The following is a 115,343-nucleotide window of genomic DNA, read 5'->3' on the forward strand; positions in this document are numbered from 1 at the left end:
ACTACGACGGGGTGGCCAAGCACCATACGACGATCGGTAGTCACGCGCGTACCGGTGCCGACAACATGTTTGTGGCGCCGGTGACGGTCGGTGACGGCGCCTATACGGCGGCCGGTTCGGTGATCATCAACGACGTGCCGCCGGGTGCGCTGGGCGTGGCGCGTGGTGAGCAGCGCAACATCCCCGGCTGGGTCGAGCGGCGCCGGCCGGGTACGGCGGCGGCGGAGGCCGCGGCGCGGGCTGCCGGGACGGGGCCGGGGGCCGGTGTCGAGGGTGAGGGATTGCACGTCATGGCCGACGCAAGTGAACGGGATTCGACCTCGGGTGATACTGCACTCGAATAGTCCCGGAGCCACCGGCACCACCGAACGTACGGGAGCAGACGAGCCGATGGGCAGCATCGTCGCCGAAAACCGCAAGAGCCTGATGCTCTTCTCCGGTCGGGGGTTTCCCGACCTTGCCGAGGAGATCGGCCAGGTGCTGGGCGTGGCACCGACGCCGAGCGATTCCTACGAGTTCGCCAACGGTGAGATCTTTGTTCGATACCGGGAGTCGGTGCGTGGCTCGGACGCCTTCGTCGTCCAGTCCGTGACGCACGGTGTCAACAAGTGGGTCATGGAGACGCTGATCATGGTCGACGCGCTGAAGCGCGGCTCGGCCAAGCGGATCACCGTGGTCCTGCCGTTCTATCCGTATGCGCGGCAGGACAAGAAGCACCGCGGCCGGGAGCCGATCTCGGCCCGGCTGGTCGCCGACCTGCTGAAGACGGCGGGAGCCAACCGGATCCTGACGGTGGACCTGCACACCGCGCAGATCCAGGGTTTCTTCGACGGCCCGGTCGACCACCTGTTCGCGATGGACACGCTGGCCGCCTACGTCGAGTCGAAGTTCGCCGGCCGGCCGATGACGGTCGTCGCGCCGGACTCCGGCCGGGTGCGGGTGGCGGAGCGCTGGACCGACCGGTTGGGTGGTTGCCCGCTGGCGTTCATCCACAAGACGCGTGACCCGTCGAAGCCCAACCAGGTGGTCGCCAACCGGGTGGTGGGTGAGGTCGAGGGGCGGGTCTGCCTGATCGTCGACGACATGATCGACACCGGCGGCACGATCACCAAGGCTTCGGAGATCCTCTACGACGCCGGTGCGGCCGACATCGTGGTGGCGTCGACGCACGCGCTGCTGTCCGATCCGGCGACGGAGCGGTTGAAGAACAGCCGGATCAGCGAGGTGGTGGTGACCAACACGCTGCCGCTGCCGCCCGAGAAGCGGCTCGACAAGATCACCGTGTTGTCGATCGCGCCGCTGCTGGCGCGGGCGATCCGGGAGGTCTTCGACGACGGTTCGGTGACCACCCTTTTCGGTGGGCTGAGCTGACTTGAGGCTGCCCCCGCGCCGGTTACCGGCGCGGGGCAGCCCTCGTCCGGGGGATCAGAGCCGATTGGCAGGGTACGGCGTCAGGGCCGGTCGGTGGCTCGGGTAGACTTATGCGGTTGCCATGGCGAGGGTGCCCTGCGGGCCGCTGCTGACCGAACCAGCGCTTGACGGCACGATGTGACACAGTGCCGGAAGGTGCGGTGTCGACACCGTGCGAAGAGCGCGGTGCCGGGAAGGCACAGCCGCATGGGGGCACCGTCATCGACACGGTGCTCCGGGCAGTGCGCCTCTTTCGAGGAGCCCCAGCGAGCCCCCCGCCCGGCACCGCCAGCCGACGTCCCGCCGCAGCCATAGCATCAGGAGTTTCCCCGTGTCCGAGGTAAAGATCAGCGCCGAGCCCCGTACCGAGTTCGGCAAGGGTGGTGCCCGTCGTACCCGCCGGGCCGGCAAGGTTCCGGCCGTGCTTTACGGCCACGGCGAGAAGCCCCGCCACATCGCGCTGCCGGCGCGGGAGTTCGCCGCCGCGATCCGGCACAACGGTGCCAACGCGCTCTTCGCGATCGACGTCACCGACGGCACCCAGGTGCTCGCGGTGTCGAAGGCGATTCAGCGTGACCCGATCCGTGACACGTTCGAGCACGTCGACCTGCTGCTCGTACGCCGCGGCGAGAAGATCACCGTCGACGTACCGGTGCAGCTGATCGGCGAGGCGGCCCGCGACACGCTGATCGTGCACGAGCACTCGACGCTGTCGGTCAACGCCGACGCGACCAAGCTGCCCGACCACCTGGAGGCCTCGATCGAGGGCCTGGCGGCCGGTTCGCAGGTCACCGCCGCCGACGTGAAGCTGCCGGCCGGTGTCGAGCTGACCGTCGACCCGGAGCTGGTGGTGGCCGCGGTGACGGTGGCGCCGACCGCCGAGCAGCTCGAGGCCGAGGGTGGCGAGCCGGTCGCCGAGGAGACCGCCGAGGTCACCGAGGACGCGGCGGAGGAGACGGGCGAGGCCGCCGAGGCCGAGGCCACGGCCGAAGCCTGATCGAAAGCACTTCAACCAGGCGTCCCCGATCCGTTCGGGGACGCCTGGTCCGTTTCCGGGTTGTCGGCGAGGATTCCGGGGAAGTCGGCGAGGAGAAGGACGAGCATGTCGGACGTTGCTCACCCGTGGTTGGTGGTCGGGCTCGGCAATCCGGGCCGGGAGTACGCCGGCAACCGGCACAATGTCGGCTTCATGGTCGCCGATCTGCTGGCGGGCCGGGTCGGGGCGAAGTTCGGCCGGCACCGGCGGGCGGTGGCGGACGTGGCCGAAGGGCGGCTGGGGTTCGGCGGGCCCAAGCTGGTGATCGCGAAGCCGTTGACGTACATGAACCTGTCCGGCGGGCCGGTGGCGGCTCTGGCGCAGTTCTACAAGGTGCCGCCGGGGCAGGTCGTCGCGGTTCACGACGAGTTGGACATCGCCTACGGGCAGTTGCGGGCGAAGTCCGGTGGCGGCGAGGGCGGGCACAACGGGCTGCGCTCGATGTCGAAGTCGCTCGGGACGAAGGACTACCTGCGGGTGCGGTTCGGTGTCGGCCGCCCGCCGGGCCGGCAGGATCCGGCCGACTATGTGTTGTCCGACTTTTCGACCGTGGAGCGTAAGGAGTTGGAGTTCCTGGTCGACCGGGCCGCCGACGTGGTGGAGGCGGTGGTGACCCGCGGGCTGGAGTGGGCCCAGAACACCTACCACGCTTCGTAGCGGCGGTCCGGCGACGCCGTGTCGCCCGTCCCATTTACGCGTTGGTCACGGCAGACGTACCCGTTGTGGTGGTCTGTTCGTGGTTGCGGGTTTTCGGGAGGCAGGGTGCAGCGGTGGTGGTTGAGTGACTTCGATCCGACCGCGGGGGCCCCACCAGGGCGGCAGGACGACACGATCGTGCTGCCGTTCTTCGATTTCTCGGTGGTGCCGACCAGTCCGGCGCCGGCCGGTGACGCCGGTCGCCCGCTGACGGTCGCCCGGGCCGATCCGGAGCTGGTTCGCGACATCGAGCAGGCGTTCGATCCGGTGGACCGGTCGGGCCTCGATCTCGACGACCGGTTCGATCTTCTCGACGACCCGCATCTTCTCGACGATCCGGGCGCGGGACGGCGGGCGCGCCGGGCCCGCGAGTCGGCCGGCGGTGCCCGTCCGGCGCGGCACGCGACGCGGCCGCCGTTCTGGTCGCGCCGGGTGCCGGGGCGTCATGCCGCGGTGCCGCGCCGGGCCGGCTGGGAGTCCCGGTACCGGTCGACGCTGCTGCTCGCCGATCTCGGCGTGGGGCTGGCGGCCGGGGCGCTGGCGTTCGTGCTGCGCTTCGGGCGGGTGACCAGTGTCGAGGACCGCGTCTATCTGTTGTTCTCGGTGCTGTTGCCGGTGGCGCTGGTGGCGGTGCTGGCGCTGGCGCGGGCGTACGAGAGCAGGTTCCTCTTCGTCGGGACCGACGAGTACCAGCGGGTGATCCGGGCGGGGCTGGGGCTGACGGCCGGGGCGGCGATCGTGTCGTACGCGTTCGACATCCCGACGGCCCGGTCGTACGTGCTGGTGGCGCTGCCGGCGGCGGCGTTCGCGGCGGTGGTCGTACGGTTCGCGCTGCGCAAGCGCCTGCACCGGGCCCGCGAGCGGGGCGAGTGCCTGCGCCGGGTGGTCGTGGTCGGGCACGAGTTGGCGATCCTGCACGTCACCCGGCAGTTGCGCCGGGAGCGGTATCACGGCATGGAGGTGGTGGGGGCCTGCCTGCCGCCGAGCCGGGCCGGCGACGTGGACCTGCCGGTCCTGGGCACGTTCGACGACGTGGCCGAGGCGGTGCGGGCGTCGGCGGCGGACACCGTGGTCGTGCTGTCCTGCCCGGAACTGGACGGGCAGGCGCTGCGCCGGTTGGCGTGGCGGCTGGAGCGCGACGAGGTGGACCTGATCGTGGCGAGCGCCTTGATCGACGTCGCGGGTGCGCGTACGACGATCCGGCCGGTGGACGGGCTGCCGATGCTGCACGTCGAGCATCCCCGGCTGGAGGGGGGCGCCCGGGTGGTCAAGGAGGTCGTGGACCGGGTCGGTGCGGCGTTTCTGCTGGTGCTGCTGGCCCCGGTGCTGCTCGCGGTGGCGGTCGCCATCCGGCGTGACTCACCCGGCCCGGTATTGTTCCGTCAGGTGCGAACTGGCCGCGACGGCAGTCCGTTCCTGATGTACAAGTTCCGCAGCATGTATCTCGACGCCGAGGCGCGGCTGGCGGAGCTGGCGCATCTCAACGAGCACGACGGGGTGCTCTTCAAGATCCGTGACGATCCGCGGGTCACGCCGGTCGGCCGGTGGTTGCGCCGGCTGTCCCTGGACGAGCTGCCGCAGTTGCTGAACGTGCTTCGGGGGCAGATGTCGCTGGTCGGCCCGCGTCCGCCGTTGCCGCAGGAGGTGGCGGCGTATCCGGACGACGTCCGGCGGCGGTTGGCGGTCAAGCCCGGAATGACCGGTCTGTGGCAGGTTTCCGGCCGATCGGACCTGTCCTGGGAGGAGGCGATCCGGTTGGATCTGCGGTACGTCGAGAACTGGTCGTTGTCCCTCGACATCGTGATTCTGATGCGTACGGTCACCGCCGTCGCCCGAACTTCCGGAGCGTACTGATGTCGGATCCACGGGTCTGCGTGGTTCGGCCGCTGCGGATGGAGGTCTGATAATGGCTACTCCTCCCGTGATCGACGGGGCGTTCGCGAGGTGGCTCGCCGAGCGGGCCGGGCAGGCCCTGCTCGACGTCCGGGCCGAGGTCGGGCACGACGATCCGGCGGCGCTGAAGGCGGCGGGCGACAAGGTCGCTCACGACCTGCTGCGTACGGAGCTGGCCCGCTGGCGGCCGGCCGACGCGGTGCTGTCGGAGGAGGACGACGGGTCGCGGCGGGCCTGGGTGGCCGGTGCCGGCGCGGGTGGCGACCCGGCGCCGGACGGCGGCGCACCGCCCGCGCGGCTGTCCGCGGAGCGGGTGTGGATCATCGACCCGCTCGACGGAACCCGGGAGTTCTCCGAGGAGGGCCGGTCGGACTGGGCGGTGCACGTGGCGCTGTGGTCTCGGCAGGGTTCCGCCTCCCACCAGTTGGTCGCCGGCGCCGTGGCCCTGCCGGCGCAGCACCGGGTGCTGGGTACGGACCAGCCGCCGGCCTACCCGCCGATGACCGTGGGGACGGCTGGTGCCGGGGGTGTCATGCCGGTCCGGCTGGCGGCGAGCCGTAGCCGGCCGCCGGCGTTCCTCACCGGCCTGGTCGAGGATGTCGGCGCGGTGCTGGTGCCGATGGGATCGGCCGGCGCGAAGATCGCCGCGGTGATCAGCGGCGAGGCCGACGCGTACGTGCACGCGGGCGGCCAGTACGAGTGGGATTCGGCCGCCCCGGTGGCTGTGGCGACGGCCACCGGCCTGCACGCTTCCCGAGTCGACGGATCTGCGCTGAAATACAACGAGCCTGATCCCAAGCTGCCCGACCTCGTGGTATGCCGCAAGGATCTTGCACCAAGGCTGCTTGCGGCGCTGCAACGGCATATCGGAGTATGATGGCTGTCTATGCCCTAGTGGCCTTGGCCGATCGGGAAGGTTGGGAATCCATGGTCGACGAACCGTCGTCGAGGACGGCCCTGTCGCTGAGGACGGCCCCGTCGGGAGGGACGGCCCCGTCGGGAGGGACGGCCCCGTCGTGGGCGGGCGGCCCGGCGGGCGCCGGGACGGTGCCGGCATGAGCGCCACCGCCGCCTACCGGGTGTCGCACCTGGACGCGCTCGAGGCCGAGAGCATCTTCGTGATGCGCGAGGTGGTCGCCGAGCTGGAGCGGCCGGTGCTGCTCTTCTCCGGGGGCAAGGACTCGATCGTCATGCTCAAGCTGGCCGAGAAGGCGTTCGCCCCGGCCCGGATCCCGTTCCCGGTGATGCACGTCGACACCGGGCACAACTTCCCCGAGGTGCTCGACTACCGCGACGGGCGGGTCGCCGAACTCAGCCTGCAGTTGGTGGTGGCCAGCGTCCAGGAGGCGATCGACGCCGGCCTGGTCCGCGAGTCCGCCGACGGGATGCGCAACCGGATCCAGACCCCGGTCCTGCTCGCCGCGATCGAGAAATACCGGTTCGACGCGCTCTTCGGCGGCGCCCGCCGCGACGAGGAGAAGGCCCGGGCCAAGGAGCGGGTGTTCAGTTTCCGCGACGACTTCGGCCAGTGGGACCCCAAGAACCAGCGTCCCGAACTGTGGAGCCTCTACAACGGGCGGCACCACCCGGGCGAGTCGATCCGGATCTTCCCGCTGTCCAACTGGACCGAGCTGGACATCTGGCACTACATCGCGCGGGAGCGGATCCCGCTGCCGTCGATCTACTACGCGCACGACCGTGAGGTGATCGAGCGCGACGGCATGCTCTACGCCGTCAACGAGTTCATCCGGCCGCGTGGCGGCGAGACGCCATTCACCGCCCGGGTCCGCTACCGCACCGTCGGCGACGCGTCCTGCACCGCCGCCGTCCGCTCCGACGCCGACACCGTCGAACTCGTCATCGACGAGGTCGCCGCCACCCGGATCACCGAACGCGGGGCGACCCGCGGTGACGACCGGGTCAGCGAGGCCGCCATGGAAGACCGCAAGCGGGAGGGCTACTTCTGATGACGGCTCCGACGACGGAGGTGCTGACGGGCACCGCCGAGGGACGTCCCATGGACCTGCTGCGGTTCGCCACCGCGGGCAGCGTCGACGACGGCAAGTCGACCCTGATCGGCCGGCTGCTCTACGACACCAAGTCGCTCTTCACCGACCAGCTGGAGGCGGTCGAGGCGGTCAGTGCCGCCCGGGGCGACGAGTACACCAACCTGGCGCTGCTCACCGACGGCCTGCGCGCCGAACGCGAGCAGGGCATCACGATCGACGTCGCCTACCGCTACTTCGCCACCCCGCGGCGCAAGTTCATCATCGCCGACACCCCGGGGCACATCCAGTACACCCGCAACATGGTCACCGGGGCGTCGACCGCCGACCTGGCGCTGATCCTGGTCGACGCCCGCAAGGGGCTGGTCGAGCAGTCCCGCCGGCACGCGTTCCTCTGCTCGCTGCTGCGGGTGCCGCACCTGGTCCTGTGCGTCAACAAGATGGACCTGGTCGACTGGTCGCAGGAGGTCTTCGAGAAGATCGCCGACGAGTTCACCGCGTTCGCGGCGAAGCTCGACGTACCCGACCTGACGGTCATCCCGATCTCGGCGCTCAAGGGCGACAACATCGTCAGCCGGTCGGAGAACACCCCCTGGTACGAGGGCTCTTCGCTGCTGCACCACCTGGAGCACGTGCACATCGCCTCCGACCGCAACCTGGTCGACGTCCGGTTCCCGGTGCAGTACGTCATCCGGCCGCAGTCCAACACGGTGACCGACTACCGGGGCTACGCCGGCCAGGTCGCGTCCGGCGTACTGAAGCCCGGTGACGAGGTGATGGTGCTGCCGTCCGGCTTCACCAGCCGGATCGCCGCGATCGAGACCGCCGACGGCCCGGTCGAGGAGGCGTTCCCGCCGATGTCGGTGACCGTACGGCTGACCGACGAGATCGACATCTCGCGTGGCGACATGATCTGCCGGCCCAACAACGCCCCGGCGGTCGCCCAGGACGTCGAGGCGATGATCTGCTGGATGGACGAGACCCGTCCGCTGCAGGTCGGCGGCAAGTACGCCATCAAGCACACCACCCGGGCGGCCCGGGCGGTCGTCCGTGGTCTCCAGTACCGGCTCGACGTCAACTCGCTGCACCGCGACGAGTCGCCGGCCGGGCTGTCGCTCAACGAGATCGGGCGGGTCCGGCTGCGTACGACGGTGCCGCTGCTGGCCGACCCCTACCGGCGTAACCGGACGACGGGCGGCTTCATCGTCATCGACGAGACGACGAACCGTACGGTCGGCGCCGGGATGATCGTCGAGGCCAACTGACGGACCGGCGGCGGGGTCGGTCCGGTGTCCGGGCCGGCCCCGCCGCCGTATGTTCAGGGAAGTGCGGCCGCGCCGGCACCGGGTGCGGCGGAGAACCAGACCGGCGGCGTGAACCCGCGATCCGCGTACGCGGCGGTGACGGCGTCCGCGACGGCGTCGATCCGGTCCGCGTCGACCAGGGCCAGGACGCAGCCGCCGAACCCGCCTCCGGTCATCCGGGCGCCGTACGCGCCGGCGGACAGGGCCGCCTCCACGGCGGTGTCGACCTCCGGCACGGTGATCTCGAAGTCGTCGCGCATCGAGGCGTGCGAGGCGGTCATCAGCGGCCCGATCGCCGGCACGTCGCCGGCCCGCAGCAGCGCCACCGTCTCCAGCACCCGCTGGTTCTCGGTCACCACGTGCCGTACCCGGCGGCGCACCACGTCGTCGTCGAGCCGGGCGAGGGCCACGGGCAGCCCGTCGGTGGTGACGTCGCGCAGCGCCGGCACCCCGAGTGCCCGCGCCGCCGACTCGCAGGCGGCCCGGCGGGCCGCGTATTCGCCCGTCACGTGGCGGTGCGGAGCCCGGCTGTCGATCACCAGTACGGCGAGCCCGGCGCCGGCCGCGTCGAACGGGATGTGTTCGAGGGCCAGGGAGCGGCAGTCGAGGAACAGGGCGTGCCCGGCCCGGCAGCGGATCGACGCGGCCTGGTCCATGATTCCGCACGGCATGCCGGCGTAGACGTTCTCGGCCCGCTGGGCGAGCGCCGGGCGGTCGTCGACCGGCAGGTCGATCCGGCCCAGGTCGGCGAGCGCGGTGAGGACGGCCGCCTCCAGCGCGGCCGACGACGACAGGCCCGCCCCCGGCGGCACGTCGGAGACGACGGTGAGCCGGGCACCGGGCACCTGGTGCCCGGCGTCGAGCAGCGCCCAGACCACGCCGGCGACGTAGCCGCCCCAGCCGGTGACCTGGCCCGGCTTGCCGGCGTCGGTGCCGTCGAACGTGATCTGTTCGCCGGCCTGCTCCGACCACACCGTCCACAGTGGTGCGTCGGCGGGAGTGGCGGCGACGACGGTGCGCTGCGGCAGCGCGAACGGCAGGACGAACCCGTCGTTGTAGTCGGTGTGCTCGCCGATCAGGTTGACCCGGCCGGGCGCCGCCCACCGGCCGGCCGGAGCCTCGCCGTACAGTCGCTCGAAGGCCGCCGCGGCACGCGCGGCGAGGAGGTTCCGCCCGGTCACGGCAACAGGTGGTCGCGGTAGAAGGTCCACGCGTCGCCGACCATCTCGGCCAGCGTCGGCTTGGCCGGCACCCAGCCCAGCTCGGCGTGGGCCCGCGCCGACGACGCGACCAGCGCGGCCGGGTCACCCTCGCGGCGGGGAGCCATCTCGACCGGCACCGGATGGCCGGTGACCTCGCGTACGACCTCGACGACCTCCCGGTTGGAGAAGCCGTTGCCGTTGCCGAGGTTGAAGATCCGGTGCTCGCCGGGTACGGCGGTGTCCAGGGCGAGCAGGTGGGCGCGGGCCAGGTCCTCGACGTGGATGTAGTCGCGCACGCAGGTGCCGTCGGCGGTCGGGTAGTCGTCGCCGAAGAGCTGCAGCTTCTCCCGGCGTCCGGCGGCGACCTGCAACGCGATCGGGATCAGGTGCGACTCCGGATCGTGCCGTTCGCCGAGGGCGTGGCCGGGGCGCAGGTAGGCACCGGCCACGTTGAAGTAGCGCAGTGACACCGCGGCCAGGTCGTAGGCGTGCGCCTCCGAGGTCAGGGCCATGTCGACGGCGAGCTTCGTCGCGCCGTACGTGTTGGTCGGGGCCCTGACCGCCGACTCGGTGATCGGCAGCTCGGTCGGGTTGCCGTAGACGGCGGCGGTGGAGGAGAAGACGAACCTGCGTACGCCGGCCGCGCGGGCGGCGTCGATCAGGGCCAGCGACCCGATCGTGTTGTTCTCCCAGTAGATCTCCGGTCGGGCCATCGACTCGCCGGCGGCGATCAGGGCGGCGAAGTGCAGGACCCCGTCGAAGCCGGCGCCGGGGGTGAGTACCCGGGCGGCGTCGTGGATGCGGGCCTCGACGAAGGTGGCCTCCGGCGCGAGCGCCTCCCGGTGCCCGGTGCGCAGGTCGTCGAGGACGACGACCTCGTGGCCGGCGTCGAGCAGGAGCCGGGTGACGACTCCGCCGATGTAGCCGGCGCCGCCGGTGACGAGCAGTTTCACGGGTGGGGCTCCTTCTGGTCGCGGCCACGGTCGGCGCGCGGGTCTTCGGGGGCGGCCGGTGACCGGCGCGGACCCGGTCAGGCTACGCGCCGGAGCAGGCTGCCGCCGTCCGCCGGCCAGCCGGCCTACTGTCCACCATTGTCTCCCAATAGTCAACATATTCGAACATCAGGCGAAGGTTCCACCCCACCACCGGCCCGGCTGTCTACCATGTGCGACATGCGGGAATCCGCCAGTACCGGGCCCCGACGGTCGAGACCGGCGGGGCGCCCTCCACGAGAACCCGGTCCGATGGCCCGTGGCTTCGCCCGGGTCGTCGTACGTGCCGCGGACGCGGCCACCAAGCTGGTGACGGTCCTGCTCGGCACCGGGCCGGCCGCCGGCCGGGAACGGATCAGCGAGGCCGAGCTGCGCGACCTGGTCGCCGCCAACACCGTGCTCGACCCGGTCGAACGGCGCATCATCGACGAGGTGCTGGTCGCGGGTGCCAGCCTGGTCCGCGAGGTGATGATGCCCCGCACCGAGGTGGTCTTCCTCGACGCCGGGCTCTCCCTCGCCGAGGCCGCCCGGCTGGTGCGCGCCGAGACCCACACCCGCTATCCGGTCGTCGACGGCACCCCAGACGACGTGGTCGGCTTCGTGCACCTGCGCGACGTACTGATCCGGCCCGACGGTGACCGGCGCGCCACCATCGGCGAACTGACCCGCGAGGTCAAGCGCCTGCCCGGCAGCAAGCGGGTGCTCGCCGCGCTGACCGAGATGCGCCGGGAACGGCACCACCTCGCCGTCGTCATCGACGAGTACGGCGGCACCGCCGGCATCGTCACCCTCGAAGACCTGATCGAGGAGCTGGTCGGCGAGATCCACGACGAGTACGACGGCGCGCCCGAGCCGGTGGCGGTCGGTGTCCCGCCGTCGGTCGACGGCCGGCTCAACCTCGCCGACTTCGCCGAGCGCACCGGCTTCGCCCTGCCGGTGGGGCCGTACGAGACCGTCGGCGGCTATCTGATGGCATCGCTGGGCCGGCTGCCGACCACCGGCGACGAGGTGACCGTACCCACCGGTTCGCACACCCCGGACGGTGAGCGGGGCTGGCGGTTGCGCGTACTCGAACTCGACGGGCGGCGGGTGGCCCGGGTCGGGATCTCCGCCGTGCCGCCCGCTCCCGGGCCGGGACCGGACGGGGCGCCGGTCGGTGCCGCGGCCACAGCCGTCGTGCCGGCCAGCCGGGGGGTGCCGGCGGCCGAACGGTCGGCACCGAGGGGATGACCGGGACCACGGTCCCGCCCGGACCGGGGCCGTGGGCGGGCCGGCGCCCCGCGTCTTCCGTGATCGGCGGGGGCGTCACCACACGTGCCGGGTGCGGCTGACAGAATCGACGGCATGTCCGACGTTGCCGCCCGGCCCCGGGTACTGTCCGGGATCCAGCCGACCGCCGACTCCTTCCACCTCGGAAATTACCTGGGGGCGGTCCGCAACTGGGTGGCCATGCAGGAGACCCACGACACCTTCTACTGCGTGGTCGACCTGCACGCGATCACGGCCGGCCACGACCCGGAGGTGCTGCGCCAGCGCACCCGGGTCTCCGCCGCACAACTGCTCGCCGCCGGCCTCGACCCCGACCGGTGCACGCTCTTCGTGCAGTCGCAGGTCCCCGAGCACTCGCAGCTGGCCTGGGTGCTGAGCTGCATCACCGGCTTCGGCGAGGCGAGCCGGATGACCCAGTTCAAGGACAAGTCGGCCAAGCAGGGCGCCGACCGTTCCAGCGTCGGCCTGTTCACCTATCCGATCCTCCAGGCGGCGGACATCCTGCTCTACCAGGCCGACGCGGTCCCGGTCGGTGAGGACCAGCGCCAGCACCTGGAGCTGACCCGCGACCTGGCCCACCGGTTCAACACCCGGTTCGGCAAGGCCTTCACGGTGCCGGCGCCCTACATCGTCAAGGAAACCGCGAAGATCACCGACCTGCAGGACCCGACAGCCAAGATGTCCAAGTCTGCGTCGTCGCCGGCCGGGATCATCGAACTGCTCGACGACCCGGCCCGGTCGGCCAAGAAGATCCGGTCGGCGGTCACCGACACCGGGCGTGAGATCGTCTTCGACGCCGAGCACAAGGCGGGCATCTCCAACCTGCTCACCATCTACGCCGCACTCAGCGGCCGCACCATCGACGACCTGGTCGTCGCCTACGACGGCAAGGGCTACGGCGACCTGAAGAAGGACCTCGCCGAGGTCGTCGTGGAGTTCGTCCGGCCGATCCAGGAACGCACCCGGGCCTATCTCGACGACCCGGCGCAGCTCGACAAGATGCTGGCCATCGGGGCGGACAAGGCCGGCGCGGTCGCCTCGGCGACCCTGCGCACCACCTACGAGCGAGTGGGTTTCCTCGCCCCGGCCCGCCCCGAGTGACGGCGCACCCGGTCGAGTCGACCCAGATCGGGGTCGCCATCGACATTCCGGAGCCGTGGGGCAGCACGCTGACCACCCGGCGGGCCGAGGCCGGCGACCCGCGGGCGGAATACGTTCCGGCACACGTGACGCTGCTCGGGCCGACCGAGATCGCCCGGTCGAGCCTGCCGGCCGTCGAGGAGCACCTCGCCGCGGTCGCCGCCACCCACCCGCCGTTCAGCCTGCACCTGCGGGGCACCGGCACCTTCCGGCCGATCACCGAGGTGGTCTTCGTCGCCGTCGCGGCCGGGATCAGCGAATGCGAGTTGATCGCCGAGGCGATCAACTCTGCCGAGGAACTGCGGCGGGAAACCCGGTTTCCCTACCACCCGCACGTGACCGTCGCGCAGGATGTCGACCCGCAGGCACTCGACGAGGTCTTCGAGGACCTTGCCTCGTTTTCCGCGCTCTTCGAGGTCGAGCACTTCACCCTCTTCTCGCACTGCGGCGAGGCCCGCTGGAAGCCGCGTCGCGACTTCCGGCTCGGCACCTGACCCGCGTCGCGACCTTCCGGCGGCGGTCGACCGGCCCCGCCGGGCGAGACGCCCCGGCTGACCGGCCCGGCCCGGAAGTCCGGCCGGGGCTCCCAGGCCATGGGGCGTCCGCCCGGGACCCTGGGGCGCGGTTCCCGATCCGGGCCGGCGTTTTCCGACCCGCTGCCGGGCAACTCGGGACCGCATGGGCAAGGATGGCGGCGTGAAAGCCGTAAGCCGGGCCTGGACGGGCGCGAACCGGCTGCTCATCGCCGGCCGCAATCGCTCCGAGGGCTTCGACCATGTCTGCCGGGCGATCGAGTTGTACGTCAACATGCTCGCCGGGCGGCTCGCGGCGGCCATCGCCTACTACGGGTTCTTCGCCGTCTTCGCCCTCGGCCTCGTCGGCTACTCGGTCTTCGGATTCGTCCTGCAACGCAGCGTCGACGTCCGGGTCGTGGTCAACGACTTCCTCCGGCAGAACCTGCCGTTCCTCGAACTCGACCAGATCGACCAGAGCAGCGGTACGGTCGGCGTCGTCGGCATCACCGTCCTGATCATCACCGGCATCGGCTGGGTCGAGGCGATCCGCTCCTCCCAACGGCTGCTCTACGGCCTCAACCAGCAGCCCGGTTACATCGGACTGCGGCAGATCGTCGATCTCGCCGTACTGGTCGGGGTGTTCCTGCTGCTCGGCCTGTCGGTGGCGGCGGTCGGCGCGGTCGAGGCACTGCTGCGCTGGCTGGTGGGCCGTTCGGTGCCGCCCGCGCTGGCCGTGTCGAGCGTGCTGCTGACCGTCGTGGTGAACATGGTCCTGGCGACCGCCCTGCTGGTGGCGGTGCCCCGGCTGCGGATGTCGCTGCGCCGGCTCGCCGCCCCGGTCCTGGTCGTCGCGGTCGGGATCACCCTGCTCAACACCGCCGGCAACGCCTGGGTCGTACGCACCGAGCGCAATCCGGCGTACACCGTGGTCGCCGGCGCCGTTGGCCTGCTGGTCTACCTGTATCTGCTCAACCAGTTGCTGCTCTTCGGCGCGTCGCTGGCGGCGACCAGTCACCACGGCCGGGTGATCGACCTGACCGAGCGGCCGCGCCGCCGGTCCCCGACCGCCGACGAACAACTCCCGCTCTTCTGATCCGACGGCGCCCGGGTCCGACGGCGCCCGGGTCCGACGGCGCTCAGGTCCGGCAAGGCCGGGGCCCGGCGGGGCCCGGGGCCGGCGGGGCCACGGCACGCGGGCGGGCCGGGGCCTTGCCGTCCCGCCGGGTGACCCCGCGCTCTAGCGGTCCGGTGGGTGAGGGCCGGCGGCCCGGGCAAGGCGGGCCAGCCGGGCGGCGCCGTGCCGGCCGGTGAACCGGTGGAGATAGCCGGCCAACCGGTCCGGGGTGAGCCAGCCGGCCCCGAACGCCTCGTCGAGCAGGGCCCGTGCCGCGCCGTCCGGCAGCAGCCGGAGGCAGTCGAAGACGGTGCGGGCGCGGCCGGTCAGCGGCACGCCGCCGATCCGGGTGACCTCGGCCGGCGGCAGGTCCTCGCGCAGCAGCCGGACCCCGCGCAGCGTGCGCCGGTCGGCGCGGGGCACGAGCAGGCAGGTGGACCGGTCGGGCACGGTGATCCCGTGCCGGCGGGCGGCGGACGGCCCGGCGAGCACCGCCCCGCCGAGGGCCAGCAGGCCGGCGGCGTCGCGCAGCCGCGGACCGGGCCGGACGCCGGCGGGCGCCAGCACCGGGCCGAGCAGCCGGCGCCACTGCCCGGTCCGCAGCCGGCGGCGGACCTGGAACGGGGAGAAGCCGGCCCGGTGGGCCTGGTCGCAGGTGAACAGGCCGTGCTGGGCGGCGGCCACGGCGGCGAGGCGGGCGGGCGCGGTCGTCGGGGTCATGGGAAGACTCTGTGGGAGGCCGCCGACAGTCCGGCGAGGTTGTCCACAGTGCCGGGGATGGCGCGGCCGGGCCTGTGGATAGCGGGGAGATTGTGGCGAACCCCTACGCGGACCGGCCGGAACGGTCATTATGACTCGGGTGGGGGCACTAGTGACTTTGGAGCTGCCGGACGACTCGCCGGTGCTCGACCTGCCGTGGATCATCACCATCGGGCCGCTCAGTGACGAGGACGAGTGGGAGCCGGTGGTCTGCGGGCCGTACGAGCGGCCGCACGCGATCGCCCTGGCCGAGGCGGTGGTTGCCGACGAGGAGTTGATGGCGGTGGTCGAGCCGCTGCTCGCGTTGGCCTCCGTCGACGAGATCCAGGGGGAGATCGGGGCGGCCCGGGCGGCGGCGGAGGACGAGGAGGCCGAGGCCGAGGACGCCGAGGTCTACGGCGACTACGACGAACTCGTCGACGTCGGGCTGAACCAGGAGGAGATCGAGGAGCGCCGGCTCGAGCCGGCGGAGCCGCCGACCCCGACCGAGGTACGTGCCGGCTTCGTCCGGATCGCCGAGCAGCTCATCAGCCGGGCACCCTGACCGCGTACGACGGACGGCGGTGCCCCCGGAAACCTCCGGGGGCACCGCCGCCACCATCACCCCCCACCACAAGGGGTCCGGACCAGGTCTTACCCGGCCGACGGCGGTTGGAACCATGCCGCCGCGTCGACCGGCAGATCGAACGCGCCGTCGGCGTCGGTCAGCGGCTCACTGGAGACGACCGGCGAGCCGTACCCGGTGATCTTCACCGGGGTGCCGCTGAGGTTGATCACGCAGACCAGCCCCGCCGGGCCGGCGCCGGCCCGGGCGAAGGCCAACACACCCGGCTCGGTGTCCAGCCAGGTCAACTCGCCGCCACCGAGGGCGGGATGGGTCCGCCGGATGCCGAGCGCGGTGCGGTAGAGCTCCAGCGTCGAGGCGGGGTCGCCGGTCTGCGCGGCGACGGTGAGGCCGGCCCAGTCGGTCGGCGACGGGAGCCAGCCGTCGGCACCGCCATCCGGGCCGAAGCCGTACGGCGGGACGGTGCCGCTCCAGGGCAGCGGGATCCGGCAGCCGTCACGGCTCTCCCCGGTGCGCAGGAACGACGGATCCTGGCGTAGCTCGTCGGGCAGGTCGAGGAACTCCGGCAGGCCGAGTTCCTCACCCTGGTAGAGGTAGGCGGAGCCGGGCAGGGCCAGCATCAGCAGCGCCGCCGCCCGGGCCCGGCGCAGGCCGACCGCGCCGTCGCCGTAGCGGGTCACGTGCCGCTTCTTGTCGTGGTTGGACAGCACCCAGGTGGTCGGGGCGCCGACGATGGCCGACTCGGCCAGCGCGGTGTCGATCACCTTGCGGAACGAGTCGGCGGACCAGGTCGCTTCCAGGAAGTCGAAGTTGAACGCCTGGTGCAGTTCGTCGGGGCCGATGTAGCGGGCCAGCCGCTGTGGGCTCTCCGCCCACGCCTCGGCGACCGCCATCCGGCCACCGGCATAGCTGTCCAGGATCGGCCGCCAGGCCCGGTAGATGTCGTGCACCTCGTCCTGGTCGAAGTAGGGCAGCCGGCCCCGGCCGAGCAGTTCGACCTGGCGCTGGCCGGTGGCGGAGCTGTGCCCGACGTCGGGCAGCCCCTCCTCCTTGATCATTCCGTGCGCGACGTCGATGCGGAACCCGTCGACGCCCCGGTCGAGCCAGAACCGCAGCACGCCCTCGAACTCGGCGCGTACCTCGGGGTTACGCCAGTCCAGGTCGGGCTGGGCCGGGTCGAAGAGGTGCAGGTACCACTGGCCGTCGGGCACCCGGGTCCAGGCCGGACCGCCGAAGATTGACTCCCAGTCGTTGGGCGGTTCGGAGCCGTCCGGGCCGCGCCCGTCGCGGAAGAGGTAGCGGCCCCGCTCCGGCGATCCGGGCGCGGCGGCGAGGGCGGCCACGAACCACGGGTGGGCGTTGGAGGTGTGGTTGGGCACGATGTCGACGATGATCCGTACGCCGAGCGCGTGCGCGTCGGCGATCATGGCGTCGAAGTCGGCGAGGGTGCCGAACATCGGGTCGACGTCGCGGTAGTCGGCCACGTCGTACCCGCCGTCGATCATGGGAGACCGGTAGAACGGCGTGAGCCACAACGCGTCGACGCCGAGGTCGTGCAGGTAAGGCAGCCGGCTGCGGATGCCCTGGAGGTCGCCCGTACCGTCACCGTCCGCGTCGGCGAAGCTGCGGACGTAGACCTGGTAGACGACAGCGGACCGCCACCAGTCGTCGGTGGTGTCGGACGGCACGCCGGTGGTGGACGTCATGGCTACCTGCTTCTGGGGATCGTGGTGCGCCCGTGCGGCCGGGTTTCGGCCGTGCGGACCCCGATTGTCAATGAGTGCGCCCAGGATGCCCGGGTACGGCTGCAAGAGTCAAGCATTTCTTGCGCAAACAGTGCTGGATCTTGCGCTGTCCGGGATCGTGCCGTTGGTCGTGGTGTGACGCGGCTCTCGTCCGGACGCGCCCGTCCGACGCCCGGCCGCCGGACGGCGGCGCGGGTCGCGGACGACGGTCGGGGTGGCGCCGGTCAGGCCGGTACGGCGGACGGCGCGGCCGACGGCGGCGGTGGCGTGGCCGGCCCCGGCGCGATCGCCGTCGAGCCGCGGACGACCAGTTCCGGCCGGAAGACGTACTCCGAGTGTGGCGCGGCGTGGCCGTTGATCTCGTCGACCAGGGCCCGTACCGCGGCCACCGCCATCGAGGCCACCGGCTGCCGCAGGGTGGTCAGCGGCGGGTCGGTGAACGCGATCAGCGGCGAGTCGTCGTAGCCGACGACCGACACCTCGCCGGGCACCGAGAGGCCGCGCTGCCGGGCGGCCCGGATGGCGCCCAGGGCCATCAGGTCCGAGCCGCACACCAGGCCGGTCGCGCCCCGGTCGAGCAGGCGTGCGGCGGCGGCCTCGCCGCCCTCGACGCCGAAGAGGGTGAGCGCGGTCAGTTCGTCGAGTTCGGTGTCGGTGAGGCCGGCCAGGCGGCGCATCGCCGATCGGTATCCGCCGACCTTGCGCTGTACGGGCGAGAAGCGGTCGGGCCCGGTGATCAGGCCGATCCGGCGGTGGCCGAGAGCGACCAGGTGGGCCACGGCCAGCTCGCCGGCCATCCGGTCGTCGCACGAGACGAACGGTGCCTCGATGCCCTCCACGTATCCGTTGACCAGCACGATCGGCAGCGGACGCGCGATCAGCTTGCGGTAGCGGTCGTGGTCGGCGGAGGTGTCGGCGTGCAGGCCGGAGACGAAGACGATGCCGGAGACCTGGCGGTCGAGCAGCATCTCCACGTATTCGTCCTCGGTGACCCCGCCCGGCGTCTGGGTGCACAGCACGGGGGTGTAGCCGGACTGGGCGAGTGCCGACTCGATCGTCTGGGCGAACGCCGGGAAGATCGGGTTGTCCAGCTCGGGCACGACCAGGCCCACCAGCCCGGCGCTGCGCTTGCGCAGCCGGGCCGGACGCTCGTAGCCGAGTACGTCGAGTGCGGTCAGGACCGCCTGGCGAGTTTCGGCCGAGACGCCGGGGCGGCCATTGAGGACGCGCGACACGGTGGCCTCGCTGACCTCGGCCTGCTGTGCGATATCCGCTAGACGTGCGCGCATGGCGGCACTGTAGCCCAAGCGGCAAGATCTTGCGTACAGCCCTGCAAGCTCTTCCATTGTCTGCAACGTCTTGCTAACGTCCCCGCAACACATGACTGATGCGGCGTTCGATCTTGGCGCCGGTTGAAAGACCTTACACAGAATTCGGGCTGACCACACGGCGAGCGGGCCGGTCCGCCCATGATCGACAGGAGTTCCGATGCGCATCCGAACCGCGGGTGTGGTCGCCACCGTCGCTCTCGCGATCGCGGCCGCCGGTTGTGGTGGTGGCGGAGACGAGCCCGACGCTTCCGGCTCCACGCCCCCCAGTGCCGACGGCGGCAAGCTGGTGATCTGGGCCGACGACAAGCGCTCGGCCGCGCTCAAGCCCTTCGCCGACAAGTTCGGCCAGGAGAACGGCGTCACCGTCGAGGTGCAGGCGATCTCCAAGGACCAGCAGACCACGTTCGTCACCGCGTCGCAGCAGGGCAGCGGCCCGGACGTGATGGTCGGCGCACACGACTGGATCGGCAACCTCGTCCAGAACGGCGCCATCGACCCCGTGCAGCTCACCGAGGCCCAGAAGGCCGGCTTCAACCAGGGCGCGCTGAAGGCGGTCACCTTCAACGGTCAGGTCTACGCCGTCCCGTACGCGACCGAGAACCTCGCCCTGATCCGCAACACCGAGCTGGCACCCGAGGCCCCGAAGACCGTCGAGGACCTGGTCACCACCGGCAAGCGGCTCCAGGCCGAGAAGAAGGCGTCCGAGATCCTGTGCCTCCAGGTGGGCCAGAACGGCGACGCCTACCACCTCTACCCGTTCTACACCTCGGCCGGCGGAACGCTCTTCGGCACCAACGCCGCCGGCGACTACGACCCGAAGCAACTCGGCGTGGGCACGCCCGAGTCGATCGCCGCCTTCGAGAAGATCGCGAAGCTCGGCGAGAAGGGCGACGGCGCGCTGAAGCGGTCCATCACCGCGGAGAACTCGATCGCCACCTTCACCGGCAAGAAGTGCGCCTTCCTGGTCGCCGGACCGTGGGCGATCACCGACGCCAAGACCGCCAACATCAAGTACGACATCAGCCCGGTCCCCGGCTTCGCCGGCGCCAAGGAGCCGACGCCGTTCCTCGGTGTCCAGGCGTTCTACGTCGCCGCCAAGGGCAAGAACAAGGCGCTGGCCCAGGAGTTCGTGACCAACTACCTGACCACGCCCGAACTCGCCGTGGCGCTCTACCAGGCCGAGCCGCGTCCGCCGGCGCTGACCGCCGCCTTCGACCAGGTCAAGGCCAGCGACCCGGACCTGGCGAAGTTCCTGGAAGCCGGTGCCAACGCCGTACCGCTGCCGGCGATCCCGGAGATGGCGGCCATCTGGGACCCGTTCGGCAAGGCCGAATCCGCGATCGTCGGCGGTGCCGACGTCACCCAGACGATCACCGCCGCCGGCAAGACGATCTCCGAGCAGATCAAGTAGGTACCGTGACCGAGCGGAGCGAGGGAGCCGTCAGGCTCAGCCTCATACATGGTGTCGCCGAGCGCGGCGAGGCGGCACCGTGACCGAGAACATGACGGGTGCGGGGCCTGCGACGCAGGCCCCGCCCCGGGGGCCGGGCGGGGCCCCGGGCCGGGGCCGTGACCCCGACAAGGCACGCCGGACCGTACGCGACGACCGGCCGATCACGCTCACCGGGCTCGCCGTCAAGGTCGTGCTCCTCGGCCTCGTCGCCGGGATCGCGCTCTGGGCGGCCTTCCCGCTCATCGAGGCCGAGGCGTGGGTCGGTCTGGGCATCCTCGTGGCCACCACCGCCGGGCTGTTCTACCTCTACCTGTCCCGGCGGCACATCCCGGCCAAGTATCTGGTGCCCGGCACGCTGTTCCTGATCGCGTTCCAGGTCTTCCCGGTCCTCTACACGGCCAGCACCGCCTTCACCAACTTCGGTGACGGCCACCGGGGCAGCAAGGACGAGGCGATCGTCGCCATCCAGTCCTCGTCGGTGGTCCAGGTCCCCGGATCGATCGAGTACGCCCTCTCGGTGGCGACCACCGGCGACGCCGCCACCGGCCCGCTGGTCTTCCTGGTCACCGATCCGACCACCGGGACCGTCTCGGCCGGCAACGCCGACGGCCTGGAGCCGCTCGACGCGGGCAACGTCACCGTCAACAGCGCCGGCAAGGTGACCGCCGCCGACGGCTACACCGTGCTCAACGCCGGCCAGGCCAGCGCCCGCAGCCAGGAGATCACCGAGTTCGCGGTGCCGACCGAGGGCGGCGCCATCCGCTCGGCCGGGCTTTCCCGGGCGTACGAGGGCAAGGCGACGCGGGCGTACGACGCCGGCTGCGACTGCGTACGCGACGCCGACAGCGGCAAGGTCTGGACCGCCGACCCCGAACGTGGCGCCTTCGTCGCCGCCGACGGCGAGCGGCTGCTCCAGGGCTGGCGGGTCAACGTCGGGCTGAGCAACTTCACCCGGGTGCTGACCGAGCCGTCGATCTCCGGACCGTTCCTGGAGACGCTGGTCTGGAACTTCGCCTTCGCCGTCGGGTCGGTGTTCGTCACCTTCGCGCTCGGCCTGCTCTGCGCGCTGGCGCTGCACTCGCCCCGGGTACGCGGCCGGACCCTCTACCGGGTGCTGCTGATCCTGCCGTACGCGATGCCGTCGTTCGCGATGCTGCTGGTCTGGCGGGACATGTTCAACACCGACTTCGGCCTGGTCAACAACCTGTTCGGACTCGACGTGGACTGGATGGGCCAGCCCTGGTCGGCGCGGGCCGCGGTGGTACTGGTGCAGTTGTGGCTCGGCTACCCGTACATGTTCCTGGTCGCGACCGGTGCCCTTCAGGCGATCCCGCGCGAGCTGACCGAGGCGACCTCGGTCGACGGGGCCACGCCGTGGCAGTCGTTCCGGCGGATCACCCTGCCGCTGCTGCTGGTCGCGCTGAGCCCGCTGCTGATCTCGTCGTTCGCGTACAACTTCAACAACTTCAACGCGATCTACCTGGTCACCGAGGGGGGGCCGTTCCCGGCCGACAACCCGAGCGTGGGTGCGACCGACCTGCTCATCACCTACACGTACCGGCTGGCGTTCGGCGCGGCCGGTGCCCAGTTCGGCTTCGCCGCGGCCATCTCGATCTTCATCTTCACCCTCGTCGCGGTCATCTCGGCGATCAGTTTCCGCCGGTCGCGCCAACAGGAAGAGGTGTACGCGTGAGCACTGTTTCTGCCACACCTCGCCGGCGGTCGCGGTGGTTCGCGGACGTGGGGTGGCGGCACATGGTGCTGCTGGTCTCGCTGGCGTTCGCGCTGTTCCCGATCGTCTTCGTGGTCTCGGCGGCGGTCAACCCGCTGGGTACGCTCTCGTCGACCGACCTGCTGCCCACGGGTGCCTCGTTCGGCAACTTCGCCAACCTGTTCCGAGACACGGCCTTCGAGTGGTGGTTCCTCAACTCGCTGCTGATCGCGAGCGTGTCGGCGGCCGTGTCGGTGTTCCTGTCCGCGCTGGCCGCGTACGCGTTCAGCCGGATGCGGTTCAAGGGCCGGCGGGTCGGCCTGCTCTCGCTGCTGCTGATCCAGATGTTCCCGCAGTTCCTGGCGATCGTGGCGATCTTCCTGATCTTCACGACGGTCACCGACCTGTGGCCGGCGATCGGCTTCAACACCCCGTGGGGCCTGCTGCTGCTCTACCTCGGTGGCGCGCTCGGCGTGAACACCTGGCTGATGAAGGGCTTCTACGACACGCTGCCCCGCGAGCTGGACGAGTCGGCGACGATGGACGGCGCCTCGCACACCCAGGTGTTCTTCCGGATCATGTTGCCGCTGGTGGCGCCGATCCTCGCCGTCACGGCGCTGCTGGCGTTCATCGGCACGATCAACGAGTTCCTGATCGCCAACGTGTTCCTCACCAGCCCGGAGTCGAAGACGCTGTCGGTCGGCATGTGGGGCCTGGTCGCGGGGGAGCGGAACAACAACTTCGGCATCTTCTGTGCCGGCACGTTGCTGACCGCCATCCCGACGGTGCTGGTCTTCCAGTTCCTGCAGCGCTACATCGTGTCCGGCCTGACGGCCGGCGCGGTCAAGGGCTGACCCACTCCGGTCGGGGCGGCCGGCCCGCGCGTGTTGGCGTCGCGCGGGCCGGCCACCGGCCGGTCAGCCGGGGTGGGCGGCGAGGGCCCGGTAGACCCAGGCCCAGACCGGGCTCACCTCCGGGTACGGCGGCCATCCGTTGACGACCGCCATCAGTTGCCAGTAGTGCGCCGGCCGCGGGTCGGCGCCGAGTTCCCAGGCGTCGAGCAGTTCCCGCCGGTACGCCGGGTCGTCGGTCCGGCCGACGGCTTCGGCGTACGCGGCGACGACCCGGTCGATGATCCGGCCGGCCTCGGCCGACATCGGGTCGATGCCGTCGGCCTGGGCCGGCCCGGCCAGTTCGTCGACGAGCGCGGCCACGGCCCGCGCCGGTTCCGCCTCGACCGGGACCGGGCTCTCCCCGCCGAACGACTTCTCGCTCATCCGGCGCAGCAGGCCGCGGAAGTCGCGGTCACGGACCAGTTCGGAGAGTTCGAGCCAGGCGTCGAGCTGAGCGTCGGTCGGATCGTCGGGCAGTTCGGGTCTGGCCCGGCGCAGCATCCCCTCGAACTCCGGGTCAACCGGTATGCCGGTGAAGATGCTGTCCAGGAACTCGTCGATGATCCGTCGCCGGTCGTCGGCGGTGGCTTGGGCGATCTGGTTCATCCGGTCTACCTCCTGTGGGGTCGGTTGGCGGCGAGCCAGCGCGCGCAGTACGGCCCGCCGTACCCGCAGCAGCCGGATCTGCGCGTCGACCGCCTCGGCGTGCCGGGCGACGACCTGGGTCAGGTCGGCCTGGCGGTCGAGGACCTGCCGGATGGTGGCCAGGTCGAGGCCGAGTTCGCGCAGGGTCCGGACGAGGTCCAGGCGCGCCGCGGCCTGCGCGTCGTAGCGGCGGTGTCCGCTGTGGGTGCGGGCCACCTCCGGTACGAGGCCGAGGTCGGAGTAGTAGCGGACGGTCTTGACCGACAATCCGCTGCGCCGGGCCAGCTCGCCGATGTGCATGCGTTCGATGCTCGGACCTCCCCCCACTGGAGTTGCAACCCCGCGCCGCGCCCCCGTCCCCGCCGTCCTCGCCGCCGGCCGATGCGTTGATCAAGGAGTTGTTGCCCGGATCGTGGCCCGTTTCGCCCGTTACATCACCTAGATCGGCGCGTCAGGGGTGCGCGTGTCCGCCGTCAACGAGGCCGGACCTGGGGGGTGGGACATGAGGGCGTGGATGCCGGCCATGAAGGTCTGGTGGTCGGGGGCGCCGGTCAGCAGCCGCTGCAGGGCGTAGCCGGGGATCATGCCGAGCAGGACGTGGCCGACCGCCGTGACGTCGGTGTCGGCCGCCAGTTCACCCCGGTCGATGGCCTGCTGGGCGAGCGTGGTGAAGAACTCGCGGAGCCGGGGATAGCGTTCGGCGACCAGGGCGGCCACGGTCTGGTCGCGCATCGCCTCCGCCCAGACCTGGACCGCCAGCCGGAACATGCCGTCCGGGCCGAGTTGCGTGTCGACCACCGCCAGCACCCGGTCCATCGCCTCGATCAACGGGTACTGCGGCTCGTGTGCGGCGATGGCGTTGAATTCCCGGCCGACGCCGTCGACGGTCTGTCCGGCGATGGCGGCGACGATCTCGTGCTTGCTGGTGAAGTAGCGGTAGACGGCACCGACCGACAGCCCCGCCTCCGAGATCACGTCCTGCATCGAGGTCTGGTGGAAGCCGTTGCGCAGGAAGCACCGGCGGGCCGCGTCGAGGATCTGCTGCCGGCGGGCGGCCAGGTGCTGCTCGGATACGCGTGGCATGGCACACAGCGTAAAACGAGGGTTCGTTCCTTGACGGCGGGCCGGACCATGGTGACCCTGGAGACATAAAAGAACGAGCGTTCGTTTTAAGGAGATGGTCATGACGCGCCGCCAACCACCACCGGTCCTGCTCGCCGTACTGATCGGGGTTGCGGTAGTCGCCCTTCAGGCGCTGCTCGTACCGCTGTTCGCCGGACCCGCCGCGAACCTTCAACCGCGCGACCTGCCGATCGTTGTCGCCGGACCACCGGAGGCGACCGCCGCGATCACCGCCCGGATGGAGCAGGCCCTGCCCGGCGGGTTCGAGATCATCGCCCGCCCCGACGCGGCGGCGGCCGACCGCGCCCTGCGCGACCGGGAGGCGTACGGTGCCGTGGTGGTCGGCCCGGACGGGCCGGTCCTGCACACCGCGTCGGCGGCCAGCCCGGCGGTGGCCACCCTGCTCGCCCAGGCCGCCGGGCAACTCGGCGACGGTCGGCCGGTGCCGGTGGTCGACGTCGTACCCGGCGACCCCGACGATCCCCGGGGCGGCGGATTCGCCGGCGGGTTCCTGCCGCTGGTGATGACCAGCCTGATCGCCGCCGCCGCGCTGACCCTGGCGGTCCGCTCCCGGCCGGTACGGCTGGCCGGCCTGCTGACGTACGGCGTGCTGGCCGGCCTCGCCGGGGCGGCCGTACTGCAGTTCTGGCTCGGCGTGCTGCCCGGCGGCTACCCGCTGAACGCCGCCGTCATCGGCCTCACCGCGCTGGCCGTCGCGGCCACCGTCGCCGGGCTCGGTTCACTGCTCGGCCTGCCGGGCATCGGTCTCGGTGCGTTGATCGTGTTCCTGGTGGGCAACGCCCTGTCGGCGGTCGGTGCGGCCCCGGAGTTGCTTCCGCAGCCGTGGGGCACGGTCGGGCAGTGGCTGCCGGTGGGAGCCGGCGGCACCCTGCTGCGCTCGGCGGCGTTCTTCGACGGGGCGGGCGGCGCGCAACCGGCGTGGATCCTGGCCGGCTACGTGCTGGTCGGGCTGGTGCTCCTGCTGGTCGGGCGGGCGGTGCCCGCCGTACCCGGGCGGTCGGTGGACCGGCCGGCCGACCCCGGTGACCCGGTCGCGTCCGGTGTGCCGGTGGTGGCATCCGGCGGGCCGGCGGTGACGCGGGGCTGAGCCCCGAGTGGGATCCGACGATCCGCTCCCGGATCGGCCGTTAGGTGGAAGCCGGCTAGCAAGATTTTGCAGACTTTACGCAAGACTCTTGCATCGATGAGGGGCGTCAGCCTAGATTCGCCTTCTCGTATCTCACGGTCGATGTCCCATCGCCGGCTCGCGTCACGAGGAGTTGGACGTGTCCATCAGCGCGCCTACGACCGGCGTACGGGCCGACGCCACCGGATTCTCGCTCCACGCCGTGGACGGCACCGCCTACCGGGTCGAACTCACGATGGACCTGTTCGCCCCGGGAAATCCGCTGCTGCGCGACCGCCTGGCCGGCCGGCGGGTCGTCGCCTTCGTCGGCCCGACCGTGAACCGGCTGTACGGCGAGCGGATCCGGGCCTACCTGCGGGACCGGTTGTCGCCGGGAAGCTGGACCGTCCACATGGTACGAACCGGCGAGCGCTTCAAGACGCTCGCCTCGGTCGAGCGGATCGGCGCCCTGGCCAAGGCCGACGGGCTCGATCGGCACGGGGTGATGCTCGCCGTCGGCGGCGGCGTCCTGTGCGACCTGGTCGGGTTCGCCGCCGCCACCTACGCCCGCGGGGTTCGGTACGTCAAGGTCAACACGACCCTGGTCGGACAGGTGGACGTCGGCGTCGGGATCAAGACCGGGGTGAACGCCTTCGGCAGCAAGAACATGCTCGGCGCCTACCACCCGGCGTACGCCTCGATCAACGACCCGGCGTTCCTGCGTACCCTCCCGGACCGGGAGATCCGCTGTGGACTCGGCGAGATCGTGAAGATGGCCGTGATCAGGGATCGGGCGCTCTTCGAGACCCTGGTGGAGCACCCCGACGCCTTCCGACCGGCGCCGGACCGGGTCGGCCCGCCGGGCCCCGAAGGCATGCCGGACCGGGTGGGCCCGCCGCGTCCCGACGGCGCGGTGGGCGGCCCGGCCGGGGTGGAGGACTACGTGCTGCGCGCGGCGATGGAGTCGATGCTGCGCGAACTCTGCCCCAACCTGCGCGAGGAGAACCTGGCCCGGCTGGTCGACTTCGGCCACACCTTCGGGCCCGTGATCGAGACCGCCAGCGACTACCGCGTCGCGCACGGCGAGTCGGTGGCGATCGACATGGCCCTGTCCAGCCAGATCGCCCGGCTGCTCGGCCTGCTGTCCGAGGCGGACTGCGACCGGATCACCGAACTGCTGCTGCGGCTCGGCCTGCCGGTGTACGACGCGGCGACCTGCACCCCCGAACTGATGTGGCAGGCGCTGCGCGGCGCCTGGGAACGACGTGGCCGGCGGCTGCACCTGGTCGTACCCACCGGCATCGGTTCGGCCACCTTCGTCGACGACCTCGACGACCTGCCGGCCGGGGTGCTGGACAAGGCCCTGGTCGCACTCGCCGCCGCCGGCCGGGCCGGGCGGCCGCGCCGGCTGGTGGTCGCCGGATGACCGGTCCCACGCCCGGTGCCGGAGAGCACGACCCGGTGGTACGCCGTACCCGGGTCCCGAACCTGCACCGCGACCTGATGCGCGAGGTGACCGGCGACCACGGCGGGACCGGCACCATCCGGGTGCACCGCGCCTTCGACCGGGCGCACGCCCCGGCCGGCGTCGCCTTCGTCGACCTGGTGGTGCTGCCGCCCGGGACCTCGATCGGGCTGCACCGGCACGGCGACGACCAGGAGACGTACGTGATCCTGCGCGGCACCGGCCGGATGACGCTGGACGGCGACACCTTCGACGTGGCGGCCGGCGACGTCGTGGTCAACCGGCCGTACGGCGAACACGGCCTGGCCAACAGCGGCGCCGACGACCTGCACCTGCTCGTCTTCGAGATCGCGCCGATGGGCGCGCCCGCACCCGGACCGGAGCCGGCGTGACGGGGCCCGGTCCCCGGCAGGTGGAGTTGCTGGCCCGGGAGGCGGCGCACCTGGCGCCCGGCGCCTCCGAGGAGGCCGCCCTCGGCGGCCGGGTCTTCGTCTCCGGGCGTGGCGCGGTGCTGGTCGACGCCGACGGCAACGAATACCTGGACTTCGCCGCCGGCACCCTGACCCAGTCGCTCGGGCACTGCCACCCCGAGGTGGTCGCCGCCCTGACCGAGCAGGCGGGTCGACTGTGGAACGTGCACGACTTCGCGACCGCCGACCGGGCGGCGCTCTGTGAACTGCTCGCCGAACTGTTGCCGGAACACCTGACCACGCTGGCGTTCTTCTCCACCGGTGCCGAGGTGGTCGAGGCGGCGCTGCGTACGGTGCAGGCGGTCGCCGAACCGGGCCGCAACCGGGTCGGCGCGCTGCGGTACGGCTTCCACGGCAAGACGCAGGGCGGGCGAATGCTCGTGCACTGGGACGTCGGCCACCAGTCGTTCGCCGGCAACAGTGTGCTCGGCTACTCGCCGTACTGCTACCGCTGCCCGCTGGAGCTGACCTACCCGTCGTGCGACGTACGGTGCGCGGCCCTGGTCCGCCGGCACATCGCGGAGAAGCCGAACGTCAGCGCGCTGTTCTTCGAGCCGGTCCTCGGGGCGGCCGGGGTGATCGTGCCGCCGCCCGGCTACTGGGAGCAGATCGCCGCCGCCTGCCGCGACAACGGAGTGCTGCTGGTCGCCGACGAGGTGCTGACCGGTGGCGGGCGCACCGGGTCGTTCCTGGCCAGCGAGGCGCTCGGGGTACGGGCCGACCTGGTCGCGCTGTCGAAGGGGATGGCGTCGGGGTTCCCGTTCGCGGTGCTCGCCGGCACCGACGCCGTGCTCCGTTCGCCGGCCGCCGCGCGGGCCGGCTCGACCGCGTCGACGTACGCGAGCAACCCGCTGGGCATCGCCGCCGCCAAGGCGACCCTGTCGGTGCTGCGCCGCGACACCCTCGTCGACCGGGTACGGGTGCTCGGCGACCTGATGGCGCCCCGGCTGGCGGAACTGCGCGAGCGGTATCCGAACCTCGGTGACGTACGCGGCATCGGCCTGCTGCACGGCCTGGAGTTCGTGCACGACCGGCAGAGCCGGCGACCGGCTCCCGAACTCGCCCGCCGGGTCTATCAGGTGGCGCTCGACCTCGGGCTGCGCACCGCCATCGGCGGCCACGTCATCCGGCTCGCCCCACCGTTCACGTTGGACGAAGGACAGTTGCGGCACGGGCTGGACCTGCTCGACCAGGCGATCGGCGCCGCGATCGGTGAGCTGCGGTGATCGTCGCCGAGGGGCTGGTCAAGGAGTTCCGCCGCTACGAGCGCGGGCCGGGCCTGCGCGGCAGCCTGGCCGGCCTCTTCACCCGCCGCCACCAGATCGTGCGGGCGGTCGCGGGCGTGTCGTTCCGGATTCCGGCCGGCACCAAGGTCGCGTACGTCGGCGCGAACGGCGCCGGCAAGTCCACCACCATCAAGCTGCTCACCGGCATCATGCGCCCGACCGCCGGCCGGTGCCTGGTCGACGGGCGGGAACCGTACCGGGAGCGGCGGGCCACCGCGACGGTGATCGGTGCCGTCTTCGGCCACCGCAGCCAGCTCTGGTGGGACCTGCCGGTCGGTGACTCGTTCCGGATCCTGCGCCGCGTCTACGACATCCCGGACCCGGTCTACCGGCACAACATGGCCCGGTTCCGCGAACTGCTCGACCTCGACGCCCTCGGTACGACCCCGGTCCGGCAGCTCAGCCTCGGCCAGCGGATGCGGGCCGAGGTGGCGGCGAGCCTGCTGCACGACCCGGCCGTGGTCTTCCTCGACGAGCCGACCATCGGGCTGGACCTCACCCTCAAGGAGGCCGTCCGGGCGTTGATCAACCAGGTCAACGCGGAGCTGGGTACGACGGTCATGCTGACCAGCCACGACATCGGCGACATCGGCTCGATCTGCGACCAGGTGCTGGTCGTCAACGAGGGTGCCGTGGTGCACCAGGGCAGCATGGCCGACCTGCTGCGTACAGCGGACACCCGCACGGTCGTCTTCGACCACGGGGCGGACCGGCCGGTGGCCGGCGCGCTGGCCCTGCTGGAGACCGGGCTGCCCGGAGTGCGTGCGGTGCCCGACGGTCCGGGCCGGATCAGGGTCGACTTCCCGGTGCCGCGCTGGTCGGTCCGGCAGGTGATGGCGTTCGTGCTCGAACACTTCGATGTCACCGAGTGCTTCGCCCCCGAACCGGACCTGGAGACGGTGTTGCGCCGGGTCTACGCCACCCGGGCCACCGTCGCCACCGGCGGCTCCGGATGACCGCGCCGGCCGTTGCGGCCCGGCGGACCGGTGCCGGCCTACGGCGCTACCTGCCCTACGTCACCAGCGGCCTCCAGGGCCTGTTGCAGTACCGGATCACGTTCCTGGTCAGCGGCATCACGGCAGCGGTGACCGCCGGGCTGCTGGCGTACCTGTGGCGGGAGGTGTTCGCCGCCCGCGACACGGTGGCCGGCTTCGACCTCGCCGGGATCACCACGTACGTCGTACTGGCCCAGGTGCTCGCCCTGCTCCAGAACAACCGGGTCGACGAGGGCGTCTCCGCCGAGATCAGCCGGGGTGACATCGCGGCGGTGCTGATCCGGCCGGTCAGCTATCCGGTGTCCAAGTTCTTCGCCAGCCTGCCGGTGTCGGTCGCCAACGCCGTCGTGGTCGGCGTGCCGGTACTCGGTCTCTACACGCTGCTGCTGCCGCTGGCGGCGCCGACCTGGTCCGGGCTGGCCCTCTTCGGCCCGGCCCTGGTCGGTTCGGTGCTGATCGCGTACGCGGTGAACATGCTGGTCGGGCTGGCGGGCTTCGTCAGCACCAATGTGTGGGGGCTGCGGACGATCAAGGACAGCGCGGTGGCACTGCTGGCCGGGCAGCTCGTGCCGCTGGCCGTGATGCCCGAACCGATGGCGGCGGTGGCCCGGCTGCTGCCGTTCCACGGCATGGTCGACAGCCCGCTGCGGCTGCTGCTCGGCCGCTACTCCGGCGCCGGCGAGGCGGTCGGCATCCTGGCCGTGCAGCTCGGCTGGGCGGTCGCCCTGCTCCTGGCGGTGGCCGTCGTCTGGCGGCTCGCGGTCCGCCGGCTAGAGGTGCAGGGCGGATGACCGGGCGCGGCGCGTTGGGGATGGCGCTCTGGTACGTCCGGCTCACCTGGTTCCTCAGCGGGGTCAGCCTGCACCGGCTGGTCGTCTACCGGGCCGACTTCCTGATCGGGGCCGGCAGCCTGGTGGTCCGGGTCGCCTGCCAGCTCGCCCTGCTCGGGATCATCTTCCAGCAGGTGCCGGCGCTGGCCGGCTGGAGCTACCACCAGGTCCTCTTCCTGACCGGCTTCGCGCTGCTGCCCCGGGCCCTGGACCGGCTCTTCACCGACCAGCTCTGGATCCTCTCCCGCGACCTGGTCCGGACCGGCGACTTCCACCGCTACCTGCTGCGACCGACGAGCCCGCTCTACACGCTGCTGTCGGAGCGGTTCCTGCACCCGGACGGCTTCGGCGAACTGGTCATCGGACTGGCCGTGGTCGCCACCGCGGCGGCCCAGCTCGACCTGACCCTCACCCCGGTCCAGTGGTTGCTCCTGCCGCTGCTGGTGCTCTGCGGCGCGCTCATCACCACCTCGATCAAGGTCGTGTTCGCCGCCCTCTCGTTCTGGACCACCACCAGTTTCGCGGCGGTGGTCGCGGCCAGCCAGCCCGGCGACCTCAGCGGCTATCCGCTCGACCTGTTCCACCCGTCGCTGCGCCGGCTGCTGACCTGGCTGCTGCCGTACGCCTTCACCGCCTACGTGCCGGTGTCCTACCTGCTCTTCGACCGCTCCGACCTGCTGCTGTGGCTGCCGCTGGTCACCGCCGCCACGCTGGCCGTGGCCGGCGTGGTGTGGCGGCGGGGCGTCGACCGCTTCGAGATGACCGGGAGCTGACGATGCGTACCGACATCCCCGCCGACGTCACCGCCCTGCTGCGTACGGCGCCGTGGCTGGACGAACAACTACGCCCGGGCCCGTTCCGGGTGCTCGACCAGGCGGTGCTGGGGTCGTCCCGGCTGCTGGTCGTCGCGCCCGAGGTCGGCTCCGTCCGCTACTTCGTACCCGTGCTCGACGCCGATCCCGGGCGGGAGGCGACCCGTACCGACGACCATGACCGGGCCGTCGTCCGGGCGCTGCGGGACGGGCTGCGGCTGCCGACCGCCGCCGGCAACGTCGTCGAGTTCGACGGCACGCCGCCGCCGTACCGGGGCGGGTTGCCGTTCGCCCCCGGCTGGTCCTCCAACGCACTGTCCCTCGTGGACCTCGGTGGGGCGGCGCACGTGCACAAGGCGTACCGGCGGCTGTCGGCCGGCACCCGGGAACCCAGGATGATGCGGCTGATGGGCCCCGGCGGGCGGACCCAGCGCTGGGTCGGCGACTACCACTACGTGGACCGCGACACCGGCCGGCGGCTGCCGCTCGGCGTCGTCTACGCGTACGCCGACGGCGACGGGCTCGACCTGCCGCTGCGGCACAGCATCCGGGCGATGTGGCCGCTGCTCGCCGACGGTGCCGGGGTCGCCGACGCGGTCGACACCGTGCAGCGCGGCCTGGTCGACCGGCTGCCCGAGGCCGGCCGCTTCCTGCGTGCCTTCCACGACGAACTGGCGGCCCGGCTCGGCCCGGCCCCGGACTTCCCGGCGGAACGCTTCGTGGCCGAGACCGCCGCCCGGGTGGCCCGGCTCAACCCGCTGATCCTCGCCGACGACCGGCACCCCGGGCCGGTACGCGCCGCCGTCGCCGCCGCCCTCGCCGACGAGATCGCCCGGCAGGCCACGGCGGCCCCCGGAAACTGGCCGTCCGGCGCCACCCACGGCGACCTGCACCTGTCGCACTTCCTGCGGGCCGAGACCGGCACGGGCTGGCGGATGCGCCTGATCGATTTGTCCACCCCGGCGGTCGACCCCGCCGACCCGGACCACGCCGACCAGTCACCCTGGCAGGACCTGGTGTCGCTGCTGCGCGGGCTGGAGATCTTCACCGCCGACGAGTTCGCCCACCAGGCCGCCATCGACCTCGACACCGACGGCGACGAGACCTGCCGTACGGCGCTGCTGCTCACCGCCGGGCACCGGCCGGACACCGCCGGCTGGACCGCCGACCGGCTGGCCGTCCTGCGCCGGTCGCAGGCGGCGGCGCAGCTCTGGGCCCGGCGGGTCCGGCGGCTGCTGATCGCCGGGTACGCCGATCCCGGCACCGAACCCGAGCGGCAACCCGCCTGGCGGATGTTCCGGCTGCGCCGGCTGGTCCACGAACTCGACTACGCGTACGCGCACGACATGCCGTACCACGCGGCGATCAATCTGCGGCACGCGCTGGAGACGCTGCGGCCGGCGACCGGGGAAGGGTGAGCATGCACGTCATCGAGACGTACTTCGAATGCGGAGGGTTCGACCACCGGTTCATCCAGGGCGGCACGTCGGTCTACCTGTGGCAGTTGTCGAGCGCGCTGACCCGGCTCGGCCAGCGGGTCTCGATCGTCACCCCGGCCCACGGCCGCCTCGACGACCTGCGCCGGCTGCACGACGTCGAGACGCTCGACCACGTCGACGAGTACGAGCTGCCGATCCCGCTGGAACCGAGGACGTGGGGGGAACGGTTCCCGGCCCGGGTCGACGTCCCGCTGCGGACCACCGCGCACCTGCTCCGGCTGGGCGGCGTCGACCTCTACTTCCTCTCCAACGAACTGCTCGACCAGCTTCCGGACCGGTTCTACCCGGCGTACGAGACCAAGGGGCGGGACCTGGTCTTCTTCAAGCCGCTGGCCTACCAGGTGGCCGCCGTACGGTTCATCCGGCACCGGTTCGCCGGCGAGCGGGCGATCGTGCACGCCCACGAGCCGTACTACCACTACCTGATGCCGGCGGCGTTCGCGGCCGACCCGACGAAGCACGTGGTCAGCACGGTGCAGAGCAACATGCCGATCGGCAAGTCGCTGTGGCGGCCGGAGGTGGAACGGCTGCTGGAATTTCTCGACGTGCCGCCCGGGGCGGTGCCCGGTGCCGACGAGCCGGCGGCGGACCGGTCCGCGCACGTGGTCGCGATGAGCCAGTACCAGCAGCTCACCCACCTGCACTACGAATACCCGCGCGACCACGTCCGGATCTACGACCTGGTCGCCGAGCACGCCGACCTGGTCGACTTCCTGTCGCCCGGCCAGCGCGACTTCTACACCGACTTCGCCGACACCCCGTTCGCGCAGCTTTTCACCCTGCTGCCGGTCGCCGAGACGGTCCGCCGCAACGCGCACAAGCAGTTCGTCGGCGGCTGCGCGGTCGGCGACAACTGGGTACGCGGCGAGCTGCCCGCCGTCGACCGGTCCGCCGTACTCGCCGAACTGGGCCTCGACCCGGCGCTGCCGACGTTCTTCCACAACGCCCGCTACGCGGTCAACCACAAGGGCCAGGTCGAGCTGATCAGGGCCGTCGACCGGGTGCTGACCGACGGTACGGCCGCCAACTTCGTCCTGCGCTGCCTCAGCGACGCCGGCATCCCCGACCCGCTCTTCCACGAGGTGGCGGCGAAGCACCCGGGCCGGGTCCACCTCCAGTGGTGGCGGGTCGACGACGACCAGCTCGTCCGCTACGCCACCAGCGCCGACTTCTGCCTCTTCCCGTCGAAGTTCGAGATGGACACGTTCCTGATCGCCCAGGGTGAGGCGATGGCGACCGGTGCCGTGCCGATCGCCACCGCCCAGCTCGGCATGGCGCACTTCGGGCACGTCGCCGACCCGGTCGACGGGCCGGACGTCGCGACAGCCACCGGCTTCGCCGTCAACCGGTCCTTCTACGAGGACGACCCGCTGCTCGTCGACGCCCTCGCCGACCGGATCCGGCGGGCCGTACGGCTCTGGCACCAGCGGCCGGAGGAGTACGAGCGGTTGTCCCGCAACGCCGTCGACCGGGCGCGGGAGTTCACCTGGGACCGGGCGGCCCGCGCCCACCTGGCCGCGTTCGAACCGCTGTGGGCCGGACACGAACCGGTCCTGACGACGGAACGGCTGCTGCGGCACGGCTGGTTCGACCTGCTGCCCGACGACGCGTGGACGGACAGGTCGGTCGCCGACGCGGCCCTTCGGCTGGGCGACGCAGACGCCTACCGGCGCTGCGCACCGCTGACCGCCGCCGCGCTGACCGAACTCTTCGAGCGGGCCTGGGAACGCGCCGACTTCGGCCGCTGCGCCCGCTGCGTCGACCTGGCCGCCGACGACCATCCCGAGCTGGCGCGGCGGCTCGGTGCGCGGCTGGCCGGGCGGTGCACGGTCTCCGACGGCCGGATCAGCTACCGGCTGGCCCACGCCGAACGGGTCGAACTGGTCGTACCCGACCTGGCCGCGCCGGAACGCGGCCGGCCCACCGTGGTCCGGCTGGAACCCGACGGGGAGGGTTTCGGCGGCCCGGTGCCGGCCGGTGCCGGCGAACTGCACCTGCTGCTCACCCTGCGCAGCGGCCGGGCGACCTGGGACCGGGTGCCGGCCGGTGGGGCGGTGCCCCGATGACCGGCGGGGTACGGGCCGCGCTGCTCGCCGGCGGCGAGGGGCGCCGGATGGGCCGGCTCGGGACCGGACGGCTCAAGCCGCTGGTGCCGTTCGGCGGCGCCGGCCGGCTGATCGACTTCTCCCTCGCCAACGCCCGGGCGTCCGGGCTGGACCGGGTCCTGCTGCTGTCCCAGTACGCCGAACGGCAGCTCATGGACGACCTGCGGCACACCTGGTGGCGGCCCGGCTTCCGGGTGCACTTCGGCCCGTACGACGACGCGTACCGCGACGGGCCGCCGGCCGAACTGGAACCGGTCAGCGGACCGCCGGAGCGGGGCACCGCCGACGCGCTGATCCGCAAGGCGCCGTACCTGTTCGAACCGGACGTGACCGAGGTGCTGGTGCAGCACGCCGACCACGTCTACCGCTTCGACTACGGCCCGATGATCGCCGCGCACCGGGCGAGCGGTGCCGCGCTCACCGTGTCGTACCAGCGGATCGAGCGTCGCTACGTGCACCTGTTCGGGATGGTCGAGTTCGACGCCGCCGACCGGCTGGTGTCCTTCGTGGAGAAACCGGCCGAGCCGACCAGTGACCTCGTCTTCGCCGCCTTCTGCGTCTTCGACGCCAAGGTCCTGCACCACTACCTGGAACTGCTCGACGGCACCGGCTGGCAGCACGACATCAGCCGTGACGTCATCCCGGCCATGCTCGCCGCCGGCGAGGAGATCCGGGGGCACGAGGTGCCCGGCTACTGGGCGGACATCGGCACCGTCGAGCGCTACCACCGGGCCCACCTGGCCCTGGTCGACGACCCGCCGTCGATGCCGGTGGACACGATGCCGTGGGTGGTCGCCCCGGCGGTGGGCCGCGCGCTGGTGCCGGCCGCGCCGGGGATCAGCCGTAGCGTCGTACCCGGCGACCTGGTCAACCACGGCGAACTGGACCGGTGTGTGGTCTTTCCGGGGGCGCGGGTGGGCGCCGGCGCGGTGGTACGGCACAGCATCCTGCTGCCCGGCGCGGTGGTCCCGCCCGGAGCCCGCCTCGATTCGGCGATCGTGCTGGAGGACGGCTCCGTGCAGCTGGTCGAAGCGCAGTCCACACAGGACGTGGCAGGGTGACCGCGTACACCGTCGTGGACGTCGGCGGCACCACGCTGCGGGTGGGACGCTACGACAGCGACACCGACCGGGTGGACGACGTACGGCGGATGCCGACCGAGGGCATGGACCGGTATCCGGGTGAACCGGTGCCGGTGTTGCAGCGCCGGGTCGTCGGGCAACTGGTCGACGTCGCCGGGGCGGCCCTGGCCCGGCACGGGGCGCGGCGTCTCGTGGTCGCGTTCGCCGGGCCGATCGACGCCGCCGGGCGGGTGACGGCCGCGCCGACCGTGTGGGGCCGGCGCGGTGATCCGCTGCCCCTTCGCGACCTGCTGCGGGAGCGGCTCGGCCGGCCGGTGACCGTGGTCAACGACCTCACCGCCGCCGCCTGGCGGTACGTCGGGGGAGCCGACCAGGAGGCGTTCTGCCTGATCACGGTGAGTTCGGGGATCGGCAACAAGGTCTTCCGGGCCGGCGAGGTGCTGCTGCATCCCGACGGGCACGGCGGCGAACTCGGCCACTGGACGTGCGATCCGGCGCCGGACGCGATGCCGTGCGACTGCGGGGGCCGGGGCCATCTCGGTGCGGTCGCCTCCGGTCGGGGCGCCGTCGCCGCCGCCCGGCGCGCGGCGGTCGCCGATCCGGTGGGCTACGGCGGCTCGGTGCTGGCCGGGGCGGAGGTGGACGCGGTGGCGCTGGCCGCGGCGGTGCGGGCGGATGACCCGTTCGCCACCGGCGTGCTGCGCGCCGGGCTGCGGCACCTGGCGACCGCGATCACCGCGGTCTTCGCCTCGATCGGGGTGCGACGGTACGTCATCATCGGCGGCTTCGCGCTCGCCGTCGGCCCCCGGTACGCCGCCCTGCTCACCGAGGCGCTGCACCGGGCCGGCTGCTTCGGCCTGACCCCGGCGGAGATCGACGGGATGGTGGTGCTCGGCGAGCCCGACGACGACCACGGTCTGATCGGCGCCGGCCGCCTCCTGACCCACACCCTCCCCACCCCCCGTCCCCCCGCCGCCCTCCTTCCCCGCGATCTTGCACTTGTCGTCACCCAAAACGGGACAGAAGGGGGAGACAACCGCAAGATCGCGGGGGAGAGGGCGGCGGGGGAGAGTGGCGCGGCGGACGAGAGTGGGGACGGGCCGGGGGGTGTGGTGTGCGGGTTCTGATCGTCGGGAGTGGGTTCGTGGGGCGAGCCGTCTCGCGGCGGGTCGCCGAACTCGGCGGGAGCGCCGTGCTCGCCTCCCGGCGGCCGCCCGCCCGATCCACCGGGCACCCGGATCCCCGGTGGATACGCCTGGACGTCACCGACCCGGTGGCCTGCGCCGAGGTGGTCGACCGGGTCGCCCCGGACGGCGTCGTCGCCGTACACGGGCCGTCCGACGTCACCTGGTGCGAGGCGGAACCCGACCGGGCGGCCCGGCTGCACGAGACCGCCGCCGCCAACCTGGCCGCCACCACCGCCGGCCGCCGGCTGGTGCTGATCTCGACCGACAACGTCTTCGACGGCCACGCACCCGGCAACGACGAGGCCACCCCGGTCGCCCCGGCCAACGCGTACGGCCGGGCCAAGCTGCGGGCCGAGCGGGCGCTCGGCGGGGCCGGCACCGTGTTGCGGGCCAGTCTCGTCTACGGCTGGGAGCCGGCCGGCACCGGCAAGTGGCTCAACTTCTTCGCCAAGTGCGCGTACGCGTTGCGGGCCGGCGAGCCGGTCGAGGTGCCGGACGGGCAGTGGACGACGCCGGTGCCGGTCGACGACGTCGCGGCGGTCACCGTCGCCGCCCTCGCCGGCGGCACGCCGGACCTGCTGCACCTGGGCGGGCCGGACCGGATCAACCGGGCCGACTGGGCGGACCGGATCGCGGCCGGTCTCGGCGTACCGGCCGGGCTGGTGGTCCGGGTGCCGCTGGCCCGCACCCGGTATGCCTCGCGGCCGGTCAACACCTGCCTGACCAGCACCCGCCTGGCCGGCTTCCTCGAAGTGCACGGGCTGCGGGTACGCGGTGTCGACGAGGGCATCCGCGACCTGCTCGACGCCCGGGGGGTGCCGTGCACGTCGTGAAGGTCGCGTTCGAGGCGCTCGGCTTCGACGTACGGATGATGCGCGGCGGGCTGGCGCCGCTGGTCTGGCAACTGGCCCGGGAGTTCGTCGACCGGGGACACCGGGTCTCGGTCGTCACCCCGACCCACGGCCGGCTCGACCATCTCGCCGCCCGCTACGACGTGACCGAGTTGGACCACCACGACGAGCATCCGGTGCCGCTGGTGCCCGACCCGGCGGTGTGGCCGGACCCGCCGGGGGACCGCACCGTGGCCACCCGGGCCCACCTGCTCCGGCACGAGGGCGTCGACGTCTACCTGCTCGGCAACGACCAGCTCGACCTGCTCCCGGAACGGATCTATCCGGCCGCGACGAGCGAGGGCACCGATCCGGCCTTCTTCAAGCCACTGGTCTTCCAGGTCGCCGCGCTGCGGTTCCTGCTGCGCCGGTTCGGCGACGGCGGCGAGGCCGCCGGCCACGGCACCGATGGGGAGGGCACCGGCGGGGAGCCGGTGCTGGTGCAGGCGTACGAGCCGTACTACCACTACCTGCTGCCGGCGGTGCTCGCCGCCGACCCGCGCTTCCGGGTGGTGTCCACGATCGCCAGCAACATGCCGATCGACCTCGGCGTCTACCGGCCGCAGCTGGCCCGGCTGCTGGCGATGTTCGGCACCAGGGTGGACCTCGACCGCTACCTCGACCCGCCGGCCCCGGTCGCCGTACCCGACGACCCGGAATCGGTCCGTGCGGCGGCGCTGGCGGCGGCGTGGGCGGGGCACCTGCCGCACACCCGGCTCTCGGCGGGCCGGGGCGCCGACCACGTGAGCCTCTTCGCCCTGATCGCCGACCACTGCGACGGGATCGACTTCCTGACCCCGGGCCAGCGCGACTTCTACTCCACGTTCCGGGACACCCCGTACGAGGCGGCGTTCCGCCGGACCGCGGTCGCCCGCGTCGTACGGGACAACGCGGCGAAGCAGTTCGTCGGCGGCTGCGGGGTGCCCCGGCCGTGGCTCGACCGTGATCCCGGGACCGTCGACCGGACCCGGGTGCTCGGCGGGCTGGGACTCGACCCGGCCCGGCCGACCTTCTACCACGTCGCCCGCTACTCGGTGCACCACAAAGGACAGTGGGAGCTGGTCCGGGCGGTCGAGGCCGTGCTCGACACCGACCCCGAGGTCAACTTCCTGCTCCGGATGGCGACCGCGGCCGGCGGCGACGCACCCGTCGGCGAGCCGTACTTCCAGCGGGTCGCCGACCGCTTCCCCGACCGGGTCCGGCTCTTCTGGTCGATGGCCGACGAGGAGACGTTCTTCGGCGAGGCGGTCGCCGCCGACTACTGCCTCTTCCCGTCCAAGTACGAACTCGACACGTTCCTGATCGCCCAGGGGCAGGCGATGGCGTGCGGCGCGGTGCCCATCGCGACCGCCCAGGAGTCGACCCGGCACTACCGGCGCGCACCCGGCTTCGACCTGCCGCGCTCGTTCACCCCCGACGACCCCCGGCTGACCGCCGCGCTGACCGTACGCATCCACGAGGCCGCCCGGCTGTGGCGGACCGACCCGGCCGGCTACCACCGGCTGTCGGCCGACGCCGCCGCGCTGGCACGTACGTTCACCTACGCCGGCGCCGCCGACCGGCGGCTGGACCGGTTCGCCCGGCTGCTGGCCGGCGACCCCCTGCCGGCGCCGGTCCAGCACCTGACCGGCTACGGCTGGTTCGACCGGATCGACGGGCGGCGGTGGCAGACCCACCGGGCGGCGATCCGGGCCGCCGCGATCGGGTTCGCCGACCTGGAAACCGTACGGCGGTGCGGGCCGGTCGACGCCGACACCCTGCGCCGGCTCCACGCGGCGGCCGAACACCGGGGCGACCTCGACCGCTGCCTCGAACTGGCCGAACTGCTCGGCGACACCGCCCGGGCCGGCGCACTGCGATCGCGCTGCCGGGTGCTGCCGCACCCCGACGGCAACGAGCTGCGCTACGGGACCGCCGGGGCGGCGGGCGTCGACCTGGTCACCCCGGACGGTCGGCCGCGCCCGCTCGAACCCGACGGCCCGGCCTTCCGCATCGTGCTGCCCGTCGCGGACACCCCGGGCGTACCGGTGTTCCTGCTGCGGCTCGCCTCCGGCCGCAGCACGTGGGACGTACCGCCGGTGGCGCCGTGACCGCCGAACTGCCGTACCGGATCGTCGCCACCGACCTCGACGGCACCCTGCTGCGCAGCGACCGGACGTTCTCGGCCCGGACCCTGCGGACCCTGGCCGCGGTACGCGCCGGCGGCGCCCGGCACGTGGTCGTCACCGGCCGGCCGGTGTACGGCACCCGGCGGCTGCTCACCCAGCTCGACTACCGGGGGCTCGCGATCTGCGGGCAGGGCGCCCAGGTCTACGACTTCGACGCCGACCGGCTGCTGCTCACCCGCACCCTGGACCGGGAGGTGGCGCGGGCCCTGGTCCAGGCGATCAGCCGGGAGACCGGGACGCTGGCACTGGCCGCCGTCGCCGCCGAGGGTTTCCTGGCCACCGCCGACTTCGACCGGCGGCCCGGCGCCGACTGGCGGCTGGTCACCGAAGCCGACCTGTGGGCCGGGCCGGTGGAGAAGATCCTGATCCGCCACCCGGGCCACGACGACGAGGCGCTCGTCGCGGTCGCCCAACGGATCTGCGGCCCGGCGCTGACCGTCGCCCACGCCGGCGCGCGGCTGGTCGAGCTGCTCCCGGCCGGGATCAGCAAGGCGACCGGACTGGTGTACGCCGCGCGGCGGTGGGGCCTGACCGCCGCCGACACCATCGCGTTCGGCGACATGCCCAACGACATCCCGATGCTCGACTGGGCCGGGTACGGCGTCGCCATGGCCAACGGCCACCGCAGCCTGCGGCAACGGGCCGACGAAACCACCCTGACCAACGACGAGGACGGGGTGGCGGTGGTGCTCGAACGCCTGCTCGCCACCGGGTCCGCGCCCGCGAGGAATGAGCAGACATGACGGCACTGGCCGAACTGGCCCGGCGGCACGGCGTCGCCCCCGAGTACGCCACCGACCGCGGCGAGCGGATCGCGGTCGCCCCGGAGAACCTGCGCCGGGTGCTCGCCGCCCTCGGCGTCGACCCGGCCGGACCGGCCCCGGACACCGGCCGGGACCGGCCGCTGCCGTCCTGCGTCGTCGTCCGGCAGGGGCGGCGGGCCGAATCGGCGTGGCCGGCGGCCGCATACGGGGTCCGTACCGAGACCGGCGACTGGCACGACGTAACCGACCCGGCCGGCGACCTCGGACTCCTGCCGCTCGGCTACCACACCCTGCACGTCGAGGTCGCCGGCCGGAGCGTGACCGCGCCGCTGATCGTCGCGCCCGACGTGCTGGCCACCCCGGACCGCCGCCGGTGGGGCCTGCTGGCCCAGATCTACTCGGTGCTCTCCGCGGGCTCGTGGGGGATGGGCGACCTGGGCGACCTGAGCGGACTGGCCACCTGGTCGGGCCGGCTCGGCGCGTCGTTCGTCCTGCTCAACCCGTTGCACGCGTACGTGCCCGGACCGCTGCCCGACCCGTCGCCGTACCGGCCGGGCACCCGCCGGTTTCCGGACCCGATGAACCTGCGGATCGAGGCGATCCCCGAGTACGTGGCACTGCGCGGGCAGGTCGACGCCCTCGCCGTCCAGGGCCGGGCACTCACCGAAGCGGTGCTGCACCGCGACGAGCTGATCGACCGGGCGGCGGTGTGGGCGCTCAAACGCGAGGCGCTGGAACTGCTGCACCGGGTGCCGCGTACGGCGGCCCGGCAGGCGGCGTACGACGCGTACGTCGCCGGCCAGGGAGCCGGCCTCACCGACTACGCCACCTGGTGTGCGCTCGCCGAGGCGCACGGCAGCCGGTGGAGGTCCTGGCCGGCCGGGTTGCGTACGCCCGACGGCCCGGCGGTCGCCCGGGTCCGCCGCGACCTGGCCGACCGGGTCGACTTCCACCGCTGGCTCAACTGGCTCGTCGACGAGCAGATGGCCGCCGCCCAGGCCGCCGCGACCGGCGCCGGCATGGCGATCGGCCTGGTCCACGACCTCGCCGTCGGCGTCGACCCGGAGGGCGCCGACGCCTGGCGGCTGCAACGCTTCCTGGCCGGCGGCATCACGATCGGCTGCCCGCCGGACAACTTCAACGCCGGCGGCCAGGACTGGGGGCTGCCGCCGTGGCGGCCGGACACCCTCGCCGAGGCCGGGTACGAGCCGTTCGCCGAGGTGGTGCGGGGCGTACTACGGCACTGCGGCGCGCTGCGGCTGGACCACATCATGGGGCTGTTCCGGCTGTGGTGGATTCCCGAGGGGGCCGGGGCCCGCGCCGGGGCGTACGTGCACTACGACCACGAGGCGCTGCTCGGCGTACTGGCGCTCGAAGCGCACCGGGCCGGCGCGATGGTGATCGGCGAGGACCTCGGCACGGTCGAGCGGCGGGTCCGCGACGAGTTGACCGACCGGCGCATCCTCGGCACGTCGGTGCTGCGCTTCGAATACCGGGGCGGGTCCGAGGAGCGTGGCGGGCCGCTGCCGGCCGCCGACTGGCGGGCCGACTGCCTGGCCACGCTGACCACCCACGACCTGCCCAGCACCGCCGCCTGGCTGGCCGGCGACCACGTCGACCTGCACGACCGGCTCGGCCTGCTGACCCGCGACCGGGCCGAGGTCGCCGCCGAGGAGGCCGCCGAACGGGACGGCTGGCTCGCCGAACTGGATCGCGGTGGGCTCCGGTCGGCTGCCGACGGGGTGCCGGGGCTGGACGCGGACACCCTTGCCCTGCACCGGTTCCTGGCCCACACCCCGGCCCGGCTGCTCGGGGTGTGGCTGCCGGACCTGGTCGGCGACCGGCGCCCGCAGAACCTGCCCGGCACGGTCGACGAGTTCCCCAACTGGCGGCTGCCGGTGGCCGATCCGGACGGCCGGCCGGTGTCGCTGGAGCGGTTGACCGAGGCACCCGGCCCGACGGCGGTCGCCCACCTCTACTCGCACCTGGACGACTCGCCGCCCGAGGAGCGCTAGTGGCCGGCGCTTTCGTAGCGGCGTAGGCCGCGCTGGAAGACGGCGTACGCGGCCAGGGCGCAGAGCACCGCGACGACCGGGGTGGCCAGGCCGAGCCAGGCCGCCCCGCCCTCGTCGAGCAGCCAGGCGGCCGGCAGGAACCCGGTGAAGGCGAACGGCAGCAGGCCGGTCAGCACGACCCGCAGCCCGAAGCCGTAGATGGTCAGCGGATAGCGGGCCAGTTCGCCGATCTGGAAGACGGCGGAGGCGAACATCGGGTTCGGCGACGGTATCCAGAACGCGATGGCGTTCGTCGCCACGGTGATGGCGATGCGGATGACGACCGCCCCGAGCAGGATCAGCAGCCCGAGGAGCACCTTCACCGGCGTCCAGTGCACCTCGACCCGGCTCAGCGCCCAGACCAGCAGCACGCCGGCACCGACCGCGTCGCCGGCCCCGCTGAACCCGATCTGGTGGCTGGTCACCTGCAACACCGGTGGGTACGGCCGGACCAGCCGGTAGTCGAGTTCGCCGGTGTGCACCAGCGAGCCGAGCAGCCAGGCGCCGTCGGCGAACAGCGGCACCGCCGCCTGGGCCAGCCCGGCCAGGGCGTAGATCAGCACGGTCTCCTCGAACCGCCAGCCGTTGAGGGTGGGTACGCGGGCGAACACCGCGGACAGGAAGATGAAGCCGAGCGACTGGGTGACGATCCCGGCGGTGACCAGCAGCCAGAAGTCCGACTGGTATTCCAGTACGGCGCGCAGGTGGGCGCCGAGGCTGCGCCGGTAGACGCGGACGAGGCGCATGGTCAACCTCCGTGGACGGTGAGCTGGCGTACGGCGGTCCGCCAGGCGAGCCGGGCCAGGAACCACAGGCCGGCCGCCCACAGGAACTGGTAGCCGATCAGGAGCAGCGCCCCGGTCCCGGTCGCCTTGCCGGTGTAGATCAGCGCCGGGGTGGAGGTGATGGCGGCGAACGGCAGCACCGCCGCGGTCGTCTGCAGCCAGCCGGGCAGCAGGGCGAGCGGCACCAGGGCACCGGAGAGCAGTTGGGTCAGGGCGGTGCGGGTCCAGGCGAGCCCGTGGTAGTTCTGGGTCCAGAAGCAGAGCATCGTGCTCAGGTAGATGATCAGGAACTTGATCGGTACGACCGCGACGAGGCTGAGCAGGAGCAGGTCGGGGCGGACCGGGGCCTGCACCGGTCCGGCCAGCGCGACGAAGGCCGCGCCGACGACGACGATCACCGCGAGTTCGATGACGAGGCCGCCGAGCACCTCGGCGAACCGCATCTTCTGGTAATCCAGCGGCTTGACCAGGTCGAGGGCGACCGCGCCGCTGCGGATGCGTTCGGCCATCACGTGTTCGCCGAGCCCGCGGCCGACGATCCCGGTGGCGAAGCCGACGAGCAGGTAGCCCTTCATCTCCGGCAGCGAGTAGCCGCCGATCCGCGTGCCGTCGGCGAGCAGCGCGGTCCACAGCGCCACCATCGCGACCAGTTGGAAGATGACGCCGATCGTGCCGAGCCCGATGCTGATCCGGTGGGCGAAGGTGGCCCGGACCGTCGTTCCCGCCAGGCGGGCGTACGCCTTGACGCTCACGACGGGGTCGGGGCGGGCGAGAGGATCAGCTCACCGGCGTACACCTTGCGGATCACGTCCTCGATCGCCGGCTCGTCGATGCGTACCTCGACGACCTCGGCCAGCGGGATCACCCCGGCGAGGATCTGCCCGACGGTCAGGGCCGCCTTGTCGAACGCCACGGTGAACTCGCCGGGGTTCGGGCCCGCGTGTACGGCCGCGGCCGGGAACCGGGCGGCCAGGTCGGGCAGGGCGACGTCGCCGGCGAGCTGGAGGTGGACGTTGCGCTGCCGGGCGTAGGTGTCCTTGACCTGTTCCAGGGTGCCGTCGTAGATGACCCGCCCGTGGTCGATGATCACTATTCGGTCGCAGGTGTCCTCGATGTCGCCGAGGTCGTGGGTGGTCAGCATCAGGGTGGTGCCGTCGGCCCGCAGTTCCCGCAGGAACTGCCGGACCCGGTCCTTGACCGCGATGTCCAGCCCGATGGTGGGTTCGTCGAGGTAGACGACCCGGGGGCCGTGGATCAGGGCGCAGGCCAGGTCGGCACGCATCCGCTGGCCCAGGGAGAGCCGCCGGGCGACCACCGGCATGATCTCGTCGAGGGCGAGGACCGCGTCGAACCGGGCCAGCCGTTCGCGGTACGTCGCCGCCGGTACGTCGTACATGTCGCGCAGCAGGGCCAGGGACTCGCGGACCGGCAGGTCCCACCAGAGTTGCGTGCGCTGTCCGAAGAGGACGCCGATCTGTCGTGCGTTGGCGGTCCGCTCGCGGTGCGGATCGCGGCCGGCGACCCGTACCCGTCCGGACGACGGCTCGACGATGCCGGTGAGCAGCTTGATCGTGGTGGACTTGCCGGCCCCGTTCGGGCCCACGTACGCGACGGCCTCGCCGGCCTCGATCGACAGGTCGACCCGGTCGACGGCCCGGACCGTGGTGAATCGGCGGCGGACGAGGTGCGTCAGCGAGCCGCGCAGGCCGGGTGCCTTGTCTGGCCGGCGGAAGGTCTTCGTCAGGTGATGAGCCTCCACGAGCGCCATGCCGGCATCCTGTCAGCCGGAGCTGCAAGCGGCAATCCACTTCCCGGCAGGTCTTGCAGGTTCTTGCGCCAACTTTCTGCAATCTGTTGACCCGGGACGTTTCGGGGGCGTAACTTTCGCAGCAATCCGTTTGTTGACTAGTAATCAAATCGAAAATCTTCGATCTGGAGGACGTGTTGTCCAGCGCGGACGCCCGACTCGCCGAGCTCTACCAGCGGCTCCAGCGGATCTACGTACTGCTGGACGACGGCGACCGGCGGGCGTTGGCGACGGTGGGTCTCACCCCGACCCACTACAACCTGCTGCGCCTGCTCGAAGACGACGCGCCCGACGCCGTCCCCGGTGCCCCGACCGGCGGCGGCCGGTCGGTCAGCCAGCTCGCCGATCTCCTGCTCTGCACCCGCGGCAACATCACCCGACTCGTCCGGCGGCTCGTCGAGGCCGGCCTGGTCCGGACCGGATCCGACCCGACCGACCAGCGGCTGGTCGCGGTGTCCCTGACCCCGCTCGGCCGCGAGCGGCTCACCGCCGCCCACGCGGTCTTCGCCGAGACCAACCGGCAACGCTTCGCGCACCTGTCCGACGACGACACCCATCGGCTGTACGAGTTGGCCGGAGACCTCGCCGACCAACTGATCAAGCAGTGCGACAGCGAGCGGTGATCCCGCTCGGCGAGCACCCGTAGTTGTAGTAAGGAGCCCCCCTTGTCAAGACGATCATGGCGCGTGGCCACGCTACTCATCGCCGGCCTGGCCGTCGCCACGGTCGGCCCGGCCGGCGTCGCCCGCGCCGACGCCCCGGTGAGCAACCGGGCGAGCCTCAAGGCCGACCTCTGCTACCAGATCGCGACCGACCGCTTCTTCGACGGCAACGCGAGCAACAACAACCCCGCCAAGAGCCCCGGCCTCTACGACGCGGGCAAGTCCAACTGGAAGCTCTACTGGGGCGGTGACTTCGCCGGCATCCAGCAGAAGCTCGACTACCTCCAGGGGCTGGGCGTCACCTCGATCTGGATCTCGCCGCACGTCGACAACATCGACGTGGCCGCCACGTACGGCGGGGTGCCCAACGCCGGCTACCACGGCTACTGGACCCGCGACTTCAAGAAGACCGAGGAGCACTTCGGCACCCTGGCCGAGTTCGACTCGCTGATCGCCGCCGCCCACTCCCGGGGCATCAAGGTGATCATGGACTGGGCGCCGAACCACACCTCGCCGGCGGACGAGTCCAACCCGGGCTTCGCCGAGAACGGCCGGCTCTACGACAACGGCACGCTGATGGGTGGCCTGACCGGCGACACCAACGGCTACTTCCACCACAACGGCGGCATCACCGACTACAACGACCGCTACCAGAGCCAGTACAAGAACCTGGCCGACCTCGCCGACCTCAACCAGCAGCACCCGACGATCGACAACTACCTCAAGACCTCCGCCGACTACTGGATGAACCGCGGCGTCGACGGCGTACGGGTCGACGCGGTCAAGCACATGACGTCCGGCTGGCAGCGCTCGATGGCCGACCGCTTCCTGACCAACAAGGACTCGTTCCTGTTCGGTGAGTGGTACCTCGGCAGCAAGACCGACCCGCTGTACGACGACAACGTCCGCTTCGCCAACGAGAGCGGCATCTCGGTGCTGGACTTCTACCTCAACATCTCGATGCGCGAGACGTTCGGCTCCAACGTCTCGATGCACAACCTGGACGCTGCGATCAGCAAGACGGCGACCGACTACCGCTACCCGGAGAACCTGGTCACCTTCGTCGACAACCACGACATGTCGCGGTTCCTGACGCTGAACAACAACCAGAACCGGCTGCACCAGGCGCTCGCCTTCATGATGACCGTCCGCGGTACGCCGTGCGTCTACTACGGCACCGAGCAGTACCTGCACAACAACACCGCCGGCGGCGGCGACCCGTACAACCGGCCGATGATGCCGGGCTTCAACACCGGCACCACGGCGTACCAGCTCATCAACAAGCTCTCGACGCTGCGGCAGAACCAGCCGGCGCTGTCCTTCGGCACGCACCAGAGCCGCTGGATCAACAACGACGTGTACGTCTACGAGCGCCGCTACTTCAACGACGTGGTGCTGACCGCGATCAACAAGGGTGGCAGCGCGGTCTCGCTCACCGGGCTGAACACCGCACTGCCGGCCGGCAGCTACACCGACCAGCTCACCGGCCTGATGGGCGCCGGCGGCATCACGGTCGGCAGCGGCACCGGTGGCAACAACCCGGTGACCCCGTTCAGTCTCGGCGCCGGCCAGGTCGGGGTGTGGTCGTACAAGGCGGCCGAGCCGAGCGCGCCGACCGTCGGCAGTGTCGGCCCGACCCTGACCCGGCCGGGTAACAAGATCACTGTCGAGGGGCGCGGCTTCGGCGCCACCGGCACCGTCAAGGTCAACGGCGTCAACGCGACGACGGTGAGCTGGTCGCCGAACCGGGTCGTGGCGACCGTACCGGCCGGGGTGACCGCCGGCCTGCGGCCGGTGACCGTCACCACGTCGGGCGGCACCAGCAACGCCTACCAGGTGCAGGTGGTCGGGGGAGCGCAGATACCGGTGAAGTTCACCGTCAACAACGCCTCACCGACCGGATGGGGCGACAACATCTACCTCTCCGGCAGCATCCACGAGTTGGGCAACTGGTCGACCAGCAAGAGCGTGGCGATCGGCCCGATGCTGGCCCCGAACTATCCGAACTGGAACACCGTGGTCAGCCTGCCGGCCTGCTCGACGGTGCAGTTCAAGTTCCTGAAGATCACCTCAGGAGGGGCGGTGACCTGGGAGAACGGCGCCAACCACAGCTACACGGTCCCGTGCTCGGGCACCGGTAGCTCCACCTCGAACTGGCAGTACTGATCAACCCGGTGGCCGCCGCCCGGCAACGGCGGCGGCCACCGGCCGCACCGCACAGAGGAAACGCCGATGATCCACCACGACGGGTCCGCGCTGTACGTACCCGACCCCGCCCCGACGCTCGGCGGCACCACCGACGTGTACGTCCGGACGTCCGCCGACTCCGGCGTCGAACGGCTCTGGGTCCGCTGGACCTTCGACCGGGAACCCCGGTTCGTCGCCGCCACCGACGCCCGCCCGCTCGCCGCCCGTACCGGCGAACGCTGGTTCCGGGCCCGCCTGCCGCTGCGCAACCCGGTGTCCCGCTACCGGTTCCTGCTCGACGGGGCCGGCGGCTACCGCTGGCTCACCGCGGCCGGCGTGTTCGCGCACGACGTCGGCGACGACACCGACTTCCGGATCGTCTGCGGCCACGCCCCACCGGCCTGGGCGGCCGACGCGGCCGTCTACCTGATCTTCCCGGACCGGTTCGCCCGCTCGGCCGCCGCCGCCGACCGGCAACTGCCGGACTGGGCCGTCGCCCGCGACTGGGACCACCCGGTCTCCGGAGACGGGCCGGACCGCCCCCGCGAGATCTACGGCGGCGACCTGGACGGCATCGCGGACCGGCTCGACCACATCGCCTCCGTCGGCGCCGACACCATCTGCCTGACCCCGTTCTTCCCGGCCCCGGCCAACCACCGCTACTGCCCGACGACCTTCGACCGGGTCGACCCGCTGCTCGGCGGCGACGCGGCGCTGCGCCGGCTCGCCGACGCCGCCCACCGCAGGGGGATGCGGGTGATCGGCGATCTCACCACCAACCACACCGGCGACCGGCACGACTGGTTCCGCGACGCGCTCGCCGGCCGGCACCGCGACCTCTACTACTTCGACGACGACCTCGAATTCGGCTACGAGACCTGGGTCAGCGTCAAGCGGATGCCGAAGCTCAACTGGACCTCGGCCGAACTGCGCCGGCGGTTCCTCGACGGCCCCGACTCGGTCGTCCGGCGCTGGCTCGAAGCCGGCCTCGACGGCTGGCGGATCGACGTCGCCAACACCACCGGCCGGCGGATCGCCGAGGACAACACGCACGAGGTCGCCCGGGGCATCCTCGAAGCGATGACCCGCAGCCGGCCGGATGCCCTGTTGCTCGCCGAGAACGCCCACGACGCCACCGGCGACCTCGACGCCGGCGGCTGGCACGGGACCATGAACTACGCCGGCTTCACCCGGCCGGTCTGGACCTGGCTGGCCACCGAGCCGCTGCCGTTCCTCGGCGTACCGGTCGGGGTGCCGCGCCTGCCGGCGACGGCGATGGTGGCGACGATGCGGGCCTTCGCCGCCCGGATGTCGTGGCGCAGCCTGACCACCTCCTGGTCGCTGCTGGACTCGCACGACACGCCCCGGTTCCGCACGCTGGCCGGCGGTTCGGCCGGCCTGGTCGAGGTCGGGGTCGGGCTGATGGCGACGCTGCCCGGCACCCCGATGGTCTACTACGGCGACGAGGTGGGCCTTTCCGGCAGTTGGCCGGAGGACGGCCGCCGTACGGTCCCGTGGCACGACCGCGAGCGCTGGGACCACCGGCTGCTGGCCGTCTACACCGACCTGCTGGCACTGCGCCGCAAGCATTCCGCGCTGCGCCACGGCGGCCTGCGCCTCCTGCACGTCGGCGCCGACCGGCTGGCCTACCTGCGGGAGACCGCCGACGACCGGCTCCTCGTCCTGGCCGCCCGGCGACCGGTGCCCGAACCGCTGCGGCTGCCCGGGATCGGTGCCGCCGACAACATCTACGGCCAGGCGCCCGACCTGGCGCCCGGCGATCCACTGCCCGGCGACGGACCCACCTTCCAGGTGTGGCGGCTGGCCGACTGACCGGTCCGGTGCCACCCGGCCCGGCCGAATCCACGAACAAGCCGAAGGAACCCCATGCAGTTGCTGCACCTGCCGCACCACGACGGCTCGTCCCTGTACGTCTCGGACGCGGCGCCCGCCCTCGGCCGGACCGTGACCGTCCGGGTACGGGTGCCGGCCGCCGCCGACGTCACGATGGTGCACGTCCGCGTCGTCGTCAACGGTGAGCCGGTCTTCCACCCGGCGGCGGTCGACCCGGAGCGCACCGGGTCGACGGTGGGTGGCTACGGCGCCGACGACACCTGGTGGCAGGTCGAGGTGACCGCGCACAACCCGGTCACCGGCTACCGCTTCTATCTCGAACGGGCCACCGGGGCGCCGCTCTGGCTGACCGCGGCCGGCGTCGTCGACCACGACGTGCCGGACCGGACGGATTTTCGCCTGGTCACGTACGCCCCGCCGCCGGCCTGGATGGCCGATGCCGTCGTCTACGAGGTGTTCCCGGACCGGTTCGCCCGGTCCGCGGCCGCCGGCCCGCTCGACCCGGCGACCCTGCCCGACTGGGCGATCCCCTGCGACTGGGACACCGACGCGGTGATCTACCAGGGACCGCAGACGCCGTTGCAGTTCTTCGGCGGCGACCTGGACGGCATCGTCGAACACCTCGACCACATCCAGGCACTCGGCGCCAACACCATCTACCTGCGGCCGGTCTTCCCGGCCCGGTCCAACCACCGCTACAACGCGACCAGCTTCGACCGGGTCGACCCGCTCGTCGGCGGCGACCCGGCGCTGCGCCGGCTGGCCGACGCCCTGCACGCCCGGGGGATGCGGCTGATCGGCGACATCACCACCAACCACTGCGGCGACGACCACGAGTGGTTCCAGGCCGCGCAGGCCGACCCCGACGCGCCGGAACGGTCGATGTTCTACTTCGACGCCGACGGCGGCTACGAGGCCTGGTACGGCGTACCCAGCCTGCCGAAGCTGAACTGGGGAAGCCCGCTGGTCCACGAGCGGGTCGGCGCCGTCATGCGCCGCTGGCTCGACGTCTACGACGGATGGCGGGTCGACGTGGCCAACATGACCGGCCGGTTCGGCGCCCAGGAGGACACCCTCGCGATCGGTGCCAGCCTGCGCCGGGAGGTCGTGGCCTGGGCACCGGAGGCGATGCTGATCGCCGAGCACACCCACGACTTCACCGGCGACCTCGACGCCGACGGCTGGCAGGGCACGATGAACCACGCCGGCTTCACCCGTCCGGTGTGGACCTGGCTGCGCGGCGACGGGCTCGACCTGCCCGACTTCATCGGCGTACCCGGTGGGGTGCCCCGCCGTGACGGCGAGAGCGTCGTACGGACCATGCGGGCCTTCGCCGCCCAGGTCTCCTGGCGGTCGCTGGTCCACTCGTGGCAGCTGCTGGACTCCTACGACGTGCCCCGGTTCCGCACCGTCACCGGCTCCCGCGAACGGCACCTGGTCGGCCTGGGGTTGCAGGTGACGCTGCCGGGCACGCCGATGGTCTGCGGCGGCGCCGAGTGGGGGCTGACCGGGCGCAACGGCGAGCACGCCCGTACCCCGATGCCGTGGCAGCGCCCCGAGGACCGCGACGACGTGCTGTTCAAGTCGTACCAGGACCTGATCCGGCTGCGGGCGACCGAGCCGGCACTGCGGGACGGCGGCCTGCGCTGGCTGCACACCGGTGCCGACGCCATCGTGTTCGTACGCGAGACCGCGACGGAGTCGCTGCTGGTCGCCGCGGTCCGATCGACCACCGGTGCGATCGAGCTGCCGCTGGACGCACCGCTGACCGGTCTCCACGACGCGGTCGACGTGTCCCCTGTGGACGGAACGGTGACCCTGCCCGGCGACGGGCCGGCGCTGCGGGTGTGGCGGCTGCGCGGTGCGGCCGGCACCGGTCAGGCCGTCGGGTGATCGTCGACGACCGGGCCACCCCGGTGCCGCCGGCCGGCGGCACCGGGCCGGCGCCCGAGCCGGCCCCCGACTCGCTCGCCGGCCTCCCGGCCGGGCCCGCCGGACCCGGCCACCCGTCGCCGGCCGACTGGCGCGACGAGGTGCTCTACTCGGTCCTGGTCGACCGGTTCGAGGCCGGGCCGCGACCGGTCGGGTACGGCGACCCGGCCGACGGCGACTCCCGGCACGGCGGCAACCTCGCGGGCATCACCAGCCGGCTGGACTACCTGCGCGACCTCGGCGTCACCACCCTGCTGCTGTCGCCGGTCACCCGGACCACCCCGGACAGCTACCACGGCTACGCGCCGGTGCACCTGCTCGCCGTCGACCCCTACCTCGGCAGCCTCGCCGACCTGCGGGAACTGGTCGGCGCGGCGCACCGGCACGGCATCCGGGTGGTGCTCGACCTGGTCGTCAACCACGCCGCCCGGATCTTCGAGTACGAGGGCGGCGACGACGGCTGGAAGGGCGCCGCCCACCCGGCCCCGATCGGCGCCTGGACCACCGACTTCAAGCCGGTCGAACTCGCCGTACCCGAGCACTTCTCCCGGCGCGGCCAGATCGCCGACTGGAAGGACCCCGACCACGCCGCACTCGGCGACTTTCCCCCCGGCTACCGGCGCCTGGCCACCGAGAACCCGGCCACCAGGGCGCTGCTCCTGCGGGTCGCCCGGTGGTGGCTGCGGGAGACCGACGCCGACGGGGTACGCCTCGACGCCATCCGCCACCTCGACCCGGACTTCGTCCGCGAGTTGACCGCCGACGTCAAGCGGTACGCCGCCACGATGGGCAAGCACAACTTCCTCGTCCTCGGCGAATACTCCAGCACCGCCGACGGCCCGATCGTCGACAGCCTCGCGCTCGGGTTCGACAGTGCCTACAACTATCCCGAGTACCGCCGGCAGAGTCGGGCGCTGCACGGCGCCGCACCCGCCCGCGACCTGGCCGACAGCCTGGCGACCGCCGCCGACGCCTTCGGTCCGCACCTGCCTCGGCTGGTCCGGTTCATCGACAACCACGACGTCTACCGGTTCCTGCGTGACGGCGAACCCGACGGCCGGCTGCGGGTGGCGCTGGCGTTCCTGATGTTCTCGATCGGTATCCCGATGCTCTACTACGGCACCGAGCAGGGCTTCCGCCAGCCCACCCGGCGGCTGGAGCGGGAGTGCTCGGCCGACCGGGCGGCGCCGCGCAACCGCGAGGACATGTTCGCCGCCGGCCGCTTCGTCTCGGCGAGTTCGGCCGGCGACCGGTTCGACACCTCCTCGGCGATGTTCCGCTGGACCCGGCGGCTCGCCGACGTACGGCGCCGGTTCGTCGCGCTGCGCCGGGGCGATCAGGCCGTCCGCTGGTCCGACCCGGACGGGCCCGGCGGCTACGTGTTCAGCCGCCGGCACGGCGACGAGGAGGTGGTCGTGGTGCTGAACACCGCCGACGAGCCGCGCCGGGTCGCGCTGGACACCGGCGGGCGGTGGGCCGACGCGCTCGACCCCGGATACGTCGGCCCGTCGCCCGATGTCGACGTCGACGGTTTCGGCGTACGGGTGCTCGTCCCGACCGGTCCGCGATGACCGCCCGGATCGTGATCGAGGCGGTCGCGCCGGTCGTGGACGGCGGCCGGCACCCCGCCAAGGCGGTCGTGGGGGAGTACCTGCCGCTGCGGGCCACCGTCTGGCGCGAGGGACACAGCGTGCTGTCCGTCGCCGCGGTCTGGCGCGGCCCCGGCGACGCCGCCCCGGTCCGGGTCCCGATGGCCGTGCTCGACGCCGGCCGGGACACCTGGACGGCGACCGTCGTGCCGGACCGGGTCGGCCGGGCCGGCTTCCACGTCGAGGCGTGGCACGACCCGTGGCTCGACTGGTGCCGGGCCGTACGGGCGAAGACGGCGGCCGACCTGCCGCCCGCCGAGCTCGCCAACGACCTCGAACTCGGCGCCCGGCTGCTGGACACGGTCGCCGGCCGGGCGCACGCCGACCGCGACCCGCTGGCGGCCGGGACCTGCGCCGACGCCGCCGGGCTGCTGCGCGACACCGGCCGCGAACCGGCCGAACGGATCTCGGCCGCCCTCGGTGCCGAGGTCCGCGCCGTCGTCGACCGCTATCCGACCCGTGAGCTGCTCACCACCGGCACCGACTGTCCGGTGTACGTCGACCGGCCCCGCGCCCAGTTCAGCGCCTGGTACCAGGTCTTCCCCCGGTCGACGGGCGGGCTCGGCAGCGACGGCGAGCCGGTCCACGGCACCCTGCGCACGGCACTGGCCGACCTGCCCCGGATCGCCGGAATGGGGTTCGACGTCGTCTACCTCACGCCGGTGCACCCGATCGGCACGGTGGCCCGCAAGGGCCGCAACAACAGCCCGACCGCGCAGCCCGGCGAACCGGGCTGCCCGTGGGCGATCGGGTCGGCCGACGGCGGCCACGACAGCATCGCGCCGCGGCTGGGCACCCTGGCCGACTTCGACGCGTACGTGTCCCGGGCCGGGGAACTGGGGCTGGAGGTGGCGATGGACCTCGCCCTGCACTGCGCGCCCGACCACCCGTGGGTCACCACGCATCCGGAGTGGTTCACCACCCGGCCGGACGGCTCGATCGCGTGTGCCGAGAACCCGCCGCGCCGGTGGCAGGACATCTATCCGCTGAACTTCGACAACGACCCCGAAGGGCTCTTCGCCGAGATCTTCCGGGTGCTGCGGCACTGGATCGACCGCGGTGTGCGGATCTTCCGGGTCGACAACCCGCACACCAAGCCGGTCGACTTCTGGGCCCGGCTGATCTGGCACACCAAGGCGGCGTACCCGGACGTGCTCTTCCTGGCCGAGGCGTTCACCCGGCCCGCCGTGCAGCGCGGGCTGTCCCGGATCGGATTCAGCCAGACGTACACCTACTTCACCTGGCGGACCAGCAAGAAGGAGCTGGTCCAGTTCGGCGAGGAACTGGTCGCACTCGACGCCAACCTGCGCCCCAACCTCTGGCCGACCACCCACGACGTGCTGCCCGCACACCTGCAACAGGGCGGGCCGGCGATGTTCGCGATCCGGGCCACGCTGGCCGCCACCCTCTCGCCGAGCTGGGGGATCTGCACCGGCTACGAACTGTTCGAGGACGCCGCGCGGCGGCCGGGCAGCGAGGAGCACCTGGACTCCGACAAGTTCCAGGTGCGGGCCCGGGACTTCGCCGCCGCCCGGGCCGCCAACCGGTCGCTGGAGCCGTGGCTGACCACGTTGAACCGGATCCGCCGGGCGCACCCGGCCCTGCACCAGCTCCGGACGTTGCGGTTCCACGACGTCGACAACGACGCCCTGATCGCCTACTCGAAGATCGATCCGGCGACCGGGGACACCGTGATCTGCGTCGTCACGCTCAACCCGTACGCCGTCGAGCGGGGCGTGCTGACCCTCGACCCCCGCGCCCTGGACCCGTACGCCCTCGACCGCCGCACCCCGGTGCCGGCCGACGGCACCGACCACGAACTGCTCGACGAGGTCGACCGGCGCCGGTGGCTCTGGGGCCGTACGCAGAAGGTCGAGATCGATCCCGCCCAGCGGGTCGCCTACATACTCACCCTGGCCTGAAGGAGATCAGTTGTCCGACGACAGCGACGTGCTGGTGCTCGGTGGCGCCGGCGTCGACACCATCGTCTACGTACCCGAACTGCCGCTGCCCCTGCGGGACAGCTACATGGTGCCCGCGATCGAGCCGCGCGCGGGGCAGACCGGCGACAACGTGGCGGTGGGGCTGCGGGCCCTCGGCCTGCGGACCGCGCACATCGACGTGCTCGGCGAGGACCGGGAGGGGGACCTGGTCCGGGCGCTGCACGAGGCGTACGACGTACCGCTGCACGCGGTGCCCACGAAGGCCGGCACCAAGCGGGCGGTCAACCTCGTCGACCCGGCCGGCCGGCGGCTGTCGCTGTACGACCCCCGGGGCGACGACGCCGACCGGCTGCCCGCGGACCTGGTCTCGGCGTACGCGGCCAGCGTCCGGCTGGTGCACGTCTCGATCACCCACCCGTGCCAGCACGCCCTGCCCCTGCTGGCCGGCGCGCCGGCGCTGGTCTCGACCGACCTGCACAACTGGGACGGCGAGAATCCGTACCACGAGGCGTTCGCCTACGCCGCCGACGTGGTCTTCGTCTCCGCGACCGCGCTGGCCGACGGCCCCGCCACCCTGCGCCGGATCATCGACCGGGGCCGCGCCGGGGTCGTGGTCGCCACCGCCGGGGCCGAGGGCGGCTACGCCCTGGTGCGTGGCGAGGACGGGGTACGGCCCTTCGCGGCGGCCGGGTCGGCGGCGCCGGTCGTCGACTCCAACGGTGCCGGTGACGCGTTCGTCTCCGGCTTCCTCTTCGGCCACCTGGCCGGCGAGCCGGTCGACACCTGCCTGCGCTACGGCGCCGTCGCCGGGGCGCACGCCTGCACCGTACCCAGCACCGGGATCGATCCGATCGACCGGGCCACGCTGCTGGCCAGGGTGTAGCCCGGGACCGGGCGGCGACGGCGGATCGAGATCGCCGACCGGGGTAGGAGAGGATGAACGGCGTGGAAGCTCTACGTCTCGTGCTGCTGTATGTCCATCTGATCGGGTTCGCGCTGCTGCTCGGCGGCGCGGCCGTGCAGTATCTGTCCGGAAAGATCCGGATCAATAAGGCGATGCTCTGGGGTGCGGCGATCCAGGTGCTGACCGGGCTCGGGCTGTCCGCGCCGCTGCGCGACGGTGCCGAGCCGGATCCGGCGAAGCTTGTTATCAAACTGGTGCTCGGGTTAATGATCTTCGTGATGGTCTTCTTCGCCCGGAAGCGGGAGACGGTCAACAAGGGCCACTTCCTTGCGATCATTGGTTTGACGCTGGTCAACGCCGCTGTGGCGGTCTTCTGGCGGTAGGCGTCGGGATGCGACAAAAGGGGCAAACGATCGTTTGGGTCGGCCGTTAGGGTGACTCTGGTAAAGGCGGAAGGTCGGCTCGCGCACGACAGAGTTACGCGAGGGTAACGAGCCCTCAACAGTCGTGCACGATTGTCGGCCGTTGGGCGGGCGCGCGCGTACGCTCCCGTGCGTGGATTCACCGCAGACGTGAGCGGTGTGCAATGGAAGGAGACCGTCTTGCGCTCTGTGCGTGGGATGCGGATCGTGTCGCTCGTCGCGGTGGGCGGGCTGGCCCTGGGCGCCGCCGCATGCGGTGAGGCACCTGAGGACAACGACAACGAGGGCGGCACCGCCGCCGAGAAATACACCGCCTGCATGGTCACCGACGTCGGTGGCATCGACGACCGCTCCTTCAACGCCTCGGCGTGGGCGGGTCTCCAGGCGGCGGCGACCGAGAACTCGGACGTCGACCCGAAGTACGTCGCCTCCACCGCCGAGGCCGACTACGAGCCCAACCTGACCCAGTACGTCAACCAGGACTGCAACTTCATCCTGGCGGTCGGCGGCCTGATGGGCGAGGCGACGCAGAAGGTCGCGGCGGCCAACAGCGGCCAGCAGTTCGGCATCGTCGACGCCAAGATCGAGGCGACCAACGCCTTCCCGATGCAGTTCGACACCGCCCAGGCGGCGTTCGTCGCCGGCTACCTGGCCGCGGGCTACTCGAAGGCGGGCAAGGTCGGCACCTACGGCGGCATGAAGATCCCGCCGGTGACCATCTTCATGGACGGCTTCGCCGACGGCGTCGCGCACTACAACCAGGTCAAGGGCGCCAACGTCCAGGTGCTCGGCTGGGACAAGGCGAGCCAGAACGGCTCGTTCACCAACGACTTCGTCAAGCAGGACGAGGGCAAGAAGGTCGGTGACACCCTCGTCGCCCAGGGCGCCGACGTGATCATGCCGGTCGCCGGTGGCGCCGGGCTCGGCACCGCCGCCGCCGCGCAGGCCGCCAACGGCGCCTACAGCGTGATCTGGGTCGACGTCGACGGCTGCGAGAGCGCCCAGCAGTACTGCTCCACCTTCCTCACCACCGTCGTCAAGAACATCAAGGACGCGGTGAAGGACGCCGTGGTCAAGGGCGCCAACGGCGAAACCCTCGCCAGCACCCCGGGCTACCTCGGCACGCTGGAGAACAACGGCGTCTCGATCGCGCCGTACCACGAGTTCGACAGCAAGGTCCCGGCCGAGCTGAAGGCCGAGGTCGACAAGGTCAAGGCCGACATCATCGCCGGCACCATCAAGGTCACCTCGGCGGCCCAGCCGAAGGTCGACTAGTTCCACGCGACACCGTGCCGGATCCCACTGGTGACCATCACCGAGGGGTCCGGCACGGTGCGTGAACACCAGGACACCCCCACACGCGGGCCGTAGCCGCCCGTACGTGGGGGCGTCCTGTCCGAGGCCCGGTCCGTATCCCGGGTCGCACGTCCGTCAGGAGGCTCCGCTGAGACTCGAACTGCGCGGCATGACCAAGCGCTTCGGTGACCTGGTCGCCAACGACCACATCGACCTGACCATCGAGCCCGGCGAGATCCACGCCCTCCTTGGCGAGAACGGTGCCGGCAAGTCCACCCTGATGAACGTCCTGTACGGCCTGCTCCAGCCCGACGAGGGCGAGATCCTGGTCGACGACAAGCCGATCCAGATCCGCAGCCCCCGGGACGCGATCAACGCCGGCATCGGCATGGTGCACCAGCACTTCATGCTCGTGCCGGTCTTCACCGTCGCCGAGAACGTCATGCTCGGCGCCGAGCAGACGCGTGGCGGCCTCCTCGGCCTGCTCGACCAGCGCCGGGCCCGTCGCCAGGTCACCGAGGTCTCCACCCGGTACGGCCTCCAGGTCGACCCGGACGCGGTGATCGAGGACCTGCCGGTCGGCATCCAGCAGCGGGTCGAGATCGTCAAGGCCCTGACCCGTGAGGTCGACCTGCTCATCCTCGACGAACCGACGGCGGTGCTCACCCCGCAGGAGACCGAGGAACTGCTCGCCGTGATGCGCTCGCTCAAAGAGGCGGGCAAGTCGATCGTCTTCATCACCCACAAGCTCGGTGAGGTCAAGGCCATCGCCGACCGGATCACCGTGATCCGGCGCGGGCGTACGGTCGGCACCGCCACCCCCGACGCCAGCCGGGACGAACTCGCCGCGCTGATGGTCGGCCGCAACGTCACCCTGACCGTCGAGAAGACCCCGGCGCGGCCGGCCGGTGCGGTCCTCGAAGTCGAGGGGCTGGTCGTCGACGACGACCGGCAGACCCGGGTCGTCGACGGCGTCGACCTGACCGTACGCGGCGGCGAGGTGCTCGGCATCGCCGGCGTGCAGGGCAACGGCCAGACCGAACTGATCGAGGCGATCATGGGCCTGCGCCCGGTCCGGGCCGGGACGATCAGCCTGGACGGGCAGCGCACCGACGGCTGGACGACCAAGAAGGTGCTGCGCGCCGGGGTCGGCTACGTGCCCGAGGACCGCAGCGTCGACGGCGTGGTCAAGGAGTTCACCGTCGCCGAGAACCTGGTGCTCGACATCTACGACCGGCCGCCGTTCGCCGCCGGGCTCGCGCTCAAGCCCGAGGCGATCGCCGCCTCGGCCAAGGAGCGGATCGAGCAGTTCGACGTGCGCACGTCCTCGGCCGAGGCGACCGTCGGGACGCTGTCCGGCGGCAACCAGCAGAAGGTGATCGTCGCCCGGGAGCTGTCCCGCCCGCTCAAGCTCTTCATCGCCGCCCAGCCGACCCGGGGCGTCGATGTCGGCTCGATCGAGTTCATCCACCGCCGGATCGTCGACGAGCGGGACACCGGCACCGCCGTACTGCTGGTCTCCAGCGAACTGGACGAGGTCATCGGGCTCGCCGACCGGATCGCGGTGATGTATCGCGGCCGGATCCTGGCGATCGTCGGCCCGGACACCCCCCGTGAGGAGATCGGCCTGCTGATGGCCGGCATCACGCCGGACGCGGGCGACGACGCCCCCGTGAATAAGGAATCGGCATGAGCGAGCGCAGCGAGCGAATCATTGGCGCAGTTGAACTCATGCGGCTGCCGAGCGTAGCGAGGCGGGACGCATGAGCGAAAGCAGCCCTCCGTCGCCGGACAAGAAGCCGGCGGTCGAGTCGGAACTCGCCAAGACGGAGCGGACCGCCGCGGTGGAGCCGGCCGCGGACGCCAAGGGCAAGCAGCCCGACGGCGGACGCGAATCCCTCGGCCAGCTCTTCCTGCACAACCTGTGGGCGGCCAACACCTTCACCGTCACCGTGCTCGCCGTGGTGCTGGCCCTGCTGATCGGCGCAGTGCTGATCATCGTTTCCGAGCCCGACGTGCTGGCCACGTACAGCTACATCTTCGCCCGGCCCAGCGACGCGTTCACCGAGAGCTGGATCCTGGTCAGCGAGGCGTACTCGAGCCTGTTCAAGGGCGCGGTCTTCGATCCCGGCGCGGTCAGCGCGTGGATCGGTGGCGACGGCGGCTGGAAGCCGGTCTTCGCGCCGATCTCCGAGACGCTGACCTACACCACCCCGCTGGTCTTCACCGGCCTGTCGGTCGCGCTCGCCTTCCGTGGCGGCCTGTTCAACATCGGCGCCCAGGGCCAGGCGATCATGGGCGTGGTCCTTGCCGGGCTCGCCGGCTTCCTGCTGCCGCTGCCGCCGGTGGTCCACCTGATCGTGGCCCTGCTGGCCGGCGCCCTCGGCGGCGCGATCTGGGGCTTCATCCCCGGCTTCCTCAAGGCGCGCACCGGCGCCCACGAGGTGATCAACACGATCATGCTCAACTACGTGGCGATCTACTTCCTCGGCTGGCTCATCGTGCAGCGCGGGATCCAGAACCCGGACCGCACCGACGCGATCAGCCGCCCGGTCGATTCGTCCGCCCAGTTGCCCCGGCTGCTCGGCGACGACCTGCGGGTGCACGCCGGCATCCTCGTCGCGGTCGCCGTGACCGCCGGGGTGGCCTGGCTGCTCAACCGGTCGACGTTCGGCTTCGAGTTGCGGGCCGTCGGCGCCAACCCGGACGCCGCCCGGACCGCCGGCATCAGCGTCACCGCCACGTACGTCATGATCATGGTCATCGCCGGTGCGCTCGCCGGCCTCGGCGGGGCCAACATGGTCGTCGGTTCCACCGCCAACGCGCTGACCGCCCTGGTCGTCGCCCAGATCGGCTTCGACGGCATCCTGGTCGCGCTGCTCGGCCGGGTCAAACCGTGGGGAGTCCTGCTGGCCGCGTTGCTCTTCGGCGCCCTGCGCGCCGGCGGCAACACCATGCAGTCCTTCGCGGGCATCTCGCTCGAACTCGTGACCGTCCTCCAGGCGTTGATCGTCATCTTCATCGCCGCGCCGGCCCTGGTGAAGGCGATCTTCCAGCTCCGGGCCGCCCGCGCCGCGCGGCTCCAGACGAGCATGGCGAAGGGCTGGTGAGCGGCGTGTCCACGACGACCGCACAGGACATGACCAACGTGACCGTGGCGACCGGCTTCTGGACCAAGGGCCGCAAGGTGGGCCTGGGGCTGCTCGTCGCCGGGGTCCTCGCCGCGATCATCTTCGGCAGCCTGGCCACCGAGCAGTCCGCCCGGTTCACCCTCAGCGAGGACTCCGGCGGCGCGGCCCTGGAGATCGGTGGCACCTTCGGCGCGATCCTTTTCGGGATCATCGCGGCGGCGGCCGGCGCCGCGCTGCTCGCCGGCCTCGACAAGCGCTTCTTCCTCTGGGCGCTCGGCGTCGGCATCGTCGGGCTGGTCCTGTCGTTCCTGTGCTGGCAGATCTCCGACGCGCCGCCCGGCCAGAACTTCATGCCGATGGTCAACATGGTCCGCGGCACGTTCCTGCTCGCCCTGCCGCTCATCTTCGGCGCGCTCGCCGGCGTGCTCTGCGAGCGGTCCGGTGTGGTCAACGTGGCGATCGAGGGCCAGTTGCTGATGGGCGCCTTCGCCGGTGCCCTGATCGGCACGATGAGCGGCAGCATCTGGATCGGCCTGATCGCCGCGGCGCTCGGCGGCGCCTTCATCTCGCTGCTGCTCGCCGTCTTCGCGATCCGCTACCTGGTCGACCAGGTCGTCGTCGGCGTCGTGCTGAACCTCTTCGCGATCGGCCTGACCGGCTTCCTCTACGAGCGGTTGATGCAGACCAACCAGCAGGAATACAACCAGCCGCCGCACTTCGGCACCTGGGAGATCCCGCTGCTGTCCGACATCCCGGTCATCGGTCCGGCGCTCTTCCGCGGCAGCATCTTCCTCTACCTGGCGCTGATCCTGGTGGTCGTCCTCCAGATCGCGCTCTTCCGCACCCGCTGGGGGCTGCGCACCCGGTCGGTCGGCGAGCACCCGACCGCCGCCGACACCCTCGGCATCCGGGTGCTGGGGCTGCGCTACCGCAACGTGCTGCTGGCCGGCATGGTCGCCGGCATCGGCGGTGCCTCGTACACGCTGCTGCTCTACTCCTTCACCAAGAACATGATCGGCGGCAAGGGCTTCATCGCGCTCGCCGCGCTGATCTTCGGCCGGTGGAGCCCGACCGGGGCGCTGCTCGCCGCACTGTTCTTCGGCTTCGCCGACCAGCTCGGTGCCTACCTCGGCGCGATCAACAGCATCATCCCCAGCCAGTTCCTGGCGATGCTGCCCTACCTCGCCACGATCCTCGCCGTCGCCGGTCTGGTCGGGCGGGTCCGGGCGCCGGCCGCCGACGGCAAGCCGTACATCAAGGGGTGACCCGGCCCGGTGCCAGCCGCACCGGCCGGAGCAGGGCAGGATGGACGACGTGACCATGGAGATCGACTGGAGCCGGCTGCGGGACGCCGCCGTCGCCGCGATGGCAAACGCCTACGCCCCGTACTCGAAGTTCCCGGTCGGGGCGGCGGCCCTCGTCGACGACGGCCGGATCGTCGTCGGCTGCAACGTCGAGAACGCCGCTTACGGTGTGGTGCTCTGCGCCGAGTGCGGGGTGGTGTCGGCACTGCACGCCAGCGGTGGCGGCCGGCTGGTGGCGCTGTCCTGCGTCGGCGGCGACGGCGAGCCGCTCATGCCGTGCGGGCGCTGCCGGCAACTGCTCTGGGAACACGGCGGACCCGACTGCCTGATCGAGGCCCGGCCGGCGCCGCTGCGGATGTCCGACCTGCTGCCGCACGCGTTCGGCGCCGACGACCTGACGGCGGCGGCCCGCCCCTCGATCCCGTCGGTGCCGGCGGGACTCGCCGCCTGGCGTGGCCGGGGCACCGTCTTCGTGCACCCCGACGTCGCCGGCGGCGAGCAGGTGTGGACCGGCTACTGGGAGCGGTCCGGCGGCGGGGGCGAACCCGTCGAGCCGGGCATCCTGGAGGAGGCGCCGACCTGGTCCGATCCGACCGACGCGGTCGCCTGGGGACACGCCCGCACGCCCCGGGTGGTGGTGGTCGACGCCGAGGGCGCGACGTTCTGGGCGGGTGAGGGCGAGCCACCCGTCGACGTCCCCACCCGCTGGCCGGGCTGACGCCCGCGCCCGCCACATTCCTGATCCGACAGAAAGGCCCGAGCGATGAGCGCGTTCACCGCCGTCGACGTGATCCGTACCAAGCGGGACGGCGGGGTGCTCTCGGACCCGCAGATCGACTGGGTGGTCGACGCGTACACCCGGGGACTGGTGGCCGACGAGCAGATGTCGGCGCTGGCCATGGCGATCCTGCTGCGGGGCATGACCCCGCCGGAGATCGCCCGGTGGACCGCCGCGATGATCGCCAGCGGGGAGCGGCTCGACCTGTCGGCGATCGACCGGCCGACCGCCGACAAGCACTCGACCGGCGGTGTCGGTGACAAGATCACCCTGCCGCTGACCCCGCTGGTGGCGGCGTGCGGCGCGGCCGTACCGCAGCTTTCCGGCCGCGGCCTCGGGCACACCGGCGGCACCCTGGACAAGCTGGAGTCGATCCCGGGCTGGCGGGCGGCACTGCACAACGACGAGTTCATCGCCCAGCTCCGCGACGTCGGCGCGGTCATCTGCGCCGCCGGTGAGGGGCTCGCCCCGGCCGACCGCAAGCTCTACGCGCTGCGCGACGTGACCGGCACCGTCGAGGCCATTCCGCTGATCGCCAGCTCGATCATGAGCAAGAAGATCGCCGAGGGCACCGGCGCGCTCGTCCTCGACGTCAAGGTCGGCTCCGGTGCCTTCATGAAGTCCGTCGACGACGCCCGCGAACTGGCCCGGACCATGGTCGAGCTGGGTACGGCGCACGGCGTGCGGACCGTCGCGCTGCTCACCGACATGTCGACCCCACTCGGGCTGGCCGTCGGCAACGCCGTCGAGGTCACCGAGTCGGTCGAGGTGCTCGCCGGTGGTGGCCCCGCCGACGTCGTCGAACTGACCCTGGCCCTGGCCCGCGAGATGCTCGCCGCCGCCGGGCTGCCGGACGCCGACCCGGCCGCCGCGCTCGCCGACGGGCGGGCGATGGACTCGTGGCGGGCGATGATCCGGGCCCAGGGCGGCGACCCCGACGCGCCGCTGCCGGTCGCCCACGAGACCGAGACCGTACGCGCCGCAGCCGACGGCTACGTCGCGTCGGTCGACGCGTACGCGATCGGGGTGGCCGCCTGGCGGCTCGGTGCCGGCCGGGCACGGAAGGAGGACCCGGTCAGCGCCGCCGCCGGCATCGTGTTGCACCGCAAGCCGGGCGACCGGGTACGCGCCGGCGACCCGCTCTACGAGCTGCGGACCGACGACCCGTCCCGGCTCACGGCGGCACTGGCCACCGCCGCCGAGGCGGTCACGGTGGTGGCGGCCGCGCCCACCCCGACCCCGCTGGTGATCGAACGGATCGGCTGAGCCGGGCGTCTTCGCGGGTCCGCGTGTATTGCCGGTCCGGCAGCGGCTATCCTGCCCTCGCCAGCAGGCCGGTAGCCGCTGACCTGCCCCACCGGGGAGCCGGCCGCCCACGCCACCGTCGACAGGGGACGATGCGATGACCGTACCCGCGCCCGATCCCCGCCCGGTCCGGCTGGCCAACGTCGAAGAGGTACGCCGGCTCGGGCTGCCCGTCCCCCCGCCGCAGTTCCCGCTGGTCTGGGAGCCGGGCGACGAGGTCGCGCTGCGCTCCACCGGCGAGATCGAGGCCCGGACCGCGGTGTTGCAGGTGGTGCTGGCCCGCTGCTTCGGCATGGCACAGCAGGACGCGATGGGCTGGCTGCTCGGGTCGCACCTCGTCGAGCTGGTGACCCCGCCCGAGTGGCAGTACGTCATGGGCGGGCGCGGTGACCACCGGTCGTTCGTGCTGCACTACGACGCCGTCTTCGCGCTCACCTGGCTGCTGGGGCTGACCAAGCACCTCGACCCGCTGACCCCGCCCGACGAGCGGCTGATGGACGTGCTGCCCGACCTGTCGACCGGGGAGACGTTCACCGCGTGGCGGTCGCGTACGCTCGCCGCCCCCCGCGACGCGGTGGAGGCGGCCGCCCTGCTCGACCTCTACTACTGCCTCGACTGGGCCTACCTGGAGGCGGAACGCACCGGGACCCCGCTGCCGGGGCAGATCGACGCGAACGCGATCGGCCAGCGCCGGTGGGCGCTGGAGTGGGCGGTGGTCTTCCGGGGCCCGTTCCACGACCCGCCGCCGGGCTGGGAAGAGGTCGACCTGTCGACCTAGGCCCGGGCGGCCCGACCACGCGGGCGGTAGCGGCCGAGCACGACCGACGCGGTCACCTCCACCGGTTCCGCCAGGCCGGCGATCCGCGCGTCGAGCCCGCGTCCGTCGGTGTGCCAGGCGCTCGGTCCCATCCCGACCAGCGTCCGCACCTGGGCCCGGTCGAGCGGCAGTGTCCGGCGGTGCGTGGACCGTTCGGCCAGTTCGAAGTGGTCGGCGAGGCTGCCGGCGACCCGGTCGGCCTTGGCCGGGTCGACCCGTAGCAGGTCGAGCCGGTCGACGAGTTCGGCGAGGTGGTCGTCGGCGGGGGTGACCACGAGCAGCGCCCCGTCCGGGCGCAGCACCCGCCGGAACTCGGCACCGTTGCGGGGCGCGAAGACGTTGAGCAGGACCGCCGCCGCCCCGTCGGCGACCGGCAGGGTGCCCCAGGAGTCGGCCAGCGCCGCCGCCGCCCGTGGATGGGCCCGCGCCGCCCGGCGTACCGCCGGTTTGGACACGTCGAGGGCGAGCCCGACCGCGCCCGGCACGGCGTCGAGAACCGCGGCGAGGTGCCGGCCGGTGCCGGCACCCGCGTCGACCACGAGCGGCCCGGCCGGGCGGTCGCCGGGTGCGGTGGGGTCGCCGTCGACCGTGGCGACGACGTCGGCCGCCGCGGCGGCCAGCGCCCCGGAGACGAAGTCGTAGTGGCCCGCCGACAGGAAGGCGTCGCGGTCCGCCACCATCTGCGCGGTGTCGCCGGCATGCGCGACCCGCCCGGCGACGAGATTGACGTATCCCTGTCTGGCCAGGTCGAAGCTGTGGCCCCGGGGGCAACGCAACGCCCGCGCGGTGCCGGCGGCGCCGGCGGCGAGCGGTTGCCGGCAGACCGGGCAACGCAGGTACGGCGTAACGATGTCGACCACGTTCCTCCGCCCACTAGTGTCTCCACATGGTCGCAATCGCTTACGAAGAGATCGTCAAGGCCCCGAAGGCGCTGCTGCACGACCACCTCGACGGGGGCCTGCGGCCGGCGACGGTGGTCGAGCTGGCGGAGGCGGTCGGGCATCAGTTGCCGGCCACCGACCCGGCCGAGCTGGGCGGGTGGTTCGTCGAGTCGGCGGACTCGGGCTCGCTGGAGCGTTACCTGGAGACGTTCGCGCACACGGTCGCGGTGATGCAGACCGAGGACGCGCTGTTCCGGGTGGCCGCCGAGTGTGCGCTCGACCTCGCGGCCGACGGGGTGGTCTACGCGGAGGTGCGGTACGCCCCGGAGCAGCACCTGGAGCTGGGCCTGCGGCTGGAGCAGGTGGTGGAGTCGGTGCTGGCCGGGTTCGAGTCCGGTGCGGCGCAGGCCGCCGAGGCCGGTCGTCCGATCCGGATCGGCACGCTGCTGACCGCGATGCGGCACGCGGCCCGGTCGCAGGAGATCGCCGAGCTGTCGGTCCGCTACCGCGACCACGGTGTGGTGGGGTTCGACATCGCCGGTGCCGAGGCGGGCTTCCCGCCCACCCGGCACCTCGACGCCTTCGAATACCTCCAGCGCGAAAACTCGCACTTCACCATCCACGCCGGGGAAGCGTTCGGGCTGCCGTCGATCTGGCAGGCGATCCAGTGGTGCGGAGCCGACCGGCTCGGGCACGGCGTCCGCATCGTCGACGACATCACCCTCGGCGAGCAGCCGGTGCTCGGCCGGCTCGCGGCGTACGTCCGGGACAAGCGGATCCCGCTCGAGCTGTGCCCGTCGTCCAACGTGCAGACCGGTGCCGCGGCGTCGATCGCCGAGCACCCGATCGGGCTGCTGCGTGACCTGCGGTTCCGGGTCACGGTCAACACCGACAACCGCCTGATGAGCGGCACGTCGATGTCCCGCGAGATGGCGCTGCTGGTGGAGGCGTTCGGCTACGGCTGGGCCGAACTCCAGTGGTTCACGATCAACGCGATGAAGAGCGCGTTCATCCCGTTCGACGAACGGCTGGCGATCATCAACGAGACCATCAAGCCGGCGTACGCGAAGCTGCTGGGCTGACCCGTCGGGCGGCGGGTCCGGGGCGCGGGCCGGCCCGGCTGGTGGTGCGGGACGGGTCAGGCCCGCGGGTCGGTCTTCGGGACCCGGGCGACGATCTGCCGGACGAACTCGCTGCCGCGGGCCGGCTGGCAGCCGAGGCTGGTCTGCCGGCGCAGCACCCGTGGCTCCGACCGGAGCAGGTCGAGTCCGCGGCGCAGGAGCACCCCGGCCGGCTTGCGCCGCTCGGCGAGATCACGGACCAGGCGCCGGAGGAAGGTGGCACCTCGCGGCCGGCGCAGGGCGTACGCCCCGGCCAGAAGTCCCGCACGTTGGCACTCCGAGACGATTTCGGCGGCGAAGATACCTTCGGCGATGAAAAGTGGCGATCCGGCGAGATCGAGAACCCGCGTGGCCACCCGTCGGTCCGCGCCGATCGCGTAAACCGGCACTTCGGCCTTGCCGTCTCGGACCAGTTGGGCGATGGTCTGGACCGCTGCCGAAGCATCCCAGGCGGCCGGTGACTCCCAGTCGATCACCCCGTTTGTCCGCGGAAGGGTGGGATCGTCGCCTTCTTTGTAGAAGTCGTCGAGGCAGAGCACGGGGAGTCCGGTGCGACGGGCGATGTAGGACTTCCCGGAGCCGGACGGGCCAGCGAGAAGAACAACTCCGACAGGGGGATCGATCACTGTAGGTAACTCCGGGCGTGCGTTCAGCTATTAAACCTCATGAACATCCCATCACACGCTCCGGGCCGAAGAACGTGGGCTTTCTTCTTGACTTGCGGCGTGATGGAATCTCGGAGGTCCGACCCGACCGGGGCGGACGATGGGCGGCGCCCGGTGCCGCCGACCGGCGCCGAACTAGGGGGGCGGTGACGTGAGCAGCCAGCCGGAACCGGCGAACTCCATGGTGTCACGGCTCCGTCGACCGTTCGGGCGGCTGCGCGACCTGCCGATCTGGTCCAAGCTCGGGCTGATCATGGTAGTGCCCATCCTGGCCACCGTGATCGTCGGTGCCAACGGGCTCATCACGCACCTCGAAACCCACCAGACCGCCGACCGGGCCCGCAGCCTGGCCAGCCTTTCACAGGTCTCCGGCGAACTCGTCCAGACGTTGCAGGACGAGCGGGCCGCCGCCGTCATGCTGCTCGGTGCCGGGGAGAACGCCCAGCTCAAGGAGCGCTACCTCCAGACCTACGACGGCCAGCGCAAGAACGTCGACGACGCCACCGGGCCGTACACCACGCAGCGCAACGCGCTCGACGGCCTGCCGGCCAACTTCTCCGGCCTGCTCGGCCGCATCGACCAGACCCTCGTGGACCTGCCCGGCATCCGCAGTCAGGTGGTCAACGGCACCCTGCGGATCAACGACGCCGCACAGTCGTACGAGGGGCTGATCAGCGACCTGCTCGACATCCGCGACTCGGCCGCGCAGCTCGCCGGCGACACCGAACTGAGCGAGCGGATGCGGGCCGCCGCCGCGATCTCCCGGTCGAAGGAATACCTGTCCCTGCGGCGGATCGTGGTGCACCGGGCCCTGATCCAGGGCGCACTCACCCCGGTGCTGCGCACCGACTACATCGCCACCCAGACCGGACAGCAGCAGGCGCTGCAGAGTTTCCAGGCGGCCGCCAACCAGTCCGAGTCGGCGTTCTACGAGCAGACCGTCGCCGGCTCCGAGCAGCGGGAAGCCGACTCCTACAGCGGCTACGTGCGCGGCAAGACCACCGACAACCTCGACGACGCGCCGTTCGACGCCGACGAGTGGGACGCGGCGATGGCCGGCAACGCCAACCTGATCCGTGCGGTCGAGACGAAGCTCGACGGCGACGTGGTCGATCTGGCGACCGACCTGCGCGACGGCGTACAGCGGCAGTTGTTGATCGAGACCGGGCTGCTGCTCGGCACGGTGCTGCTGGCCATCTTCTTCGCCTGGCTGGTGGCCCGCTCGATGGCCCGCTCGCTGCAGGAGTTGCGGCACGGCGCGCTCAACGTCGCCCGCTACGGGCTGCCCCAGGCGGTCAGCCGGCTGCGTGACCCGAAGATCGCCGGGCAGTACTCACCCGAGCAGATCGCCGAGCAGGTCGCCGAGCCGCTGCCGGTCCGCAGCCGCGACGAGTTCGGCCAGGTGACCGAGGCGTTCAACGCCGTGCACCTGGAGGCCGTACGCACCGCGGCCCAGCAGGCCGCCCTGCGGGCCTCCGTGTCGACGATGTTCGTCAACCTCGCCCGCCGCTCGCAGATCCTGGTCGACCGGCTGATCGGGCACCTCGACCGGCTCGAGCGCGGCGAGGAGGACCCGGACCGGCTGGCCGAACTCTTCCAGCTCGACCACCTGGTCACCCGGATGCGCCGTAACGACGAGAACCTGCTGGTGCTCGCCGCCGCCGACTCGACCCGGGTGCAGCGCGAGCCGGCCGCGCTCATCGACGTGCTGCGTGCCGCCCAGGCCGAGGTCGAGCACTACACCCGGATCGAGTTCGGAGTCGTCGACCGCGACATCGAGGTCGCCGCACCCGCCGTCAACGACCTCGTGCACCTGGTCGCCGAACTCTTCGACAACGCGACCGCGTTCTCGTCACCCGACTCGCACGTCATGGTCGAGGCGCGCCGGGTCGGTGACAACGTCGGGCTCTACGTCGAAGACCAGGGCATCGGCATCAAGCCCGACCTGCTCCGCGAACTCAACGACCGGATCGCCTCGCCGCCGCAGATGGACGTCGCGGTGTCCCGGATGATGGGGCTGGTCGTGGTCGCCAGGCTGGCCGCCCGGCACGACGTCCGGGTCGAACTGCGTCCCGGCACCGAGCGCGGCACCGTCGCCGAGGTCACGCTGCCCCCGTCGGTGCTCGTACCGCGCTCCATCTCCAGCGGACGGACCGCGGCCGGCGCGCTGGAGATGTCCCTTCAGGCGCCCCCGACGAAGGGATCGCCCTTCGCCGCGCCGCTGGCGCTGGAGGGTGGCAGTGGTGAGCCGGCTCGGCCCGCCGCCGGCCCGCTGCCCGGCGACCCGGCGCCATCCGGGCCCGGCCTCGGTGGGCGCCCCTTCGATCCCATGCCGCTCAACGGTGGTGGGCTCGGTGCCGGCGGCCGTGGCATGCCGGCATGGTCCGACCTGACGGGTGCGTCCGCGGCCAACGGCGGCAACGGCAACGGGCGTGGCCGTCCCGTCGATGTTTTCACCCCGCGCCAGCATCCGGACGGCGAGCCGAACGAGCCGCTGCCGCAGCGCCGGGCCAACGACCACTGGACGGTCGACGGCGAGATCGCGGCCAGCGGTGGCGGCATGCCCGGCATCCCGCGCCAGCTTCCGGCGACGCCCGAGTCCCGCACCGGAATGGTGCCGCCGGTGTCTGCGCCGCCGGTCGCCTCGGGGCCGCCGGCCACTTCGCCCCCGGTCTCGGCACCTCCGGTCGCACCGCCGCCCGGCCCGGCCGCGGCGCCGTCCGGCGCCGTCCCGCCGGCGTGGCCCCCGGTCGCCGCCGACGACCGCGAGCCGGCCGGTGGTGAGCGGGAGCAGGTGACGCCGCAGGTGCCGGAGGATCTGGCGGCGGCACTGGACATGACCACCGAGCTGCCCCGCATACCGCGGCGGACCGCCGACACCAGCCTGACGGTACCTCCGGTCCCCGAGAACCGACTGCGGTTCGCTGATGAGACGATGGAGCTGCCGATTTTCCGGGAGTTGGAATCCGCGTGGTTCCGCACCCGGCGCTCGGTCCCCGAGGATGCGTCGCCATCGACGACCACGGGGGCGGATGACAGCTCGGACCAGTTCGTCACGGCGGATGCCGCGCGCGTCCTGGGACCGGGGCAGGGCACATCGACGGGGACGACAGGTAACGCAGCGATGGCGAACACGCCGTGGTCCACGGGCGAATCCCGTGGCAGGGGGCCGGCGGCGACCAGCGCGGGCGCGACAGCCGCCGGCAACGGTGGCGGCGCGACACGCGGAGGCGAGGCCGCGACAACAGCCGGGTGGCAGACCGCGGCCGACGACGGCTGGCGGGCGGCTTCGGCCGCCGCCGAGGTGTCGGCCACGGCGACCACCCAGACGGGCCTCCCCAAGCGGGTACCGATGGCTCAACTGGTACCCGGAGGGGTGGACAAGCCGACGAGCTCGGTGCAGCGACGCACCCCCGAGGCGGTACGCGGGCTGCTGTCCGCATACCACCGCGGTGTGCAGCGCGGTCGTACCCAGCCCAAAGACGAAAACCCCGGCCCGGAGCGCACTTCGGACGGGCAGCAATCTTCGCAGGGTGCGGGTGGCTTCGGTCGCCCGCGGCCAGAAGGAGCATGAGGGATGACATCTACGCAGGATCTTGGTTGGCTGCTCGCCAACTTCGCCGATCGTGTGCCCGGGGTCGCCCACGCGATCGCGGTGTCCGCGGACGGACTGCTCCTCGCGTCGTCACGCGACCTGCCACGTGACCGGGCCGACCAGCTCGCCGCGATCGCTTCAGGACTGGTGAGCCTCACACAGGGAGCGGCCCGCTGCTTCGAGGGTGGTGCCGTCCTTCAGACAGTGGTCGAAATGGACAACGGCTTCCTGTTCCTGATGTCCATTTCGGATGGCTCGTCGTTCGCCGTACTGGCGGCGCGCAGTTCGGACGTCGGCCAGGTCGGCTACGAGATGGCGCTGCTCGTCGACCGGGTCGGCGACGCGTTGACGCCGCAGCCGCGTACCGCGGTGGGAATGCTCGGCTGAACCGGACCGTGCCGGCCTCCACCGGCACGGTCGCAACAACTGGAAACGGCGAGCTGCGACGGGTGGGTACTGTCGGCAGGGCAGAAGGGGGTGAACGGCTAGGTGATCGAACGCGACGAGCCAACCGGAGCGCTGGTCAGGCCCTATGCCGTCACCCGCGGACGGACCCGGCCGCGGTTGCACATCGCGCTCGAGGCGCTCGTCGAGACGACGGTGCGAGGCCGATCCGCGGGCAGTGCCAAGGGCGGCCAAGGCCGGGAGCACCAATACATCGCCGCGCTGTGTGACGGCCGGTTGCAATCACTCGCCGAGATCGCGGCGCGGATGCAGTTGCCGCTCGGAGTGGCCCGGGTCCTCATCGCCGACATGGCCGCGGACGGCCTCGTGGCGGTGTACGAGCCGACCTCCCTGGACGACACGAACGACGCGGTGGGCACTGAACTGCTGGAGAGGGTGCTGAGTGGACTTCGCAGGCTCTGACATGTCGCAACGTCCGATGGCCGGACGCGTGACATCGGCGAAGATCGTGATCGCCGGTGGCTTCGGCGTCGGGAAGACGACGCTGGTCGGCTCGGTTTCCGAGATCACGCCACTGACCACCGAGGCCATCATGACCTCGGCGGGTGTCGGCGTGGACGACACCCGGCAGGTGCCGGGCAAGACGACCACCACCGTCGCGATGGACTTCGGGCGTATCTCGATCGACCGTGACCTCATCCTCTACCTGTTCGGCACGCCGGGCCAGACGCGTTTCTGGTTCATGTGGGACGAACTGGTCCGGGGTGCGATCGGTGCGGTCGTGCTCGTCGACACCCGTCGGCTGGCCGACTGCTTCGCCGCGATCGACTTCTTCGAGCATCGCCGGCTGCCATACCTGATCGCCATCAACTGCTTCGACGGGATGCAGTACCACGACCCGCAGGACGTCCGTGACGCCCTCGCGATCCCGAGCGAGGTCCCGGTGGTGGCGTGCGACGCGCGGAACCGGGAGTCGACGAAGCACGTGCTGATCTCGCTGGTCGAATACGTCCTGACGATGCGCCGGTCGCGGGCCGTCGCCCCGGCCTGACGGCTCGGCACGCACAGACCGAACAACGCGGCGGGCCCTCCAGATGGAGGGCCCGCCGCGTTCGTGTTCCGGCTGCGAAAGGGATGGACGAGAGTGGCTGCGGCCGTGATGGCCGCCCATCGTCGGGGTGGGACGCCGGACCGGGCGACCCGGAAACGCCCCGGACGAGCCGGGGCGTACGGGCGACGTCAGGACCGGTGGCCGGCCGAACGGTACTCGTATTCCCGGTCGCTCTCCTCGCGGCCACCGTGGTCCCGGCTGAAGTCCCAGCCACCGGCGGCCTCCCGGCCCGGACGGCCACCGACGGCGTATCCGCCGATCTCCTGCCCGCGCCGCCAGCCGCTGAAGTAGCCGGTCGTGTTCTCGGCGATCCGGGCCGCGTCCCGTACGATCCGCAGCGGCCGTTCCTCCCGCAGCGGAGAGCCGGGTACGAGGTTGGCCTGGGGGACGCGCTTCGGCAGCCCGGCGGCGGTCTCCGCGCCCACCGACGGCTGCGCGGCCTGCTCGGCGGCCCGCCAGCCACTGTCGGCCGTGGACGACCACTCGAGTTCGGTGCCCTCCTCGTCCTGCCCGGAGAACCACGCGGACGCGGCGGCGAAGATGAGCAGGTCGTTGTCGCCCTCGGACGACACGACGGGCGGCGCGGCACGTTCGGGCCCGGCCCGGCGGGGCTGGGGGCCGCGGTCGGACCCGGGTTCGACCAGGCGCAGGGGCGCGGGGTCCGGCTGCGGGGCGTCGGGGCGGGGCTTGTCGGGCCGGGGAGCCGGGCGAGCGGCACCCGCCGGTCCGGTCGGCTGCTCCTGGCGCGCCGCCGGGGCGGCGACCGGGCGCGGTTCGACCAACCGCAGTGAGGGTGGCTCCGGCGGCAGGTCGTCGGCCAGCCACGGCGGCTTGACCCGGGTCTCACCGGTCGGCTCGTCGGGGCCGCCACGGGACCGGTCCCGGCTGTCGAGGTCGTACGCCGGCTCCCGCCGGTCGGTCCCCTCGCCGCTCTCGTCGGCGGGGCCGACCAGGGGCCAGGCCGCCCGGGAACCGGGCTCCGGCGCCGGCGTCTCGTCTGCCGGCGGCCGGGAAGCCGGCAGTGGCACCACGAAGTCGGTCGCGTTGAAGCCGGCCTTCGACGGCGGCTGCTCACCCCTGGTGTTCGGGCGGGGCACGATCGGGGTCGGGCGCTGCCGTTCGGCGCGGGCACTGTTGATCGCCGCGGCGGTGATCGGCGCCCGGAACGGCTCGCCCGCCTCGGCCGGCGGCACCGGGCCACGCCGGGCCGGCCGGTCCGGCGTGGACGGTGCCGGGACGCCGGGACGCCGGGACGGCGCGTCGGCGTCGGGCGCGGCACCCCGTCGGGGCAGCCCTTCGGGCGTGCGGGCCGCGGCCGCCCGTCGGCCCGGGCCGGACGGCTCGGAAGGCGGCGACGGCCGCTGCGAACGGTTGTCGGTGTCGACCTCGGAGGAGGCGACCCGCTGGGCCGGCACGATCGGCGTCATGCCCGGCGGAGGCGGTGGCGGGGCCGAGATCGGCCGGTTGTGCGGCGGGTCGAGCCGGTGCTGGGCCGCCGGGGCGAGCGGGAAAGGCGGCCCGGACACCGGCGGGGCCGATACCGGTGGAGCCGAGGTGGGCGTCAGCGCCGCGGCGGGAGCCGCCGGGCGGGGCGCCACCGGCGGTGGCGCGACCGGATCGGGGGCCACCGGTGGCGGCGCGAGCGGCCGAGGTGCCGCCGGAGCGGTGCCGGCCTCGGGCGCGAGGCGATTGCGACGGCCACCGACCGGGGTGCGCTCCGTGGCGGGGTGGACCGGGCGAGGTCCGGCGGCCGGGGGTGCCGACGTCGGGGCCTCCGAAGACGCCGACGCGGCCCGTCGGGTGCGACGGCCGGCGGTCGACGGTGGCGCGGTGACCCGGGCCGAGAGCGTGGCGACGAGCGCGTCGCAGCCGGCGTCACATGCCCGTACGGCCGCGACCGCCTGGCGGACGGCCTCCGCGGTCGCCGACGTGATCGCGGTCGTGTTGGTGCCACGAGCCGGGGTCTCGGCGATGGCCAGCCGAAGCGCGGTCACCGCATTGGTGATCGTCTCGGTGTCGGCGATGCCGTCGGCGGCCAGGTGGGCGGCGACCGCTTCGGCCGCCACCGTCGTGTCCCGGCCCCGATTGCCGGAGCCGCCGAGCATGCCGGGCTCGGGCAGCGCGTCGAGGACCGCCAGCGACAGCGGCTCGGCGGGGTCGGGGTAGGCCCGCAGCGCGGCCGGGTACAGCTCGCGCAGCACCTCGCGCAGTGCGACGGCGGCCGAATGGCGACCGCTGGCGAGGGCGAGGTGGGCGGCGAGTGCCGGCTTGAACGCGGCGAGGTCACGGGGAGCGGGCAGGGTCGTCGCGGAGATCGCGCCCGCCTGGAGTGCCCGGGCGAGGCCGACGGCCCGACGGGTCCCGGCCGGGGAGGAGATCTCGGTGGGCGAGTCGTCGTCGGCGAACCGCTCGGCGTAGTCGTCCACCGAGTCGTCGTCGGCGATCGCCAGCGGCCGGCCCGCGGCGGTGAGGAGCGAGGTCACCAGGTGGTCGTCGCTGTCGGCGGCGACCACCGCTCCGCTCGATCCGCTCGATCGGCCGGCGAGCAGGACACCGAGCTTGGCATAGCCAGCCGGATCGTCGCCGATCTCGCATACGTCGAGCAGCCGTCCGGCGTCGTCGACCACTGCGGCTGTCAGCGTCGTGCCGGCCGAGGCCGGTGCGGCTGCCGAATCCACCGATGCGAGACCGCAGTACACCCGCACGAGCGCCACGGCGTCGTCCTCCTCCCGGGACACATGTCGTGTGCCAAGGACTGATGTTCCCCGTTGAGGGGTCAGTCGCGCCAGTCCACAGCAGCAGAGATCTTCCCGATAATCGTGCGCCAACCAAGACTTGCCGTTTGTGCCCCGATTTTCTTCAGGCGGCGGCGTCCCATGAAACCACCGAGGCCACCCTTCACGGTCGACCGTAGCGCCTCGTCGAGATCGTCGAGGCTGGATCCGGGCGAGAGCATGTCGAGAACCGCCGGCAGGCGCAGGGCGTAGGCCAGGTCACGTGACACCTCACCGGCTTCGATGAGCAGCGTCGCGTCCCAGACGTCGTGGCCGCCGCGGAGGTTCTCCACCACCAGGTCGAGTTCGTACGAGTCCTCGTCGAGCGGTGCGACGTCGGCGGGCTGGAGTCGCTCGACAAGCTGGGGCCAACCGTCCAACTGGGTCAGATCGTTGGGCGCCCCGGACCGGACGAAACTGACCAGCGCCTCCGGCGTCCTGAAGAGCAGCAACTTGCCGCGGTGGCTCAGGAAGGCCGGGACCTCCTCGTCGTCCGGCTCCTCGTCCTCGGCTTCCTCGGCCTCTTCGGCGTCGGCGGCCTCGTCCGTGTCGATCTCGGCGTCCTTGCCCTCCGGCTCGTCCGCCGACTCGTCGTCGTCCGACTTCTTGGCGTCCGCCTTCTTCTTGTCCTTGCCGCGGCGGGACTTGCGGTCCTGCTCTTCCTCTTCGTCGGTCTCCGCCGACAGCGCGGCGAACTCCTCGTCGAGGATCACCACGGTCTCGTCGTCCTCGTCGTCGACGACGGGACGGGTCCGGCTGGCGAAAAGGTCCTCGTCCTCCCGCTCGCCGATGTCGGTCGGCGTGACCTCGGACGACATCCGGTAGGCGCGGAGGGTGAAACCCGCACCCGACGGCAGCGCGATCTCGATCGGGTCGATCCGTACGTCCGACCACAGCGACCGGTCGGCGGGCGGGGCGGCGGCCCCGTCGTCGTCCTTGTCGAGGTCGACGTCGTCGGTGTCCGTGTCCGTGTCGAGGGCGGCCTCGGCCTCGACCTCGGGCTCGTCGGCGTCGGGTCGGTGAGTCGACTTGCGGGCCACGCTGACCTCCGGGTCCAATCAGGTTGCGACGCCGACCCGGTCTGTCGGGTCGGTGACTCTGGGCACACCCTAGTGTGCGGCCGTCGGCGGCGAACGGCGCACCCCGTTGGAGATCGGTCCAACCATTAGTAGCCTTGCTACCTATGAAGGCGCAGGCGCTGCACGGTCACCTCGACGCACTGCTGCTCGCGGTGCTCGAAGGAGGCGCCCTGCACGGCTACGCCATCATCGAGGCCCTCAGGGCGCGTAGCGGCGGGGTGCTCGACCTGCCGACCGGAACCGTCTATCCGGCGCTGCGCCGGCTGGAGCGCGCCGGACTGGTCGAGAGCGAGTGGAGCACGGTCAGCGGGCGGCAGCGGCGCACCTACCGCCTCACCCGGGCCGGACACGGTGCCCTGCGCACCGAACGGACCGGATGGCAGGAGTTCAGCGCCACCGTCGGCCGCTTCCTCGGCGTCGACGAGCCGCCGCCGGCCGCCACCTGACCGCCGGTCCGTACCACCGCTTTGAAGCGCCGGGCACCGGCGCCGTTCAGCGGGTACCGGCCAGGCAGCCGCGTACCGCCCCCGCCAGCCAAACGAACGCCACGCCGGTCGCGACCATCCCGACCAGCATCGGCGGCCAGCGCACCGCGGCGTCCCACATCACGAGCGACCAGGCGTAGAGGGTCACGCCGGCACCGGCGGCCAGCCCGACGCACGCCGCCATCGACCGGCCGAGCAGGCGGGGCAGCCGAACCGGCGCACCGCGCCGGGCGGCGTACCTCAGCCCGAGCCAGGCCCCGGCGGCGAGCACGCCGGTGATGATCCAGAAAAGGTCGAGCGAGGCGGACAGCGCCAGGTATCCGGCCGGCGGCCGTACGCCGGTCCACGGCGCGCCCTGCCACATCAGGTCGGCCGACGAGAGCAGCACGATGGCCACGACCAGGATCCGGAGCGCCAGGGTCCGGGTCCCCGCCGCGGCCAGTTCGGCCTGGTATCCGGGGACGAGTTCGCCGGGGGTGCCGAACTCGGCCACCGCCCGGCGCCGCGCGGCCACCGGCGCCAGCCCGGCCCGTTCGTACGCCGCCGCGGCGTCCTCCAGACTGTCGCGGGCCTCGGCGAGCAGGTCGGCCCTCAGCCGGCGGGGTCCGTGCAGCCGTTGGCCGAGCGTACGCAGGTAGTCGTCGATCTCGGCGGCGGGGACGGGCATGGTCGCCAGCCTGCCACGGACGGGCCCGCCGGCGGGTCAGGACTTGTCCGGATATCCGGATCAGGGTGGCCGGCCTCACGCCCGGCCATCCTCTAGGCCGGGCCGAGCGCCAGGTAGCCGCGCTCGGCGGCCTCCTGGAGCTGCCACTGGTCGCGGTACCAGCCGGGCCGGCGGGCCAGCTCGGCGGCGGTCCCGCGCTGCGTGATCCGCCCGGCGTCGAGGACCAGCACCTCGTCGACGCCCGTGAGCCCGCGCAGCCGGTGGGTGACCAGCACCAGGCTGCGTCGCGGGTCGAGGCCGGCGAGCACACCGTCGAGGACCGCGTCCGCGGCCGTCGGGTCGAGGCCCTCGGTCGGCTCGTCGAGCACGAGTACGGCGGGCGCGGCGAGCAGCGCCCGGGCCAGGGCCAGCCGTTGCCGCTGGCCGCCGGAGAGCTGGGCGCCGTCCTCGCCGACCACGGTGTCCCAGCCGTCGGGCTGCTGGCGTATCCAGTCGAGCAGGCCGGCGGCGGCCGCCGCGGCGGCCAGCTCGTCGGCGTCGGCGTCGGCCCGGCCGAGCAGCAGGTTCTCGCGGACGGTGGCGTGGAACACGTACGCCTCGGCGAGCAGGCCGCCGACGAGCCGGGGGAGTCGTTCCGGATCGTGGCCGAACAGGTCGGTGCCGTCGACGGTGGCCGTGCCGGTGGTCGGCCGGACCGTGCCGGTCAGGACGCCGAGCAGGGTGCTCTTGCCCGCGCCGCTCGGCCCGACGACCGCTATCCGGCGGCCGGCGGGCAGGTCGAGGTGTACGTCGTCGAGCGCCGGGGCGGCGCCGGCCCGGTAGCGCACCGTCACGCCGTCGAGCCGGCAGTCGTGACCGGAGCCGCCCGGCGCCCGGTCAGGCGTGGACCCGGCGCCGGCCGGCCCGGCGGGCATCGGCGGGCTCGGGTCGGCGGGCACCGGCGGGCCTGGGGCGGCGGGTGCGGGCGCGGCCGGCCGGTCGGGTCCGAGCAGGTCGGCGACCCGGCCGAGCGCGGCGCGCAGCAGCGTCCACTGCCGGGCGGCGCCGACCAGCGCCAGCGTCGCCTCGACCGCGGCGAGGGTGCCGACGGCCAGCACCCCGACGAGGACCCCGCCGACGTCGGCGCCCAGCGCGGCGACCACCACGGCGGCCACCGTCGCGCCGACGACCAGGGTGCCGGCGCCGTCGACCGCCCAGCCGGTGACCGCGAGCCGGCGTTCGAGCCGGGCGAGTTCGGCGGCGCGCGTCCCGGCCCGGTCGAGTGCTCCCCGGGTCGCCCCGAAGGCGGCCAGGTCGGCCGCGCCCTGGGTCAGGTCGACCGCGTCGACGGCGAGCGCGCCGCGCAGCGGAGCCACCCGGTCGGCCGTACGGCGGGTCAGTGCGGTCGCCGCGACGGGCAGCGCGACGCCGGCGACCAGCAGCCCGGCGAGCAGGCACAGCGCCGCCACCGGGGAGACGAACGCCGTGCCGGCGACCGCCAGCAGGCCGACCACGGTCGCGGCGGCGGCCGGTACGAGCACCCGCAGCACCAGGTCCTGCACGGCCTCGACGTCGGAGACCAGCCGGCTGAGCGCGTCACCGGAACGTTGGCCGGCGACCGGGCCGGGCCGGGCGGCCAGCGTCGCGAACACCCGGGCCCGTACGTCGGTGACCATCCGCAGGACGGCGTCGTGGCCGGCGAGCCGTTCGGTGTAACGCAGCACGCCCCGCCCGATGGCCAGCGCCCGCACCGAGACGATGGCGACGGTCAGCGTGTCGAGTTCGGGGCGGCCGGCGGCGGTCATCAGCAGCCAGGTCGCGGTCGCCATCAGGGCGAGCCCGGCGATCTCGGTGCCGGCGGCGAGCAGCCCCGCGCCGACCAGCCGGGGCAGGTAGGGGCGGGCGAGCCGCAGCACGGTGCGCTCGGCGCCGAGCCGGCGCGCTCCGGCCGGGGTGCCACCGCCGCCCCGGCCACCGGCGCGGGTGTCCGCCCGGCCGCCGGTTCCGGCCGGGGCCGGCGTGGGCGACGGGACCGTTGCGCTCGTCCGGTCGGCGGCGGTGGTGGGCGTCATGCGGTCGCCACCACGTCGGGCGCCGGACGGTCGGGGGTCAGTTCGCGGACCGTCCCGTCGTCGACGCGCAACACCCGGTCGGCCTCCCGCAGCAGTGCCGGCCGGTGGGCGACGAGTAACGCGGTCCGGCCGGCGACCAGGCGACGGGTGGCGTCGAGGACGACCGCCTCGGCGGCACCGTCGAGGCGCGAGGTCGGCTCGTCGAGCAGGATCAGCGGCTCGGGGCCGGCGAACTCGACCCGCAGGAAGGCGCGGGCCAGGGCGACCCGCTGCCGCTGCCCGCTGGACAGGCCGTGACCGCGTTCGCCGAGCAGGGTGTCGAGCCCGTCGGGCAGGCCGAGTACGACGTCGTCGAGGTTCGCGGCGCGCACCGCCCGCCGTACGGCGTCGGCCGGGGCATCGGGGTGGCCGAGCCGGATGTTGTCGGCCAGCGAGGCGGCGAACAGGTGGGCGCGTTGCGGCACCCAGGCGATCCGCCGCCGCCAGGCGTCGAGGTCGACGTCGGCGGGGCCGGCGCCGTCGACGAGCACCAGCCCGGGTTCGTCGCAGGTGGCCGGCCACCGGTCGGCGCCGGTGACGACCCGCCCGCCGGTCGGGGTGACGAACCCGAGCAGCAGGCCGAGCAGCGTGCTCTTGCCGGCGCCGCTGGGGCCGACGACCGCGATCCGTTCACCGGGCCGGATGGTCAGCGAGACGTCGCGCAGGGCGACCGTACGCCCGTAGTCGACGGTCACCGACTCCAGCCGGATCGCGCCGCCCGGCGCCGGGGTGGCCGCCGCCTCGCGCGGGGTGGCCGTGACACCGGGCCCGGGCTTCTCCCGGGTGGACAGGGTCAGCGCCTCGTCGAGCGCGGTCAGCCCCTCCATGCTGGCGTGGAAGCGGCTGCCGGCGGCCCGCAGCGGCAGGTATGCCTCGGGGGTGAGCAGCAGCACCAGCAGCGCGGTCTGGAGGGTCAGCCCGCCGCCGAGCAGCCGCAGCCCGATCGGTACGGCGACCAGCGCCACCGACAGCGTGGCGACCAGTTCCAGGACGAGTGCCGACAGGAACGCGATGCGCAGGGTGCTCATCGTCGCCCGGCGGTGACCGTCGGCCATCCGGCGTACGACGTCGACCTGGGCCCGGGCCCGGCCGAAGGCGCGCAGCGTGGGCAGCCCGGCGACCATGTCGAGGAAGTGCCCGCCGAGCCGGGAGAGGCGGCGCCACTGCCGTTCGGTCGCGGCCTGGGCCTGCCAGCCCAGCAGTGCGCCGAAGATCGGGATGAGCGGCAGGGTGACCGCGACGATCAGCGCCGAGCTCCAGTCGGCGAAGGTCAGCCGGGCCAGCACCGCGATCGGCACGGTGACGCTGAGCACGAGTTGGGGAAGGTAGCCGGTGAAGTAGGCGTCGAGCGCGTCCAGCCCGCGCCCGGTGAGGGTGGCGATCGTGCCGGCCCGCTGGCCGGCGAGCCAGCCCGGACCGCGCCGGCCGACCGCGTCGAGCAGGTCGACCCGTAGCGCCGCCTTGACCGCGGCGGCGCTGCGGGCGGCGACCACGCCCTGTGCCCAGACCAGCCCGGCCCGGGCGGCGACGGTGACGACGAAGACGGCGAGCGCGGTGCGGTCTAGCCGGCCGTGGATCGCCTCGGCCAGCACGGTCGCGAGCGCGGTCGCCTGCGTGATGACCAGTGCGGCGGCGCCGACCCCCAGGAGTCCGAGCACGGCCAGGTGGCGCCGGGTCGCGGGGACCCGGCGCAGCAGGCGCGGATCGAAGGGGCGGCGGTTGCTCACCAGTACACCGGTGCCCGGCCGTCGGTGCGTCCGCGGAAGACCCACCAGCTCATCAGTTGAAAGCCTAGTAGGGCCGGCAGGAGCGGCAGCGCCGCCCAGGTCAGCAGGCGCAGGGTGGGGTCGCTGGCGGCGGCCTCGGCGACGGTGATGCCGGCGGCCGGGTCGGCACTGGAGAACAGCGCGTACGGCCAGGTCGCGGCCCCGACGAGCAGCACCGGCAGGGCGACCGCGAGCGAGGTGGCGGCGAACGCGAGCCCGGGACGCCGGGTGATCGCGGTGCCGGCGACGGCCAGTGCGGTGACCAGGACCACGAGCATGAGTACGGCCACACCCGGCTGCTGGACGGCGGCGCGTACCCGGTCGGACAGGGCGCCGACGGCGGCGGCCAGGCCGACGGCGCCGATCGCGGCCGGTGCCAGGCGGCGGCCGAGCCGGGCGAAGTGGTCGGCCGGCCCGGCCGGCAGGCGCAGCGCGAGGAAGGCGGCGCCATGCACGGTGACCAGGGCCAGCAGGGCGAGCGCCCCGGCGGCGACGAACGGGGTGAAGACGTGCCCGACGCCGATGGCGTGCCGCCCGGCCTGCAGCGGGACCCCCTGGAGCAGCCCGGCCAGCACGGCACCCCAACCGAGTGCGGCGATCACGGAACCGGCGATGACGGCGCGGTCCCAGGCGGTGCGGATCCGAGGGCTGGCCGGCCGGCTGCGCAGTTGTACGGCGACGGTGACGACGACGACACCGGCCAGCGCGAGCGCGACGGCGGGGTACAGGCCGGAGAGGAGCTCGCCTTCGAGGAACGGGAAGGCGCCGATGAGGATGCCGATGGCCGCGACCAGCCAGACCTCGTTGCCGAGGAAGAAGGGTCCGATGGCGTTGAGGATGGCCCGCCGGCCGTCGACGGACCGGGTGCGGGCGAGCAGCAGCCCGGTGCCGTAGTCGTAGCCGCCGAGCACCAGGTAGGTGGCGAAGAAGAGGCCGAACAGGGCGTACCAGAGGGTTTCCATCGGGGCCTCCTCAGACGAGCGCCGGGTCGGGGCGGGGAGCCGCGGGCTGGTCGTCGACCGGCCGGCCGAGAGCCAGGTCGGGGTGTGCGCCCCGGGCCGCGTACCGGGCGAAGATGATCCAGTTGGCGACCACGAGCGCGCCGAGCAGCAGGGTGAAGCCGATCAGCGAGGCGAGCATGAGCCCGCCGCTGGCCGGGGTGACCGCGTCGGTGGTGCTGAGCAGTCCGTAGACCGCCCAGGGCTGGCGACCGACCTCACGGGTGATCCAGCCGGAGATCGAGGCGAGGAACGGCAGCGGTACGGCGAACAGCAGCAGGTAGAGCGGGAACCGGAGCCGGATGATGTAGTCCCGCCAGCAGAGCGGCACGAGTACGGCGAGGAGCAGCAGACCGAATCCGATCATGATCATCAGTTCGAGCGGGACACCGGTCCATGCCGGTGGCGAGTAGTCGCCAGGCCCGAACCGGGTGGTCCATTCGTCTATCAGCGCGGCGCTGTCGGCCGGGTCGCCGCCGAGCTTGGTGGGCTGGGTGGTGGCGAGCACGACGAACTGCGCGAAGCCGAAGCCGACCGTGGCGATCGTCGCGACCGTCGTGGTGACCAGGCCGATCCGCAGCGACCGCCGGAAGAGGTCGTGGTCGGGCGTACGCCGGATCAGGTGCCAGGCGCTGACGCCGGCCATCAGAATCCCGCCGGTGACCAGCGCGGCGGCGACGACGTGCCCGAGCGCGCTGCCCAGCGCGGGGTTGGTGAGCAGGGCGCCGAAGTCGGTGAGGTGCGCGACGCCGTCCTCGATCCGGTAGCCGACCGGGTTCTGCAGCCACGCGTTCGCGACCATGACCCAGAACGCCGACAGGTACGCGGTCAGCGCGACGCCCCAGAGCAGCGCCAGGTGTACGCCCCGCCGCAGCCGGTGCCAACCGAAGATCCACATGCCGAGGAACGTCGACTCGAGGAAGAACGCGACCAGCGTCTCCATCGCCAGCGGCGCCCCGAAGACGTTGCCGACGTAGCGGGACAGCCCGCTCCAGTTGAGCCCGAACTGGAACTCCAGCACGATGCCGGTGCCGATGCCGAGCACGTAGTTGATCACGTAGAGGGTGCCCCAGAAGCGCAGCAGCCGCTCGTACTCCGGTTTCTTGGTCACGAACCAGGCGGTGTGCAGGTAGACGAGCAGGGTCACGAGGCCGAGCGTCACCAGTACGAAGAGGAAGTGCGCCGAGGTCGTCGTGGCGAACTGCAGGCGCGCGAGGAGCAGCGGGTCCATGGCCACCCTCCGGTCTTCGGGCCCAGGTCGGGCCACCATTGCGGGGCAGGCTACACGTAGTTTGCCTACCTATAGGAGTCGGTATCTCGCGTGCCCGGGCGGCTGGCCGGGCTCAGGAAACGAAGAGGGTGACCGGTATTGACACCAGCAGCGCCGCCACGCCCAGTGCCGACGCCACCCGCAGTCGCGGCGGCCGGCCGGTCACCCGCAGCCGACTCACCCGGGCGTCGAGATGGCTGTCGGCGATGCCGAGCGCCCCGGCCGGGGTCACCCGCGACGGCGCGGTCGCGAACCGCAGCAACGCCGCCGCCAGCGACTCGTCGGCGTGCAGCCGCCGCGCCTTGTCGTCGGCGCGCATCTCCACCAGCAGCGCCACCTCGTCGTGCGCCGTACGCACCCAGCGCACCCAGGGCAGCGCCCGGCACAGCGCGGTGAACGGCAACAGCACCAGATCGTGCCGCTCGTCGGCGTGCGCCCGTTCGTGGCTGAGCACCGCCGCCAGCTGCGACCGGTCGAGCAGGGAGAGGGTGCCGGCACTGACCACCACACGCGGCCGTACGCCGGGCAGGCAGTAGGCCGCCGCGCTCGGATGGTCGAGGACCAGCGCGCCCGGCACCGCCGGATCGTTCCGCGCCACCAGGGTCAGCAGGTCGCGGTGCCGGCGCTGGACGCGCAAGGCGCCGAGCAGGCTGCGGGCCAGCGTCCCGAGCAGCGTCGCGGCCACCCCGAACCCGATCCCGACCAGCCCCAGGTGCACCACGGTCATCCCCGCCGGCAGCCGGCCACCGAACAGGTCGGTCGCCAGCATCCACAGGGCCGCGCCGGTGCCCGTCCCGTACGGCCCGAGCCCCAGCGCCATCGGCAGGCCGATCGCCGACAACCCGAACGCCAGGCCGAGCGCCTGCCAGCACACGATCGCCACCCGCGGACTGTGCCACGTCCACGAGCGACCCAACCAACCCGTACGCAGCAGCACCTGGGCGGTCACATAACAGGCCAGGAGCGATGCGGCGAAGTGGACGGCCTGAACCACCGGATCAGCCTCGCCGGTCCGCGGCCTCGTCCGCCATGGCCGGCTCGGCCTCGGCGGCCAGCGCCGCCCGCAGCACGTCGGCCTCGGTTCCGGTCACCGACCGGGCGAACCGCACCAGTGCCGCGTCCCGGCTGCCGGCCAGGTCGAGCGCGTCCAGCATCAACTGGGCGATGTATGCCTCGCGGGTCGCCGCCGGCCGGTAGCTCCAGGCCCGGCCCTCGCGCTCGCGCTCGACCATGCCCTTGCCGGCCAGCCGGTCGAGGACCGTCATCACCGTCGTGTAGGCCAGCTCGCGGTCGTGCAGTGCCTCGGCGACCTCGCGGACGCTCACCCCGACCCGCCCGTCAGCGGCGGGGCCGCGATCCCACAACACGTCCATCACGGCCCGCTCGAGGTCACCCAGTCGTATCACGGGCTAAGCCTACAGCGTGTAGTAGATGCCCGGTGCGGTCAGATCCCCCGGGGATGCCAGACCGTCTTGGTCTCCAGCAACGCGGTCATCCGGTGCACGCCCGGGTCGGCCGACCAGTCCGGTGCGTCCGCCGGCGGGCGGAGCACCCGCTTCAGGTTCTCGGCCGCCGCCCGCTCCAGGTCGGCGGCCAGCTCCGGCTCGGTCACCCCGGTCAGGTCGACGGCGTTCACGTCCATGTGCGCGGCCAGCCACGGCGCGGTCTCGGCCACCCGGCCGGTCAGGATGTTGACCACCCCACCCGGCAGGTCGGAGGTGGCCAGCACCTCGGCGAGGGTGATCGCCGCCAGCGGCGACTCCTCGGCCGCCAGCACCACCACCGTGTTGCCGGTCACGATCGCCGGCGCGACGACACTGACCAGGCCGAGCAGCGCTGGCGTCGACGGCGCGACGACCGCCACCACCCCGGTCGGCTCCGGCGCCGACAGGTTGAAGTACGGGCCGGCGACCGGGTTGGCCCCGCCGTACACCTGCGCGATCTTGTCGGCCCAGCCGGCGTACCAGACCCACCGGTCGATCGCCTCGTCGACCTCGTCGGCCGGCAGCCCCAGGCCGACGAACTGGTCGCGGCGGCCCTCCAGCATCTCGGCGATCCGGTAGAGGATCTGCCCCCGGTTGTAGGCGGTCGCCCCGGACCACCCCTTCACCGCCGCCCGCGCCGCGACGACCGCGTCCCGGGCGTCCTTGCGCGAGGCCAGCGCCACGTTCGAGTCCTGCACCAGATACGACCGTCCCGACTCGCTGCGCGGGAACTTCCCGCCGACGAACAGCTTGTACGTCTTACGCACCGCCACCCGCTGCCGCTCAGACATCGAGGTACGCCTCCAGCCCGTGCCGGCCACCCTCGCGGCCGTAGCCCGACTCCTTGTAGCCGCCGAACGGCGAGGTCGGGTCGAACTTGTTGAACGTGTTGGCCCACACCACACCGGCGCGCAGCCGGTCGGCCATCCACAGGATCCGGGAACCCTTCTCGGTCCAGATTCCGGCCGACAGCCCGTACGGCGTGTTGTTGGCCTTCTCGACCGCCTCGGCCGGAGTGCGGAACGTCAGCACCGACAGCACCGGGCCGAAGATCTCCTCGCGGGCGATCCGGTGCGCCTGGGTGACCCCGGTGAAGATCGTCGGGGCGAACCAGAAGCCGCGGTCGGGCAACTCGCACGGCGGCGACCAGCGCTGGGCGCCTTCCTCGGCGCCGATGTCGGACAGCGTACGGATCCGGTCCAGCTGCTCCGCCGAGTTGATCGCGCCGATGTCGGTGTTCTTGTCCAGCGGGTCACCGACCCGCAGCCGGGCCATCCGCCGTTTCAGCGACTCCAGCACCTCGTCGTACGCCGACTCCTGCACCAGCAGCCGCGAACCCGCGCAGCAGACGTGGCCCTGGTTGAAGAAGATGCCGTTGACGATGCCCTCGACCGCCTGGTCGACCGGCGCGTCGTCGAAGACGATGTTGGCGGCCTTGCCGCCCAGCTCCAGGGTGACCTTCTTACGGGTGCCGGCCACCGAGCGGGCGATCTGCTTGCCGACCTGCGTCGACCCGGTGAACGCCACCTTGTCCACGCCGTCGTGCTCCACCAGCGCCCGGCCGGTCTCGCCGGCCCCGGTCACGATGTTGACCACGCCCGGCGGCAGGTCCGCCTGCTGGCAGATCTCGGCGAACAGCAGCGCGGACAGCGGCGTCGTCTCGGCCGGCTTGAGCACCACCGTGTTGCCCGCCGCCAGCGCCGGCGCGATCTTCCAGGCCAGCATCAGCAGCGGGAAGTTCCACGGGATCACCTGGCCGGCCACGCCCAGCGGGCGCGGGTCCGGGCCGTACCCGGCGTGGGTCAGCTTGTCGGCCCAGCCCGCGTAGTAGAAGAAGTGCGCCGCCACCAGCGGGATGTCGACGTCACGCGACTCGCGGATCGGCTTGCCGTTGTCGAGCGACTCCAGCACCGCCAGCTCCCGGCCGCGCTCCTGGACGATCCGGGCGATCCGGTAGAGGTACTTGGCCCGGTCCCGGCCGGGCATCGGGCCCCACACCCTGTCGTACGCCTTCCGGGCGGCGCGTACCGCGCGGTCGACGTCGGCCGCGCCCGCCTCGGCGACCTCGGCGAGCACCTCCTCCGACGCCGGGTTCACCGACTTGAAGCTGCCGCCGTCGGCCGGATCGACGAACTCGCCGCCGATGAACAGCCCGTACGACGGCTTGAGGTCGACCACGGCGCGCGACTCGGGCGCCGGGGCGTATTCGAAGACACCCATGATCAGTCCAGCGTGAAGTAGTCGGGGCCGGAGTAGGCGCCGGTGGTCAACTTGGTCCGCTGCATCAGCAGGTCGTTGAGCAGCGTCGACGCGCCGAACCGGAACCAGTCCGGGTCGAGCCAGTCTTCCCCGGCGGTCTCGTTGACCAGCACCAGGTATTTGACCGCGTCCTTGGTGGTGCGGATGCCGCCGGCCGGCTTGACCCCGACCTGCCGGCCGGTGCGGGCCCGGAAGTCGCGTACGGCCTCCAGCATCACCAGCGTCACCGGCAGCGTCGCCGCCACCGGAACCTTGCCGGTGGAGGTCTTGATGAAATCGCCGCCGGCCAGCATCGCCAGCCACGAGGCGCGGCGCACGTTGTCGTACGTCGCCAGCTCGCCGGTCTCCAGGATCACCTTCAGGTGCGCGGCGCCGCACGCCTCCTTCACGGCGGTGATCTCCTCGAAGACCTCCAGGTAGCGGCCGGACAGGAAGGCACCCCGGTTGATCACCATGTCGATCTCGTCGGCGCCGGCCGCCACCGCCGCCCGGGTGTCGGCGAGCTTGACCTCCAGCGGCGCCTGCCCGGACGGGAACGCGGTCGCCACGCTCGCCAGGTGCACCCCGGTCCCGCGCAGCACCTCGGCCGCCACCGGCACCATCGCCGGATAGACGCAGACCGCCGCCACCGCCGGACAGGACGGGTCGGCCGGGTCCGGGCGCACCGCCTTCGCCGACAGCGCGCGGACCTTGCCCGGGGTGTCGGCGCCCTCCAGCGTGGTCAGGTCGACCATCCGGATCGCCAGGTCGATCGCCCACGCCTTGGCCGTCGTCTTGATCGACCGGGTGCCGAGCATCGCGGCCCGCTGCTCCGCGCCCACCTGGTCGACACCGGGCAACCCGTGCAGGAAAGCACGAAGAGCCGCCTCTGACCCTGTCACATGGGACAGCTCGGACACCGTTGTCGCCGTCATACGCCCGAGTCTACGCACGCGCCGATCCCGCGATCCGGCTCGCGCGCCCATCGACGGACGCCCCATCCACTCACGCCCGGTACGGGGCCGACGGGTACGCCCACGCCTCGGTAAGGACAGGTGCGTACGGGCGGGTAGGTTGAGCGATCGTGGACGTACTCGTAGTTGATCATGTTTTGGCCGGCTCGCGACTCACCGCGATGCGCGACGCCCGCACCGACTCGGCGGCGTTCCGCGCCGCCCTGCACGAACTCACCACCATGCTCGTGTACGAGGCGGCCCGCACCTTCCCCGCCGAGCGCTACCCCATCGAAACCCCGGTCGGCCCCACCCAGGGCACCCGGCTCGCCAACCCGCCACTGCTCGTACCGGTCCTGCGCGCCGGCCTCGGCATGGCCGACGCCGCCCTCGCCCTGCTCCCCGAATCGTCGATGGGCTTCGTCGGCCTCGCCCGCGACGAACACACCTACGAGCCCCGCGCCTACATGGAGTCGCTTCCCGCCGACCTCACCGGCATCCCGGTCCTCGTCCTCGACCCGATGCTCGCCACCGGCGGATCGCTCGAACACTGCTGCCGGCTGCTCACCGAACGCGGTTGCACCGACATGACCGTGCTCTGCGTACTCGCCGCCCCCGAAGGCATCGACCGGCTGCGCCGCTCCGGCCTGCCGCTGCGCGTCGTCACCGCCTCCATCGACGAAGGGCTCAACCACCGGAAGTTCATCGTCCCCGGCCTCGGCGACGCCGGCGACCGTCAGTTCGGCGGTATGCCCCGGTTCTGAGTTTGCTGGCCTCGCCTGCGGCTCGGCTGGCTGAGCCAGCCCTCGCGGAGCGAGGGCTGGCTCGCTCCGCTTCGCGCCGCCTAATCGCACCGTCTTCGCCCTGCGGGCCGCGACCGCTTCGCGGCGCGGTCCTCGGGCTCCAGACGGTGCGGCGGCGCTCGGTCGACTCGCGACTCCGGTCACGGTCAGAGCTGTCCGTCGATTGCTTCGTCGGGGTGTTTCGGTTTGCGGTGGTTGCGGGCGATGGCTGTCTGCTTTGTTGGGATCGTTGGCTTTGGTCTGAGGGTGTGCGTTGTTGATCTGAGCGGGAGAGACCCTATCCGGGCTGGATAGGGTCTCTCCCGCTCAGATCAACATCCTTCGGCGGCTTGCCGGCGAAGGGCAGCAGGCGGAGTCAGCTCCAGCTCCAGCTTTGGGCCTTGCCGTCCTTGAAGGGCATGACGCCGTGGAAGACGCGGGGCTCGGGGGCGAAGACCAGGGGCAGGAAGTGGTGGTCGCTCTCCCACATCGGCACGCGGCCGGCCAGGATGTCGGCCAGGTCGGTCCAGAGCAGGGTGCCCTCGGGGCAGTCCTGCTTCGGCTCGCCGGTCCAGGACGGGATACGGAAGACGAAGCCGAACCAGTTCTCGCCGGACCGCCCGAAGCCCGGCCACGACACCGTGCCGGCCAACTCGACGGTCTCGCAGTCCAGGCCGGACTCCTCGTGGATCTCGCGGCGCATGCCGGCGACCACGTCCTCGCCCGGCTCCAGCTTGCCGCCGAGGCCGTTGTAATACCCGTAGTGCAGGTCGTCGGGGCGGGCGTCGCGGCGGAGCATCAGCACCTGCCGGCGGTCGGGGGACAGCACGTAGCCGAGCGTCGCGATGATGGCCTGCACCGGGCCACCTTAAGCGAACCGGTCCGGCCGGGCCGGCGGGACCGTAGGCCCGGCCGTCCGGCGGCCCGACCGCGAGGAACGGTCCGGCCGCGAGGAACGGTCCGGTGGCGAACAGCGGTCCGGTGACCGGGCCCGGTGGCGGGGGGACCGGCCCGGGCGCTGGTGCGACGGTCGGTACACCCGGATACGGCGCCCGCCGGCAGCGGCGGCGGAGCGTGTCTACGATCGGACGGCCAGGATGGATGCGGGACATGCGCGGACCGACTACCGTTCCGGGCCATGACGTCTGTTGCTCTCGCCGAAGAGCTGCTGCTGCTGGCCTACGACGACGAGTCCGGTAAGGCGACCGGCTCGCGGATCGGCCTGGACCTGGGGATGGCCGCGGCGGTGCTGGTCGACCTGGCGCTCGCCGGCCGGTTGGCCTATTCCGATGGCTCGATGGTCGTGATCGACGAGACGCCGACCGGCTCACCGCTCGCCGACGAGGTGCTGGCCCGGATCGCGGCCGACACCCCGAACAGCCCGGCCGCCTGGGTGCAGCGGCTGCGGCACGGCCTGCGCGACCGCGTGCTCGCCGGCCTGGTCGCCCGTGGGATCGTCCAGGATGTCGACGAGACCGCCCTCGGGTTCATCCACGTGCACCGCTACCCGATGACCGACGCGACGGCCGAGACCGATGCCCGGGACCGGCTGGCGAAGGCGCTCACCGGGGACGGGACGCCCGACGAGCGTACGGCCGCACTGGCCACCCTGATCGCCGCCGTGCGGATGGAGCCGACCCTCGGGCTCAGCGGCTCCGCCATCGACGACGCGCACCGCCGGCTGCAGGAGATCGCCGGCAGCGCAGGGTTCGGCGGCACGGTCAGCCTCGACGAGTCGACCGTACGGCCGTCGGTGGCGCTGGTGATCGCCACGCTGACCCGGGCCATCGACGCCGCCCTCGGCGCCCGCGCCTGACCGCCTGACCGTCCCGGCCGGCGGGCCGCCGAGCCCTCGAGCCGCCTGACCGTCTCGGCCGCCGAGCCGCCTGGTGGCCGCCGAGCCCTCGAGCCGTCCGGCCGACGGGCAACAGCAGCCCGGGCGCCCGCACCGGTCGGCCCGGGCGCCCGGTGTCGGTCACCAGATGCCGAGCGCGGCGGCGGTTTCGGTGCGCAGTGCCTGCAACGACGCGGCCGCCCGGCCCCGGGCCCCGGGGACGTCGTCCGCGGCGACCGGTTCGATTACCTCGAGGTACGCCTTCAATTTCGGCTCGGTGCCGGAGGGGCGTACGACGACCCGGGTCGAGGCGGTGCGCAGGATCAGCACGTCGGCGGCGGGCAGCAGGTCCTCCGTGGACGTGACCGGCTCGTCGAGCAGCGTGTCGGGGGTGCGGTTGCGGATGTGGGTCATGGCGGCGTCGATCTCGGAGAGGTCGTCGACGCGTACCGAGAGCTGGTCGGTGGCGTGCACCCCGAACTCGGCGGCCAGCTCGTCGAGCCGGCCGGTGAGCGTACGGCCCTCGGCCTTGAGCCCGGCGGCGAGTTCGGCGACGGTCAGCGCGGCGCTGATCCCGTCCTTGTCGCGTACGTGGTCGGGGGCGACGCAGTAGCCGAGCGCCTCCTCGTAGCCGTAGGCGAGGGGCTCGTCGCCCGCCCCGGCCCGGACGATCCACTTGAAACCGGTGAGTGTTTCGTCGAACGGCAGGCCGCGGGCGGCGCAGATGGTCCGCAGCATCGACGACGACACGATGGTGGTGGCGTAGAGGCCGGTCCGGCCCCGGCGGATCAGGTGGTCGGCGAGCAGTATGCCGACCTCGTCGCCGCGCAGCATCCGCCACTTCCCGCCGTCGGGTACGGCGACCGCGCACCGGTCGGCGTCGGGGTCGTTGGCGATGGCGATGTCGGCGCCGGTCTGCTCGGCGAGGGCTGTCAGCAGGTCGGTGGCGCCCGGTTCCTCGGGGTTGGGGAAGCTGACCGTCGGAAAGTCGGGGTCGGGTGCGGCCTGCTCGGTGACGACGGCGGGGGTGCCGAAGCCGGCGCGGGCGAAGGTGGCGGTGAGCACGGTGGCCCCGACCCCGTGCAGCGGCGTGTAGGCGATCGTCAGGTCGCGTGGCCCGTCCCGGTCGACCACGGCGGCGGCACTGTCCACGTACGACTCGACGAGGTCTTCGCCGAGGACGGTGCCGGGGTCGCCGAGCGGCACCGCGGACAGCGGTCCGACGGCCCGGATCGCCGCCTCGATCTCGGTGTCGGCGGGGGGCACGATCTGGGCGCCGGCGCCGGACGGGCCGCCGAGCGCGGTTCCCAGGTAGACCTTGTAGCCGTTGTCCTGGGGCGGGTTGTGGCTGGCGGTGACCATCACACCGGCCGCCGCGCCGAGCCGTCGTACGGCGTAGGCCAGGACCGGGGTCGGCAGCGGGCGGGGGAGCAGGACGGCCTCCCGGCCGGCACCGGTCGCCACCTTGGCGGTCTGCTCGGCGAACGCCCTGGAGCCGTGCCGGGCGTCGTACCCGATGACCAGCGGGCCGTCGGCGTCGCGGGCGGCGAGCCAGGCGACCAGGCCGGCGGCGGCCTGGGTGACGACGGCGAGGTTCATGCCGTTGGGGCCGGCCCGTAGCGGCCCGCGCAGCCCGGCGGTGCCGAAGGTCAGCGGCCCGGCGAACCGGTCGGTGAGTTCGGCCGCGCTGCCCGGCAGCCGGTCGATCACCTGCCGGAGTTCGTCGCGGGTGGCGGGATCCGGGTCGTCGTCGAGCCAGATCCGGGCGCGCTCGCGCAGTTCGTCTAGTCCGGTCGTGCCGGTGCCGGTTGCCATCCCGTCTTGATAACACGGGCCGGCCCGGTATGCCGCCCCGGCCCGGCAGTCCCGCCGGAACCGGGATCCGGCCGGGATACGCCGCGGCCCCACCCCGCCGGAGCGGGATGGGGCCGCCGGTGGTCTGGCGACGGCTATCCGTTGCCGGTCACCTGGAAGGTGCGGGTCATCTCGTCGAAGACCGGCCGGCTCTCCTCGAACCGGGTCTCGGGCGAGGTCAGGTAGAACGAGTAGGCCGTGCCGTTGGCGATGACGGCCTGCCACACGCCGTGCCGCTTGGTCTCGCCGTCACCGCAGGTGTATTCGAGTTCGGCGGCCGGCTGGCCGGCGAGCTCGACCTGACGCAGGACGATCTGGTTGTACGGCTTGGCGCAGGAGGAGGCGTTCTTGTCCAGCCGCCCGGCGGCGGCCTGGAGGAAGCGCATCGGGTCGGTGTTGGCCTTCTCCACCAGGATGCGTACCCGCCGGCCGGAGTCCTCCGGGTCGGTGAAGTCGATCCACACCCCGGTGCCGGTCTGCTTCCAGTCCTTGGGCACGTTGACCGACAGCCCGCGTTCGGCGTGCGTCTGCACCTCGAACGCCGGCCCGGCGGGTTCGGTGGGCGCGACCACCGGTGGCGTGGACGGTGCCTCGTCGTCGGAGCCGTTGAAGACCACGAAGGCGCCGATCAGCAGCAGCACGGCCAGCCCGCCGGCGGCGGCGAGCTGGATCTTGCGCGGCCAGCCCTTCACTGTGGTGATCAGGGAGTTTCCGGTGCGCTGTACGCCGGCGACGGCCTGCGAAACGGCACCCGGCCCACCTTGGGCGGGCGGTGCCGGGGCGCCGACGGTGACGACCGGGGCGGCGACGGTGGCCGGGCCAGGCGGCGGCGACGGTCGGGCGGCGACGGTCGGGCCGACCTGGGTGGCCGCCGCGTTCACGCCGCCGGGCGCCCAGGCCTGGGCGGTCGGCTCGTCCCACCGTTGCGGTTGCGGTGCCGGCATCTCGCCGGTCGCGCCGGGGTTGTCGGGGTCGAGCCCGGCGGCCGCGTACTGGGCCGGGGTCGGCATCTGCCGGCCGGCCTTCCGCAGCGCGGCGAGCCGGTCGGTCAGCGACTCGCCGGGGGCGATCATCGCCCGGCCGCCGATGTTGCCGGTCGGCGCCGGCTGCGAGGGCTTCGCGGGCGGCGCCGCTGCCGGCGCCGACCCCGCTGGCGCCGCCGGGGGGGTCGGCGGCTGCCAGGCCGGCCGCTGCGCGGGTACGACCGAGTAGGGATCGGTCGTCAGGTGGCCCGGTGCCTTGCTGGCGAGCTGGCCGGCCAGCAGTTCCCGGAGCATGTTGCGGGCGGTGTGGGTGTCGAGCCGGCGGGCCGGGTCCTTCTCCAGCAGCCCCATCAGCATCGGTCCGAGTACGCCGGCCCGGGTCATCGGCGCGGGCGGGTCCTCGACCACGGCGTGCATCGTCTCGATCGGGTCACCGCGGTCGAACGGCGGACGACCCTCGACGGCGGTGTAGAGCGTGACACCGAGGGAAAAGAGATCGCTGGGCGGCCCGAACTCGCTGCCCATGGCCCTTTCGGGAGAGATGAAGTGCGGCGAGCCGAGAACCATGCCAGGGGTCGTGAGCTGCACGTCCGTCGGCATCCGGGCGACACCGAAGTCGGTGAGTACGCAGCGGCCGTCGGAACAGATCAGCACATTGGCGGGCTTCACGTCGCGGTGCAGTACTCCGATTGCGTGCGCCACCTCCAGTGCGCCGAGCAGCGCGATGCCGATCTTGGCGACCGCCCGGAGGGCCAACGGGCCGTCCTCGATCACCATGTCGGCGAGGCTGCGGGCGTCGAGCAGTTCCATCACGATCCATGGCCGACCGGCTTCGGTGACCACGTCGTAGACCTGCACGACCGCGGGGTGTTGCAGGGCCGCCGCGGCCCGCGCCTCGCGCAGTGTGCGTTCGTACATGGCGTCGCGGTCGCTGGGGGCGAGTCCGGGCGGGAGGATGACCTCCTTCACCGCCACGTCGCGGCGCAGCAGCGTGTCGGCTGCCCGCCACACCGTGCCCATGCCGCCGTGGCCGACGGCTGCGCGAAGTGCGTACCGTCCGCCGATTGTGGTGCCTGGTGCCGCGCGTCCGCTGGTAGGGCTGATTGGTCCGCCACTCCACGTCGGAATTTGAGTCACAGGAAATGCCGCCGAGGTAATCGAGGGTCCCGGATAACAACCCCTCTATCTTGGCGGTTGGGATGCCAGAAGGAAAAGGCGAGGGTGGACCTCGATCCGAAGTTGACTGGTTGCAGCCGCACCGTTGCCCTAAGTCCCGAAAGTTGTACGCAGCGTGCGGAATCCCTTACCCGTTCGGCGGAGCGTGGATCCGGCGAACGTGCTCCATTCGCCGAAAGGGGCGTCCCGCGGCCCGCATACGGTCGGCGAAGACTGTGGGACGCTGCGTAACGTGGGGTGTCCGGGTCGACGGGCCCCGCCGGGCCGAAGGTGGGTGCCGCTGCCGCCGCCCGTCGTTTCGTCACGCCCCGTAGGGGCTGGGGTGTATCGGCCGGACCTGCGGGTACCTACGGTGGGTGACGGCGACGGACCGCCTGTGCGGGCGAAACGTGCGCGGGTGTGGCACGGTGGGGGCGGGCTCGGGTCTGATCGATGTTCGCCGTACGCGTTCGTCAGGACTGGACGACACCTCCACTTGGTGGTGGTCTAGGGGTTTACGTCCGTTTTGTTATGCACCCGACGTGACCATCGCGACTGTCACACGTTGTAGGAGGTGTGCGAGACATGGCGGCGAACGAAACCAGTGCACACGCTGCCGCGCGAGCAACTCAGCAGGGATTTCGTGACTCTGTGCGATCTGAATACTACCGTAACGAAGTTGCGCAGCGTCACCGTCCTCGGTCTAGGCTGTCCAACGGATCACAAACTTCTACTGATCGAGAATTCGACGTGACGAGTGCGTTGACACTGCCCACCAGCAGTCCACTGGCGTCGTCCTGGCCCGAAACTCCGCCCGGGGCCGACGCGTTGCCCGGTCAGCTCGACCGCTGGCTCGCCTCCCGTGGAGCCGAACTGGTAAGCGTGCGTCGCCACATCCACGCGCATCCCGAGCTGTCCCACCAGGAGTTCGAAACCGCCGCGCTGATCGCCCGCGAGCTGGCCGTGGCCGGTCTCAACCCGCGCCTGCTGCCCAAGGGCAACGGAGTCATCTGCGACGTCGGCGAAGGCGACCGGGTCATCGCGCTGCGCGCCGACCTCGACGCGCTGCCGCTGCCCGACACCAAGGACGTGCCCTACCGCTCCACGGTCGACGGGGTGGCGCACGCCTGCGGGCACGACGTACACACCACCGTCCTGCTCGGTGTCGGCCTCGCGCTCGCCCAACTCGCCGACCGCGACGAGTTGCCCGGCCGCGTACGCCTGCTCTTCCAGCCGGCCGAGGAGGTCATCCCGTCCGGCGCACCCGAGGTGATCGCCGCCGGTGGGCTGAACGACGTGGCCGCGATCTACGCGTTGCACTGCGCCCCCCAACTGGCCGCCGGCCTGGTCGGCGTCCGCTCCGGGCCGCTGACCGCCGCCGCCGACACCGTCGAGGTCCGGCTCACCGGCCGGGGCGGGCACACCGCCCGCCCACACCTGACCGCGGACCTGATCCACGCGCTCGGCCGCGTGATCGTCGACGTACCGGCCCTGCTCGACCGGCGGATCGACGCCCGCGCCGGCGTCTCCATGGTCTGGGGACGGGTGCACGCCGGCGAGGCGTACAACGCCATCCCCGGCGAAGGCAGCATCAAGGGCACCGTACGGATCCTCAACCGCGAGGCGTGGCGGGAGGCGCCCGAGCTGATCAGCCAGCTCGTCAAGGACGTCGTCGCCGGCACCGGTGCCGAGGCCGAGGTGGTCTACACCCGGGGCGTTCCGCCGGTGATCAACGACCGGATGGCATCGGCGATCGTCGCGGGCGCCGCCGGGGCCGCGCTCGGACCCGACAGTGTCGTCGAAGCCGAGATCAGCATGGGCGGCGAGGACTTCGCCTTCTACCTGGACCAGGTGCCCGGTGCGATGATCCGGCTCGGCACCGGCGTTCCGGGCGTCGACAGCGGCTTCGACATCCACCAGTCCGCGTTCGACGTCGACGAGCGGGCGATCGGGTACGGCGTGCGGGTGATGGTGCACACCGCGCTGGCCGCACTGGCCGCCGGCACGTTCTGAGTTGGTTGGCCCTCGCTCCGCGAGGGCTGGCTGAACTGGTTGGCCCCGCCTCCGGCGGGGCTGGCTCGCTCCGCCTGAACGCACCGTCTTCGCCCTGCGGGCCGCGACCGCTTCGCGGCGCGGTCCTCGGGCTCCAGACGGTGCGGCGGCGCTCGGTCGACTCGCGACTCTGGTCGCGGTGAATTGATAGCCCTGGTCGTGGTCTACCCGCGACCTTGCTCGTGGTCTGTTCGCGGCCCCGGTCGCGGTCGAGTTCGTCGTCGTCTGCTGCGTTGAGGGGCCGGGCCGTCATACGGCCCGGAAGTGGCTGACGGTGCTGGGCCGGTCCGCCCACCCACTCCCATAGGGGAGTTTGGGGTGGGTGGGCGGACGTGGCTCGAACCAGTGGCCGGCCCGGCGGTCGCCGGTCAGGACCGCGGGGGTGCGGTGACCGTGGCGGGCTCGACCGGCGGGCGGCGGTTGCGGCGCCGGAGCAGCCAGACGAGTGCGGCCACCGGCAGGCCGAGCACGATCAGCCACGGCAGCAGCGCGCCGACGATGGTCAGCAGCACCAGCAGCGATGTGACGAACATCTCCCAGCCACCCTTGAGGCCCTGGACGAAGCCGAGTTCCTCCCCGTCGCGCTCCGCCTCGGGGCCGAGCAGCACCAGGGTGATCGTGGACAGCGCGGTCAGGTCGTCCAGCCGGCGCTTCTTCGCCTCCAGCGAGGCCAGGTCGGCCTCCCGCTTGGCCAACTCGCTCTCGAGCATCACCAGTTCGGTGAGGTTGGTGGCGCGGGCCAGCAACTGCCGGCCGCTCTCCACCCGGGCCCGCTGGCTGGCGAGCCGGGCGTCGAGGTCGAGGGCCTCCTCGGTGACGTCCTGCGTACTGATGTCGCGCTGCTCCTGGTCACCGAGCCGGGCCAGGTCGTCGACGACCGGGCCGAACCGGTTCGCCGGGATCCGCAGCTCCAGTGAGGCGGTCGAGCGCCGGTCGTCGCTGGTGCGCTTGTCCACCCCGACGAACCCGCCGGCCCCGGTCGCGATCGCGGTCGCCCGTCCGGCGGCCCGTTCGACGTCGTCGACCCGTACGGTGATCGAACCGGTGTAGATGATCGCCCGCTCGTCGATCCGGAACCGCACCGGCGCGCCTGCCGCCGGCTGCCCGGCCCCGGGCCCGCCGCCGGCCTCCGGCGCCGCCGCCACGTCGTCCTGCCCGGACTGCTGCTGGTGGTACGGCGCCGCCGAGTCCGCCGTGGACTCCGTGGTCGAGCTGCACCCGGTGAGCGCGAGCGCGGCCGCCACGCCAACGGCGGTCAGGACCACGCCGACCCGTCGTACTGCCATGTCCCCCTCCGATCAGTGCCGTCGCCGGCCCACCCGGTGGCGGTTGCGTCCGCCCACCGTCCGGCGATCCGTCAGACGCGCGGCGCGGGTACGCCGGTTCCGGCAGACTTCCGGGGAGACATCTCGATTCGGTGCCGAGGGAGTCACGATGCAACTGACCAAGTACGGCCACTCCTGCGTCCGTATCGCGCACGACGGAGCGGTGCTGGTCATCGATCCGGGTGGCTTCAGCGAGCCGGCCGCGCTCGACGGGGTGGACGCGGTTCTGATCACCCACGAGCACTTCGACCACATCGACGTGGACGCCCTCGGTGACGCGCTCGCGAAGCGGGCCACGGTGACGGTGCACACCCACGCCTCCGTGCTGCCCAAGCTCGCCGGGCTCGGCGGCGTGGTCACCGCCGTGGAGCCGGGCGACACGTTCGCCGCCGCCGGGATGCGGATCCAGACGTTCGGCGGCTGGCACGCCGAGATCCATCCGGAGATCCCCCGGGTGCCCAACCTCGGCTTCCTGGTCAACGATCAGGTCTACCATCCGGGCGACTCGTTCGACGTGCCCGAGGGGGTGCAGGTCGACACGCTCTTCGTGCCGGTCTCCGCGCCCTGGCTGAAACTCTCCGAGGCGGTCGACTTCGTCCGCGCCGTCGCCCCGCGCCGGGCCTTCGCCCTGCACGACGCCCTGCTCAGCGACGCCGGCCACACCGTCACCGACGCCAACATGAGCAAGCTGTCCGGGTGTGAGTACGCCCGCCTGGAGCCCGGCACCCGCGTCCGCTGACCCGCTGCGCGGCTCGGACGGACACGGCAGGATGGCGGACGTGGCCGATGACATCGAGCAGCGCCTCTACACGGTGCCACCGGACCGGTTCGTCGCCGCCCGTGACGACGCGGTCGCCGCCGCCCGGGCCGCCGGTGACCGCGACGCCGCCCGGCGGATCGCCCGCCTGCGCAGACCCACCCTCGCCGCCTGGCTGGTGAACCTGCTGGCCATCAACCGGCCGGAGCTGGTGGCCGACCTGGTCGAGTTGTCGGCGGCGTTGCGGACCGCCCAACGGGAGCTGCGCGGCGAGCGGTTGCGGGAGCTGTCCAACCAGCGCCGTGCTGCCGTGAACGCGCTGGTCGCCGCAGCCCGGGACCTCGCCCGGGCGGCCGAGCCGGCCGTCGCGGCCGGCAAGCTGCCGCTGCCCGAGGTCGAGGCGACCCTCAACGCGGCACTGTCCGACGCGGATGTCGCCGAGCAGGTGCGGTCAGGACGGTTGCTCCGGCCGGTCAGCTACGCGGGCTTCGGCGAGGTGCCGCGCCCCCAGCTGCGGCTGCTGACCGGTGGCGCGGGCCCGGCGGAACCGGCGGCCGGCCCGCCGGGGAAGGGCGGGCGGGAGCGGCCCGGCGAGGAGCGGACCGAGCCGGGGCGGGAGCGGGCCGAGCGGGAGCGCGCCGAGGAGGCGGCCCGGGCCGGGCAGCGCCGGGAGCTGACCCGCGAGCTGGCGGCGGCCCGTACCCGGCAGAAGCGGGCCGAGACGGACCTGCGCCGGTGCGAGGCGGCCGAACACGACGGGGTCGGGGCACTGAACCGGATCGAGGCCGAGTTGGCCGAGGTGGAGCGCCGGAGGGCCGCGGCCGAGGAGGAGGTCGGTCGGCGCCGGACGGCCCGTCGCGCCGCCGAGCGGGCCGCCAGCACCGCCCGTCGGCACGCCGGTGAGGTCGAGGCGGCGATCGAGGCGTTCGACGCCGAGACTGTTCCACAGGCGGCCCGGAGGGCAGACTCAGGGAGCGCCGGCCGCCGGCCGGCGCCGAAGGAGAGGCGGCGCGGTTGACCCCCGAACAGACCGCCGGCGCCGTCCGGGCCAGCGTGTCGGAGATCGGTACCGCGTTCAGCGAGTCCCCCCGCACGCTGCGCCGGGCCCGGCTGCTCGGCCTTTCCGGCTGGGCGTTCCACGTCGCCGGCCGGGCCGGCGCGCTGGGTGACGTACGTGCCGAGACGGTGGCGGCGGCCCTGGGCTTCATCGCCCCGGAGGCGGTCGCCGACGGCTGGGACGGGGCGCTGCGGGTGGCCGGCCCGGCCGACGTCGCCGCCCACAACCTCGCCGAATGCTGCCGGTGGGGGGTCGAGAACCTGGGCGACTTCCCACGGGTGTCCCGGCTGGTCGAGCTGGCCGGCCGGGTCGTCGAGGCCGCCGACCCGGCCGGTATGCCGCTCTTCGCCGCGTGGCGGGCGATGCCGGTGCCGGACGACTCGCCCGGTGCCCGGGCGGCGGTGCTGCTTCTGCTGCTGCGTGAGCACCGGGCCGGTGCACACCTGCTGGCCGTGCGGGCGAGCGGCATGACCCCGCTGGAGGCGATCATCGCCGGACCGGAGGGGGAGGGCGGGGCGCTCGCGTACGGCTGGTCGCCACCGTTCCCGCCGGCCGAGCCGCTGATCCGGCGCTCGCTGTGGGCCGACGCGGTCGCCGACGGGATCACCTCGGGCGCGTACGCCGTACTGGGCGTCGCCGAGCGGGTCGAACTGGTCGGGCTGCTGGAGAGCACGGTGGCCAGGCTGCGTGCCGTACCCGCCGGTGACCTCGACGACCCGGTGGGCGGGCGGGCGGAGCCGGGCAGTCGGCATGCGGACAGAAGCCCGTAATTCAACGGCGCGGGGCGGCCCGTCACGGGTTCAATGCCAGGCGTGATCCTTCCTGACGGCTGGTCGACCCGGCCCCCCACCATCGACGACGTGCCGGCGCTGCTCAAGGTGACCCATGCCAGCGACATCGCGGCCGTCGGCTATCCCGATTTCCCCGAGTACGAGGTCCGGGAGGTGCTGGAGGCACCGCACACCGACCTCGCCCGCGACCAGCTGGTCGCCGTCGACCCCGACGGGACCGTCGTCGGCTGGGCCTATCTCGACAACCCCAACCAGGCCACCCGCGAGTTCGTCGAGGTCTACGTACACCCCGAACTCGGCGTCCCGGCGCGGGCGGTGCTGCTGTCCCGGCAGCTCGCGCGGGTCGCGGAGAAGGCGGCCGAACTCGGGCTCGACCGGATGACCGTCCGGGCCGGAGCCGTTCCGACCGAGACCGGCTGGGCCGGTGACCTGCGGGCGGCCGGCTTCGGGTTCGTGAAGCGGTACGCCCGGATGTCCCGCCCGCTGGACGGCGTGTCGACGACCCCGCCGGCGCCGCCCGCCGGGGTGGAGGTACGGGTGGTGGACCCGTCCTCCGACGACGACATGCGGACCTTCCACCGGGTGCTGGACACCGCCTTCCGGGACACCCCGGACTACGACCCGATGACCTACGAGCACTGGCGGGAGCGGATCGCCGCGCTGAGCAGCGTCGCCTACGACGAGTGGTTCGTCGCCACCGTCGACGGCGTGGTCGCCGGCATCCTGCAATCGTCCGACCAGGGTGCCGAGGACGACGAGGGCTGGGTGCGCTACCTCGCCGTGCTGCGCGAGCACCGCAAGCGGGGCATCGGCGCGGCGCTGCTCGGGCACGCCTTCGCCGGCTACGCCGCCAAGGGGCGCGAGCGGGCCGGGCTCGGCGTCGACCTGAGCAACCCGACCGAGGCGGCCCGCCTCTACCGCGCGGCCGGCATGACCGCGTCGTACGAGGCCGACATCTTCGAACGGACCGTCGAGGCGACCGCCGGGTGACCTGGCCGGCCCGGGTGCGGTGCCCCTCGGCGCCGCACCCGGGGGCGGACCGGGCTAGGGCGACGTGGTGCGGGTCGGCCGGGTTCGCAGCTGGGCGACGTAGTCGTCCGGCGCGCCCGCCTTCTCCGCCGCGTTGGCGATCTCCGACAGGTACCAGGCGGTCGGCAGGCCGCCCTCGTAGCCGTCGAAGACGAACACCCAGGCGGTGACCTCGCCGTCGAGGGTGGCCACCCGTACGTGTAGCTTGCGGTAGGTCCCGGCTACGACGCCTTCGACCTCGTCAAGCTGGGCAGCGTCCCAGGGATGTACGTCGTAGAGGGCGACGAACACGCGGTCGCCGGGCGACTCGACGACCGTGGTGACGGCACCTTCCCAACCGATCACCCCCTCCCCGGCGAAGGTGAGGCGCCAGCCTTCCAGCCAGCCGGTGCCCACCATTGGCGAATGCGGACAGTAGGCACGCATCCGAGCGGGGTCGAGGTTTGAGCCGTACGCGGCGTAATGACGCACGGCGATGACGATAGCTCGGCGAGGCGGTCGTGGAGAATACGACTGTGCGTGTCGGCACGGATCGAGGGAAGAAAGTCGCGGCGGGTGTTGCCGTAGATACCGAGGGTGACTAGGGAAGGGCGAGTGTCGTGAGCCGTATCGTGATCATCGGAGGTGGGCCGGCCGGCTACGAGGCGGCGCTGGTCGCCGCCCAACTCGACGCCGAGGTCACGGTGGTCGAGGCCGACGGCGCCGGTGGCGCCTGCGTGCTCTCCGACTGCGTCCCCTCGAAGACCTTCATCGCCAGTTCGGACGTGGTGACCGGCTATCGCGACACCGAGGAGTTCGGGGTGCACTCCGACGGGCTCGAGGCGGTCACCGTCGACGCCCTCGCTGTGCACGAGCGGGTCAAGCGGCTCGCGCTGGCCCAGTCCGGCGACATCCACGCCAAACTCGTCAAGGCCGGGGTGATCTTCGTCCACGGCACGGCGCGGCTCGGCGACGACACGCTCGGTCACACCCACCGGGTGTTGGTGACGCCCGCGCACGGTGACGCCCCGTACTCGATCGACGCCTCGACCGTGCTCATCGCGACCGGCGCGACCCCGCGCGTGCTGCCGTCGGCCCGACCGGACGGCGAACGGATCCTCACCTGGCGCCAGATCTACGACCTGCCGGCCCTGCCCGAGCGGCTCATCGTCATCGGCTCCGGCGTGACCGGCGCCGAGTTCGCCAGCGCCTACCTCGCGATGGGCGTCGACGTGACGCTGGTCTCCAGCCGCGACCGGGTCATGCCGCACGAGGACGCCGACGCCGCGATGGCCATCGAGCGGGTCTTCCGGTCCCGGGGCATGACCATCCTCAACAACTCGCGGGCGGCCGGGGTGACCCGTACCGCCGACGGGGTGCGGGTCGAGCTGGCCGACGGGCGTACGGTCGACGGCTCGCACGCCCTGATGGCCGTCGGCTCGGTGCCCAACACCGAGGGCCTGGGCCTGACCGAGTACGGCGTCAACGTCGCGCCGGGCGGCTACGTCGCCGTCGACCGGGTGTCGCGGACCAACGTGCCCGGCATCTACGCGGCCGGCGACTGCACCGGAGTGCTGCCGCTGGCCAGCGTCGCCGCGATGCAGGGCCGGATCGCCATGTGGCACGCGCTGGGCGAGGCGGTCCAGCCGCTGCGGCTGCGGACGGTCCCGGCGAACGTCTTCACCGATCCCGAGCTGGCGACCGTCGGCGTCTCGCAGAACGAGGCGGACGCCGGCAGCGTCCCGGCCCGCCAGGTGATGCTGCCGCTGGCCGGCAACGCGCGGGCCAAGATGGCCGACCTCCAGGACGGCTTCGTCAAGCTCTTCTGCCGGCCGGCCAGCGGCCAGGTGATCGGCGGGGTCGTGGTCGCGCCGAAGGCCAGCGAGCTGATCCTGCCCATCGCCATCGCGGTGGAGAACCACCTGACGGTGAACCAGCTCGCCCAGACCATCACGATCTATCCGTCGCTGTCCGGGTCGATCACCGAGGCGGCCCTTCAGCTGATGCTGCACGAGCCGGAGTAGCGGCGCCACCGGCCCGGCGCCGGGCCAGCGGCGGCAGCGGCGTCACCGGCCCGGTCGGCCCGGCCCGGCAGCGGCGGCGGCCCGGCGGCCGGCCGGGTCGGCGAGCGCCAGCGCCCAGCCGGCGCCGGCGAAGACGACCGCGGCCAGCGCCGCCACCACCAGCAGCCGCCACGCCGACTGGGTGAGCGCCGAGCCGCCGACGTGGCCGACGAACCCGCCGTACGCCGCCCAGCCGAGCGCCGCCGCCGCGTCGTACGTCACGAAGAGCCGGGCCGGATAGCGTGCCCGACCGGCGTGGAAGCACGCCGCCATCCGGCCGCCGGGAACGAACCGGCAGATCAGGATGACCAGTGGCCCGGGCCGGCGCAGCCCACGACCGAAGCGGCTCGCCGCGCGGCGGGCCCGGGCCCACCGCCGGGCGGCACCGAGCAGCGGGGTCGTATCCCCGTCCGACGGCTGCGTGCCGGCGGGGAGTGGTTCCGCGCCCGCGGGCGCGACCTGGCGGGGCCGGCGCAGGGCGGGCAGCCGGGCACCGGCCGGCGTCCACCGGCCGAGCAGGTAACAGGCCAGGTCGCCGGCGAACATACCGGCCGCGCCGACCAGGATGGTCAGCCGCAGGTCTAGCTGACCGTAGACGGTCAGCGCCCCGCCGGTGATCATCACCGCCTGGGTCGGTACGACGGGTACGACGGCGTCGACGGCCAGCAGCCCGAGCAACGCGAGATAGGCCCAGGTGGGCGACGCGGTGAGCAACTCGGTCAACGTAACCTCGGCGCGGTCGGCCAGCGGTGGAGAGCCGGCGGTGTCCGGCACTTGACGACGACCGTCACGGTACGCGGCCGGACGCGACAGGTGCCGGACGTGCGCCCAGGTGTCGACCTCGGCACACCGGCGACGGACCGCACGTGCGCCGAACGCCCGCCGGCCGGCGTACCGTTGAGAAGCGCGGCCGTCGACCTCCGGGTCCCCGTTCGGCGACGGGTCCGGCCGCCAGCGGGTCGCGGACAGGTCCCGTGTCCGCGACCCGCCATCGTGTCCGTCGCCGGTCCGGTGTTACCCGCCCGCAACGCGGCCGGCGTAGGTTCGACCCACGCGGGGTACGGGGCACTCTGGACCGCGGTCGCGAGCGGAAGGCGGCATCGCCATGGCTGACCTGTTCGAGGACTACCGCCTCGGTCCGGGCTGGGACGAGATGTTCGTCGACCCGGGCCTGCCGCGCGAGACCTACGAGGCCCTGCACGCCACCCTCCAGCCACTGTCGAGCGCCGAACTCGGCGTACGCGCCGACGTGCTGGCCCGCGCCTTCCTCGACCAGGGCATCACCTTCGCGCTCAAGGGCGTCGAGCGGCCGTTCCCGCTCGACATCGTGCCACGCATCATCGCCGCGGAGCAGTGGCGGACCGTCGAGGCCGGGGTCGCCCAGCGGGTACGCGCCCTGGAGGCGTTCCTCGCCGACATCTACGGCGCCGGGCAGGTGCTCGCCGACGGCGTCGTACCCCGCCGGATCGTGGTCACCAGCGCGCACTTCCACCGCGAGGCGGCCGGCATCAACCCCACCAACGGGGTACGCATCCAGGTCGCCGGCGTCGACCTGATCCGCGACGAGCAGGGCACCTTCCGGGTGCTGGAGGACAACGTGCGGGTCCCGTCCGGGGTCAGCTACGTGATGGAGAACCGGCGGGCGATGGCCCACGTGCTGCCCGAGGTCTTCGCCGCCTCCCGGATCCTGCCCGTCGAGTCCTACCCGGCGCAGTTGCTGCGGGCGCTGCGCGCGGCCGCGCCGACCGGGGTCAACGATCCCACGGTCGTCGTGCTCACCCCCGGCGTGCACAACTCCGCCTACTTCGAACACGCCCTGCTCGCCCGCGAGATGGGCGTCGAACTGGTCGAGGGGCGCGACCTGGTCTGCCTGGGCAACGAGGTCGCCATGCGGACCACGGCCGGCGAGAAGCGGGTCGACGTCATCTACCGGCGCATCGACGACGAGTTCCTGGACCCGGTGCACTTCCGGGCCGATTCGATGCTCGGCGTCGCCGGCCTGCTCAACGCCGCCCGCGCCGGCCGGGTCACCATCGCCAACGCGGTCGGCAACGGCGTCGCCGACGACAAGCTCCTCTACACGTACGTGCCCGACCTGATCCGGTACTACCTGGGCGAGGAGGCGATCCTGCCCAACGTGGAGACCTACCGGCTGGAGGATCCCGACGTCCTCGGGTACGTCCTCGACCGGCTCGACCAGCTCGTCCTCAAGCCGGTCGACGGCTCCGGCGGTGCCGGCATCGTGATCGGCTCGCAGGCCACCGACGCGCAGCTCGCCGAACTCCGTACGCGGGTCAGCCACGACCCGCGCGGCTGGATCGCCCAGCGCGAGGTCGCCCTGTCGATGGTCCCCACCCTGATCGGCAACCGGCTGCGGGCCCGGCACGTCGACCTGCGGCCGTTCGCCGTCAACGACGGCGACAAGGTCTGGGTGCTGCCCGGCGGGCTCACCCGGGTCGCGCTGCCCGAGGGCGCGCTGGTGGTCAACTCCAGCCAGGGCGGCGGCTCCAAGGACACCTGGGTGCTCGCCGGCACCGCGTCGGCCGCCACCCCGGTCGACGACCCGCCGGTCCTCGTCGCGATCCCGGAGCCGGTGGAACCGGTCAGCGTGCCCGCGCCGCGCAGCCCCGATCCCGGGCCGGGGCTCGGCCCGGCGATCGCCCAGCAACAGCAGCAACAGCAGTCCGCCCGGACGGTCGGGGAAGGGGCCGCCCGAATGGTCGGGGAGGAGGACGCATGCTGAGCCGGATCGCCGAGTCGCTCTACTGGATCGGCCGCTACGTGGAGCGGGCCGAGGACACCGCCCGCATCCTCGACGTACACCTGCACCGGATGGTCGCCGACCCGTGGGTCGACGAGGAGGTCGCCTGCCGGTCGCTGCTCGCCGTCATGGGCGTCGCCGGCGCCGACGGGCCGGTCACCTCGGCCCGGGTGGTGGGGCTGCTCGGCCTCGACGAGCAGAACCCGAGTTCGGTGGTCGGGGCGCTGGCCGCGGCCCGGGAGAACGCGCGTGGCGCCCGCGAGACGGTGTCGTCGGAGATGTGGGAGTGCCTCAACACGACCTGGCACGGGCTGCCGGACGCCCGGCGGCGGGTCGAGCAGCAGGGCGTACACGCCTTCTTCCGCTGGGTCCGGGAACGCTGCTCGGTGATGGCCGGTCTCACCGACGCCACCATGAGCCGCGACGAGGGCTGGCACTTCCTGGTGCTGGGCCGCAGCGTCGAACGGGTCGACATGACCGCCCGGCTCCTGTCCACCCACGTACGCGCCGGCGGCAGCATCCCGTCCTGGCTGACCCTGCTGCGGTCCTGCGGGGCGTGGGAGACGTTCCTGCGCACCTACCGTGGCTCGCTCGACGACCGCTACGCCGCCGAGTTCCTGCTGCTCGACCGGCTCTTCCCGCGCTCGGTCTTCGCCGCGCTGTCGCGCGCCGAGGCGTGCCTGTCCGAACTGGAACCCGACCCGGGCCGGGCCGGGGTCGCCACCGACGTGCAGCGCATCGTCGGCCGGGCCCGGACCGGCCTGGAGTTCCGCGGCGCCGACGAGCTGATGACCGACCTGGGTGGCGTACTGGCCAGCCTGGAGGGAACCTGCTCGCAGATCAACGACGCGGTGTCCCGCCGCTACTTCCGGCAGACGTCGGCGGTCTCCTGGGTTTCCGAGGCCGTGGCATGACGAGTCCCGGTCCCCGATCCGCCGGTCGGCAACGGAGGTACGACGCGTGACGGTCAGCAGTTGGCGGTTGAAGATCCAGCACCGGACCGGGTTCACCTACGCCGGCAAGGTCGACTCGTCGTACAACGAGGCCCGGATGTCGCCGCGCAACGAGACCCGCCAGGCGGTGCTGGACGCGCGGGTGGAGGTGTGGCCGACGGCCCGGACCTACCGCTACGAGGACTACTGGGGCACCATCGTCACCGCGTTCGACGTGCACAGCGCGCACGAGTCGTTGCAGGTGACCGCCACCGCCACGGTCGAGACGCTGCCCGCCGGCGACCTGCTGCCGAGCGCCGGCGGGGTCGGCTGGGAGGAGCTGGCGACACCGGCCAACGTGGACCGGTGGCACGAACTGCTGCTGCCGACCCCGCGTACCGCGATCGACGAGGAGCTGACCGAACTCGCCGAGTCGGTGCGGGCGGACCATCCGACCCCGCACGCGGCGGCGATGGCTCTCTGCGAGCTGATCCGCGCCGAGATGAAGTACGAGGCCGGGGCGACCGGGGTGCAGACCGACGCGGTGCAGTCCTGGCGCCAGCGCAAGGGGGTCTGCCAGGACATCAGTCACCTGGTGGTGGGGCTGCTGCGGGCGATGGGCACCCCGGCCCGGTACGTCTCCGGCTACCTGCACCCGAACCCCGAGGCGGCGGTCGGCGAGACGGTGGTCGGCCAGAGCCACGCCTGGGTGGAGTGGTGGGTGGGCCGCTGGACGGCCTTCGACCCGACCAACGGCGTACCGGTCGGCGAGCGCCACGTCGTCGTCGGCCGCGGCCGCGAGTACGCCGACGTCCCCCCGCTGAAGGGCGTCTATTCAGGCCCCCCCAACACCGGTCAGGGCGTGGAAGTCTCCCTGACCCGCCTCCGCTAGCCCTCCAAGATCCGCGTGATCAGGGACCTGGACGGGCGTGTCGTCGGCGTGTCGGGGTGCAAACTCCCTGATCACGGTGATCAGGAACGGGTGGCGGCGCGGCGCGCGCGAGAGCTAGGCTGTGCGGCATGCGTAATGCGGCAGTGCTGACGACGACGCCGGGGAACCCCGGCGCGACGCGCTGACGTAACCAGTCGACGACGAAGCCCCGGGGCGACCGCCCCGGGGCTTCGTCGTGCTCCGCGAGTGGGTCGCCCCCGTACCCGATCGAGGAGACCGACATGGTCGACCACCGCAAGCTCGGCCGCGAGCTGGGCATCTTCCACTCCGACCCGCTCTCCGGGGCCGGCCTGCCGATCTGGCTGCCGGACGGCGCGGCCGCCCGGCACGCGGTCGAGGAGTACATCCGCGAACTGGAGCGCCGGGCCGGCTACCAGCACGTCTACTCACCCCCGCTCGGCCGGCGGGACCTCTTCGAACTCTCCGGCCATCTCGGGCATTTCGTCGACGACATGTTCCCGCCGCTGCGGATGGGCGACGACGAACTGATCCTGCGCCCGGCCCTCTGCCCACACCACTGCCTGGTGTACGCCGCCCGCGGCCGTTCCTACCGTGACCTGCCGCTGCGGATCGCCGAGATCGGCGGGATGTACCGTTCCGAACGGTCCGGCGTGCTCGGCGGCCTGACCCGGGTACGCGCCATCTCCCTCAACGACTCGCACAACTTCTGCGCCCTGGAGCAGGTCGGTGCCGAGGTGGCCGACGTGCTACGACTCACCTCCGAGGCGCACGCCGCGCTCGGCGTACGGCCGGCGGGTTACCGCCTGTCGTTGCGCGGGCCGGGCGGCAGCTACGTCGGGGACGACGAGTCGTGGCGGCGGGGCGAGCAGTTGCTGCGCGAGGCGCTGTCGGGGCTGCCGTACGAGGAGGCGCCCGGCGACGCGGCGTTCTACGGACCGAAGATCGACATCCAGGTACGGGACGCCGCCGGGCGCGAGTCGACCCTGTCCACCGTGCAGATCGACTTCGACAAACCGGAGCGCTTCGACCTGTCGTACGCCGATCGTGACGGTGGCCGGCGGCGGCCGGTGCTGGTGCACCGCAGCCTGGTCGGCAGCATGGAGCGGCTGTTCGCCTACCTGATCGAGGTGCACGAGGGCGCGTTTCCGTTCTGGTTCGCCCCGGTGCAGGTCGAGGTGCTGCCGATCGGTGCCGACCAGTTGCCCGCCGCCGAGGCGTTCGCCCGGTCGGCGGTCGAGGCCGGTCTGCGGGTACGGGTCGAGTCCGACGGGTCGCTCGGCGCCCGGATCAGGGACAGCGCGAAGCGGAAGGTTCCGTACGTGGCGGTGATCGGTGCCCGGGAGGCGGCGGACGGGCTGGTGGCGCTGCGTTCGCGGGACGGCCGGGCGCTGGATCCGCTGCCGGTGACCGTGGCACTGCGCAGGTTCACCGAAGCGGTCGCCTCCCGCTCACCGGCGCTGCTCTCCTGAGCGTGACGCGCCGGGCGTGCCGGATCATGGCAGCGCGGCGGCCACGGCCAGCGCGACGAAGAAGATCTGCTCGATGGCCCGGGGCACCAGTGGGGTGGCCGGCCGGCCTCCGAACGGGACCCCGCGCCGGGCCGCCGAGACGTTCGCCGGAAACATCGCGACCATCAGCAGCGCGAGGGCGACGGCGGCCCAGGGGGCGGTGGCCGGGATCAGCAGGCCCACGGCTCCGGCGAGTTCGAGCACACCGGTCACCGTGACCAGCAGTTCGGGGCGGGGCAGGCCGGGCGGGACCATCGCGACCAGGTCGGCCCGGAGCTTGGGTACGACGTGCGCGCTGGCGGTGACGACGAACATCACGGCCAGCCCGACCCGTAGCGCGGGTTGCCAGGCGTCGAGGGCCCCGATCCCGAGCAGCCCGGCCAGGCGGGCGACGGCGAAGCCGGCGACAAGGGCGATCAAGGGAGCCACGGGTTCTCCTTGTCCAGGTGAACGAGAACTTGTCGACGTCAAGATTTGCTCACGGGAGCCAACTTGTCAACGACAAGATATGGTGGGGGTGTGAGCAAGAAGGATGGGGCGTACCACCATGGCGACCTACGTCGTGCGCTGCTCGCCGCGGCGGTCGAGGCGATCGGTGAATCGGGCCCGTCGGCGGTCAGCCTGCGCGACCTCGCCCGGCGTGCCGGCGTGTCGCATGCCGCCCCGGCCCACCACTTCGGTGACAAGGCCGGCCTGCTCACCGTGCTGGCCGCGGAGGGCTTCGACCGGCTCGCCGACACCCTGCGACCGGTCATCGCGCAGACCGGAAGCCTGCTGGAGACCGGCGTGGCGTACATCCGGTTCGCCGTCGACCACCGGGCACATTTCGAGGTGATGTTCCGGCCGGAGCTCTACGACCACGACAATCCGGCCGTGGTCGCCGCCCGGCAGCGCGCCACCGACACGCTCGCCGCGGCGGTCGCCACCCGGGGCGAAGCCGGCGCCGACGCCCGGATGGACGGGCTCGCCGCGTGGTCGATCGTCCACGGCTTCGCGACCCTGTGGCTGGGTGGTGCGCTGCCCGCGGACCTGGGCCCGGACCCGGAGGCCGCCGGGCGGCCGGTCCTCCGCCGCCTCGTCGACCGGCCCTGACCGCGCCCGGCGCGGCTCGACGACTCCCCGGATCCGGTCCCGACCGCCGCCCGGGACCAGATCACCAACTTGTCGGCAGTGGCATCCCCTCGGTGTAACCGGCCGCGCTCTGCGTGCCCACCACGGCCCGGGTGTGGAACTCGGCCAGGTTTGCCGCGCCCGCGTAGGTGCACGCGCTGCGCACCCCGGCCACGATCTCGTCGATCAGGTCCTCGACCCCGGGGCGAGCCGGGTCGAGGAACATCCGCGCCGACGAGATGCCCTCTTCGAAGACCGCCTTACGGGCCCGGTCGAAGTGGCTGTCCTCCGCGGTGCGCGCACTCACCGCCCGGGCCGACGCCATTCCGAAGCTCTCCTTGTAACGCTGCCCGTCGGCGTCGGTGTAGATGTCGCCGGGGGACTCGTAGGTCCCGGCGAACCAGGAACCGATCATCACGTTCGAGGCGCCGGCGGCCAGGGCCAGTGCCACGTCCCGGGGATGGCGCACGCCTCCGTCGGCCCACACGTGCCGCCCGAGCCGGCGGGCCTCGGCGGCGCAGTCGAGCACCGCCGAGAACTGCGGTCGGCCGACCCCGGTCATCATCCGGGTCGTGCACATCGCACCCGGCCCCACGCCGACCTTGAGGATGTCCGCGCCCGCCTCGATCAGGTCGCGCACGCCCTCGGCGGTCACCACGTTGCCCGCCGCCACCGGCACCGGCGGGTCGAGGGCCCGGACCGCCCGCAAGGCCGCGATCATCCGCTCCTGGTGGCCGTGAGCGGTGTCGACGACGAGCGTGTCGACACCCGCCGAGATCAGAGCGGCGGCCTTGCCTGCGACGTCACCGTTGATGCCGATGGCCGCGGCGACCCGCAGCCGGCCGTGGGCGTCGAGTGCCGGCCGGTAGAGAGTGGCGCGCAGCGCACCCTTCTGGGTGAGCACGCCGACTAGCCGGCCGTCGGCGTCGACGACCGGTGCGAGCCGCCGGCGGACCTGGGCCAGCAGGTCGAAGCCGGCACGCGGGTCGGCGTCGACCGGCACGGTGTGCAACTCGGTGGACATGACATCGCGGAGTTGGGTGAACCGGTCGACACCCGCGCAGTCGGCCTCGGTGACGACGCCGACGGGCCGGCTGTCGTCGTCGAGCACGACCACCGCACCGTGCGCCCGCTTGGGCAGCAGGTGCACCGCGTCCCCGACCGTGTCGGTCGGGGAGAGGCTCAGCGCGGTGTCGTGCACCAGGTGACGTTCCTTGATCCAGGCGATCACGTCGGCGACCACGTCGATCGGAATGTCCTGGGGCAGCACCGTGATCGCGCCGCGCCGGGCGACCGTCTCGGCCATCCGCCGCCCGGCGACGGCGGTCATGTTCGCCACCACCAACGGGATGGTGGTGCCGGTGCCGTCGCTGGTGGACAGGTCGACGTCGAGCCGCGAGCTGACGTCAGACCGGGCCGGGGCCATGAAGACATCGCTGTAGGTCAGTTCGTGCGCGGGTGCCGCGCCGGATAGAAACCGCACAAGAGCATCATGACCCGCGCCGGCCGACCGTGCCGCCGGTGTCACCGGTAGCGTCGTACGAAGATCAGTGGATCTGGCCGGAGCACACCGCCCCACCAGGCGTTATCCGCCGGTGGCCTGCGACAACCCGGGATCGGGGATCAAGGCCGTCGTCAGGCGGACTCGGCGGCGGTGATGGTGCAGATCGCGGCGCCGGCGGTGACGACCGCGCCGACCTCGGCGGACAGGCCGCTGACCACCCCGGCCTTGTGCGCGTTGAGCGGCTGCTCCATCTTCATCGCCTCCAGCACCACGACCAGGTCGCCCTCCGCCACCGTGTCGCCGTCCGCCACCGCGATCTTCACGATCGTGCCCTGCATCGGAGAGGCCAGGGCATCGCCGCCCGCGGCACCCGACGCACCCGCCCCGCCGGCCTTCCGCTTCGGGCGGCGGGCCACGCCAGCCGGTGCGGCGGTGGCCGTGCCGGCGCCGAGGCCGACGGGGAGACGGACCTCGAGCCGCTTGCCACCCACCTCGACCACGACGGTCTCCCGCTCGGCGGCCGGTTCGGCGGCGGTCGTCGCGCCGGTGAACGGCGGCACCGTGTTGTCGAACTCGGTCTCGATCCACCTGGTGTGCACCGCGAACGGCTCGGCGGTGAACGCCGGATCACGCACGACCAGCCGGTGGAACGGCAGGGCCGTCGCCATACCTTCGACCACCATCTCGTCGAGCGCCCGGCGGGCCCGTTCGAGCGCCTCGGTGCGGGTCTCCCCGGTGATGACGACCTTCGCCAGCAGCGAGTCGAAGTTGCCGCCGATCACGTCACCGGCGCTGATACCGGTGTCGACCCGTACGCCCGGGCCGCTGGGCAGGCGCAGCGCGGTGACCGAACCGGGCGCCGGCAGGAAGCCACGACCCGGGTCCTCGCCGTTGATCCGGAACTCGATCGAATGGCCGCGCGGCACCGGGTCACCGGTCAGCCGCAGCTTCTCCCCGTCGGCGATCCGGAACTGCTCGCGTACGAGGTCGATGCCGGCCGTCTCCTCGGTGACCGGGTGTTCCACCTGGAGCCGGGTGTTGACCTCCAGGAACGAGATCGTG

General features: G+C 72.5%; 98 protein-coding genes (2 of these 98 running past the window's edge). 65 read left to right on the forward strand and 33 right to left on the reverse strand.

Annotation, left to right across the window (positions count from 1 at the left end; translation table 11 throughout):
- The 8 genes from glmU to AB0M79_RS12660 form a co-directional block, all read left to right on the forward strand.
- Nucleotides 1-344, forward strand: the end of a protein-coding gene (glmU, locus tag AB0M79_RS12625; protein WP_364211626.1) for a bifunctional UDP-N-acetylglucosamine diphosphorylase/glucosamine-1-phosphate N-acetyltransferase GlmU. The gene continues 1,174 nt to the left of window position 1, outside the view; the window shows 344 of its 1,518 coding nt (coding positions 1,175-1,518); the start codon falls outside the window, past its left edge; its stop codon occupies nucleotides 342-344.
- A gap of 46 nt (nucleotides 345-390) precedes the next feature.
- The gene (locus AB0M79_RS12630) at nucleotides 391-1,371 is read left to right on the forward strand and encodes a ribose-phosphate diphosphokinase (protein ID WP_357538910.1); all 981 of its coding nucleotides are present in this window, start codon (nucleotides 391-393) and stop codon (nucleotides 1,369-1,371) included.
- Between the two features lie 370 nt (nucleotides 1,372-1,741).
- Nucleotides 1,742-2,407 carry a 50S ribosomal protein L25/general stress protein Ctc gene (locus AB0M79_RS12635; RefSeq protein WP_364211630.1) on the forward strand — a complete coding sequence of 222 codons (666 nt, stop codon included), beginning with the start codon at nucleotides 1,742-1,744 and terminating at the stop codon, nucleotides 2,405-2,407.
- Between the two features lie 105 nt (nucleotides 2,408-2,512).
- Complete coding sequence (pth, locus tag AB0M79_RS12640; protein WP_357538908.1) at nucleotides 2,513-3,103, forward strand: aminoacyl-tRNA hydrolase; 591 nt, start codon at nucleotides 2,513-2,515, stop codon at nucleotides 3,101-3,103.
- A 120-nt stretch (nucleotides 3,104-3,223) separates the two neighbouring features.
- Nucleotides 3,224-4,996 (forward strand): sugar transferase, encoded by a 1,773-nt coding sequence (locus AB0M79_RS12645; protein ID WP_364211633.1) that lies wholly within the window; start codon nucleotides 3,224-3,226, stop codon nucleotides 4,994-4,996.
- 52 nt (nucleotides 4,997-5,048) lie between these two features.
- The gene (locus AB0M79_RS12650; protein ID WP_364211636.1) at nucleotides 5,049-5,912 is read left to right on the forward strand and encodes a 3'(2'),5'-bisphosphate nucleotidase CysQ; all 864 of its coding nucleotides are present in this window, start codon (nucleotides 5,049-5,051) and stop codon (nucleotides 5,910-5,912) included.
- Nucleotides 5,913-6,090: 178 nt separating this feature from the next.
- A complete protein-coding gene (cysD, locus tag AB0M79_RS12655; RefSeq protein ID WP_364211639.1) occupies nucleotides 6,091-7,002 on the forward strand; it encodes a sulfate adenylyltransferase subunit CysD in 912 nt (303 codons plus the stop codon).
- Complete coding sequence (locus AB0M79_RS12660; RefSeq protein ID WP_364211642.1) at nucleotides 7,002-8,306, forward strand: GTP-binding protein; 1,305 nt, start codon at nucleotides 7,002-7,004, stop codon at nucleotides 8,304-8,306. Before cysD ends, AB0M79_RS12660 begins: the two co-directional genes overlap by 1 nt.
- Before the next feature lie 53 nt (nucleotides 8,307-8,359).
- Here AB0M79_RS12660 and galK read toward each other — a convergent pair whose 3' ends face one another.
- Nucleotides 8,360-9,526: a galactokinase gene (gene galK, locus AB0M79_RS12665; RefSeq protein WP_364211645.1), complete on the reverse strand. Its 1,167-nt coding sequence runs from the start codon at nucleotides 9,524-9,526 to the stop codon at nucleotides 8,360-8,362.
- Nucleotides 9,523-10,500, reverse strand: coding sequence for a UDP-glucose 4-epimerase GalE (gene galE, locus AB0M79_RS12670; protein ID WP_364211648.1), 978 nt, complete (start codon nucleotides 10,498-10,500; stop codon nucleotides 9,523-9,525). The genes galK and galE overlap by 4 nt, the downstream gene beginning before the upstream one ends.
- A 219-nt stretch (nucleotides 10,501-10,719) precedes the next feature.
- Here galE and AB0M79_RS12675 point away from each other — a divergent pair, with 219 nt between their 5' ends.
- The 4 genes from AB0M79_RS12675 (at nucleotide 10,720) to AB0M79_RS12690 (ending at nucleotide 14,556) form a co-directional block, all read left to right on the forward strand.
- Nucleotides 10,720-11,769: a hemolysin family protein gene (locus AB0M79_RS12675; RefSeq protein WP_364211651.1), complete on the forward strand. Its 1,050-nt coding sequence runs from the start codon at nucleotides 10,720-10,722 to the stop codon at nucleotides 11,767-11,769.
- A gap of 114 nt (nucleotides 11,770-11,883) precedes the next feature.
- Nucleotides 11,884-12,909, forward strand: coding sequence for a tryptophan--tRNA ligase (trpS, locus tag AB0M79_RS12680; RefSeq protein WP_364211654.1), 1,026 nt, complete (start codon nucleotides 11,884-11,886; stop codon nucleotides 12,907-12,909).
- Complete coding sequence (locus AB0M79_RS12685; RefSeq protein WP_364211657.1) at nucleotides 12,906-13,442, forward strand: 2'-5' RNA ligase family protein; 537 nt, start codon at nucleotides 12,906-12,908, stop codon at nucleotides 13,440-13,442. Before trpS ends, AB0M79_RS12685 begins: the two co-directional genes overlap by 4 nt.
- Before the next feature lie 202 nt (nucleotides 13,443-13,644).
- Nucleotides 13,645-14,556, forward strand: coding sequence for a YhjD/YihY/BrkB family envelope integrity protein (locus AB0M79_RS12690; protein ID WP_357538898.1), 912 nt, complete (start codon nucleotides 13,645-13,647; stop codon nucleotides 14,554-14,556).
- A 144-nt stretch (nucleotides 14,557-14,700) separates the two neighbouring features.
- Here the strand turns inward: AB0M79_RS12690 and AB0M79_RS12695 are convergent, their stop codons facing one another.
- On the reverse strand, nucleotides 14,701-15,297 hold the full coding sequence (locus AB0M79_RS12695) for a hypothetical protein (protein WP_364211661.1): 597 nt from the start codon (nucleotides 15,295-15,297) through the stop codon (nucleotides 14,701-14,703).
- A 139-nt stretch (nucleotides 15,298-15,436) separates the two neighbouring features.
- Between AB0M79_RS12695 and AB0M79_RS12700 the strand changes: the two genes are divergently transcribed.
- Nucleotides 15,437-15,880, forward strand: a complete 444-nt coding sequence (locus tag AB0M79_RS12700) for a hypothetical protein (protein ID WP_364211664.1) — start codon at nucleotides 15,437-15,439, stop codon at nucleotides 15,878-15,880.
- A gap of 89 nt (nucleotides 15,881-15,969) precedes the next feature.
- Here the strand turns inward: AB0M79_RS12700 and AB0M79_RS12705 are convergent, their stop codons facing one another.
- Entirely contained in the window at nucleotides 15,970-17,607 is a 1,638-nt protein-coding gene (locus AB0M79_RS12705) for a glycoside hydrolase family 13 protein (RefSeq protein WP_364211667.1), read from the reverse strand.
- A 263-nt stretch (nucleotides 17,608-17,870) separates the two neighbouring features.
- The gene (locus AB0M79_RS12710) at nucleotides 17,871-18,935 is read right to left on the reverse strand and encodes a LacI family DNA-binding transcriptional regulator (RefSeq protein WP_364211670.1); all 1,065 of its coding nucleotides are present in this window, start codon (nucleotides 18,933-18,935) and stop codon (nucleotides 17,871-17,873) included.
- A 199-nt stretch (nucleotides 18,936-19,134) separates the two neighbouring features.
- Between AB0M79_RS12710 and AB0M79_RS12715 the strand changes: the two genes are divergently transcribed.
- From AB0M79_RS12715 to AB0M79_RS12725, 3 genes are all read left to right on the forward strand, one after another.
- Nucleotides 19,135-20,388, forward strand: a complete 1,254-nt coding sequence (locus AB0M79_RS12715) for a maltose ABC transporter substrate-binding protein (protein WP_364211673.1) — start codon at nucleotides 19,135-19,137, stop codon at nucleotides 20,386-20,388.
- 91 nt (nucleotides 20,389-20,479) lie between these two features.
- A complete protein-coding gene (locus tag AB0M79_RS12720; protein ID WP_364211969.1) occupies nucleotides 20,480-22,123 on the forward strand; it encodes an ABC transporter permease subunit in 1,644 nt (547 codons plus the stop codon).
- 62 nt (nucleotides 22,124-22,185) lie between these two features.
- Nucleotides 22,186-22,995, forward strand: a complete 810-nt coding sequence (locus AB0M79_RS12725; protein WP_364211972.1) for a sugar ABC transporter permease — start codon at nucleotides 22,186-22,188, stop codon at nucleotides 22,993-22,995.
- Nucleotides 22,996-23,058: 63 nt separating this feature from the next.
- Here the strand turns inward: AB0M79_RS12725 and AB0M79_RS12730 are convergent, their stop codons facing one another.
- Both AB0M79_RS12730 and AB0M79_RS12735 read right to left on the reverse strand, forming a co-directional pair.
- On the reverse strand, nucleotides 23,059-23,979 hold the full coding sequence (locus AB0M79_RS12730; RefSeq protein WP_364211676.1) for a MerR family transcriptional regulator: 921 nt from the start codon (nucleotides 23,977-23,979) through the stop codon (nucleotides 23,059-23,061).
- Between the two features lie 138 nt (nucleotides 23,980-24,117).
- A complete protein-coding gene (locus AB0M79_RS12735; RefSeq protein WP_364211679.1) occupies nucleotides 24,118-24,762 on the reverse strand; it encodes a TetR/AcrR family transcriptional regulator in 645 nt (214 codons plus the stop codon).
- 100 nt (nucleotides 24,763-24,862) lie between these two features.
- Here AB0M79_RS12735 and AB0M79_RS12740 point away from each other — a divergent pair, with 100 nt between their 5' ends.
- From AB0M79_RS12740 to malQ, 15 genes are all read left to right on the forward strand, one after another.
- Nucleotides 24,863-25,909, forward strand: a complete 1,047-nt coding sequence (locus AB0M79_RS12740; RefSeq protein WP_364211682.1) for a hypothetical protein — start codon at nucleotides 24,863-24,865, stop codon at nucleotides 25,907-25,909.
- Between the two features lie 178 nt (nucleotides 25,910-26,087).
- Entirely contained in the window at nucleotides 26,088-27,353 is a 1,266-nt protein-coding gene (locus AB0M79_RS12745; RefSeq protein ID WP_364211685.1) for a sedoheptulose 7-phosphate cyclase, read from the forward strand.
- Nucleotides 27,350-27,784, forward strand: a complete 435-nt coding sequence (locus AB0M79_RS12750) for a cupin domain-containing protein (protein ID WP_364211688.1) — start codon at nucleotides 27,350-27,352, stop codon at nucleotides 27,782-27,784. Before AB0M79_RS12745 ends, AB0M79_RS12750 begins: the two co-directional genes overlap by 4 nt.
- On the forward strand, nucleotides 27,781-29,088 hold the full coding sequence (locus tag AB0M79_RS12755; RefSeq protein ID WP_364211691.1) for an aminotransferase class III-fold pyridoxal phosphate-dependent enzyme: 1,308 nt from the start codon (nucleotides 27,781-27,783) through the stop codon (nucleotides 29,086-29,088). The genes AB0M79_RS12750 and AB0M79_RS12755 overlap by 4 nt, the downstream gene beginning before the upstream one ends.
- The gene (locus tag AB0M79_RS12760; RefSeq protein ID WP_364211694.1) at nucleotides 29,085-30,104 is read left to right on the forward strand and encodes an ATP-binding cassette domain-containing protein; all 1,020 of its coding nucleotides are present in this window, start codon (nucleotides 29,085-29,087) and stop codon (nucleotides 30,102-30,104) included. Before AB0M79_RS12755 ends, AB0M79_RS12760 begins: the two co-directional genes overlap by 4 nt.
- Nucleotides 30,101-30,934, forward strand: a complete 834-nt coding sequence (locus AB0M79_RS12765) for an ABC-2 family transporter protein (protein WP_364211697.1) — start codon at nucleotides 30,101-30,103, stop codon at nucleotides 30,932-30,934. The genes AB0M79_RS12760 and AB0M79_RS12765 overlap by 4 nt, the downstream gene beginning before the upstream one ends.
- On the forward strand, nucleotides 30,931-31,746 hold the full coding sequence (locus AB0M79_RS12770) for an ABC-2 family transporter protein (RefSeq protein WP_364211700.1): 816 nt from the start codon (nucleotides 30,931-30,933) through the stop codon (nucleotides 31,744-31,746). The genes AB0M79_RS12765 and AB0M79_RS12770 overlap by 4 nt, the downstream gene beginning before the upstream one ends.
- 2 nt (nucleotides 31,747-31,748) lie before the next feature.
- On the forward strand, nucleotides 31,749-33,203 hold the full coding sequence (locus AB0M79_RS12775) for a hypothetical protein (protein WP_364211703.1): 1,455 nt from the start codon (nucleotides 31,749-31,751) through the stop codon (nucleotides 33,201-33,203).
- 2 nt (nucleotides 33,204-33,205) lie between these two features.
- Nucleotides 33,206-35,350 carry a glycogen/starch synthase gene (locus AB0M79_RS12780; RefSeq protein WP_364211975.1) on the forward strand — a complete coding sequence of 715 codons (2,145 nt, stop codon included), beginning with the start codon at nucleotides 33,206-33,208 and terminating at the stop codon, nucleotides 35,348-35,350.
- Nucleotides 35,347-36,450, forward strand: a complete 1,104-nt coding sequence (locus tag AB0M79_RS12785; RefSeq protein ID WP_364211706.1) for a sugar phosphate nucleotidyltransferase — start codon at nucleotides 35,347-35,349, stop codon at nucleotides 36,448-36,450. Before AB0M79_RS12780 ends, AB0M79_RS12785 begins: the two co-directional genes overlap by 4 nt.
- The gene (locus AB0M79_RS12790) at nucleotides 36,447-37,598 is read left to right on the forward strand and encodes an ROK family protein (RefSeq protein ID WP_364211709.1); all 1,152 of its coding nucleotides are present in this window, start codon (nucleotides 36,447-36,449) and stop codon (nucleotides 37,596-37,598) included. The genes AB0M79_RS12785 and AB0M79_RS12790 overlap by 4 nt, the downstream gene beginning before the upstream one ends.
- 17 nt (nucleotides 37,599-37,615) lie before the next feature.
- On the forward strand, nucleotides 37,616-38,491 hold the full coding sequence (locus AB0M79_RS12795) for a sugar nucleotide-binding protein (RefSeq protein WP_364211712.1): 876 nt from the start codon (nucleotides 37,616-37,618) through the stop codon (nucleotides 38,489-38,491).
- Nucleotides 38,488-40,638 carry a glycosyltransferase gene (locus AB0M79_RS12800; protein ID WP_364211715.1) on the forward strand — a complete coding sequence of 717 codons (2,151 nt, stop codon included), beginning with the start codon at nucleotides 38,488-38,490 and terminating at the stop codon, nucleotides 40,636-40,638. Before AB0M79_RS12795 ends, AB0M79_RS12800 begins: the two co-directional genes overlap by 4 nt.
- Nucleotides 40,635-41,459: an HAD family hydrolase gene (locus tag AB0M79_RS12805; protein WP_364211718.1), complete on the forward strand. Its 825-nt coding sequence runs from the start codon at nucleotides 40,635-40,637 to the stop codon at nucleotides 41,457-41,459. Before AB0M79_RS12800 ends, AB0M79_RS12805 begins: the two co-directional genes overlap by 4 nt.
- Complete coding sequence (malQ, locus tag AB0M79_RS12810) at nucleotides 41,456-43,495, forward strand: 4-alpha-glucanotransferase (protein ID WP_364211721.1); 2,040 nt, start codon at nucleotides 41,456-41,458, stop codon at nucleotides 43,493-43,495. Before AB0M79_RS12805 ends, malQ begins: the two co-directional genes overlap by 4 nt.
- Here the strand turns inward: malQ and AB0M79_RS12815 are convergent.
- The 3 genes from AB0M79_RS12815 to AB0M79_RS12825 are packed head-to-tail and all read right to left on the reverse strand — an operon-like array spanning nucleotide 43,492 to nucleotide 46,087.
- Nucleotides 43,492-44,280 (reverse strand): ABC-2 family transporter protein, encoded by a 789-nt coding sequence (locus AB0M79_RS12815; protein WP_364211724.1) that lies wholly within the window; start codon nucleotides 44,278-44,280, stop codon nucleotides 43,492-43,494. The genes malQ and AB0M79_RS12815 overlap by 4 nt on opposite strands.
- A gap of 2 nt (nucleotides 44,281-44,282) precedes the next feature.
- Nucleotides 44,283-45,071, reverse strand: a complete 789-nt coding sequence (locus tag AB0M79_RS12820; RefSeq protein WP_364211727.1) for an ABC-2 family transporter protein — start codon at nucleotides 45,069-45,071, stop codon at nucleotides 44,283-44,285.
- Nucleotides 45,068-46,087: an ATP-binding cassette domain-containing protein gene (locus AB0M79_RS12825; protein WP_364211730.1), complete on the reverse strand. Its 1,020-nt coding sequence runs from the start codon at nucleotides 46,085-46,087 to the stop codon at nucleotides 45,068-45,070. The genes AB0M79_RS12820 and AB0M79_RS12825 overlap by 4 nt, the downstream gene beginning before the upstream one ends.
- Nucleotides 46,088-46,263: 176 nt before the next feature.
- Between AB0M79_RS12825 and AB0M79_RS12830 the strand changes: the two genes are divergently transcribed.
- The 15 genes from AB0M79_RS12830 to AB0M79_RS12900 all read left to right on the forward strand — a co-directional run bounded on the left by AB0M79_RS12830 (nucleotide 46,264) and on the right by AB0M79_RS12900 (nucleotide 66,271).
- Nucleotides 46,264-46,749 carry a MarR family transcriptional regulator gene (locus tag AB0M79_RS12830; RefSeq protein ID WP_364211733.1) on the forward strand — a complete coding sequence of 162 codons (486 nt, stop codon included), beginning with the start codon at nucleotides 46,264-46,266 and terminating at the stop codon, nucleotides 46,747-46,749.
- Between the two features lie 63 nt (nucleotides 46,750-46,812).
- Nucleotides 46,813-48,954, forward strand: a complete 2,142-nt coding sequence (locus tag AB0M79_RS12835) for an alpha-amylase family glycosyl hydrolase (protein ID WP_364211736.1) — start codon at nucleotides 46,813-46,815, stop codon at nucleotides 48,952-48,954.
- 66 nt (nucleotides 48,955-49,020) lie between these two features.
- Nucleotides 49,021-50,808 (forward strand): glycoside hydrolase family 13 protein, encoded by a 1,788-nt coding sequence (locus tag AB0M79_RS12840; protein WP_364211739.1) that lies wholly within the window; start codon nucleotides 49,021-49,023, stop codon nucleotides 50,806-50,808.
- A 54-nt stretch (nucleotides 50,809-50,862) separates the two neighbouring features.
- Entirely contained in the window at nucleotides 50,863-52,722 is a 1,860-nt protein-coding gene (locus AB0M79_RS12845) for a glycoside hydrolase family 13 protein (RefSeq protein ID WP_364211742.1), read from the forward strand.
- The gene (locus AB0M79_RS12850) at nucleotides 52,719-54,332 is read left to right on the forward strand and encodes an alpha-amylase family glycosyl hydrolase (protein WP_364211745.1); all 1,614 of its coding nucleotides are present in this window, start codon (nucleotides 52,719-52,721) and stop codon (nucleotides 54,330-54,332) included. The genes AB0M79_RS12845 and AB0M79_RS12850 overlap by 4 nt, the downstream gene beginning before the upstream one ends.
- A complete protein-coding gene (locus AB0M79_RS12855; protein ID WP_364211748.1) occupies nucleotides 54,329-56,332 on the forward strand; it encodes a maltotransferase domain-containing protein in 2,004 nt (667 codons plus the stop codon). Before AB0M79_RS12850 ends, AB0M79_RS12855 begins: the two co-directional genes overlap by 4 nt.
- Nucleotides 56,333-56,342: 10 nt before the next feature.
- Nucleotides 56,343-57,236, forward strand: a complete 894-nt coding sequence (locus tag AB0M79_RS12860; protein WP_364211751.1) for a PfkB family carbohydrate kinase — start codon at nucleotides 56,343-56,345, stop codon at nucleotides 57,234-57,236.
- A 62-nt stretch (nucleotides 57,237-57,298) separates the two neighbouring features.
- Nucleotides 57,299-57,640 carry a hypothetical protein gene (locus AB0M79_RS12865; RefSeq protein ID WP_357538935.1) on the forward strand — a complete coding sequence of 114 codons (342 nt, stop codon included), beginning with the start codon at nucleotides 57,299-57,301 and terminating at the stop codon, nucleotides 57,638-57,640.
- A 237-nt stretch (nucleotides 57,641-57,877) separates the two neighbouring features.
- Entirely contained in the window at nucleotides 57,878-58,954 is a 1,077-nt protein-coding gene (locus AB0M79_RS12870; protein ID WP_357538934.1) for a BMP family ABC transporter substrate-binding protein, read from the forward strand.
- A gap of 190 nt (nucleotides 58,955-59,144) precedes the next feature.
- Entirely contained in the window at nucleotides 59,145-60,668 is a 1,524-nt protein-coding gene (locus AB0M79_RS12875; RefSeq protein WP_364211754.1) for an ABC transporter ATP-binding protein, read from the forward strand.
- 70 nt (nucleotides 60,669-60,738) lie between these two features.
- The gene (locus tag AB0M79_RS12880; RefSeq protein ID WP_364211757.1) at nucleotides 60,739-62,085 is read left to right on the forward strand and encodes an ABC transporter permease; all 1,347 of its coding nucleotides are present in this window, start codon (nucleotides 60,739-60,741) and stop codon (nucleotides 62,083-62,085) included.
- Nucleotides 62,086-62,114: 29 nt separating this feature from the next.
- Entirely contained in the window at nucleotides 62,115-63,371 is a 1,257-nt protein-coding gene (locus AB0M79_RS12885; RefSeq protein ID WP_357538933.1) for an ABC transporter permease, read from the forward strand.
- Between the two features lie 55 nt (nucleotides 63,372-63,426).
- Complete coding sequence (locus AB0M79_RS12890; protein WP_364211980.1) at nucleotides 63,427-64,128, forward strand: cytidine deaminase; 702 nt, start codon at nucleotides 63,427-63,429, stop codon at nucleotides 64,126-64,128.
- A gap of 45 nt (nucleotides 64,129-64,173) precedes the next feature.
- Entirely contained in the window at nucleotides 64,174-65,454 is a 1,281-nt protein-coding gene (locus AB0M79_RS12895) for a thymidine phosphorylase (protein ID WP_364211760.1), read from the forward strand.
- A gap of 136 nt (nucleotides 65,455-65,590) precedes the next feature.
- Nucleotides 65,591-66,271: a DUF4272 domain-containing protein gene (locus AB0M79_RS12900; protein ID WP_364211763.1), complete on the forward strand. Its 681-nt coding sequence runs from the start codon at nucleotides 65,591-65,593 to the stop codon at nucleotides 66,269-66,271.
- On the opposite strand, the gene AB0M79_RS12905 is transcribed toward AB0M79_RS12900, so the two are convergent.
- Nucleotides 66,268-67,170, reverse strand: a complete 903-nt coding sequence (locus AB0M79_RS12905) for a putative RNA methyltransferase (RefSeq protein WP_364211766.1) — start codon at nucleotides 67,168-67,170, stop codon at nucleotides 66,268-66,270. The genes AB0M79_RS12900 and AB0M79_RS12905 overlap by 4 nt on opposite strands.
- A 26-nt stretch (nucleotides 67,171-67,196) precedes the next feature.
- On the opposite strand from AB0M79_RS12905, the gene AB0M79_RS12910 reads away from it, so the two are divergent.
- Complete coding sequence (locus AB0M79_RS12910) at nucleotides 67,197-68,273, forward strand: adenosine deaminase (RefSeq protein WP_357538858.1); 1,077 nt, start codon at nucleotides 67,197-67,199, stop codon at nucleotides 68,271-68,273.
- A gap of 56 nt (nucleotides 68,274-68,329) precedes the next feature.
- Here AB0M79_RS12910 and AB0M79_RS12915 read toward each other — a convergent pair whose 3' ends face one another.
- Entirely contained in the window at nucleotides 68,330-68,668 is a 339-nt protein-coding gene (locus AB0M79_RS12915) for a hypothetical protein (protein WP_364211770.1), read from the reverse strand.
- A 460-nt stretch (nucleotides 68,669-69,128) separates the two neighbouring features.
- Here AB0M79_RS12915 and AB0M79_RS12920 point away from each other — a divergent pair, with 460 nt between their 5' ends.
- From AB0M79_RS12920 to AB0M79_RS12935, 4 genes are all read left to right on the forward strand, one after another.
- On the forward strand, nucleotides 69,129-72,551 hold the full coding sequence (locus AB0M79_RS12920) for a nitrate- and nitrite sensing domain-containing protein (RefSeq protein WP_364211773.1): 3,423 nt from the start codon (nucleotides 69,129-69,131) through the stop codon (nucleotides 72,549-72,551).
- Nucleotides 72,552-72,554: 3 nt separating this feature from the next.
- Nucleotides 72,555-72,959 (forward strand): roadblock/LC7 domain-containing protein, encoded by a 405-nt coding sequence (locus AB0M79_RS12925; protein ID WP_212826392.1) that lies wholly within the window; start codon nucleotides 72,555-72,557, stop codon nucleotides 72,957-72,959.
- A 102-nt stretch (nucleotides 72,960-73,061) separates the two neighbouring features.
- A complete protein-coding gene (locus AB0M79_RS12930) occupies nucleotides 73,062-73,439 on the forward strand; it encodes a DUF742 domain-containing protein (RefSeq protein WP_212828119.1) in 378 nt (125 codons plus the stop codon).
- 1 nt (nucleotide 73,440) lies between these two features.
- Nucleotides 73,441-74,028 (forward strand): ATP/GTP-binding protein, encoded by a 588-nt coding sequence (locus tag AB0M79_RS12935; RefSeq protein ID WP_357538855.1) that lies wholly within the window; start codon nucleotides 73,441-73,443, stop codon nucleotides 74,026-74,028.
- 188 nt (nucleotides 74,029-74,216) lie between these two features.
- Here the strand turns inward: AB0M79_RS12935 and AB0M79_RS12940 are convergent, their stop codons facing one another.
- Both AB0M79_RS12940 and AB0M79_RS12945 read right to left on the reverse strand, forming a co-directional pair.
- Nucleotides 74,217-76,826, reverse strand: a complete 2,610-nt coding sequence (locus tag AB0M79_RS12940) for a transposase (RefSeq protein ID WP_364211778.1) — start codon at nucleotides 76,824-76,826, stop codon at nucleotides 74,217-74,219.
- 38 nt (nucleotides 76,827-76,864) lie between these two features.
- Complete coding sequence (locus AB0M79_RS12945) at nucleotides 76,865-77,902, reverse strand: DNA primase (RefSeq protein WP_364211781.1); 1,038 nt, start codon at nucleotides 77,900-77,902, stop codon at nucleotides 76,865-76,867.
- Nucleotides 77,903-78,045: 143 nt separating this feature from the next.
- Between AB0M79_RS12945 and AB0M79_RS12950 the strand changes: the two genes are divergently transcribed.
- A complete protein-coding gene (locus AB0M79_RS12950) occupies nucleotides 78,046-78,387 on the forward strand; it encodes a helix-turn-helix transcriptional regulator (protein ID WP_364211784.1) in 342 nt (113 codons plus the stop codon).
- 46 nt (nucleotides 78,388-78,433) lie between these two features.
- Here the strand turns inward: AB0M79_RS12950 and AB0M79_RS12955 are convergent, their stop codons facing one another.
- The 10 genes from AB0M79_RS12955 to deoC all read right to left on the reverse strand — a co-directional run bounded on the left by AB0M79_RS12955 (nucleotide 78,434) and on the right by deoC (nucleotide 89,874).
- Nucleotides 78,434-79,093, reverse strand: a complete 660-nt coding sequence (locus tag AB0M79_RS12955) for a permease prefix domain 1-containing protein (RefSeq protein ID WP_364211787.1) — start codon at nucleotides 79,091-79,093, stop codon at nucleotides 78,434-78,436.
- A gap of 92 nt (nucleotides 79,094-79,185) precedes the next feature.
- Nucleotides 79,186-81,144, reverse strand: a complete 1,959-nt coding sequence (cydC, locus tag AB0M79_RS12960; RefSeq protein WP_364211790.1) for a thiol reductant ABC exporter subunit CydC — start codon at nucleotides 81,142-81,144, stop codon at nucleotides 79,186-79,188.
- On the reverse strand, nucleotides 81,141-82,910 hold the full coding sequence (gene cydD, locus AB0M79_RS12965) for a thiol reductant ABC exporter subunit CydD (RefSeq protein WP_364211793.1): 1,770 nt from the start codon (nucleotides 82,908-82,910) through the stop codon (nucleotides 81,141-81,143). The genes cydC and cydD overlap by 4 nt, the downstream gene beginning before the upstream one ends.
- On the reverse strand, nucleotides 82,907-83,911 hold the full coding sequence (locus tag AB0M79_RS12970; protein WP_364211796.1) for a cytochrome d ubiquinol oxidase subunit II: 1,005 nt from the start codon (nucleotides 83,909-83,911) through the stop codon (nucleotides 82,907-82,909). The genes cydD and AB0M79_RS12970 overlap by 4 nt, the downstream gene beginning before the upstream one ends.
- Nucleotides 83,912-83,921: 10 nt before the next feature.
- Nucleotides 83,922-85,178: a cytochrome ubiquinol oxidase subunit I gene (locus AB0M79_RS12975; RefSeq protein WP_364211799.1), complete on the reverse strand. Its 1,257-nt coding sequence runs from the start codon at nucleotides 85,176-85,178 to the stop codon at nucleotides 83,922-83,924.
- Between the two features lie 112 nt (nucleotides 85,179-85,290).
- Nucleotides 85,291-86,211, reverse strand: coding sequence for a M56 family metallopeptidase (locus AB0M79_RS12980; protein ID WP_364211801.1), 921 nt, complete (start codon nucleotides 86,209-86,211; stop codon nucleotides 85,291-85,293).
- A gap of 4 nt (nucleotides 86,212-86,215) precedes the next feature.
- Nucleotides 86,216-86,623 carry a BlaI/MecI/CopY family transcriptional regulator gene (locus AB0M79_RS12985; protein WP_357538845.1) on the reverse strand — a complete coding sequence of 136 codons (408 nt, stop codon included), beginning with the start codon at nucleotides 86,621-86,623 and terminating at the stop codon, nucleotides 86,216-86,218.
- A gap of 38 nt (nucleotides 86,624-86,661) precedes the next feature.
- Nucleotides 86,662-87,492, reverse strand: coding sequence for an aldehyde dehydrogenase family protein (locus AB0M79_RS12990; RefSeq protein WP_364211805.1), 831 nt, complete (start codon nucleotides 87,490-87,492; stop codon nucleotides 86,662-86,664).
- Nucleotides 87,485-88,921, reverse strand: a complete 1,437-nt coding sequence (locus AB0M79_RS12995; protein WP_364211808.1) for an aldehyde dehydrogenase family protein — start codon at nucleotides 88,919-88,921, stop codon at nucleotides 87,485-87,487. The genes AB0M79_RS12990 and AB0M79_RS12995 overlap by 8 nt, the downstream gene beginning before the upstream one ends.
- Before the next feature lie 2 nt (nucleotides 88,922-88,923).
- Nucleotides 88,924-89,874, reverse strand: coding sequence for a deoxyribose-phosphate aldolase (deoC, locus tag AB0M79_RS13000; RefSeq protein ID WP_364211811.1), 951 nt, complete (start codon nucleotides 89,872-89,874; stop codon nucleotides 88,924-88,926).
- A 149-nt stretch (nucleotides 89,875-90,023) separates the two neighbouring features.
- Here deoC and upp point away from each other — a divergent pair, with 149 nt between their 5' ends.
- Complete coding sequence (gene upp / locus AB0M79_RS13005; protein WP_364211814.1) at nucleotides 90,024-90,656, forward strand: uracil phosphoribosyltransferase; 633 nt, start codon at nucleotides 90,024-90,026, stop codon at nucleotides 90,654-90,656.
- Nucleotides 90,657-91,050: 394 nt separating this feature from the next.
- Here the strand turns inward: upp and AB0M79_RS13010 are convergent, their stop codons facing one another.
- On the reverse strand, nucleotides 91,051-91,533 hold the full coding sequence (locus AB0M79_RS13010; protein WP_364211817.1) for an 8-oxo-dGTP diphosphatase: 483 nt from the start codon (nucleotides 91,531-91,533) through the stop codon (nucleotides 91,051-91,053).
- Between the two features lie 279 nt (nucleotides 91,534-91,812).
- On the opposite strand from AB0M79_RS13010, the gene AB0M79_RS13015 reads away from it, so the two are divergent.
- Nucleotides 91,813-92,490: a GPP34 family phosphoprotein gene (locus AB0M79_RS13015; protein WP_357538839.1), complete on the forward strand. Its 678-nt coding sequence runs from the start codon at nucleotides 91,813-91,815 to the stop codon at nucleotides 92,488-92,490.
- A 159-nt stretch (nucleotides 92,491-92,649) separates the two neighbouring features.
- Here the strand turns inward: AB0M79_RS13015 and AB0M79_RS13020 are convergent, their stop codons facing one another.
- Both AB0M79_RS13020 and AB0M79_RS13025 read right to left on the reverse strand, forming a co-directional pair.
- Nucleotides 92,650-94,323, reverse strand: coding sequence for a phospho-sugar mutase (locus tag AB0M79_RS13020; protein WP_364211820.1), 1,674 nt, complete (start codon nucleotides 94,321-94,323; stop codon nucleotides 92,650-92,652).
- 134 nt (nucleotides 94,324-94,457) lie between these two features.
- On the reverse strand, nucleotides 94,458-96,482 hold the full coding sequence (locus AB0M79_RS13025; RefSeq protein WP_364211823.1) for a protein kinase: 2,025 nt from the start codon (nucleotides 96,480-96,482) through the stop codon (nucleotides 94,458-94,460).
- Nucleotides 96,483-97,250: 768 nt separating this feature from the next.
- Here AB0M79_RS13025 and AB0M79_RS13030 point away from each other — a divergent pair.
- Nucleotides 97,251-98,513 (forward strand): amidohydrolase, encoded by a 1,263-nt coding sequence (locus AB0M79_RS13030; RefSeq protein ID WP_364211826.1) that lies wholly within the window; start codon nucleotides 97,251-97,253, stop codon nucleotides 98,511-98,513.
- Between the two features lie 407 nt (nucleotides 98,514-98,920).
- Here AB0M79_RS13030 and AB0M79_RS13035 read toward each other — a convergent pair whose 3' ends face one another.
- Complete coding sequence (locus AB0M79_RS13035; RefSeq protein ID WP_357538835.1) at nucleotides 98,921-99,838, reverse strand: DUF4349 domain-containing protein; 918 nt, start codon at nucleotides 99,836-99,838, stop codon at nucleotides 98,921-98,923.
- A gap of 148 nt (nucleotides 99,839-99,986) precedes the next feature.
- Between AB0M79_RS13035 and AB0M79_RS13040 the strand changes: the two genes are divergently transcribed.
- Genes AB0M79_RS13040 through AB0M79_RS13055 form a run of 4 tightly spaced genes read left to right on the forward strand, consistent with a single transcriptional unit; the run spans nucleotide 99,987 to nucleotide 103,472 of the window.
- A complete protein-coding gene (locus AB0M79_RS13040; RefSeq protein ID WP_357538834.1) occupies nucleotides 99,987-100,616 on the forward strand; it encodes an MBL fold metallo-hydrolase in 630 nt (209 codons plus the stop codon).
- Nucleotides 100,617-100,647: 31 nt separating this feature from the next.
- Complete coding sequence (locus tag AB0M79_RS13045) at nucleotides 100,648-101,652, forward strand: hypothetical protein (RefSeq protein WP_364211983.1); 1,005 nt, start codon at nucleotides 100,648-100,650, stop codon at nucleotides 101,650-101,652.
- Nucleotides 101,649-102,461 (forward strand): hypothetical protein, encoded by an 813-nt coding sequence (locus tag AB0M79_RS13050; RefSeq protein ID WP_364211831.1) that lies wholly within the window; start codon nucleotides 101,649-101,651, stop codon nucleotides 102,459-102,461. Before AB0M79_RS13045 ends, AB0M79_RS13050 begins: the two co-directional genes overlap by 4 nt.
- Before the next feature lie 42 nt (nucleotides 102,462-102,503).
- Nucleotides 102,504-103,472, forward strand: a complete 969-nt coding sequence (locus tag AB0M79_RS13055; RefSeq protein ID WP_364211834.1) for a GNAT family N-acetyltransferase — start codon at nucleotides 102,504-102,506, stop codon at nucleotides 103,470-103,472.
- Between the two features lie 54 nt (nucleotides 103,473-103,526).
- On the opposite strand, the gene AB0M79_RS13060 is transcribed toward AB0M79_RS13055, so the two are convergent.
- Nucleotides 103,527-103,982, reverse strand: coding sequence for a gamma-glutamylcyclotransferase (locus AB0M79_RS13060; RefSeq protein ID WP_357538830.1), 456 nt, complete (start codon nucleotides 103,980-103,982; stop codon nucleotides 103,527-103,529).
- A 128-nt stretch (nucleotides 103,983-104,110) separates the two neighbouring features.
- On the opposite strand from AB0M79_RS13060, the gene AB0M79_RS13065 reads away from it, so the two are divergent.
- Nucleotides 104,111-105,514 (forward strand): NAD(P)H-quinone dehydrogenase, encoded by a 1,404-nt coding sequence (locus tag AB0M79_RS13065; protein WP_364211837.1) that lies wholly within the window; start codon nucleotides 104,111-104,113, stop codon nucleotides 105,512-105,514.
- 42 nt (nucleotides 105,515-105,556) lie between these two features.
- Here the strand turns inward: AB0M79_RS13065 and AB0M79_RS13070 are convergent, their stop codons facing one another.
- A complete protein-coding gene (locus AB0M79_RS13070; protein WP_364211986.1) occupies nucleotides 105,557-106,276 on the reverse strand; it encodes a DedA family protein in 720 nt (239 codons plus the stop codon).
- A 382-nt stretch (nucleotides 106,277-106,658) separates the two neighbouring features.
- Between AB0M79_RS13070 and AB0M79_RS13075 the strand changes: the two genes are divergently transcribed.
- The 4 genes from AB0M79_RS13075 to thrS all read left to right on the forward strand — a co-directional run bounded on the left by AB0M79_RS13075 (nucleotide 106,659) and on the right by thrS (nucleotide 111,628).
- Nucleotides 106,659-108,296, forward strand: coding sequence for a circularly permuted type 2 ATP-grasp protein (locus AB0M79_RS13075; protein WP_364211840.1), 1,638 nt, complete (start codon nucleotides 106,659-106,661; stop codon nucleotides 108,294-108,296).
- Nucleotides 108,290-109,228, forward strand: a complete 939-nt coding sequence (locus AB0M79_RS13080) for an alpha-E domain-containing protein (RefSeq protein WP_357538827.1) — start codon at nucleotides 108,290-108,292, stop codon at nucleotides 109,226-109,228. The genes AB0M79_RS13075 and AB0M79_RS13080 overlap by 7 nt, the downstream gene beginning before the upstream one ends.
- Nucleotides 109,229-109,274: 46 nt before the next feature.
- Nucleotides 109,275-110,138, forward strand: a complete 864-nt coding sequence (locus AB0M79_RS13085; protein WP_364211843.1) for a transglutaminase family protein — start codon at nucleotides 109,275-109,277, stop codon at nucleotides 110,136-110,138.
- Nucleotides 110,139-110,419: 281 nt separating this feature from the next.
- Nucleotides 110,420-111,628, forward strand: coding sequence for a threonine--tRNA ligase (gene thrS / locus AB0M79_RS13090; protein ID WP_364211846.1), 1,209 nt, complete (start codon nucleotides 110,420-110,422; stop codon nucleotides 111,626-111,628).
- A gap of 24 nt (nucleotides 111,629-111,652) precedes the next feature.
- Here thrS and AB0M79_RS13095 read toward each other — a convergent pair whose 3' ends face one another.
- Nucleotides 111,653-112,096 carry a DoxX family membrane protein gene (locus AB0M79_RS13095; RefSeq protein WP_364211849.1) on the reverse strand — a complete coding sequence of 148 codons (444 nt, stop codon included), beginning with the start codon at nucleotides 112,094-112,096 and terminating at the stop codon, nucleotides 111,653-111,655.
- Between the two features lie 90 nt (nucleotides 112,097-112,186).
- Between AB0M79_RS13095 and AB0M79_RS13100 the strand changes: the two genes are divergently transcribed.
- A complete protein-coding gene (locus AB0M79_RS13100; RefSeq protein ID WP_364211852.1) occupies nucleotides 112,187-112,759 on the forward strand; it encodes a TetR/AcrR family transcriptional regulator in 573 nt (190 codons plus the stop codon).
- A gap of 61 nt (nucleotides 112,760-112,820) precedes the next feature.
- Here AB0M79_RS13100 and AB0M79_RS13105 read toward each other — a convergent pair whose 3' ends face one another.
- Together AB0M79_RS13105 and AB0M79_RS13110 are read right to left on the reverse strand one after the other, a co-directional pair.
- A complete protein-coding gene (locus AB0M79_RS13105) occupies nucleotides 112,821-114,260 on the reverse strand; it encodes a GuaB1 family IMP dehydrogenase-related protein (RefSeq protein ID WP_357538822.1) in 1,440 nt (479 codons plus the stop codon).
- Nucleotides 114,261-114,412: 152 nt separating this feature from the next.
- Nucleotides 114,413-115,343, reverse strand: partial view of a biotin carboxylase N-terminal domain-containing protein gene (locus tag AB0M79_RS13110; protein ID WP_364211855.1) — the 3' portion only. It continues 842 nt past the right edge of the window; the window shows 931 of its 1,773 coding nt (coding positions 843-1,773); the start codon falls outside the window, past its right edge; its stop codon occupies nucleotides 114,413-114,415.

The sequence above is a fragment of the Polymorphospora sp. NPDC051019 genome (assembly GCF_040683055.1).
GTDB classification, from domain to species: domain Bacteria; phylum Actinomycetota; class Actinomycetes; order Mycobacteriales; family Micromonosporaceae; genus Polymorphospora; species Polymorphospora lycopeni.

Excerpts from the sequence above, each read along its gene's own strand:
- AB0M79_RS12630 (WP_357538910.1), top strand. The coding sequence starts at position 391 with ATGGGCAGCATCGTCGCCGAAAACCGCAAGAGCCTGATGCTCTTCTCC.
- pth (WP_357538908.1), top strand. The coding sequence starts at position 2,513 with ATGTCGGACGTTGCTCACCCGTGGTTGGTGGTCGGGCTCGGCAATCCG.
- AB0M79_RS12650 (WP_364211636.1), top strand. The coding sequence starts at position 5,049 with ATGGCTACTCCTCCCGTGATCGACGGGGCGTTCGCGAGGTGGCTCGCC.
- cysD (WP_364211639.1), top strand. The coding sequence starts at position 6,091 with ATGAGCGCCACCGCCGCCTACCGGGTGTCGCACCTGGACGCGCTCGAG.
- AB0M79_RS12660 (WP_364211642.1), top strand. The coding sequence starts at position 7,002 with ATGACGGCTCCGACGACGGAGGTGCTGACGGGCACCGCCGAGGGACGT.
- AB0M79_RS12675 (WP_364211651.1), top strand. The coding sequence starts at position 10,720 with ATGCGGGAATCCGCCAGTACCGGGCCCCGACGGTCGAGACCGGCGGGG.
- trpS (WP_364211654.1), top strand. The coding sequence starts at position 11,884 with ATGTCCGACGTTGCCGCCCGGCCCCGGGTACTGTCCGGGATCCAGCCG.
- AB0M79_RS12695 (WP_364211661.1), bottom strand. The coding sequence starts at position 15,297 with ATGACCCCGACGACCGCGCCCGCCCGCCTCGCCGCCGTGGCCGCCGCC.
- AB0M79_RS12705 (WP_364211667.1), bottom strand. The coding sequence starts at position 17,607 with ATGACGTCCACCACCGGCGTGCCGTCCGACACCACCGACGACTGGTGG.
- AB0M79_RS12710 (WP_364211670.1), bottom strand. The coding sequence starts at position 18,935 with ATGCGCGCACGTCTAGCGGATATCGCACAGCAGGCCGAGGTCAGCGAG.
- AB0M79_RS12715 (WP_364211673.1), top strand. The coding sequence starts at position 19,135 with ATGCGCATCCGAACCGCGGGTGTGGTCGCCACCGTCGCTCTCGCGATC.
- AB0M79_RS12720 (WP_364211969.1), top strand. The coding sequence starts at position 20,480 with ATGACGGGTGCGGGGCCTGCGACGCAGGCCCCGCCCCGGGGGCCGGGC.
- AB0M79_RS12725 (WP_364211972.1), top strand. The coding sequence starts at position 22,186 with ATGGTGCTGCTGGTCTCGCTGGCGTTCGCGCTGTTCCCGATCGTCTTC.
- AB0M79_RS12730 (WP_364211676.1), bottom strand. The coding sequence starts at position 23,979 with ATGCACATCGGCGAGCTGGCCCGGCGCAGCGGATTGTCGGTCAAGACC.
- AB0M79_RS12735 (WP_364211679.1), bottom strand. The coding sequence starts at position 24,762 with ATGCCACGCGTATCCGAGCAGCACCTGGCCGCCCGCCGGCAGCAGATC.
- AB0M79_RS12740 (WP_364211682.1), top strand. The coding sequence starts at position 24,863 with ATGACGCGCCGCCAACCACCACCGGTCCTGCTCGCCGTACTGATCGGG.
- AB0M79_RS12750 (WP_364211688.1), top strand. The coding sequence starts at position 27,350 with ATGACCGGTCCCACGCCCGGTGCCGGAGAGCACGACCCGGTGGTACGC.
- AB0M79_RS12765 (WP_364211697.1), top strand. The coding sequence starts at position 30,101 with ATGACCGCGCCGGCCGTTGCGGCCCGGCGGACCGGTGCCGGCCTACGG.
- AB0M79_RS12770 (WP_364211700.1), top strand. The coding sequence starts at position 30,931 with ATGACCGGGCGCGGCGCGTTGGGGATGGCGCTCTGGTACGTCCGGCTC.
- AB0M79_RS12775 (WP_364211703.1), top strand. The coding sequence starts at position 31,749 with ATGCGTACCGACATCCCCGCCGACGTCACCGCCCTGCTGCGTACGGCG.
- AB0M79_RS12780 (WP_364211975.1), top strand. The coding sequence starts at position 33,206 with ATGCACGTCATCGAGACGTACTTCGAATGCGGAGGGTTCGACCACCGG.
- AB0M79_RS12785 (WP_364211706.1), top strand. The coding sequence starts at position 35,347 with ATGACCGGCGGGGTACGGGCCGCGCTGCTCGCCGGCGGCGAGGGGCGC.
- malQ (WP_364211721.1), top strand. The coding sequence starts at position 41,456 with ATGACGGCACTGGCCGAACTGGCCCGGCGGCACGGCGTCGCCCCCGAG.
- AB0M79_RS12815 (WP_364211724.1), bottom strand. The coding sequence starts at position 44,280 with ATGCGCCTCGTCCGCGTCTACCGGCGCAGCCTCGGCGCCCACCTGCGC.
- AB0M79_RS12825 (WP_364211730.1), bottom strand. The coding sequence starts at position 46,087 with ATGGCGCTCGTGGAGGCTCATCACCTGACGAAGACCTTCCGCCGGCCA.
- AB0M79_RS12840 (WP_364211739.1), top strand. The coding sequence starts at position 49,021 with ATGATCCACCACGACGGGTCCGCGCTGTACGTACCCGACCCCGCCCCG.
- AB0M79_RS12845 (WP_364211742.1), top strand. The coding sequence starts at position 50,863 with ATGCAGTTGCTGCACCTGCCGCACCACGACGGCTCGTCCCTGTACGTC.
- AB0M79_RS12855 (WP_364211748.1), top strand. The coding sequence starts at position 54,329 with ATGACCGCCCGGATCGTGATCGAGGCGGTCGCGCCGGTCGTGGACGGC.
- AB0M79_RS12870 (WP_357538934.1), top strand. The coding sequence starts at position 57,878 with ATGCGGATCGTGTCGCTCGTCGCGGTGGGCGGGCTGGCCCTGGGCGCC.
- AB0M79_RS12875 (WP_364211754.1), top strand. The coding sequence starts at position 59,145 with ATGACCAAGCGCTTCGGTGACCTGGTCGCCAACGACCACATCGACCTG.
- AB0M79_RS12880 (WP_364211757.1), top strand. The coding sequence starts at position 60,739 with ATGAGCGAAAGCAGCCCTCCGTCGCCGGACAAGAAGCCGGCGGTCGAG.
- AB0M79_RS12885 (WP_357538933.1), top strand. The coding sequence starts at position 62,115 with ATGACCAACGTGACCGTGGCGACCGGCTTCTGGACCAAGGGCCGCAAG.
- AB0M79_RS12890 (WP_364211980.1), top strand. The coding sequence starts at position 63,427 with ATGGAGATCGACTGGAGCCGGCTGCGGGACGCCGCCGTCGCCGCGATG.
- AB0M79_RS12895 (WP_364211760.1), top strand. The coding sequence starts at position 64,174 with ATGAGCGCGTTCACCGCCGTCGACGTGATCCGTACCAAGCGGGACGGC.
- AB0M79_RS12900 (WP_364211763.1), top strand. The coding sequence starts at position 65,591 with ATGACCGTACCCGCGCCCGATCCCCGCCCGGTCCGGCTGGCCAACGTC.
- AB0M79_RS12910 (WP_357538858.1), top strand. The coding sequence starts at position 67,197 with ATGGTCGCAATCGCTTACGAAGAGATCGTCAAGGCCCCGAAGGCGCTG.
- AB0M79_RS12925 (WP_212826392.1), top strand. The coding sequence starts at position 72,555 with ATGACATCTACGCAGGATCTTGGTTGGCTGCTCGCCAACTTCGCCGAT.
- AB0M79_RS12935 (WP_357538855.1), top strand. The coding sequence starts at position 73,441 with ATGTCGCAACGTCCGATGGCCGGACGCGTGACATCGGCGAAGATCGTG.
- AB0M79_RS12950 (WP_364211784.1), top strand. The coding sequence starts at position 78,046 with ATGAAGGCGCAGGCGCTGCACGGTCACCTCGACGCACTGCTGCTCGCG.
- AB0M79_RS12955 (WP_364211787.1), bottom strand. The coding sequence starts at position 79,093 with ATGCCCGTCCCCGCCGCCGAGATCGACGACTACCTGCGTACGCTCGGC.
- cydC (WP_364211790.1), bottom strand. The coding sequence starts at position 81,144 with ATGACGCCCACCACCGCCGCCGACCGGACGAGCGCAACGGTCCCGTCG.
- AB0M79_RS12970 (WP_364211796.1), bottom strand. The coding sequence starts at position 83,911 with ATGGAAACCCTCTGGTACGCCCTGTTCGGCCTCTTCTTCGCCACCTAC.
- AB0M79_RS12975 (WP_364211799.1), bottom strand. The coding sequence starts at position 85,178 with ATGGACCCGCTGCTCCTCGCGCGCCTGCAGTTCGCCACGACGACCTCG.
- AB0M79_RS12990 (WP_364211805.1), bottom strand. The coding sequence starts at position 87,492 with ATGTCTGAGCGGCAGCGGGTGGCGGTGCGTAAGACGTACAAGCTGTTC.
- AB0M79_RS12995 (WP_364211808.1), bottom strand. The coding sequence starts at position 88,921 with ATGGGTGTCTTCGAATACGCCCCGGCGCCCGAGTCGCGCGCCGTGGTC.
- deoC (WP_364211811.1), bottom strand. The coding sequence starts at position 89,874 with ATGACGGCGACAACGGTGTCCGAGCTGTCCCATGTGACAGGGTCAGAG.
- AB0M79_RS13015 (WP_357538839.1), top strand. The coding sequence starts at position 91,813 with ATGACGTCTGTTGCTCTCGCCGAAGAGCTGCTGCTGCTGGCCTACGAC.
- AB0M79_RS13020 (WP_364211820.1), bottom strand. The coding sequence starts at position 94,323 with ATGGCAACCGGCACCGGCACGACCGGACTAGACGAACTGCGCGAGCGC.
- AB0M79_RS13035 (WP_357538835.1), bottom strand. The coding sequence starts at position 99,838 with ATGGCAGTACGACGGGTCGGCGTGGTCCTGACCGCCGTTGGCGTGGCG.
- AB0M79_RS13040 (WP_357538834.1), top strand. The coding sequence starts at position 99,987 with ATGCAACTGACCAAGTACGGCCACTCCTGCGTCCGTATCGCGCACGAC.
- AB0M79_RS13045 (WP_364211983.1), top strand. The coding sequence starts at position 100,648 with ATGGCGGACGTGGCCGATGACATCGAGCAGCGCCTCTACACGGTGCCA.
- AB0M79_RS13075 (WP_364211840.1), top strand. The coding sequence starts at position 106,659 with ATGGCTGACCTGTTCGAGGACTACCGCCTCGGTCCGGGCTGGGACGAG.
- AB0M79_RS13080 (WP_357538827.1), top strand. The coding sequence starts at position 108,290 with ATGCTGAGCCGGATCGCCGAGTCGCTCTACTGGATCGGCCGCTACGTG.
- thrS (WP_364211846.1), top strand. The coding sequence starts at position 110,420 with ATGGTCGACCACCGCAAGCTCGGCCGCGAGCTGGGCATCTTCCACTCC.